A 115,343-nucleotide genomic window follows, 5' to 3' on the forward strand; every position below is an offset into this window, starting at 1 on the left:
AATACGAGTGTTAGTGGCTTTTGGCATTTGATGATGGATCCTAATTCGAAGAATCTGTGGGCCGCCGGTATTCCCGGTCCTCTCTTCAGATTCTCTACAGAATCCTCCCCTGCGGATACCAACTTCGCGGACAAGGGTTATAAGGTTAAGTTGACTCCTGATCCTAATGGATATCGTAAGGATGAAAAACTTTCTACTATCATGTGGGATAAAGCGGGTAATGCCTTCTTTACCTATTCTGACTACTTTGGCGGTGGTTGTGAACTTAATGCTCAAACAGGACAACCTTGTTCTGATTCAGATAGGAAAAAACACATCGACGGTGCTTATTTCGGTCATTTTACAGATACAACCTGGGTTAAGGTGACTGCAGACAACGTCGGTTCTGTCGGTGGAAAGATTGGTGACTCTGTCATCACCGAACTGAAAACGGAAATTCTGATTCCCCGCCTGGAAGGTGCTCATGGCGGTACTTATGATGAGTACTCCAAGACGTTCTTTGTCTTTGGTGGAGCCCGTATTGTCCAGATTAAACCTTCTCTTGTTGATGGTAAGATGACTGCATCTGTGGTCGCTACCATTGACTTGCGAGAGATGTTCTTTAAGGAAACTCTGGATAACTTGACTACTCCCAGAACCAACGACGGCGGCTATGTAGGCTGGCGTCTAGACCAGGGTACTGTGGATGGTTACGGTCACCTGTTTGTTGCAAGTAACACGGGCCATATGGTGTTTGTGGACTATACGTCAAATCCTTCCAGGTACATCAATGATAACATTCTGGTGCATGTGCAGTGGATTGACAATTACCTGGATGACCTGGCTCCTCTTTCTGGTGTAGTTGTGGATCGTGATGCTGCTGGATCTGGTTCTGATTTTGAACTCATCAGTAGCTCTTCTCAGAGTAGTTCTTCCTTGCAGGTGTACGAAGAATCCTCCAGCAGTAAGCCTGCTTCCAGCAGCTCCAGTTCCTCCAATAAGGTATCCTCTTCTTCTGGAACCATTCCTGGTTCTAGCGGCTCCGTAAACTCTTCTTCCTCTGGTTCCAATCCTGGCTCTAGCGGTTCCGTAAATTCTTCTTCCTCTGGTTCCAATCCTGGCTCTAGCGGTTCCGTAAATTCTTCTTCTGGTTCCAATCCTGGTTCCAGCGGTTCCGGCGATCCTTCTTCCTCTGGTTCCAATCCTGGCTCTAGCGGTTCCGGCGATCCCTCCTCCTCTGGCTCCAATCCTGGTTCTAGCGGTTCCGGCGATCCCTCTTCCTCTGGCTCCAATCCTGGTTCCAGCGGTTCCGGCGATCCCTCCTCCTCTGGCTCCAATCCTAGCTCCAGCGGTTCCGGCGATCCTTCCTCTTCTAGTTCTGGAAATGGTTCCTCTAATAGTTCCAGTTCTTCCTTCCGCTATTATGGCGTAGAAGACTTTGATATTGAAGAAACTGATCCGGAAGATTCCTATCCCACTCCGGAAGACTTTGAGAAGGGTGACGAAATTGTCTCTTCTACTGTAGTCCTCGTTCCTACAGATCCTGATCCCAGCAATCCCAATGTGAAGGTGATTAATGGCAATAGTTATCTGTTGGTAGATGATCCGACTGGCTTGCCTCATGATCTCCATTATGATTCCGGTAAGGATTCTGCCAGAGTAGGTGATGTAATCGCTATTACTTTGGATAAGGACAAAGTGGATGAATACTTCAAGGGTGACGATTCCCTTAAGTTCATTGCTGGTGGTGATGTAAAGCTGGTCGATCCTGTCACTGGTGAAAAGGTGGACGTCATCAAGAAGAATACTGATGGCACCGTAACTGTCTATGTAACTGCAGATAAGGTGGTTCAGGGCGGATCCATCAAGGTGGTGGGTGGTAATTCTAAAGTGATTATTGATAACATCAACTTCTTTGATCCTGTTCCCGAAGCGCAGAAGGGCTTTATCAAGGATACTAATGGCGATATGGACCTGGATTACCTGGAAGTACTCCTGAAGGATACTCTGCCTGTTTCCTACGAGCTGGATAATGTATGGCTTGTAGTGAACGGTGATACTCTGAAGTGCGTGAACCCGTCTTTGAACGAGGCGAAGGATCGCATTCAGGTTGATGTTGGCGATCTGAATTTGCCGGCATCCGAAGACTTCCCTGTGGAAGGGGCTGTGGCTATCATTTCCTATAAGGATAAGAGCACAGGCTCTACCCACGTTCGCAATACCAAGGTGATCAAGGTTGGTAGCAATGTGATTAAGGACGCCTATGCAATTCGTGACCTTCATGGAAAGGATTCCCTGTTCCTGCAGTTCAATATCGAATTGTACCCGTATGATTTGAACTCTCCTGAAATGCTTGTGATGATCAAGCAGGAGGCTGAACGCTATGGATTCGACTTGAATCAGATTTCTAAGGCCTATATGCCGTCGAAGGATATTGTAATCCTGGTGGGCGATTCCTTAGGATTGAAGGGAGACAAGAAGGATAGTGTTTCTCTCTATCCGGGCGTGACCTTCAGTGAACTGCCTTACATCACTTCCGATGAATACGAACGAGAAGTGGCTGTAACTGTGGTGGATCGTTTCCCCGCAACGCAGAATGTTGAATACTGGGATACGGATGGCGATGGCGTCCTGGACCAGATTGTGACCGTGTTTGAATCCAAGCTTACTAGCGAAGACATTGATGGTGCTCTGTACATGTCTTTCCCCTGGTATAGCTATCGTGGCATGATGATCCAGCTCCAGGCTCAGCCCGGTGATTTGGAAATCGATCCCAACGATTCTACTCGAGTCATTTGGAAGGTCCGTTCTACCACTCGTCTGGCGGAAGGTGTTACTAGCATTAGCGAAAACCTCCCTGAAGCAACCGTCTATACCTATTACTCAGTCTTCGGTGAAACCTTCGTGAATGAAGAAAATGCACCGCTGGTGGATAAGATGGCTCCTGTGGTAGCTAGCGCTACCTTGGATTATGGCAAGAAAGCCGATACCTTGCTGATCGTCTTCTCCGAACCCATCATGACCAAGAATCTGAAGGGCGATGACTTCTTCTCCTTCATTCACGGTACTGAAGTGATTGAACTGGATCCCACTCGTATTGACTGGTCTGCTGATGGAAAGTCTGCCAAGTTGATTCTGGATGGTTCTATCGCTACCATTCTTCCGGGTGACTCCTTGTTAATCCGTAAGGGCGAAAAGGATGCCATTCGTGATAACTATGGAAATGTATCCAGTGAAAATCCGCAGCCTGTGATTATTGGTGGCTTGCTGAACCATCTGGTGGAAACTACCAATATGGGTACCTTCGATGCTAGCGATGATCGTGTGGTGGATGAAGGCGAAAAGGAAAATTACACGCTCCAGACGGTAAGCTCCGTGAACCTCCGTTATGTGCCTGGTTCTACAACCAAGGAAGATATGGAGAAGGAAGGCGCTCTAGGTCAGTTAGTCCAGCTGGGTGAACGCTTTGTGCCGCAGTTGCTTGACCAGGCCCAGGTGTCCGCTGACGGTTCCTATGACCCTGCGGTTTTGGATTCCTTGAAGCCTGAAGACGTGTTCATCTCCTTCATCGTGAACTATACGGATCATCTGGGCCAGTATGTGAACGATACCGTTATTACCGTTTCTTGTAACAGCCCCAAGTTTGGTGGTAACTGCTTGGAAACCGATAAGAAGGTGTTCGTTAACTGGAACTACAAGGATCATCGCGGTCGCTTCGTTGGAACCGGCGTTTATAATGTCCAGTTCAAGATGATCGTCCGTTACGACAAGAAGAAGATCGAAGAAGAAATGAAGGATAAGTGGGGCGTCCGCCGCAAGAATCGCAAAAAGAAATAACCCCCTATAAATTTTAAACAAAGGTCCTCGCAACAGCGAGGACCTTTTCTATTCTAAGGCTAAGTCTGCCAGGGGGTCCAGATGGCAGAATACAAAAAACATCCGCAGAAACCTGCAGATGTTTTCTTAAAAAGACGTTTGGAAAAGGGGTTTCAGGGGGCGGAGCCCCATGAGGCTAGGTCGCCATTACTTGTTAATGGCGGCCAAAAACGCGTCTTTCTTTTCCTGGAGGAATTCCTTGCTGTTGTACTTGCGGATACGGCGAAGAGCCTGGTCACGCAGCTGACGTACACGTTCGTGGGAGATGTTCATGGATTCGCCCACTTCGCGGAGAGTCTGAGGAGCTTCCTGGTTGATACCGAAAATACCGGTAATAACCTTAGCTTCGCGTTCCGGCAGCTGTTCCATCAAGTCGCGAGCCAATGCTTCAACGCTCTGGATTTCGGATTCTGCTTCGGGATTGGATGCGCCTCCATCGGGGAGCACTTCGGCGTAAGTTGCCTTGGAGTCTGCCTTCAGAGGGCTGTCGAAGGAAACGCCGCGCTGACCAATCTGGATCAATTCGCGAATTTCTTCGTTAATTTCCTTACCGCGGGACTGTTCGTGCAATGCCTTACGCACGCGGAGGTGCTGGTTTGCAGGAAGACGAATCAGGTTACCCTGTTCGTTAATGGCGCGGGTAATGTAAGCCTTAATCCACCAAACGCCGTAAGAAATGAACTTCAAACCACGGGTGTGTTCGAAAGATTCAATGGCGCGGACCAGGCCCATAGCGCCTTCACTTACCAGGTCCGGCAGGGGAATGGGACAGCCACGGTACTGGATGGCTACCTTCAAAACGAAACGCATGTTTGCGGAAATAAGCTTCTTACGTGCAATTTTGTCGCCTTCTTTGGCCTTCTGGAAGAGAATCTGTTCTTCTTCACGGGAAAGAGGTGCAGTGCGACGAATATCTTCAAGGTATCTTTTTAGAGTAGTATCAGTAGAGTCAATATGCATGTTTTGTAAACCTTACTCTTAATATCGTTTATTTTTAAGCAAGTTGCGTGCCAATTATGTAAAAAAATGGGAAGATAGTGTTAAAATGCGTTTCAATTGTGTTATTTTGTCATTCTATTATTACTAAATGTAGTAAAATTACGTCTTTGTAATGTGTGCGTGACGTTTGTTGTCGTCCTTTTTTACATATGTTGTTCTCATCCTTCAAAATGTGAATGAGAAAGATTTCGTATATTTTCCTCGCTATGTCTATCAAAGAACCTGATCAATCTGTTTGGAATCGTTTTTGGAAACGCAAAAATGACATGGAGAAGGTTTATCCTTCCTCCCCGTCGGTATTGCAAACTATTAAGAAGAACTTTAAACTGGAAGGACTGAAGATCCTAGAAGTAGGTGCTGGCACTGGTCGTGATAGTGCTGAACTTGCTCGTCTGGGTGCTGATGTCTACGTTCTTGATTTTGCCGAAAACAGCCTGAAGATTGTGAACTCGCTCCGTCAGAAGGAACAGGTTTTTGATAACTTGCATTTGGTTCGTGGCGATGCCTTTAAGGCGCCTTTCCCGGACGAGACTTTTGATTTGGTTTTCCATCAGGGACTTGCGGAACATTTCAAGGATCCTCTGCCTCTGATCAAGGAAAACTATCGTATTCTGAAGCACGGTGGTCATTGCCTTTGCGATGTTCCTCAGACTGTGCATCCCTATACAATTATTAAGCATATCCTGATTGCTATGGACAAGTGGTTTGCCGGTTGGGAAACCCAGTTTACAATGCCTGAGCTGAAGAAGCTTATGCGCGATGGTGGCTTCAAGTGTGTTTATACATACGGTGACTGGATGCGGCCTAATCTCTACTATCGCATGCTTCGTGAAGTGTGCTTTAAGATTGGTGTCGAATTGCCGAAGTATCCGCTCCAGGGAACGGCCTATCAGAAGATGAAGGATAAGATTCTGGATTCTCTTGAGTCGGTTCCGTTGATGCATTATACTCAGCTTTGCATTGGAGTCTTGGGTCGTAAGCCCTAAGTTTTAAACTTGAACATACTTGTCGTTAATTATCGTGATCGTTTGCACCCCGCTGCTGGCGGTGCCGAAAAACACTTGCATCGAATTTTCTCCCTGATTGCCCAGGCGGGTCATCAGGTGGTTCTGTTTACCACTTCCTTCAAGGGGGCTCAGGAACGAGAAGTCGTGGATGGTATTCAAGTTGTCCGCAAGGGCGGCGACCTGATGTTCCAGCTGAACTGTGCTCTCAATTTGAGAAAGCTGGACAAGGAATTCAATTTTGATGTGGTGGTTGAGGATCTAAACAAGCTTCCTCTCTTTACCCCGCTGTTCCTGAAAAAGCCTGTGTTGGTGCAAATGCATCACTTGTGGCGAGGCTCAATTTTCCATGAGGCTGCTTTCCCTGTTGCCTTTGGCGTCTGGTTCTTTGAAAGGATCATTCCTTTCTTCTATCGCAAGCAGGACTTCGTGGTGGTGAGCCCCAGTACCAAACGAGAGCTGTGCGAAATTGGTATTGATGAAGATCGCGTTGCGGTAATTTATAATGGATCTGACGATTGCGGTACGACTCCCGAAGATGATGTTCAGGTGGAACGACAATCTGGTATTCCTTATTTCCTTTGGCTTTCTAGAGTCCATAAGTACAAGGGTGTTTGGACGGCGCTGGAAGCCTTTGCTGAATTCGCCAAGAAACATTCTGACGTGAAGTTGATGGTTGCCGGTGATGGCCCGTTGCTGAAGAAGATTCCTGCTTGGCTTAAACAGCGGAACCTTTCCGATCGCGTGGAGTTGTTGGGTTTTGTTTCCCGAGAAAGAAAGCGTGAACTTCTGGCTGGGGCGGTTGCCCTTCTGCAGACCAGCTATAAGGAAGGCTGGGGCCTGACTGTGGTGGAAGCTGCTAAGCTTGGCACTACCACCATTGCTTGCGACGTTCCTGGCCTTCGTGATAGTGTTCGCAATGGCGAAACGGGCTTGCTGTTCCAGGCGGGTGATGCTCAGGCTTGCGCCTCTGAGATGGATCGTCTTTATTGTAACGATGACTTGCGCACTCGTCTTGAAGAAGCTGCCAAAAATTATGTGGAAGAATTCCGATGGGATACTGCTGCGGAACTGACGACCAATTTGTTGCAGGATCTCGTTATTGAACATCAGGTAAGTGCGGTTGCTGAAGATGAATAGCAAGTTGAAATCATTCCTGGTGTTCTGCCTGAAATTGCTGATTACGTTGGTGCCTGCGTACTTTGTGTACCGCAATATTGTGCTGGCACCGGATTGGAACATAGAGGACTTGTACGACCTGTTCACCATGAACAGCGTGACTCCGCTGGTACTTGCCATTGCCTGTCTTGGCTTGTCCAATTTTACCGCATGCCTTCAGTGGAAGCTTCTTCTGGAAAAGCAGGATATTCATCTGGGTTATGCCCGACTCCTGAAGTTGTACTATGTCGGGTTGTTCTTCAATAACTTCATGCCAGGCAATGTCGGCGGTGACGCAAAGAAGGTTTACGATATTCGCATGCAGGGCGGACAGGATACGGTGGGCGCAGGCCTTACGGCTACCTTCTTTGATCGCCTGTTTGGACTGCATTTTATTACTTTGTTTGCGCTTGCTGTGGGCCTCCTGTTCTTTATGTACGATCCTGAACAGCGTGCCTTCATGTGGCCCTCCCTGTGGATTTGTCTGGGCTTTTGCGCCTTGTTTGCTTCTTTGTTCAGCCGTCGTCTTGGGAGTCTTCTTTGCAAGTTGATGACGAAGTTTTTGCCTGCGAAGATTAGCGAACGCTTGACTCATATGTTCAAGCGATTCCAGCAGTTCCGTTCCGTGAAACTGTGGGTATCCATCAGTATCCTGTCTGCGATTACCCAATCCTTAAGAATTTTTGTGCATTACTTCTGTGGAATTGCTGTGGGTGTGGATCTTTCCATGTCCTGGTATTTCTACTATATCCCGCTGGTGGCTATTGTGAGCGCTCTGCCCATTTCCATTGGCGGCTTTGGCCCCCGCGAACTCCTGGCTCAGTCCCTCTTTGCCCGAGCCGGTGTGGCAAATTTGCCCTCGGTGGTGATCCAGCTTTTGGCTTACCTGGTGAGCCTTATATTGAGCCTTGTTGGCGCCTTCCTGTTCTTGTTGGGAGGGGAAGGGCCTAAGGCTAAGACTGCAAGCGAAAAGTAATTCGCTTTTGATAGATGGAGAGGTTCTGCACCGCTATGGGGAATGAACCTTAACTGAATCGAGGAAATATGGATGCAGAAAGCATCCTCTCTGGACTGAATGGTGACCAGAGGGCGGCCGTGTTGCATGACCATGACAAAGGAGCTCAGCTTTTAATTCTTGCTGGTGCGGGTTCCGGAAAAACTTCCGTGCTTACCAAACGAATCCAATACCGAATTTTATGCGGGGTGCAGCCGGAAAAGATTTTAGCCCTGACGTTTACGGCAAAAGCGGCGGCAGAAATGCGGGAACGAGTGCAGAAACTTTTTCCCAATGCTGGGGTTCGGCTTTGCACGTTCCATTCGTTGGCGCTACACATCCTGAAGAGCGATGTCCCCTGCGATTTGTCAAAATCACAGACGGGTTTTATTCCTGCGTACCAATTATTGGGCTTTGAAAAAATGCCGTCCCCTACGGAATCTTCGGACCGTGACTTTCTGCAGCAAATCAAGAAGACCAGACTGAAACCGGGAAGTCTGCTTCGTGAAAATCTCTTTTCCGATGGTTTGCCTAGAAAAGTGATTTCGAGAATAAAACCGTTGCAGCAGGAAGTGTTACGGTCGGGGAAGGTGGTCTTTGAGGACTTGATTTATTTGACCATCAAGTTGTTAGAGACGAACGAGGTTGCCGCCTGTTATTTTAGAGAACAGTGGGCTGAAATTCTGGTGGATGAATATCAGGATATTAATCCGTCCCAGTACCGCATGGTGAAAAATCTTTTGGGAGATCGGAAGTCCCTTTTTGTGGTAGGGGATGATGACCAGGCAATTTATGGTTTTCGCGGGGCGGACATCGGAAACATCAACCGCTTCCGGGATGATTTCAAGGACAGTACCTTGATCCGTCTGGAATGGAATTATAGGTCCGTGCCTAACGTGTTGCACTTGGCCAATGACATTTTCAAGAATAAACCCATCCACCTTCAGAAAGTACTGCGGGCTGGCAATCCTAGGGGCTCCGGCGGTAATCCCCTTTATACGGAAAACCGCAAGCCGGAAGTCTGGGTGTCGGACAATCCCGTGGAGGAAATCCAGCGGGTGGTGGCTTCTATCAAGGAACTGCGTATGGGCTACGACCTGCAATGGAAAAACTTCGCCATTCTGGTTCGGTACAACCGGCAGCGTCTCTATTATGAGGAGGCCCTTCGAGATTACAACATCCCGGTCTGTGGGGACGTGGTGGACGTAGGGGACCAGGGGGAGGTTACGGTCGAAGACGGAATCCATGTGGAGACGGTTCATGCTTCTAAGGGATTGCAGTATGCGGTGGTCTATTATGCAGGTCTTGCTGAAGATTTAACGCCAGGGGAATGTACGGGAAATCGCAAACAGCGTTTAAAGCAGCTGGATGAAGAACGTAGGCTGTATTATGTAGGCGTCACTCGAGCGGAGGCCTATCTGATTTTATTATATTGCAAGAAAAGATTTTGGAAAGGCCGCCTTCGAAAGTATAGGCGCTCCCGCTTTTTGCCAAAACCGCAACCTGAGACGGAAATTGTTATGCCAATGATCCTTTTTAGAATTTGGGCAATCCTTACGGTGTTCGGATTTATGTTCGTTCAGATTTGTAAGGTCCCTTATGTACTGATTCGTTATGGAAAGAATTCTAATGTCTGGGTAGATAAGAAGATTCAGGAATTTGGCCGCTACACCATGAACCGACTCCGTATCGACTTGACCATCGATGACCAGGCGAAGCTTGGCGCCGTGGACTGGAATCGTCCTGTATTTGTTATTGGTAATCATGGCTCCTTCCTGGATATTCCTATTGCATTCCTTGCTATCCAGAAGACCATTGGCTTTGTGGCTAAGAAAACCTTGGGCCGCATTCCTTTCCTTCATTTCTGGATGGTTCGTATTGGCTGCGTCCTGATTAACCGTACCAGCGGTAACGCCGCTGTTGCTATCCGTAAGGCCATTGCGGAACGCGGTCAGGGTGCTCGCATCTTTATCTTCCCGGAAGGTCATCGCAGTAAGGATGGCAAGCTGGGTCCCTTCAAGAGTGGCGCTTTCCGATTCGCTGCTGAAAACGATGGCATTATCCTCCCGCTGGTCATCCGCGGTTCCGGTGCTACCTGGGAACAGCGCAAGAGCTCCAAGCGTTGCAAGGTTTCCGTCCAGATTCTGGACCCGGTGGACGTGGGCGCTATGAAGAAGAATGAATCCTTCGATCTTAAGAAGGATGTGATGTTTGCTCTCCGCGATAAGATGAGTGCTGCGTTATGATCGGCGTATTCGATTCCGGCTTTGGTGGATTGACGATCCTGAGGGACCTACAGAAGGCCCTGCCGGAATACGACTACCTGTATTTGGGCGATAACGCCCGTGCGCCCTATGGTTCCCGTAGCTTCGAGACTATTTACCGCTATACGTTGCAGGCCGTTCGCGAATTGTTCAGCAGGGGCTGCCCTCTGGTGATTCTTGCCTGCAATACGGCGTCCGCCCGAGCTCTCAGAAGCATCCAGCAGGATGTACTACCTTTTGAATTCCCGGACCGTCGAGTGCTGGGCATTATTCGTCCAACGGCAGAAGAGGCTGGCAGTTTTAGCCAGACAGGACATATCGGGATTTTCGCTACGGCGGGAACGGTGTCCTCCGGAAGCTACACCATTGAAATCAACCGCTTCTTCCCGGATTTGAAAGTCACCCAGCACGCTTGCCCCATGTGGGTTCCTCTGGTGGAATACGGGGAGAAAGGTACGGAAGGGGCTCAGTTCTTCGTCCAGAAGGAGGTGAACGCCCTTATGCGGGAAGATCCTGAAATAGATGCTGTCCTTCTGGCTTGCACTCATTACCCCCTGCTGGAAGCGGAAATCCGGAAGGCTCTGCCTGCGGGAGTCCGCCCTGTATTTCAGGGGGACATCGTAGCTCACAAGACTGCGGACTACTTGAAGCGCCATCCAGAAATTGAAAGCCGCCTTACCAAGACTGGAAAAACCAGTTATTTGACCACAGATACCGCGAAATTCTTTGAAAAAGGGGCAAAACTCTTTGGAATGAGTGATATTTGTGCGGAGTCGTTGACTTTTTAGCAAGTAAATTGTATCTTGCATGTAGTAAATCGACGGACCGATTTTTCGGCCCGCTTGTGGAGTATTATAAAAAGGGGCTACTCCGAACGTCAGTTCGGGGCGGTCTAAGTTTAACCTTATTGATTGGAAAGTAAATAAGATGCCGAAAACTCAGATTAACCTTGATGGTTGGCAGGACTACCGCGGTAACGCTGCTGGTTCCCTGCTCTATGTCGAAACCAGCCACACTTCCGAAGTGCCGGTTCGCGACCAGCTGAACGAAAATGGTAAGGGCTTTCTTTATGAACCGAACTATGAGACCAGCACCTATGGTCTGATGAGCTGCTACAACGTGAAGGCTGTGAACGCCATCCTCAAGGCAAAGAGCCGTTACATCCTGTTTGGTACTCGCTACGAAGGTCTCAGCGATTCTGAAATGCGCAACAAGTACCTCATCATGGGTTACATGCGTATCGATAAGATCAAGGACGTCCGTACCCGTCACATCCAGCGCTACATGGCTAATCCTGAACTGGAAGAACCGGAATGCATGCAGATGGAACACAACTGGGCTGTCTATGGTCCCATGCGTTTCGTCTCCATGAACGACTCCTTCGTTGTCACCGACGAAATCCTCAAGGAATGGGGCTATCGCGGTCATGCTTCTCGCCAGCTGAAGGCTGTGTTCAAGAAGGAACACCTGGAACAGATCATTAAGTATCTGGACGAAAAGGAAGACATGATCGACGAATACATCGCTACCGTCGACGAATATAAGGAAGCTCTGGAAGAAGGGTAGGTCGCCTCCATCCATCGCTAGGGAATAGAACTGCCGCTGGACCTCCAGTGGCGGTTCTTTTTTTGATGTAGGGAGCGGATTGAAAACAAGAAACCCCGCGGTTTAATCCGCGGGGTCTCTTTGCATTGTCATTCTCGCGAAAGCGAGAATCTAGCTGTTACTTGAGGGTGCTTACCTGAACGTCCCAGCTCTGGTTGCCGAGAGCGATACGGTAGGTAGAAGCCTGACCAGCCTTCATGTTCTTGGTGTCCACAGCCGGAGCAGCGTTGGGGTCCTTCTTGGGAACGCCAATCTTGCGTTCGCCCTTCAGGAAGTCGATACCCTTGTTGCCAGCCTTAGTCTGGAGACAGCCGACGATGAAGATGTTTTCATCGGTAACAGGCAGACCGTTGTCTTCGAGCTGCTTCTTTGCAGCCGGAATACCCGGTTCCAGAATTTCTTCTGCGCACTGAACGCCCGGATGAGCCTTTGCAAACGGTTCCAGCTTGAACTGGTCAGCAGCAATCTTCACCAGTTCCGGATCCGGTTCGCAAGGAGTCTTACCCTGGTAACCGAGGAGCATCTTGCCGTAGCCTTCAGTCATCTTGAACCAACGATCACGACCAGCGTTTTCGTTGATGGTGTTCATGTAGGCCTGCTGGAAGTAGAACTGAGAAACCGGGGTCACGGAAGAAGCAAAGCCACCGCGAGCCACGCATTCGCTCATGTTCTTGATCACCTTGTCGTACAGGTGGAAGGTCTTGGTTTCGCGCATCATGAGGGTGTTGGCGGTAAGTGCGCCACCCGGCATGGGGGAGAAGATCACGTCCGGAGAGATCTGACGTGCTTCGGGCGGGAAGTTGTAATCCTTGAGGCATTCAACTGCGACGTTGTTTGCGTCCATCAATTCCTTGATGTGATCGTCAACGATACCATCTTCGCCGAGAGCCAGCTGGAATTCAGAACCCTTCAGGGCGTGGAACATGGAGAAGAGGTCCGGCTGAGAAGTACCACCAGAAAGGGGCTTGCGAGCCAGGTCAACGCCATCGGCACCACCGTTGATAGCTGCAACGTACTGAGCAACGCCAGTACCGCAAGTATCGTGGCTATGGATGCGGAGTTCAACGTCGTCGCCCAGGAGCTTACGAGCGCGCTTGAAGGTTTCGTAAACCTTGTTGGGATTTGCGGTACCGGAAGCGTCCTTGAAGCAAACGGATGCGAACGGAACGCCTGCGTCCAGGATGTTCTTCAGAATGCGTTCGTAGAATTCCGGATCGTGTGCGCCAGAGCATCCCGGAGGAAGTTCCATCATGGTAACAACGACTTCGTGTTCCAGACCGGCGTCGGTAATGCACTTACCGGAGTAGATCAGGTTGTTCACGTCGTTAAGAGCGTCGAAGTTACGGATACGGGTCATGCCGTGCTTCTTGAACATGTCAGCGTGGAGCTTGATCATGTCGCGGGGCTGAGGAGCCAGTGCCACAACGTTAATACCGCGGGCCAGGGTCTGAAGACGAGCCTTGGGGCCCACAACGCGACGGAATTCGTCCATCATGTCGAATGCGTCTTCGCCGCAGTTCTGGTAGAGGGCCTGGAAACGTGCGCCACCACCTGCTTCAAAGTGAGTGATACCTGCGTGGCATGCTGCTTCGACAGCGGGCATGAAGTCCTTTGCGAACACGCGGGCACCGAAAATAGACTGGAAACCATCACGGAAGGAGGTGTCCTGGAATTTGATCTTTTTCATGTGTCATCCTATGGGGCTTTTGACCCCGTGTTATATTCAATGTTTTATCAAATACGGAGTGAAAATAAAAAAGTTTTAGAAAAAAAGTCTGTGATTTTTTGGAGAGAGGCACGTTTTAGGGAGTAATCTTATTAGCTTTCTATGAGGTGATCGAGATTGTGGAAAATGTTTTACAAAACTGGTAATGAAATGATGAAAAAATGGGTGGTGATTTTTCTAACCACGCTTTCCTGTATTGCGGTTTTAGGTTGCGATGACGATGATTCTTCCGTTGTCGCATCTGAATCTGTTCCAGAGGAGTCTGCTTCAATAGATACAGTATTTGTGAATTCTACTGATACGGTATTTATGAATTTTATTGATACTGCTTTTGTTGATCGCCTGGATACTGTTGTTGTGGAGCATAGGGACACTCTTACTTTGACATCTAGCGGACTCGTAAAAAAGTGCAGAACGTCCTTTGATTCCAGTTTTGTTCCTGGATATTCCTTGTTCTGGGGAAATTCTCTTCTCTTGGGGTATCAAGACTTTGGCATGAGTGCTTCTGCTGCAGACAAGGACTACTATTGGCAAATAGAAGATTACTTTATAAAAAATAAAATTGATTTTACGGGAAATCGAGTCACGGGTTCTTTTGAAAATATGACGACTCTAGAAGCCCAAGAACAGTTTCTTAAGGAAAATATTTATCCGCATTTGGAAAAAAATCCAGGATTGATTGTTATTCAGCTGGGGGATAATATTGACGAAAATGAAGAATTTTTCATTATGGAAGAAAGCATTTCCCATGTGATGGAACGTATTTGCTCGATGGCTGATAGTGCCCGTGTTCTTTGGGTAGGAGAGTGGTATTCAACTCCTTTAAAACAATTTCTTCTGAAGCGCCTGGCTGATGATTATGGGATTACCTTTGTGGATATTTCCGATTTGAATACATCTGACAATCAGGCTAGGCTCGGTGATGTGAATGTTTATCCTTTTGAAAGAGAATTCTCATTGAAGTATGATTCCTATGAGGTGAATGGAGATTCCTTGACCATAAGGTTTTATTCTGAGGATTCGCTTTATGCATCCATCATAAAAATATCATCTTATGAAGATGATTCTGAAAATAAGAGAATTACTTGGACAGGAAAGGAATTCATAACAGCGGATGTATTTGTCGCTTCCCATCCCAATGACAAGGCTTTTGAGGAAATATCTAAAAGAATATTGGCTGCTCTCGGGTATTAGGGACGATTAGTTTTTTACAAAAGTCTATATTTGGGGTTGGAGGATACATCTAATGTATAAGTTTTCTTTGGGGGCTTTTGCCTGTTTGTTGATGTTGGCCGCATGTAGCGGTTCCGATGACAAGTCTTCTACTGAACCTTCTGAATATGATTATGTCTGGGATTCTGAATCCGCCCAGCTGACGTTCCCCTGTAATGAGGGTAAGGAAGGGGCTACGGCCTATCTGAAATCAAAGGATAAGATTCTTGTTTGTCTAAAGGAGGACGGCGAGTGGATTTGGTCTGACGATTCTGCCGCCGTAGCGGAAGTTCTTCTTCTCGAGATCCTGGTGAAATGTGGGATATCACCCAGTACTTGAATCCAGAGATTCAGTATAACGATTTTGAAGACTCCCGCGATGGTCAGGTTTACAAGACCGTAGTAATTGGTGACCTAGAATGGTTTGCACAGAATTTGAACTATGACTACCACAAAGGTTATCAGAAGTTGAGCTATTGCCTTAAGGATTCTAAGGATTCCTGTGCCAAGTATGGACGTATTTATCAATGGAAATATGCAGTGGATTCTCTTGGCCTTCTATCGGCTGCTAACATAAATCCTGATTATGAGAACGATCATGTGCAGGGAGTTTGCCCTGAGGGATGGTGGATTCCTACTTGGGCGGAATATTACGACAAATTGTGGAGTTATGCAGATGTGTATACCAAGGAATCTGAATATCACTGGAATACTCTTTTGGCGATGAAGGGATGGCTTTGGGAAACACGGGGTATTGAGTGTCATGGGACAGATGCGCTTGGTTTTTCCGCTCTGCCTTCTAAGGGCAATGGAACGAAAGGGTATATAGAATTCGAGGTGTTCTTGATGTGGTTTGCCGATCATCAGTATGTGGCTCTATATGGCTCATCTGGTTCTATTATGCCTGTAGATATGCATAGTTTGATGTCTGTTCGTTGTGTCCGGGAGGTGGATATGTCGAATCCTCCCAAGCGTACAGAGAGAGTGGTTCGTAGGGGAAATGTCGAGGACTATTTTAATCCGGATGTGAAGTATGATGAGTTTAAGGATGAACGTGATGGTCAAGTTTATAAGTCTGTAAAGATTGGACCTCATGTTTGGATGGCCCAGAACTTGAATTATAAAGTGGATGAGAATACTCCTTGCGGGGGAGGTATCAACTATCGAGTAGGTGAAGAAGGTGACTGTGCATTAAATGGACGCCTTTATCCCATGGATGACGCCTATGATATCTGCCCTGATGGTTGGCATCTGCCTGATTCCCTTGAATTTGAATCCCTCATGGATGAGTCCAGAGCTGATGGCGACACGACTGTAATCGCCCTCAGAGGTGAGAAAGGCTGGGATGTAAACCTGTATAAGGCTTTAAATACATCAGGCTTTACAGCAATTCCCGCGGGAAGAGATGTGTCCGATCGTAGCGGTAGAGTTTTGTTCCACAAGGAAACAGGATTTGCAGCTGTATTTTTTATCCAGAATACGGATCCGTTGGATGATTATCGGGATTTGAAGACTGCAACCATTACCACCAGGAGTGTAGTTCCGCTATATGGCAAAAGTCCAATGAGGGCTTCTATTCGGTGTGTGAAAGACTAAGTTAGTCTTCCACGCAGCGAATGCTGTACATATATTTTTTGTTCATTGAATCGAATCGGGCGTCATCAAAATTTTGCTTGAATACAACAGCGACTGCAGAATATTCGCTATGCTGGGTGGCTGTCCAGAAATAGGCGTCCTTGGTTACGTGAAGGGATGATCCTATTTCGTAGCTTGCGTATCCTGTTGCTGTGACAGTAAAACCGTATTTGTTGGTTGCTCGATTGCTGAAGTATATGGATGCCAAACTGTTGGCCGTTCCTACGGTAGGGTTGTCCTTTTTTACATAGTTGATAAGCTCTGCCCATTCTGTTGAGTCTGGAATGTGCCAGCCTTCAGGGCATACTCCTACGATGGTTTCCTTGATGTCGCAATCCACAAAGGATCCACACCCTTTGCCGATTCCGTCAAAGTTGCCCAGGGAATCTACGACTGCGGCCCAGCTGTATTTGTAATTAAGCTGATAACCTTTGCCATGGTATTCTTCTGCATTGCAGGCGATAGCGGGGTAATCATCGTAACTACGAACGGCGTCTCTGTATGGGTATTGTAAATCCTGGGCCATCCATGTTTGGTTTCCGATTTTGGCTGTCTTGTAAAATTCACCATTTCTTTTATCTATGAAGTAGCTTGTTTTGACTCTTGCTTGGTTGGATGTGTTTTTAACGCATCTGACAGGCCTATTATCGTCTTTGGGTCTCGTGGTAGACGAATAGAATCCCATATCGGCATAAAAAATTGCTAAATAAACATGATTAATCCATTCTTCGGTTGAACTCCAAAAATCGTTGAAGCTACTGGTGCTGGTGAGGTTGAATCCTCGTGCATTCAAACTATCTGTACTACTTAAATTGGTTGCAAAGGCGAGTTCTTTCCATTCATTGATGTTGGGAAGATGCCAACCCTCAGGGCAAACTCCTTGAACTTCTGGTGCGTTGTAACATAAGGTACTATCTCCGCATCCTATGGCGTCTTCACTAAAGAGTCCTGCGGAATCCATAGCGGCTGACCACGTATAGACTACGCTATCTGCGGGACAGTCATCATTGTTAAAGGTTGTGTGTAAGCAACCGTTAAACCCGGTGTGTATTTGCGTGTTAGGGCGGCCTCCAATCGCAGAAGAACTATGGTATTGGAATGTCAGATTTTCTGCCATCCAGGTTTGTGTGCCGATGTTAATAGTCTTGTAGATGTGTCCGTCTCGAGCGTCGGTGAAGGTTCCATACTCACAGTTGTCCACGCTATCTATTACGCAGGGTTCCGCAATCTTTATGCTTGCGGAGTCCAACTCTGGCAGCTCGTATCTTTCAGGGCGTTCCGCGGAAGTGGTGTCCTTAGGAAGTCTTTCGGAAGAATCGCTTTTGACACTGCTGGAGGATTCAACCATCTTGCTGCTGGAGGAGGATTGCGCAGAACTGCTGCTGCCGTTACTGCTAGAGGAATCGTCTTCCTTGCTGCTGGAGGATTCTTCGTTATTGCTGCTGGCCGTCCAAACCCATTCCTTATACTTGCTACTGTATTCGCAGGATAGGATTACGTCATCGGGCTTGTAATAGGCCGTGCTATTCTCATGATCCTTATCGCAAGGTAAACCTTTCATTTCCGATTGGGAATTGAAGAGATAGTCAGCTCCATGAAATTCAGAGCTGGAAACGGTGTCGCCTTCGCTACATGCGGAAAAATAAAGTGCGGTTGCAGCAAGAGCTGCAGCCCAAATGTGCTTTGTCATCAGATCCTCCTACCCAAGGTTGTTTAGATGAACATAATGGTATTCAATTTGGCACGGTACTTCCAAGTCAGCTCGTGCTTGGGGCCTAGAACGCCGAACAAGGTGAGCATGGCCTTCTTGGCTGCTCCATCATTCCATTCCGGGGCTTCCACGTACAGGTTCAGGAATACCTGGAGGGCTTCCTCGAACTGTTCTGCAGCGGCGAGCCCGCAGGCTTCGTGATAGACGATGGCTTCCTTGCCCTGAACATCCTTCTTGGCTGCTTCGGCGTGGAAGTCCAACAGTTCCAGGAGGGATTTTGCTTCCTTGTACTGGTCGTCGGCTTCATTGAACTTCTTGAGAATTTCCTTTGCCTTTTCGGAGTCGCCGATTCCCAGACTTGCCTTTGCCCACAGGAGCATCAACTGCTTGTCTTCGGGCTTCTGCTGGAGGGCTTCGTTCAGCATGGGAAGGGCTTCATCGTAATTTTTCTGGGCGATTGCTTCTTCCAGGGCGGTCATGAAGCGGTTCTCGTCGGAGACGTAGAACTTTTCCAGACGCTTCTTCAGTTCTTCTTCGGGAAGTACACCGGCGATTACATCTGCAATCTGGCCCTTGTCCACGATATGAACTTCGGGAACGGAGCGTACGCGGAATGCCTGGATGAGTTGCATGTTGGCACGGTCATCACAGCTGACCACGCCCAAGGTGAAGTCCATGCTGGTGGAAAGCTGACCCATGAGCTGGGCGTAACCTGCGCAATCGGGATATTCAGCGGAAGAGAAAAGAACGGCTACAGCCCTAGTTTCGGAAGGCTGGGCGATTTCGGTTTCAAAATTTTCGGAAGTAATCTGTACAACTTTTGCCATGGCCTGTAATATAGTAAATAGGGTCTAGGGTTTAGGGGCTAGGGCCGCACAATGCAGGCGCAGACGCCCCTGGATGTTTCGTCTTTTTTGCACTAGGTAATGTTCATCTCCTGCAATCCCTAGTCTCTAATTTCTAGTTTCTAATCTCTATACCCTATCCCCTGTTCCCTAATCTCTACTCTGAAAAAAGTTTCCTATATTGAATCCTATGAGTACATGTTCTTTTTGTAAGGCCGAAGTGACTGAAGTAACCCTGCATCACCTGCAGTTGCGTATTTGCCCTAAGTGCCATTCTGTGTTTTTCCCCTGCGATCAGACCATGGCTTTCCGTGGTGACCTGACGGATAAGTCCCGCGAACTGTGGCTTGCGGCCTTGAAGCGTATGAATGTGCAGGATCCGGTTTGTGAAAATCCTTGCTGTATCGATCACGGGGAACCTCTGGTAGACGGAAAACTTCCCGATTATGGCTTTGACGGCAAGGTGACCACCTGCTGCAAGACTTTCCATATGAAACCCTCCCTCTTTATGGAACTGCTCCAGCGTACTCTGGACAATCCGTTCCAGAATCCGGGCAAGGAAGGCAAACACCACTTCTTCTTCATCAAGTGGTTTGATGCTCTTGTCAATAAGATTATGGGCGAAAAGATGCCGGACGAGGATCCGCTGGACCTGGTACAGTACAACATTCACCTGAAGAAGTTCATCGAGATAGAAGAATAATGACTAAGACTTACACCATATTAGGGATTGTGGTGGCAATCATTCTGGGAGTGTATAACTACCTCCCGGATCAGCGCTTCTTTGACTCGGCTTTTCCGGTGAGTGACGGAATTTCTGTAGAGGCTTACGATGACCAGTATGATGGTGGAACCTCCCAGATTGAATATGCTGCAGGGGATTCTACGCTAGAGTTTAGCTGTACCTTGGGACCGGAAAGTGGCAAGGGCGGCTGGTGTGGCGTTCTTTTCCAGCTGGGTGATGTGGCCAACAAGAAATTCAAGAAGTGGAATTTTGTGGACACGGTTCTTCTGGATATTGAATCGAGTGGAACCAAGGAAATTCTCCTGAAAATCTGGACCTTTGATCCGGATGTGACTCAGCTGGATAAGCCTAATACCTTTAGACTTCTCCTGAAGGAAGTGCCCCTGAAGGGTGGCCGCGAAACCATCGCTATCCCTATGGATGATTTCTACACGCCTGATTTCTGGTTTGATGAATACGGCCAGAAGTCTGCCCGTAACCGCCGCTCGCTGGAATCTTCCGCTCGTCTGGAAATTACCTCCGGTTGGAATCAGCCCCGCGGGCAGAAGTATTCTCTCAAGGTCCATCAGCTGTCTGTGTCGGGCGTAAGCAATCTTTATTTCGGTATTACCTTGGGCTTGATTCTCCTGGTGGTCATTGCCGCCATTGGACTTCGCCATCCCAAGAAAAAAGGCAATGATAATGAAGCGTAAGGTTGTAATTGTCATTGCAACTTGCGTCCTTTTGCTGGTTGTGCTTCTAGCTTTTTTTGCCTTGCAGAAAAAGTTTGGCTTTCGTGAAATGACGATTTTCCCTACGGATACCTATGAAGTATACGCCATGAATGACTCTATTGCGGGTGGATATTCTACTAGCACGATTCATGTGGCGAAAGATGGCTCCGTTACGGCTGATGTGAATATCCGTTCTGGCAAGGCGTATTCCTACGCGGGAATTGGCGTGAACCTATTGTCCGTAAATCATCGTCCTGCAGCAAACTTCTTTGACTTTGATGAGTTTGACTCTGTGGAAGTGAATGTAAGAACGGGACGTATGCAGTCGGTGGAATTTCGTATTTTGAATAACGATCCTGTTTATAGCCGGGCGGGGGCACTGTTGAGCTATCGTCCAAAAACAAAGATTATTCCTGCAAATACGGTAACCAAATTTGCCTTGACGGATCTTAAAACTCCGGAATGGTGGCTTGTGGAGCAAGGCTTGGATAAGGATGATTACCTGTCTTACTTTGATCGAGGCGTCATTCTTGCTGTAGTAAATGGAGAAAAGGTGATGCGAGGCATTCCGGATGAAATAGAACTGAAATCCATTAGGCTTTGGCGTGGAAATGCATCTCGGGAATAAGAAAGGAAAATATGCAAGTGAATAGAATTTGGACCATTGATAAGATTATGCGCCTATTGGGCGTTGTTCTTGGTGCTGTGGCTTTGCTGTGGCTGGTGAATTATCTTAAGGGAGTTCTTTTTCCTTTCTTCGCTGCGTTTTTGCTTGCGTACATTTTAGACCCGCTGGTTGCAAAGTTGCAGGTTAAGGTCAAGCATCGTATTATTGCTGTAATCATCGTTTTGCTTTGCACGCTGAGCGTCGTAGGCGGCTTACTCTGGTTCATTGTCCCAAAAATCGTTGGGGAAATCCAACATTTAGGTGTTCTTGTCTCTCGAATTTTTAGCGACTCCAACTGGGCTAACCGTCTATCGGAATTCGTTCCGGATGAACTCTGGAATTCCTTGAAGAATGACGTTTCCTGGAAGAATATTTCTACCACACTTAAGGAACTGGATATTTGGCAGTCAGCACAATCACTGGCGGGAAAAGTCCTGCCGGGTGCCTGGGGTGTAATTTCCAAGGGTGGTCAAATCTTTGTGTGGATTTCTGGTGCATCCCTGATTTTCATGTATCTGGTGTTTATTATGCTGGACTTGCCCAAACTCCGCAAGGGTGTTCGAGATTTGTTTCCCAAGCGCTTCAAAGGTCGTATTTCTGAATTCGGTTCCGAAGTAGACAAGTTCATGGGTAATTATTTCCGCGCCCAGTCCCTGGTGGCTTTGAGCGTAGGTGTTCTTTACGCTATCGGCTTTGCTATCATAGGGTTACCGATGGGCGTGGCTTTCGGCTTGGTATCTGGTGCCATGAATATGATTCCCTATTTCCAGCTGGCATCTATCCCCGTAGCGCTCCTTCTTGCTGTTGTTTATGCATTGGAATCGGGCATGCCTTTCTGGGAAGTCGCCATCATCGTCTTGCTGGTTTACCTTATCGTACAAGTGATTCAGGACTTCTTCCTTGTGCCGAAAATAGTGGGCTCCTCCATGGATTTGCCTCCTGTTGGAATCCTCCTTTCCCTCTCTATCTGGGGAAAACTCTTGGGATTCCTGGGCCTTATCGTTGCCATTCCCTTTACCTGCATTTGCCTAGTTTACATCAAGAAAATCCAGCAGAAAGCCGATAGTAGCGCCGTTCCAGCGGTGGAGGACGGCTCTAAGGCTTGATTTTATTAGGTTTTTTGAAAATTTTTGTGAAAGATTCAACTTCTTTCTGAAAAAAAAGGTATAATATTGCCATTGAAATTCTAACCTACTCAAAAACTCAAGGAGTTAATAATGAACAAGCAAGAACTCATCGACGCAATCCTCGCCAACAAGGAAGCTGGCATTGAATCCAAGGCTGCTGCTGGCCGCGCTCTCGACGCTGTGCTCGATGCAATCGCTGCTGGTGTTAAGAAGGACGGCAACGTTCAGCTCATCGGTTTCGGTACTTTCGCTGTTAAGGAACGCGCTGCTCGTGAAGGCCGCAATCCTCTGACCGGCGAAAAGATCAAGATCAAGGCTTCCAAGACCGTTGGCTTCAAGGCTGGCGCTGCTCTCAAGGGTTCCGTTGCTGCTAAGAAGGCTGCTCCCAAGGCTGCTCCGAAGGCTGCTGCAAAGCCCGCTAAGAAGGCTGCTAAGAAAAAGTAATTTTTCTTCTAGCTATTCAAAAGCTTAAAAAGAACGCCCGTCGTTGACGGGCGTTCTTTGTTTTGTTATCCTTAGAGAAAAAGGAGAGTCAATAATGATTCGCAAGTTTATCGGTTTAACCCTTCTAGTCTCTGTTCTGTCCATCATCGGCTGCGGTAACAACTCCACAGATGCAAAGGATGAATGCTCTGAAGATCCGCAGTCTCCGGCTTGTGTCAATGCAGAACCGGATCCTGTACCGGCTGAATAGTCCTTAGATTACCTGGACCAGCAATCCCTTAAGGTACTGACCTTCAGGGAATGCGGTATTCACTGGATGGTCTGCGGGCTGTCCAAAGCGTTCGATGATCTGCACTCGCTTATGGGCGTCTGCTGCAGCATCGGCGATAATCTTCTGGAACAAATCCATTTCCATCAGGCCGGAGCAACTAAAGGTTGCCAGCATTCCGCCTTCTGCCAGAAGTTTCATAGCCAACAAGTTGATGTCCTTGTAACCGCGGCAACCTTTCTGAAGGTTGTCCTTGGAGTCTACAAACTTAGGCGGATCCAATACGATAAAGTCAAAGGTTTCTGCCTTGTCGCGGCACTTACGCAGATACTGGAATACGTCTGCTTCCACGTGGGTTGCATGTGCTGTGGAAAGTTTGTTGCGCATGATGCCTTCCTTGGCAAGCTTCAGGGCGTCCTTGGAAACGTCCACCTGGTAAACCTTCTCGCAACCACCGCGAAGAGCGTACAGACCAAAGCCACCTGTATAGCAGAAGCAATTCAAGACTTTCTTTCCCTTTGCCAATTCACCTACGCGACGGCGAGCGTCTCGCTGGTCCAGATAGTAACCTGTCTTATGGCCGTTCTTTACGTCGATGGGGAAGAGAATGCCGTTCTCGTTAATGATGACCGGTTCATCGGGAACTTCGCCATAGACACAACCTGTACGGATGGGGAGACCTTCCTTCTTGCGGACGTCGGAATCGCAGCGTTCATAGATGCCGCGGCAGCCAGTTTTTTCTGCCAGTAGTTCGTAAATAATCTTACGGTTGACTTCTGCACCTGCAGCAAGAATTTCCACAGAGTAGATGTCTGCATACTTATCGATAATGCATCCGGGAATGCCGTCATTTTCCGCATTGATCAAGCGGAAGGCGCTTTCCTTGTCGGCGATGTCAAAACCGCGGCTCTTGCGGGCGGCAATGGCTCGGTCCAGAATGTCGCTAAAGAAATCTCGATCGATGTTTGCCTTTTCGCCAAAGGTCCAGAAACGTCCACGAATCTGGGATTTGGGAGAGTAGGCTGCCAAACCAAGAAAATCGCTATGATAGCTGTAAACTTCTACTACGTCGCCCAACTGGGGGTCGCCGGTAACTTCATCAATGGCGCCACTGAAAATCCAGGGATGGAAACGCAGTGCGGACTTTTCACGGGTTGCTTTCAGGATAATTGCTTTCATGGGATGAAATATAGAAATTGCTTTTTTCTATTTTTAGTCCTAAGATGTTCGAAAGCCTATTTGACAAGTATCCGTTTTTCCGTAAGATTCCTGCAGTCCTCTGCATGGCAATCATTTTTAAGCTATCTTCCATGACGCAGGCGGACCTTCAGGACTTTCCTCATGTTTGGGATAAGCTGGCTCATACTTGTGAATATGCGACTCTGGCGGGCTGTTTTGCTCTGTGGTGGAATCGCGCCAAGTGGTCCTCCCGCCAATGGCTGAGAGTCTTGATCGTGGCGGTGCTGGCTTTGGTTTATGGCTGTACCGATGAATTTCACCAGAGCTTTGTGGATGGTCGTAGCTGCGATCCTATGGACTTGATCGCAGATTTTACTGGCGGTGCTATTGGCGGAATTGTTTATGCCATTGTTTGCAAAATCCTCAATCGCTTTGATCCGCTGCCCGCAAAAGAAAATGCGCCGGACGAATCCGACGCAGAAGATCTTGAAAAAGAGAATTAGAAATTTCCTAGCAAGATGATTTCCCGCTGTAGCTGAATGTTGAATTTTTCAGCTACAGTTTTTTGTACGTACTCGCTGAGCGTCTTGATGTCGTTTGCGGTGGCGCCACCTGCATTGACGATAAAGTTGGCGTGGACGGTACTGACTTCGGCGCCACCTATGCGGAATCCCTTGAGCCCGCTTTGTTCGATGTAATAACCAGGGGCAATCTGCTGGGGCATTTCTGCGGAACCGACGGGAAGTCGCTTGAAGGTGGAACCTGCGTTGGGCATATTCAGCGGTTGGCTAGCCTTACGCTTAGCCATGCATTCCTGCATTTCCGTTTCCAGCGTGTAGCTGTCCTTGCCTGATACTTCTGCAGGCTCCAATTGGAATGTTGCAGATAAAATAATTTCTGCGGTTTCAATTTTTTTCGCTAGACCTTGGTACAGGCTGGTTCTATAACCGAAGTCACATTCTGCGGCAGGACGTACGTGATGGTTCCCATTGCGGTCTATACTTTCAACTTCCACACAGGTCTGACAGATTTCCTGACCGTATGCACCCGCATTCATATAGATGGCTCCGCCCAGAGTTCCCGGGATGCCTGCCAGCTTGTGGATTCCTGCGAAGCCCATCTTGATGGACTTGCGGGCGAATGCTCCTAGAGAAATCCCTGCGCCCACCTTGAACTTTCCGTTTCCTAGTTCTTCTACTTCGGAAAAGGGCTTGCCCAAGGTGATGATGCCGCCCTCGAACCCAGTGTCGGCAACCAGAAGGTTGGTGCCGTTGCCTACCACATAATGAGGAAGGTGCTGGTCGGCAAGCATTTTGAGTGCTTCCAGAATTTCTTCTGAGGAATCAACCTTGATGAAATATCTAGCGGGGCCGCCTACCTTGAAGGAGGTGTGGTTGCACATAGGTTCGTTTTCGAGAATTTTCATAGCCAAAATGTAACAATAAAAGGAATGAAAAATGAAATGTGAAAGATGAAAAATGAAAAAGCTTTTTGTTATACTTGTGGTACGCAAGATGACTAACGAAGAATTGAAACAGTTTAAGTCCGCAATTTCCATTACGGCGGTGGCCCAGTCCCTGGGCGTGGAAGTGAGTCACGGCAAGTGCCGTTGCTTTTTCCCGCAGCGCCATACCCATGGGGATCGCACGCCTTCTGTTTCCATATCTGAAGAGTACGGCAGTTTCCGCTGCTGGGTCTGCGACGATGTTCGTGGTGATGTAATCTCCCTTGTTCAGCTCTTGAAGGATTGTTCTTTCACAGAGGCGCTGGACTGGCTTATGGAACAATATCCGGTTCTTGTCCCCGCCAATGCGAAACGTCCTGTGGTGTCTCAGAAAACACCTGCAGTTTCCAGAGGACCTATTAATACAAAACTCGTTGCCCCTGTGGTAATTGCTCCTTCTGAAGATGTGATGCCGGAAACCGAGGAAAAAGAACTGATTTCCGAGGACGAAAGAAAGAAATTGATTCTTTCATTCTTGAAACGTCTTAGTCCGGTGGATAACACTCCCGCGGCTGCGTGGCTCATGCGTCGTCGCATTTATAAGCCTATCTGGGACAAGATGCTTCTGCGAACGATTACGGACTATAGTGCATTGAACAAGAGCCTTCGGGATGAGTTCGGTGTGGAAGTTTTGCAGCATGTAGGCCTCTTTAATGAAAAGGGCAATCTCCGTTATTACAAGCACCCTTTGATTTTTCCTTACCTGGATACGGGCCGCCGTTCCTTCTATTTCCAGGCAAGGGCTCTGGATAAGGATACCAAACCTAAGGAACTGTGCCTGAAGGGGACTGTTCCTTACCCCTACAATATGTCTGCGCTGGACCAGAAACCTGGCTGGATTTACTTATGTGAAGGTGTAGTAGATACCTTGACGATGATTGGTCAGAAGATTAATGCCGTAGGTATTCCTGGAGTTCGTTCCTTCAAGGTGAGTTGGTTGCCTCTCTTTAAGAACAAGAACGTTGTGCTGTGCCTGGATCATGATGAGGCGGGGCGCAGTGGTATGGAATATATTGGAAACCTGTTCAACCAGAATGGCATTCGCACTGTAATCCTGGGGGAGGGTATGGAAAACCTTCCTACCGCCATGAAAGAGGGACAGGATGTGAATGAATGGTTTGGTGGCCGCAAATAGTTGCTATATTTTCAGCGTCTAAAATTCAACTGTCTAAAAAAGGACAATAACAATGGCAAAGAAAGAATCCAAGAAGAAGGTCGTTCTCGCTTATAGCGGTGGCCTCGATACCTCCATCATTATTCCTTGGCTCAAGGAAAACTACGATTGCGAAGTGATCGCTTTCGCCGCTGACCTGGGTCAGAACGATTTCCCGGATGCTAAGGCTCTGGAACAGAAGGCTCTCGCTACTGGCGCTTCCAAGTGCTACGTCCTGGACCTCAAGAAGGAATTCCTCGAAGACTACGTATGGCCCACCGTCCGCGCTGGTGCCAAGTACGAAAGCACCTACCTCCTGGGTACCTCTTTCGCTCGTCCTCTTATCGCTAAGTACCAGGTTAAGATCGCTGAAAAGGAAGGCGCATACGCTGTTTCCCATGGCGCAACTGGTAAGGGTAACGACCAGGTCCGTTTCGAACTGACCTATGCCGCTCTCAACCCGAAGCTCGAAATCATCGCTCCGTGGAAGGACCCCAAGTGGAACATCCACAGCCGCGAAGACGCTATTGACTACGCTGCAGCCCGCAAGATTCCTCTGAACGGCATCAGCAAGAAGAAGATCTACTCCGAAGACGGCAACCTGTGGCACCTCTCTCACGAAGGTGGCATCCTGGAAGAACCGGATAAGGAACACAAGTACGATATGCTCAAGCATACCGCTACCTACGAAAAGGCTCCCAACAAGCCCGCTCACGTGACCATCGGTTTCGAAAAGGGTACTCCGGTTTCCATCAACGGCAAGAAGATGGGCGCAGTTGAACTCCTGGAAGCTCTCAACAAGATCGGTGGTGAAAACGCTTGCGGTCTCCTGGACATCGTTGAAAACCGTCTCGTTGGCCTCAAGAGCCGCGGCGTGTACGAAACTCCGGGTGGCACCCTCCTGTACAAGGCTCACGAATGCCTGGAACAGCTGGTTCTCGACAAGGAAACCTTGTTCGAAGCTCAGAAGATGTCTATGACCTATGCAAACCTGGTCTACAATGGTCAGTGGTTCACTCCGCTCCGTCAGGCTATGGACGCATTTTTCGACGAAGTTAACAGCGTCGTTACCGGTGAAGTCACCCTCAAGCTCTATAAGGGTAACATCATTCCGGCTGGCATCAAGAGCCCGAACTCCCTGTACGACATGGACCTCGGTGGCTTCTCTGACGTCGAAATGTACGACCAGAAGGATGCAACTGGCTTCATCCGTTGCTTCGGCCTGCCCCTCAAGACTCGCGCTCTCTTGCTCGGCAAGAAGACCAACGTGAAGTTCGGCAAGGAAGTCAAGCTCCCTAATAAGTAGCAAGGGAAACCCCAGGGTTTCCCCTGGACCCTTTCCTAGAAGCTAAAAAAGGTCGCGGTTATGCCGCGGCCTTTTTCTGTTTTTGTTCGATAGATTTAGAATTCTATCATATATCCTGTTCCCCAAAGGATGTTGGGGGCATCATGGTCCAGGAATTGATAGGCGGGGACGCTAATTTGTGTGTAAAACCCGTAGACATGGGTCCACAGTTCTAGAGATACGTCCAGGTTTTCCTTGTAGTTGTATCCGTAGAGGTAATGTCCATTGTTGGCGTCGTTAAAAGCCTGGTGAATTTTGTTGGGGGCTTTGGCAAAGTCGTAGCCGCCACCTACACCGACATCAAAGTTGAAGGGTAGATTTCCAAAGAACGTCCACAGTAGGCTTCCTCGAATGCCGCACCAGAAATCGTTAGGGCCACTTTGGTATCCAAGACCTTGAATCTTGACGGTTAAATCCTTGTAGCCGACACTCCCGACCAGCACGACGGGGGTTGTATTCCTAATTCCTGCTCCAAATCCGAAACGCCAATCTCCCGCATGGCTGGAGACTGTGAAACTAATCACTAGGGCGAGCAAAAGGATGCTTTTTGAACGGATAAAATTCATCGCACACAAATATAATCAAATATTTATCCTATCTTTAAACCCAAATCACGGGCCTGAATGTCGGGCCGCTACAAAAGGAACAAAAATGAAGTTGAAATCATTCTTGATGTCTTGTGTTGCTGCATGCGCTTTTGCAGCTCCCGCTATGGCCGAAGGTGGCATGTTCGAAGGTGCTCTTCCTGAAAACATGAAGGCAGACGTAGTCGCCGCTGTAAAGTATAACTACTATAACTTCAGCAACTGGCAGCAGGATGGTACCTCCAACTATACTTGGTTGGTTACCTTTGATGCAGATTTGCAGAACCAGTGGAAGGTTGCCAACTGGCGTAACCTCATTGACTTCGACCTGGGTCAGACTTGGACCAAGGGTCTCGGCAAGCGTAAGTCTTCCGACCGTATCTTCTGGGAATCCATGCTGGACTTCAACATGACTGAAGTTCTTAAGCCCTATGTCGGTAACCGTTTTGAAACTCAGATGATTGCTGGTTATAAGTACAGCGAAGACGAAGACGGCAACGAAGTGAAGACTGCTATTTCCAGCTTCATGGACCCTGCATACGAAACACAGGTTGCAGGTCTTGCTTACATTCCTAATGATATGTTCAGTCAGCGTATCGGTTTTGCAAACCGTATGACCATTTCTGATGGTTATGGCTATGCTGACGATCATGGCGCAGAAAAGATTGCTCGTGGTGATCGCAAGCATCTTAAGACCGTCAAGGATGAACCGGGTCTGGAATCCGTTACCGAATTCAAGTACGCTTTCTCCGACATCGTAAGCTTCAAGAGCCGTCTGTGGGCTTTCGTGAACTTCGAAGGTGTTGAAGAAATCGATGGCCGCTGGGAAAACCTGCTGACCGTAAGCATCGCTCCGCTGGTCGAACTCCAGGTCGGTTACGACATGGCATACGATCTGGATCAGGATACCGATACTCAGTACAAGACCATGGTGCTGTTCGGCCTGACTTGGAAGATGTTCTAAGTTAACGCGTCTTTACGTATAACGTAAATAACCTGCAGGTAGTCCCGCAGGTTATTTTTTATTTCTGAATATTTAGGAGATCGTCTTCCCACTGATCCCTGGTTTTGCGGAGCGCTTCCAGTGATTTATCGTCCGCGGCGCTTTCGTCTCGTATTTGAATGAGCTTACGGTATCCGTCCAGGAGTTTTTCCGCTTTGGGGTAGGTGGGGGAGAGCTCTTCCAGAGCTTTCTCGATGGCTTCGTCCGAATAGAGGCGGGATATTCCTTCTAGACTGCGGGTGATGAAGGTTTCCTTGTCTCCGGCTTGTAGGGCCTCTCGGGCTTCCTCAAATTCCAGGGGCTCCATCTGGTCCATGAATCGGGATTCCTGGGCATAAAGTTCGTCGTCTTCGACTAGGGCGTCCTTTCGTTTGGATAATTCCAGCTGGATTTTCATGTAGGAACGGTACGGTTCCATATCTAAGTCGAGGTTTCTTTCGAAAATGAACCTTTTTAGGTTTTGAAAATTGCGCTCAGTAGGGTTGTTTAGAAGACATTCCTTCAAAACAGCCAGCTGATCCTTGGGGGGAAGGTTCTTAAAATGTTGATTTTGGGTTCCTGCGGCCTTAATTCTCAACCAGAAAACCCTCAGGAGAACCAAAACAATAGCGATGGTGAATAGAGTTGATGCGGACATAATGCCACATTTTAGAAAAATAGGGGCGAAAATCCATGTTTTTTGTCACGCAAATGTTGTAAAACCCTTTTTTACATAGATTTTTCCAATTTAGATTTTCATGTTTAGCCCAAAATGGAGTATATTTAGGTTCGGATATTTGAACCTGTGTACAGGTGGAGATTGGAATTATGAAGAAGACAGCTAAGCGAATTGTACTTTCTGCAGTGTTGCTCAGTCTGGCAGGGGTGGTCCCCTCTCAGGCAATCGTTGCAGAAAATCAGCGTGAACTGGATATTATTGTTCGTGACTTTCCGGTAACTCATCCGGACTTTGAAAACTTCCAGGAAGAAGCTTACAATAGTATAGCTAACGGCTCCAAAAACAGAGATATTGGTGATTTGACAACTTGGCATTCGTCCTATACGACTGATACCGAGTGGATGAAGCGTCGCAGCCAACCTGATGTTTACGGTTGTGGTAATACTCAGTCTCCGTCTCTTGGTATTGCAATTGGTACTCTCGGTTATCCTAAGGACTTGGCTTCTGAGACTGGCTCAAAGTCCACGGTTCCGGACTATGTCGCTGCTCTTGCCCTCCCGGCAAACACTCCCCAGGGCTATGCCTGGTACGGTGAATTTTCCAACTGCCAGCCGGACACCAAGCTGAATCCCCTTGGCCTGAAGGTGATGCGTGGCTTGGTGGCGGATCTTTGTTCCGATGATTCCGACTCTTGGGCTAAGAATATGGCCGATAAGAGCAAGCAGTGCACCAAGACTTGTAAGACTCATGGATGGTCCCAGATTGTGTATATCACTCCGGGCATGGTGAAGGAGGCTTTGTATTTCCCGAAGGATGCAGAAGGAAATCTGGACATGTATTCTCCGACCATTCTTAAGAATCGCGATGCTTGCGATAATGGACTTTTTGAACAGTGGTATGCAGACTCTGTTGCTGGAACAAAGATCGAAGGTATCGCTCATAAGCGTACCAATACGACTTTGATTTTGGATCAGGACCCCACTGATTCCAAGTACTTTGAAATTGATAAGAACTGGAATAACGGTGGTTACTTCCCTCTGGATTCTATTTCTGACGATGGTAAGTTTACCTGGATGGGTTCCAAGCCGCAGTACCCGAACCAGTTCGGTGCTCAGTCCCTGTCCATTTTCTGCCCTCCCTATCAGTACCAGTGGGCTTCTACCCAGACTGACTTCATGGGCGATAATACCGCTAAGCTTTGTAATGCTTGGATTGCTGCCGGTGGTCCTAAGAATGGTGACGCTGCACAGGCTGCCACCTTGTCTGATCCGACCTTGGGACAGCGCCATCTCCGTAACTATGGCTTTACCATGATGGGCTATGCTGCCTTTAAGTACAAGAAGGGTGCTGGCGAAGTCTTTAAGTTCACCGGTGATGATGACATGTGGATTTATGTGGATGGCGTCCTGGTTGTGGATCTGGGTGGTACTCACCTTGCTGCTGCTGGTACTGCAAACATGGACTACCTGGCTGCAAATAGTCACGGCTGCCACTTTGGTGATCCCTTGGCAGATTCTTGTGCAACTAAGATTGACGCTGCAGGTGTCTGGAAGGACGAATCCTGGCATCACATTCACTTCTTCTATGCTGACCGCCAGACCGATGGTTCCAATCTCCGTATCCGCAGCTCCTTGTCCGAACTGGCTCCGTCCCGTTATGGTCAGCCCGCTGCAAACAACGTGTCTGTGAAGAACGAAACTAGAGAAGATGGCACTACCTACCAGGCTGTCAGCATGTTGCTGAATACTGAACTGGATATGGAAACATATCAGAATATTGCCATGAAAGGCGCCACCCAGCCTGCTATTATCGTGATGCGTACGGAAAAGGATGCTAGCGGTAATACCGTAACCAAGACTTATGGCTTCTACATTGAATCTATTTCTGGTCCGGAAAATAAGGGCGCCAAGGGTCAGCTCTATCAGATGAACGGCACCTTGAAGGATGCTGCTGGTAATGTTGTGGAAACCGGAATTCTGGGTTCTGACTTGATTGCCTTTAACTTCCCGCTGGAAAAGTACTCTGAAATTGCAAATGACGATGAACTGAAGGGTGCTTACGTTTCCGCCGTGGGTGCAGAAACATGGGCAGAACTTCTTCAGTGGGCATCTAAGATGAGCTTTGAAGTCAAGTCCACTTCTGGTAAGGCTGTGGTTGGTTTCCCGGATACACCTACTGGTGATGACTGGGCAATTGTGCAATTCATTCCGTCTGGTAATAAGACTCTTGCTCCTGTGGATACTACCATTACCCGTCCGGACTTTGCTGAATCTCAGCAGAAACTCCAGGATATGGCTGGTTCCGGAGAACTGTCCAACGAATTTACAGCTGATTTGATCTTGACTCCGCTGCCCACTACTGTAGGTAAGGGTGACCCGACCAAGATGAGTGACGAAGAATACAAGCAGTATGGTTCTTCTGATCCTGCTGTAACTACAGCAACTAACCGTACTTCTGTGGTGGGTGGTAATCCGGGTAATCCTGGTGAATCCAATGGCCTCTGTTTCTCTCAGAATGGCGTTGAAAGCTGCACCAACTTCAGTAAGGTGATTTCTGGTCCTAGCCGCATCAGTGTTCGTGTGTTTGATAACATGGGTCACTTCGTGAGCCAGTATCAGATGACTATTACCGAAGAAATGTTGCGTAATGCTTTGGGCAAGACGAATAAGCAATGCTACAATAATGGTGTTGCTAATGATGTGTACGGCGATACGGGTTACTTGCTCCTGTCTGCCAAGATGTATCCGGTGTCTCAGAATGGCCGCATGCTGGCAACTGGCCCCTACATCTATCAGGTGACTGTCGTTGAAGAAAAGTACGCCTCTTGCGTGGTTTCTAACGGCTCTCCCCAGTGGCTGCCCATTGACTACTCTCGTACTGCAGAAACCTACGTACGTGGCTATCGTCGCCTCAACAAGTAATTCTACGAGATAGAGTTTGAAAAAGACCTTCCGAAAGGAAGGTCTTTTTTATATGATATGAGATGTAGAGGGCGGGGCTTTATTGCTAGATGACTTCGGCGATGAGGGCGAAGGGTTCTGCGGCGGTAATACGGACGTTTAGGCGGATGCCTGGGGCGTATTGGGCTTCGTCGGTTACCTGGATGGCTACGGGGCGGTAAGCGTCGTTACGGGCGATGAGGGTGCCTTTGCGGTAGCCTGACTTCTCTACGGTGACGGATTCGGTTTGACCGATCCAGCGGGCGTTATTCTGCTGGGCGATTTCCTGGAATGCGGCTGCGAGCTCTGCGGAACGCTTGTGCTTAATCTCGTCGGGGACGGGATTGGTCATGCGGGCTGCGGGAGTGCCTGGCCTGCTGACGAAACGGGTGATATTGCAGACGGTTGGGCGAGTTTCCCGAAGGATGCTCATGGTATCTGCAAAGTCCTGATCTGTTTCCCCAGGGAAGCCTACAATGAGGTCTGTACTGAGAGTGAACAGCGGGAAGCGCTTGTTGAATTCATTGGCCAGGTCGGCGTAATCTCGGGCGGAGTGCTTGCGGTTCATGTCCTGAAGGGTATGTTCGCTTCCGCTCTGGACCGGCAGGTGGATGAACTTGTACACCCTGGGATCGCTGAAGCAATCCATGAGGGCGTCCTTGTAACGCAGGATATGGCGGGGATTGCCCATCCCCAGGCGCATGCGGTAATCTCCGGGGACTTCCGCTAGAATTTTCTGGACTAATTCCGCCAGATTGCGGGGGCCTGCGGGATTTGCCTGCTGATCCGAGGTCTCCTCAAGGTCAAATCCATAGCACCCGCAGTCCTGACCGGTGAGCTGGATTTCATGGCAACCGTCGGCCACCAGCTTGGCAACCTGCTGTACGATTTCCTTGGCGGGATAGCTCTGGAGGCGTCCCTTTACAAGACGGGTGGAGCAATAGCTACAGGCGTCCAGACATCCGCTCTCGATGTTGACGATACCCACCAGAGGGGACTCGCGGAGAACGGCGGAATCCTTCGCTATGTTTTTTTTCATCTCTTGCGGAACAATTTCACGGGTCAGTTCCTTGATGTCCGTAAAGACGATTCTCGAGGTGATGCGGAGCGCTTCTTCGCGAAAGTCCTTGGGAGCGCATCCGGTAATGAAAATCTTGGCGTCGGGGGCGTTGTCAATGGCCTGGCGCAATAGCTTGATGGCTCCTGCGTTACCCTTGACGGTGCATACGTTTAGGACATAGGCCGCGGGCTTGGATTCGCTAGTGAGGGGTTGGCCGAACTTGACGTCGTATTCGTCTTGGAAGACGCGGGCGATTTTTTCGCCTTCGCCAAAGTTGGCGGCGCAACCTTGGCTAATGATCCGAAGTTCTGGCTTGAGATTTTCCATGTTAACGCTGGAACTTTTCCAGGGTGATTCCCTGGTAGTAGTGGGTCAGGATTTCTTCGTAGGACTGACCGTCCTTGGCGCGGGCTCGAACGCCCATCTGGCACATGCCTACACCGTGGCCAAAGCCTGTGCCGGTAAGCTTCCAGGAACTGCCTTCCCGCTTGATGGTAAAGAAGGATGAGGGGAGGATGGAACCTCCCTTCTTGAAGAGCCAGCGGGTGCGATCGGTCAGCACTTCCATTTCGCCCTTGTCCGTCTTGACGATGAGGGTGAGAATGCGGCCGCTTTTCAATTTATCCTTGATGGAAATGTTCTTGATTTTCTTGATGTCACTGGGCTTGAAACCGCTGAACTTTGCCTTGGCTTCGTTGGCGTTGGACTTGACCATTTCCAGAATTTCTTTATCTGTAAAGTTTCGTTCCCACTTGGTATAGCTGGATTCCTTGCAGTAGGGAGTCCCGTTTTTCATCAAGTCCGATGTACTTTTCAGGTAGGGGAGGTCGGGGCGGTTCCAGGTGGCCAGCGTTTCCGTGACGCCGCCGCAAGTGGAGTGATAATAGGCGATGATGAAATCGTTGTTGTACATCATGACGACACCTGCGGTTGCCTTTACCGCCTGATCTGTAAGGACTGTGGCACTTTCTAGACCTTTGTAGACTTGGTCCTTGGTGTCGGCGTAGACGTCAAAGCCCATGGCTTCGCGGCTGTTAAAGTGCTTGTAGGCGTAAGTACGTGCGGCCACTGCCTGTGCCTTCAGGGCTTCAATGCGGGAGGTGTCTAGACGGCCTATTTCGTAGGGGACGACTCCTCGCAGGTAATCTTCTACGTCTACGATGTTGATGGCGTCCAGCTTGCCGTTGTTTGCCCTAAATGCCATGACTCCGGGGTAACATGCCTGCTTTAGACTTTTAGTGTCGGGAGCAACTGCTAGACAGGTTCCGTCTTCGTTGCTGAATTCCCGAGTGTCCATTTCCATGGAGTGGCTGCCGCTGGAAAGCTTGATGTTCTTGCCTGCGGGAGTGATCTTGATGGTTTCACCAGCGTAGTTGAGGTACAGTTCCTTGACGCCTACAAAGACGCCTACTCGGAGGGGACGATCCAGATTTTCCGGGATGGCCTCTGCCTGAACCTTGGCGGATTCGTTCTCGACGACAATCTCCGCCTTCTTTTCCGTTACTGGCGCCTGGATTTCTGCGGGGCTGGGTGCCGGGGCTACAGGTGTAGCAACGGGCTTAAACGTTTCGGGGGCGGGCTCCTTGGCTACGGTTGCCTTGGGTGGCTCGGGAGCTGGTTCTGTAGTGCTAGTTGCTTCGATGGGCTTGAAGTTCTGGGGATTGGGTTCAAATTCCGGCAGCTCGAAGTCATCGTCAGATGCAGAAAAAGCCTGGGCTCCCGTAAGGGTGGGCCACAGGCTCAAAAGAAGAGTACAGAGGAATGTCCATCGACGATTCAACGGCGTCCCCTGTATGTTTTTAGCGCTTGCCTTTCAGCTTGGTCTGGGTGTCCTTAGCCATCTTCTTCAGCTTGGACTGGTTCATGGTGCGGTCTGCAGTGGAAATCTTGTCCACGAACAGGTCGCCGCTGAGGTGATCCACTTCGTGCTGGATGCAGCGACCGAAAAGGCCGTCGCAATTATGGATTTCCTGAGCTTCACCGTTGATGTCGAAGAAACGGACGCAAACCTTGTCCGGACGGTTCACGTTGCAGAAAATGTCGGGGACGGAAAGGCAGCCTTCGTCATATTCCACAACCTTTGCATCAGGTTCTGCTTCCCATTCGGGATTGAACATGATGTAGGGGCGGGGATCCTCCTCGCCGGGAACTGCGGTGTCAATGACGACCAGGCGAATGTTCTTGCCAATCTGGGGGGCAGCGAGGCCGCAACCCGGAGCGTCGTACATGGTTTCCAGCATGTCACGAGCCAGCTGGCGCAGTTCAGGAGTGATTTCGGTAATGGGTTCGCACTTCTTGCGGAGAACCGGATCACCGTAAATTCGGATGGGGAGGATTGCCATAAATACCCTGCCTTAGATTACTTCTTTTCTTCGGTCTTTGCTTCTGCCGGCTTGGCTTCTGCGTTGAGCACGCGGAGAACTGCGGCCTTTTCAAAGTCGATGAGGGTGGTGGAACCGGTGCGGACGGTAATGACGGTGGAGGTTTCGTCGATGTTGGTTACAACACCGATGATGCCTGCTGCGGTCATGACCTTGTCACCCTTCTTGAGGGACTTGCGCATAGCTTCCTGCTGCTTCATTTCCTTGTTCTTGGGGCGGATGAAGAAGAGCCACATGACAACGAAGAGGAGGATGATGGGCATCATGCCACCCAGCATGCTGGGCTGTTCCTGTTCGGCTGCGGGGGCTGCTGCTTCGGTTGCAGTTGCGGTTGCTGCGGGAGCATCCTGCTGGGCTGCTGCTGCCAGAGAGCCTTCTGCTGCAGGTGCGGCAGAGAGAGTGGGTGCTGCGGGTGCTGCTGCGGGAGCGGCTTCGCCTTCAGCAAAAGTGAATGCAGCTGCGGTGAGGAGAGCGGCAAGGAACAACTTGATCTTCATTTTTAAACCTTTGGTTTAAGGGGTGAAATTTAACTGACGCAAATTTAGAAAATTATTCAACCAGCTTCTTGTCCAGCAGAGGGAAGATGCGGTTCAGTTCCATCAAATCGATGATGTGGTCCAGGTCTCCGGAGAAGGAGTGGATGGATTCAATGGATGTTGTGGCTTCGATAGGCGCCGTGGCGGAACAGGTAAGAATTTTTTTGTCCAGCAGGGGCATGATATTTCTCATGGTGAGGGTCATGCCGAAGGTTACCTTCTTGGCAATGGCAACGAGGTTTGCTGAGGAGACGACGCAGGTTCCGTTGTTGAGGGGCTCCGTACTTTCCTGGGCGGCCTTGATAACTGCCTTCAGGACCATCTGTTCGGTGATGGAAAGAATGTTGGGAGAGGTTTCCTTTTTCAGAGCCCTATGGAGAATTGCCTTGTAGAGCATTTCCACCACATTGCAGTTCTTGATCCTGACGGTGGTGGATTGGAGCTTCAGCAGGTCCATTTCCTGTAAAATCTGGAGAAGTTCCTTGGTAATGTCTACAGGAAGATTGGCGAGATGTCCCATCTTCTCGGTTAGTACAGATAAACTAACTTCTGCTTCCTGACGGCCTTTAGCGGTTGTGGACAGGAGGTAGAGAATGGAGGGAAGGGAACGAACTTTAAGACTCTTACGGAAATCCCCTTCGGCAATGCGTGATCGCTGGGAAAGGAACTGGACGATGGATCCAATCCAGGAGGGTTCCTGCTGAAGGGCGTCCTTTAGGGTCTGGCCCTCAATTATCTGGATTTCGCAATCGGACTGGGCACTGATGGTTTCCGCAATGGGACTGTTTTCCACCAGGCAGAATTCGCCTACGATGGAGCCGGGACCGTAAACATTCTTGGCGCCTGTCTGGAGGGAGGTTCCTTCCAGGAAACCCTTCTTGACAATATAGAGGGCGTTGATGAATTCCCCTTCACGGCAGATGATTTCGCGAGATGCGTACTGCATTAGAGAACCCCCTTGATGTTTGTTTCAAAGAGGAGCGCCAAGTAGGTCTTTGCCAGACTGTTGATGTGGATCGCAAAATTGCCGTCCCCGCAGTCACTGAAACATCCGATGTTCTTTAGGATGAGCCAGTCGGAGAGGGTTGCCTCAGGTACATTTTCGGACAGGAACTTTACCCAGCTGGCTCCTTCACGAGGGCCGCTGCCGGATTTTCTCGCCAACAGTTCGATAAGCTTTCTCTGGATCTTACTTAAGGTGTAAGGCGGGAAGGGAATTTCCTTGCTGCGGGCTGCCTGATAGTCCACGTAAGTTTCCAGCAGGCGTGTGTCCGGAATCTTGCAACATTCCTTGTTGTCTATGGACTTGATTTCAATAAAGTGGCGTCGGGCAAGGCCTTTGAATGCCTGGATAATCTCTACGGCGCGAAGTCTGGACAGGAAGGTATATTCCAGAAGGAGATCCTGGAGGGGGAGGTATTCCTTGGAGGGTTTATGGCTCAGGAATTCTGCCAGGCTGAGAAGCTCGTTTTCAATGTTACTCTTCTGGCTGGCAAGCTTTAAGTCGCGGGTTCTGGAACCGAAGGATCGAATCGTTGCAAGGAGCCATAGGGGCAGTCGCTTCAGTTCTGATTCCATGCATTCTTCGTTAATGATAGTAACGTCTGAATCCCGGCTGGCTACCAGCTGGTACTTGAAACGTTCACGTTCCAGGAGGGATGCTACTCCAACCAAGTCTCCCGGATGCATGGTAAAGACGATTTTATGGGGGCTGTCCTTTTCGCGAGCTTCGAGTTCCCCGTCATTCAGGATGACTATGCAACGTTCTTCGCTGTCCGGTGCATAAACAACAAATCCCGCCTTCACGCGCATTTGCGTGGGCGGGACTAGTTGCTGTCGGGAATCCGCCATATTCATGGTGTCGGATATCCGCTAAAACGCAGTAGATTACTGACGTTCGTCGATACGAGCAGCCTTACCGCGGAGGTCGCGCATGTAGTAGATGCGAGCCTGACGGACCTTACCCGGGCGATCCAGGAGGATGGAGGCGATACGGGGGCTGTTTACCGGGAAGATACGTTCAACAGCGACGTTGCTGGACATCTTACGAACGGTGATAGTCTTGGAAATGCCAGAGTTCTTGACCTGGATGATGACGCCCTTGAACGGCTGGATACGTTCCTTGGTGCCTTCAATAACCTTAACGTTCACGGTGACGGTGTCGCCAGCGCGGAATTCGGGAAGGTCGGTCTTCACGTTTTCATTCTGGAGTGCTTCGATATTCAGGGACATAATGTACCTCGTTAATTATTTGATGCCAAATTTAGTATCTCTTTCGAGATTTTTAAAGATGTCTGGGCGCCTTTCTTCCGTTCTTTTTAACGATTCCTGGCGCCTCCAGGCTGCAATGTTCTTGTGATGGCCCGAGAGAAGCACATCTGGAACCTTTTTTCCTTCAAAAACTTCTGGACGAGTGTAGACCGGCCAGCCAAGTACGCCCTGGGCAAAGGAATCGGTATCACCGGATTCGCGGTTGCCAAGTGCGCCGTCGATAAGGCGGACTACTGCGTCTGTTACCAGCATGGCGGGCAATTCACCACCACTGACAACGAAGTCACCTATGGAGATTTCAAGATCCACTTCGGACTGGCGGATGCGGTCGTCGATGCCCTTGTAGTGCCCGCAGATGAGGACCAGGTGACTTTCCTTGGAAAGTTCTGCTGCCATCTTGTGGGTGAAGGGCACGCCGTCAGCGGTCAAATAAATGACCTTGCCGCCATCTTCCTTGACGCCAGTGCTACGAATAGCTGCTGCCAGGGGTTCCGGTCGGATGACCATGCCCGGCTCGCCGCCGTAGGGGACGTCGTCTACCTGACCATAATCGTTAATGGCGAAGTCTCGCAGGTAGACAGTGTTGAATTCCATAAGTCCCTTATTCTGGGCCCTACCCATGATAGATGTCTTCATGGGGGTGAACATTTCCGGAAAAATGGTAATGCAGTCAATTTTCATCACTGAACTACTTTTCCCCCGGGCACATACTCTTGAGGTAGTCTGCGCCGCAGGTAATGCTCTCGCCTTCTTCGTCGATTTCCAAAATGCAGTCGTCGACCCAAGGTGCCAGAATAGGCTTAGCGGAAAATTCTTTCTGGTACTCCAGATCAAACTTGATCTGGAAGGCATAGACGGTGGGGAGCTCTTGAACCTCAATGACCTCGCCAACTTCTCTGCCATCTTCCAGTTTGACACGGAATCCAGCCAGGTCGTCAATGTAGTACTCGCCCTCGGGGGCGGGAATGCGCTCGGATTCAGGAATCATCAAGTCGCCATTGACAAAGTGGGTAATGGATTCGGGGGTGTCGTACCCCTTGAATTTAAGCAACCACAGGTCATTTGCCAGCCTGGAATCTTCCACCGTCAGTTTAACCAGTTCGCTATTGGTCTTTTTTAGCATCACATCCGTAAGCTTCTCGTGACGAGTTAAGTCGTGAGTCAGAGGCATCGCCTTGATGTAGCCCTTGACGCCATGAGTGCGCATGAGCTGACAGACGGTGATATACTCTTCTTGTGCTTCGGATTCAGACATTAAAGACGTGGGTGGGAATCTGACTACAGTAAACTAAAAAGCGGATACTGTATATGGAAGGTGGTTACAAAGGGGTCGGAACCTTTCGATCCCGTTTAAAAAAGCCTCGCGCAGTGATGCACGAGGTTCTTTTAAAAAGCTTGGATTAAGCTTCTGCAGGTGCTTCTGCGGGAGCTTCAGCAGCGGCAGCAGCTTCTGCTTCTGCAGCAGCCTTAGCAGCCTTTTCAGCTTCGATCTTGGCGAGAGCCTTAGGACCGAGCTTTGCCTTCTTTTCCTTAGCAGCCTTGGGAGCAGCAACCTTACCATCGATGGAGCGACCAGCGCGGAGTTCGTGGAAGAGTTCCATGATGCCAGCCTGCTTCAGGAGGCTACGAACGGTGTCGGACGGCTGTGCGCCGGTAACGAGCCACTTGAGAGCCTTTTCCTGATCGAACTTGATTTCGGGGGTCTTGGTGTTGGGGTTGTAGAAACCGACCTGTTCGATAAAGCTATCGTCGCGTGCCTTACGGCTGTCGATAACGACTACGCGGTAGATCGGGTTGTGACGCTTACCAAAGCGAGAAAGACGGATAGCGGTTGCCATTTTTGGACCTCTTTTTATTGTTTTGAACGTTTAAGCCCTATACAGGACCTTTTTTTAACTGTCGCCAAATATAGCAACAAGACCTTTGTGTGTAAAGGACGGCAACGAAAAAAAATCCGTTCTTTACATATAAATTAAGGATAATAGACTGGTGATTTAAAAGAAAAATGGCGAATTCTTTCGAATTTCGCCATTTTTGTGCTTACGATAATGTTATGGAACAATCAGCTTTTATGGGGCTATTTCTTGCCCGGACGACGCTGTTTCAGGGTTGGATCCGGAACGAAACCCTTGGATTTCATGCTTTCGGTGTCCATATCGAAGCCTTTTTCCTTTCCGATAGTCAAATCGCAGCCGTTGAACTTCTGGGTGCAGACCACTAGAACCTTGCCTTCTGCCTTGACTTCCGCATCTGTAATAATGATGTTGGCCTTATCGGAAGAAGATTCGGTGAATTTCACTTCATGAGAACAGACTGCGCTTCCAACGGCGGCGGCAAAACGATCTCGTTCACAAAGATTCTTTCCTGCCAATTCGTTAATACCTTGCACTAAGTTCTTGTCTGCCAGGTTGAAGTGTACGTTGTACTGGGCTTGGCTCAAGTTGGTCAGGTCTGTGGCGGATACGATCATAGGGAGTATGATCAATTTCTTGCTCGGGTCCATCTGGGCCATGGCGAAAGAACACAGGAATGCTACTAATACAATTGCGATCTTCTTCATTACTTGTCTTCTCCTACAGAAATCTTAGTGTTTCCCTTGGAAATGGAAAATCCCTTCTTGAGGGCGATGAGAACCAGGGCGATGATGAAAACGATGACGATGCCTGCGCCATAGGGGGTGGACATTACTCCCCAGACGGTGTTGGGAAGACTCTTGGTGGAGGCTTCCAGCTGGGCAATTCTTGTATTCATGAGGGCGAGGGAGTCTTTCAGCCCTTCAACGCGGACTTGAAGCTGCTTAGCCTGTCCTTCCAGGGTGGACTGGGTATTCTGGAGCGTCTGGATTTGGGTATTGAGGCTCTGGATGTATGTCTTATAGACTGCGGTGATGCTTTCGTCTACACCAATGTTCTGATCTACGCTGTTCTCTTCAGCCATGTGTTATCCTTACAAGTTTGCAATGATTTAAAGGTGTACATACAAAATAAAAAAAAGAAATGGAGGGTATTCCATTTTGGAATTTTCCAGAGTGCAATTTTCCACCGTAAATTATTGGCTCGAGTATTATTCCAAGTCGAAATGGTCGTTGATTTCTAGTCCATGGAACTTGTGGTGTACCGATGTTTTTTGAGGGAGGGAGAATCTACTTTATGAATGTAAGGGGGGTGTGACCCTTACAACTCAAAAGCGAGGTGTTTATGGAAAAGAAGTCTGTTAAGCTGTATGCTCCCGTTGTAGAGACTATTTGGGGCGTGATCGCAACAATCGGTCTTTGCTCCTTCATTCTGATGTAATGAGTTTGGTGGTTGAAAAAAGGACGTCGCTTTGTTGCGGCGTCCTTTTCTAATATCCAGAGGCTGGATTGGAAATGCTTAGTGCTTCTTTTTCTTGTTCTTATTCTGGGGAGGGGTGTAGTTGGAACCGATCTGGGCGCCGCCATTCTGTCTGCGGGCCATTTCGCCAACCTTCTTGAACATTTCCTTCATGGACTCGTACTGTTTGAGCACGGCGTTCACGCGACCGATTTCGGTACCGGAACCCTTGGCGATACGGTCCTTACGGGAACCGTTGATGATGCTGGGGTTCTTACGTTCCTTGGGGGTCATGGAACTGAGGACGGCTTCCACATAGACCAGTTCCTTCTCGTCGAAGTTGTCCAGCGGGAGCTTGTTCAGACCGGGAATCAGGCTCATGATGCTTCTGATGCTACCCAGCTTCTTGATGGTGCGGAGCTGGTTCAGGAAGTCATTGAGATCGAAGGTGTTGTTCAGGATCTTCTTCTTCAGGTCCTTGGCATCCTTTTCGTCGATGACCTGCTGGGCCTTTTCCACCAGGGAGACTACGTCGCCCATGCCGAGGATTCGGTTGGCCATACGGTCCGGATGGAACAGGTCGATTTCGTTCAGCTTTTCGCCCACACCGATAAAGCAGATAGGTACGCCGGTCATCTTCTTGATGGACAGGGCAGCACCGCCACGGGTGTCACCATCCATCTTGGAAAGGCAGACGCCGGTGAACTTGAGGCGCTGCCAGAAGGTTTCGGCAACGTTCACGGCTTCCTGACCGATCATGGCGTCGGCAACGAACAGGACTTCGTCCGGGTGGACGGCTTCCTGGGCCTTTTCCAGTTCCTGCATCAATTCTTCGTCGATCTGGAGGCGGCCTGCGGTATCGTAGATGACCAGGTCAAAACCGTTGTCCTTGGCGTATTGATAACCATGCTTGATGATCTCTACGGGATTGCCCTGGCCTTCGTCGTAGACGGGAATGCCGATGGACTTGCCTAGCACCTGCAACTGCTTGATAGCGGCGGGGCGGTACACGTCTGCTGCCACCAGGAGGGGCTTGCGCTTCTTCTTGGTACGCATCCAGAGAGAAATCTTACCTGCGAAGGTGGTCTTGCCGGAACCCTGGAGACCCACCATCATGATGCCCACGGGAGCGGGGGCATTCAAGTTAATTTCCTTAGTTTCGCCACCCATGACGTTTACCAGTTCGTCGTGGATGATCTTCACGATCTGCTGACCCGGGGTCACGGAGGTCAGGACGTCGGCACCCAGTGCCTTTTCCTTGACGGCCTTCACGAAGTCGCGGGTGACGTTGAAGTTCACGTCTGCTTCCAGGAAGGCGCGACGAACTTCACGGAGGGATTCCGCAACGTTTTCTTCGGTAAGTTTGCCCTGCCCACGCAGGTTCTTGAGGGTCTTTTCTAGAGAATCAGTCAGCATTGAAAACATAGTGGGGCAAATATAGGAATTAACAATGAACAATGAACAATGAACAATGGGGAATATGAGGAAAAATAACCCCCGATTTTGGATGTGTCGAATTGCATAATCTACATGCATCATTTACGTTTTTTTTTAGATTTCATGGGGCGTAAGTTAGGAGTCTTTATGAAAACTGTTTTTTTGAGGGCCACTTTGTGTGTGGCTATGGTCGCCATGATGTCTGTATTCGTCGCTTGCGGCGGAAATTCTGACTCCAGTGTTACCCCATGTGAAATTGATGACTCTAGCATTAAGGATGGCTATGATGCCGCAGCAAATACCCTAACGGATGCTCGTGACAACCAAACCTACAAGACCGTAACCATCGGCGATCAAACTTGGATGGCGGAAAACTTGAATTACGCCTATAACGAACCCACGTCAAGTTTAGATTCCTCCAGTGTCTGCTACAACAATGATGCCCATTTCTGTGTCCATTATGGTCGCTTGTACCTGTGGTCAGCAGCCATGGACTCTGCTGCTGTATTCAGTACTGCAGGCAAGGGCTGCGGCTACGGCAAGACTTGCGCTTCGGCAGGCTCAGCGATCTTGGTGCGTGGAGTCTGTCCTGAGGGCTGGCACTTGCCAAACGATGATGAATGGAACACTCTGTTTACCGCAGTAGGTGGGACTAGCGTCGCCGGTACTAAACTCAAATCCCTCAGCGGGTGGCGTCGTAGTGGGGAAGGAACGAATGCGTTCGGGTTCTCGGCTCTCCCTGCTGGCTACTCCTCCACCAGCAACCTCGACTACTTCCACGACGTTGGCGACGGCGCCATCTTCTGGACTAGTTCTGAGAACGATTCTATCTCCGCCTACTACGTGGGCTTCGCCTACAGCCACGAGCGCGCCATCGCGCGCAACGTCCGTAAGTACAACGCGTTGTCGGTTCGTTGTCTCCGCGACTCTGAATGAGGTGAGTGAGGCTTTTTTAGATTATATTCTTCGCTCATTTTTTGGGGCTCGTTATGAAAATATTTGCTTTAAAGGCCAAAGATCCTGCAATTGAGTTGATTCGAATTATTGCCTGCCTGTTGGTTATTTTTGCCCACAGTCAGTTTGCGGTTGTGATTGGGGGGCAGCTGTCAAAAGGTCTATTGGGGGTATCTACTTTAGTGGCCGATGATGTTCCCCTCTTTTTGTTGGTGACAGGCTTTTTCTTCTTTAATCGGGTGACTTCCGATCAGGAAATTGGGAAGACATTTGTCTATAGGGCGAAATCTTTTCTTACTAGCATTTACATCCCGACGATTATCTATATCCTCATCAGCATTCTGTATAGTCGGTTTGCTTCGCCGGTGGATGGCTTTGTTCCCAAGGACTGGGGGTATCTTGGCCATTTCGTGTTCATGCTGTTGCCGGGGGATCACCTGTGGTACGTTTGTACCTATTTGTCCTTCGTGTTTTTCTTCCCTATGTTTGCGTTCCTGTGCCAGGACAAGCCTGAACGAAATAAAATGCGACGTATTTTGCTGGCGGTGGCCATAGGTGGCGCCGTGGTTGCGGACGTTCAGTATTTCTTTAGAATGGTCTTACTGGATGTGGATAAGTTCCTCTGGGGCTATTGTACCATCTTCCTCATTTTGGGCTATGAACTTTCCTTGCTGATGAAGAAGGAAAATTTGAGCAAGCTAAAGCTTGGATTGGCGGGTCTTGCGATGTATTTGCTGTCCTTCTCCTTGAAGTATGGACTGCAAACCTATATGTTCAACCAGTTTGGATTCGTGGAAAATCGTTATAGGTGGCTGCAGACGTCTCTTTGTTTTGCCAGTGCGGTGGGGCTTTTCCTGGTGATTTATTCCCTGGGGAGCTTGATCAAGAAGGGCGGAATTCTCGCCTATGTCATTAACTTTCTTGGAAGTTGCACCTTCGCCATTTATCTGTTCCATCAGTTGGTGATTAGCAGGACTCTTCAGTGGCGTTATGAAATCCTGGCCTATTTTGGTAACGGAAGTTCTGAGTTGGGATGTTTTGCCTATTACATCTGTTATGGTGGGATTGTCTTCCTGATTTCCTTGGGTATCGGGTTTGTATTCAAAATGACGCTTGATACAGTTTTGCGTAGTTTTCCGTTTCGAAAGAAGTAAAACTTTGCTGGAATGATTATATTCTACCTAAAATAAATAGGTGTATTTATGCGCAAATCCTTGAAAACAGCTCTTGTTGCTCTGCCCATGGCCGCTTTGGTGGGCTGTGCTGCCAGCGAAAACGCAACTCCCTCTGTAATCTCTACTGCAGGTGGCCCCGCTAGTATGGCGGCCTCCTCTGCAAATGCGGATGTTCCTCCTCCCACAGGCTGCAATCCCGAAGAATTCGAGGAAATTCCTGTATCCAACAAGATGACCAATGGCGACATGGAATATGGCGACGGCGGTTGGTATTTGTGGATCAAGGAAGATGGCCGCAAGACTGCCAAGGTGGAAAGCCAGATTGGTGTTCAGGGTCTTGGTGTGAACTGCTCCAATGGTGCCCAGGTGATTGTGAAGGAACTTCCGGATCCTTGGTGGGGTCTGCAGCTGCAGCCGCCTAAATTCCTGGCTGATTCCACTTATTATACTCTTTCCTTCGTGGCCAGAGGTAACATGGCTATGAATGCCGTGGTTCAGGGTGGTCCTGATACGGAATACAAGCAGAAGGAAAGCGCTTCCTATTCTCTGACTCCGGAATGGCAGACTTATTCCATGACCTTCCTTGCTGACCAGAAGGGCTATGGTCTGAATAACGTTACCTTCCAGATTGGTATCCAGAAGGGTTGGATTCAGGTCGATAACGTGGCTATTGAAAAGCAGGGTGATCTTGACACTACCTGGTATGCTGAAGCAGATACCCGTATCGATGAAATCCGCAAGTCTGATTTCGAAGTGAAGGCAAAGCCGGGTGAAGAAGTTTCCGTTAAGCTTCTCCGTCATGATTTCCCCTTCGGTACCGCTCTCGCTTTCTATGGTCCGGACAAGGACAGCACGGAACAGTGGTATAAGGCTGCCGCCAAGAAGTACTTCTGGCACGCTGTGACTGAAAACCAGTTCAAGTGGCCGGAATACGAACGTAAGGAAGGCAAGCCCCTCCGTGAAGAAATGGATCGCTACGTGGAGTTTGCTCAGGAAAATGGCTGGTCCCTCCGCGGTCACGCTCTGTACTGGGCTCACCAGGGCTACGGCTTCGACAAGCATTTCTCTAACCCCAATAAGGCTAGCCAGTGCGAAGATTTCGGCAAGAAGCTGAAGGCTCGTATTGATCGCGACCTGAAGGAATACAAGGGCAAGATTGTGGAATACGACGTGTGGAACGAACCGATCCACGAAATGTATACCACTAACCTTTGCGGCATCAACTATCTGGATAGCGCCTTCATCTGGGCACACCAGGCTGATCCCGAAGCAATTCTCTACATTAACGATTACCAGGTGGTGGCTGCTGGTGAAACTGATCGCTACATGAGTCTCATCAAGGGTATGCTGGACCGTAAGGTGCCTGTCATGGGTATCGGTGTTCAGTGCCACTTTGGTACTCGTCCTGTGGTTCCCGCCCTGATTCGTGAACGCCTGGACAAGCTTGCTACTTTGGGCCTGCCCATCAAGGTGACCGAACTTGACTTTGGCGCCTGGGACAAGGGTCTGACCATTAGCGAAGAAGAACAGGCTAGCGAATATGAAAAGGTTCTCCGTACCTTGTTCAGTCATCCCGCAGTCAACGGCATTGTGATGTGGGGCTTCTGGGATAACCGTCACTGGGTGCAGAACGGCGGTATCATCCGCGCCGACGGCTCCGAAAAGCCTGCTGCAACGAAGATTTACGACCTGTGGCACAAGGATTGGACTACCGAAGCTACCGCAACTGCCGACGAAAATGGCGTTGCCAAGTTCCGCGGTTTCAAGGGTAAGTACCAGGTAACCGTCGGTGGCAAGACTACCGAAATCGAAGTGAAGTAATTTGCTCTAGGAAGAGCTGAAGATCCTCCTAACCCCCCTAGTGGTCCCGGACTTGTCCGGGGCCGCTTTTTTAAATACTTGACTGTATTCATCGTCACATCTTATTTTTTGTATACAGACGTTTTCTTGACTAGGCGGGGGCAAAAAATTATATTCCCCAGCGGATTTTGGAATCTCCATTGAGGAGAAGGATGTTGCGATGAAGATTTTTAAGCGTTTTGGTTGCGCTGCGTTGGTCTTGGGTATGGGCTTTTTTATGGCCTCCTGTTCTGAAGATTCGGATAAACCCTCTTCCCCTTCTTCTACAACCCCTCCCTCTACCGAAAAGGAAGCGGAACAGGCTGCTGAAGCCGCCAAGGACGAAATCGTAGTGACCGACTGGGAGGCCGAAGGTGTCAAGGAAAACGGCCTGACGAAAAAATCCTTGCCTAAGGTGGCTTTGCCTGCTGCAGGTTTTTACGATAAGGCTTTGTCTGTAGAAATTCCTGCCCCGGAATATGGTGGCGAGATTCGTTGTACTTTTGATGGCAATGAACCCACCCTTGAAACCGCTGTAATAGAAGGTCCTGTAACGATTGATACTTCTGCAGTGGCTCGCTGTACTGAATTTATTGGGGATTCCGTTGCGGCTCAGTCCGTGGAAACCTACTTTGTTGGGGAATCGGTTGCCATGCCTGTGGTGGCCGTGACTGTTCCGCCTTGGTATTACAAGAAAATCCTGAAGGAAGAACCTTGTAAACCGGATCCCTGTAAGGAAGCTGATTTCTGGTTGGATACCTCTGTGGTTGCTCATGTGGAATATTTCCCCAGCGGCAGCAAGACGGACGTGAAGGCTTTTGAAGTGGATATGGAAGCCTCCATCATGGGTGGCTACAGCCGTAATCAGAAAAAGAAGTCCCTTTCCCTGAATATGAAGAAGAAACTTCAGAAGGGCCACTTCAGATACCCTCTGTTTGAAACACGCCCCTACCAGAAAAAGTTCAAGGGTTTTATCCTTCGTAATAACGGTAACCGCTTTGTTAGCGACTATCTGGAAGACGCCATGGCCACCAGCCTTCTGGAAGGAACCCAAGTGGATTACCAGCGTTCCCGCCAGGTGGTTGTTTTCTATAACGGTCTCTATTATGGCATTCACGACATGCGTGAAAAGTTGAACGAACATTTCGTGGAAACCAATTACGGTATTGATGCTGAAGCGGTGGACTTCATTAAGCATGCTGGCCATGAAGTGGAAGCTAGCGGTGGTACTACCGATGACTATCTGGATTTGCTGAACTTCATTTTCAATAGTGACTTGTCTGCAGATGATAGTCCTGCTTATGAAGCCATCAAGGCCCGCATGAATATGCAGAGCTATATGGAATATATGGCCGCAGAAATCTACTACCACAACGGTGACTGGCCCAACAACAACCTTCGCGTATGGCGTTCTGGGACTCAGAAGTGGAAGTTTGTGGCATACGACCTGGACCACGGTTTTGACTGGGAATGGGGCGTTAGCGGATTCTCCCAGAGCATCAACATGTTCTCCTGGATTAAGCAGGGTGGGAACGGATCTTGCAGTAACAAGAATGGAGGCAACAACGAACCTGTTTGCTTCCACAATGTATTTGTGAAACTGAATACCAATCCTCAGTTCAAGCGAGTGTTTGTTAACCGTGCTGCCGTGCTTTATTCCACCTATGTGAATTCCGAAAGGGTGACGGAAGCGACCAATCGTATTGCGGCTACCATTCCCGATGCAGAATCTGAACGTGATATGAAAAAGTTCGATCGTGAAAAACTGTATTACAAGAACTCCTGCGGTAAGGGTTTCTCTGTGACGGGTAGTTGCATCAAGGAATGGGCTGAAGAACGTGATGCGGTTAACCGTAGCGCATGGCGTAAGGAATATGGCCTGGGTGCCGACGTGGATGTTTCCTTTGCTGTTGCTGGCAATGGTGAAATCCTTCTGGATGGAATGTCTCTGCCCAGTACAAACTATACGGGCTCGTTCTTCGCAGGAAATGCCATGGTGCTTACCGCCAAGGGAGAAGGTTTCGTGGGCTGGGAAGACGGTTCTACCGAAAATCCCCGCATTGTGATTCCGACGGAAACGGCATCCTATGGAGCCACCTTCCAGTAAGAAAATTTCTATCTTGCGTTGCCGGAGAAAATAATGCGGTAACGCAATGCTGAATAGCGCTGTAGAAGAAAGACAAATCGAGAAATCCTTAGGGAAACGAAAGTTCCGAAAGAATGGGGACATCCGGGATGTGCTAGTTGTTGCACTTCCCATGCTTTTGTCCATGTCTTTCGATACCTTGATGACTTTCGTGGATCGCCTTTTCCTGAGTAAGCTTGGTCCTGCGGAAATGAATGCCAGCCTGGGCGCTGGCGGTATGAATCTGGTACTTACCACGTTCTTTACGGGAATGATCAGCTATACCACCGCCATGGTGGCCCAACGATTCGGGGCTGGCAAGAAGGATGAATGTGCCAGCGTGTTTATGCAGGCGGTTTTCCTTTCCATCGTTTGCGTTCCTCTGCTGTATTTGACCATCCCGTTGGGACATGCCATCTTTGATGTTCAGGGGGTGGCGGCTGACCAGCTGGTCCATCAGAAAACCTACTTCAATATTCTGATGTTCGGTGGGGTGGTGAGCCTGATTCGAAATGCGGCTCCCTGCTTCTTTAGCGGTATTGGTGAGACGAAGGTGATCATGAAGGCGGCCTTCGTGGGCATGCTGGTGAACATCGCCTGCAATTACCTCTTGATTTACGGTTGTGGTCCCATTCCACGCTTAGGTGTGGCCGGGGCCGCTTACGGTACGGTCATTGGAAATATCGTCTCTACGGTGATGCTTTTTGCGGTTTATTTCAGCAAGAGGAATAACGCCCGCTTTGGTACCCGAGTCCATTTGAAGGTCAATCTAGACCAGATGAAAGAGCTGCTGAAGCGTGGTTTACCTTCTGGCGTGGAAATGTTCCTGAATATGTCTGCGTTCCAGCTGCTGATCTTGCTGTTCCATGGCCTGGGCCCGGTGGAAGCTACCGCGGCTTCTGTCATGTTTAACTGGGACATGGTGGCTTACGTTCCCCTGATGGGGCTTGAAGTGGCGTCGACCAGTCTGGTGGGACGCTATGTGGGGGCAAAACAGGCGGCTGCGGCAACTCGCTCTACGTATTCCGGAGTGAAGGTGGGCTGGGGCTATTCCCTGATTATTGGCGTTTTACTGGTGTTCCTGCCTGGTGTGCTGGCGGATATTTTCCGACCGGATTCTACCGCGGCGGCAGAAGCGCTTGCGATTTTTGAAACTGCCAGACCCATGAGCATCTTTATGCTTCGATTTGCCACTCTCTATATTTTTGTGGAAGTTCTGCTGGTCATTTACTGCGGCGCCCTTCGTGGGGCTGGGGATACCGTATGGGTGATGATTGCTTGCGGCATCATGAACTGGTTTAATGCGATTGCCTTGTATATTGCTGCCTATGTTTTGAAGATGCCTGCCCATTACGCATGGATCATTGTGGTTTGCGTTTATGGAACAGCGCCGGTGCTGTTTTTCCTTCGCTGGAAAGGTGGAAAATGGCGTAGGCATGTGCTGGACAAGATGTAGGTGACCCCTCTGTTGCTATTTTTGGAACTAAGATGTTTGAAAAATTAAAGAATTACCTGCTGTATGCCAATCTGAAGGAATCAGATTGGAATTTGATATGGCCTGCAATCCAGAAGGAAAATCGATTTCTTCTGGTGATGGTGTCGGCATCCATGTGCTTGCTGATGTCCGTTCTGGCCTTCTATACGCAATTTTTTGATGACATGTACCACGAAAATGCGGCTTCCTATGCCTTGATTGCCGCTGTGGAACTGGTAATCTTCGCCCTTGCTAAATTCGTCAAGAAGAACTCTCCTTATTTTGTTGCCGCATTGACTTTGTTCTTTAACGTGACCTTGTTTGCGCTGGGTATTACTATCGGCACGGTTCTGGATCCGGACTCCTATGCTCTTGCTTTTGTGGTAATGATCATTGTGTTGCCCATGCTGTTTTGCTTGAGGCCCATGAATGGTGTGTTGTTGGTTGTGTGCGCTGATATAGCCTTCCTGTTTGTTGCCCAGCAGTTTAAATCGCCCAGTATTTTTCATTCCGATGTGATGAATGTGGTGGTGTGGTCCATCGTAGGCTTTTTCGTCGCTGGCATTACGAATACTGCCCGAGCCAACAACAGAATTGTAATCAAACGTAACAGGGATAACCAGCAGCGTATTCAGGATTCCTACGATCAATTGGAATCCCAGATGGATATGTTCCGTTCCTTGGGAAATATCTATACCACGCTTTATTATATCGACTTGAAGACGGATGATTACATCGAGCTAGTTTCTTTACCGCAGCCACATTCCTTGTTTGGTAAAAGCGGTCAAAATGCTACCCACCGGATGAAAATTTTCTGTGAGAAGTTCGTGGTGGAAGTCTTCCGCGAAGAAATGCTTAAATTTACGGACTTGCAAACCATTGGTAAAAGGCTTGTTGCTCGCAATATGATTTCCATGCAGTTCCTGTCTTCGGCTGTTGACAACACGAATCATAGTATGGAATGGAGCGAGATTAGCATGATTGCCGTGAAGCGTGATGGAAACGAAAACGCTTCGGGTGTACTTCTGGCTACACGTAGAATCCATAAGGAAAAGCTGAAGGAAATGGAGCAGATGAATCGCTTGCAGAAGGCTCTCTCTGCTGCAGAATCTGCAAATAAGTCCAAGACCGTGTTCTTGAATAACATGAGTCACGATATTCGCACGCCCATGAATGCGATTACGGGTTTTACCAAGCTTGCCCAGCAGCATGTGGAAGATACAGCCCAGGTCAGTGACTATCTGGATAAGATTTCTGTTGCCAATAAGCACCTTCTTGCCTTAATTAATGATGTGCTGGACATGAGCCGCATTGAAAGTGGTCGTATCAACTTGTCCGAGAAGCCAGAAAATGTGGCTGTAATTGTGGATGAACTGAATACCATTCTCCATGATGATGTTGCCGCCCGTCAGTTGAAGTTCAACTTGAATATGGAAATCGACAAGGACCGCATGGTACTATGCGATAAGCTGCGCTTAAAACAGATACTGTTGAACCTCCTGAGCAATGCGGTGAAGTTTACTCCGGAAGGCGGCGTTGTGGACTTGTCCATTACGGAACAGGAATGTGGTATGCCTGAACGTGCGGGTTATCGCTTTGTGGTGAAGGACTCCGGCATTGGTATGTCTCAGGAATTCCTCAAGAACATTTTCGTCCCCTTCGAACGCGAAAAGACAAGTACGGTCAGCGGCATTCAGGGAACTGGCCTTGGCATGTCCATCGCCAAGACTCTCGTGGATATGATGGGCGGATCCATTTCCGTCAAGAGCGCTCAGAATGTGGGTACGGAATTTACGGTGGACTTGAACTTCTCTAAGGCTGGTGACGTGCAGACTTGCGGCCTGGATGCTGCTCAGCCCGAGGAAGTTGTTGATGTTCATGTGGAACCCAACCAGTTTGCGGGTAAACGTATCCTTCTGGCAGAAGATAACCGCATGAATCAGATTATCGCAAAGCACCTGCTGAAGGAATCCGGTGCGGAGCTGGTGATTGCAGAAAATGGTCGTGTTGCCTGCGAAACTTTGGAAAAGAGCGAAGTCGGCTATTTCGACTTGATACTGATGGATATTCAGATGCCTGTGATGGACGGCTATACGGCCGCCCGCAATATTCGTAATTCTGAACGTAAGGATCTTGCGGGGTTGCCCATTATTGCCATGACCGCCGATGCCTTCGAGGAGGACCGGGAAAAGGCTCTTGCTGCAGGCATGAACGACCACGTTTCAAAACCTGTGGAATCGGAGAAGCTTTTTGCGGCCCTGCTGAAATATTTCCGCTAGTTTTTTTTTCGGTAATATGAAGGAAGCCTCCCTGGGAAATCTCAAGGAGGCTTTCGTTTTAAAGTTCTTCCACCAGCTCGAAGCGGTATTTCTGTTTTACGTCGGGATATTTCTCGTGGTCCACTTCGCTGAGAAACATGTTCTTCTCGCGAATCCACAGGGAGTTGTCTCCGTACAGTCGGCGGTAGACCACATATTCTTCCGTTGTTTCGGAATGGAAGGCCACGTCTTCCACGATGTAGAGGCGGTTCTTGAAATGACGGTAGAGGCCGTGGATTTTCACTTCGCGTTTTTCGGACATCGTTTACCTGCTTGGACTAGGCTTGATAATGGAGATAGTGGGAGTCGAACCCATGACCTACTGATTGCGAACCAGTCGCTCTACCAACTGAGCTATATCCCCGGAATGGCATTAAATATAGTAATATTGAAATATGCTCAAATGTTTACTATATTGAAGATATGACCAAGTCTATTGAAATTCGCGACGCTCATGAACATAACCTCCGAAATGTAAGCCTTTCCATTCCCCGTGATTCTATTGTGGTGGTCACCGGTGTGTCGGGTTCTGGTAAGTCCAGCCTTGCCTTCGATACGGTTTTTCAGGAAGGGCAGCGTCGCTTCGTGGAGTCTCTTTCCGCTTATGCCCGCCAGTTCATTGGCCGCATGAAGCATCCCGAAGTGGAAAGCGTCCGCGGAATTTCTCCCACCATTTCCATCGACCAGAAAACGGTGAATCGCAACCCTCGCAGTACGGTGGGTACGGTGGTGGAAATCCTGGATCATTACCGCTTGCTGTTCGCCCGACTTGGCGTTCCTCATTGCCCCAATTGCGGCCGTGTAATCCAGGCCCAGACGGTGGACCAGATTGTAGATAACCTTTACGCCAGCGACGAAAACAAGCAAGTGACGGTGATGGCGCCTATTGTGCAGGACCGTAAGGGTGAATATCGCAAGGAACTTTCGGAACTGAAGGAAAATGGTTTCGTCCGCGCCCGTGTGGATGGGACCATCTATCGTATCGAGGAGGTTCCTGCCTTGGTACGTTACGAGAAGCACACCATCGAAGCGGTGATAGACCGCCTGACGTTGGAACGTAAGAATATGAGCCGCCTTCGCGAAGCTCTGGAAGGTGCGTTGAAGCTGACGGATGGAAAGCTGGTAAGCTTTTTGTTCGGCGAAGGGGAGTATCGCCTGCAGGGTACGCTGCTGGCTTGCCCCAAGTGTAACATTTCCATTCCGGAACTGGAACCGAGATTCTTCAGCTTTAACGATCCCAAGGGTCGCTGCCCTGTTTGTAAGGGCATGGGCGAATCCTGCGAATTTGATGTGGACTTGATTGTACCCGATAAGACTTTGTCCCTGAAACAGGGCGCTCTTGCCGTCCAGAAAAAGGATACGGGTACATTGCTGTTTAGCGATTACGGTTGGCGCAACCTGCGTACCATCGCGAACGAGATGAAGTTTACCTTTGACACTCCCTGGAATAAACTGAAGCCGGCTCAACAGCAGGCTATTCTCCATGGCACTCCCAGCGGAAGCGAACGGGGCGTCATTGATATTATCCAGGAGCTTTGGGACATGTGGCACATTTACCACTTCCGAAAGTACATGAACATCGGGGTGTGTCCCGAGTGTAAGGGGACCCGCATCAATCGCTGTGCCAATGCGGTTCAGTTCCACGGGGTAAACCTGACGGAAATGACGGAATGGTCCGTAGAAAAATCCGTAGAGTTCTTTAACAAGCTGGACTTAAGCGATCGCGAGCAGCATATTGGCCGTGAAATCCTGAAGGAAATTCGAGGTCGTCTCAGCTTCTTGAATGCGGTGGGCCTTGGTTACTTGAACATTTCCCGAAAGGCTTCTACGTTGAGCGGTGGCGAGGCGCAGCGTATTCGCTTGGCTAGTGCTGTGGGCGCTGGGCTCCAGGGTGTGCTTTATGTGATGGACGAACCCAGCATTGGCTTGCACCCGCGAGATAACGATAAGCTGCTGGAAATGCTGGAGCACTTGAGAGCTCAAGGGAACAGCCTCATTGTGGTGGAACACGACGAGGATACCATGCGTCATGCAGATTACGTCATTGACGTAGGTCCTGGCGCCGGCGTGGAAGGCGGACGCATTATTGCCGCAGGTACTGTAGACGAACTGGAAAAGAATAAGGCTTCTCTAACCGGCGCGTACCTGAGTGGACGTAAGGCTATTGAAATTCCCAGCGAGCGGAAGAAGATTACCAAGGAAACTCCCAAGCTGAAAGTTTGCGGGGCTACGGAAAACAACCTGAAGAATATTGACGTGGAGATTCCTCTGGATGGTGCATTGACTGTCGTGACGGGTGTATCCGGCTCCGGCAAGAGTACGCTGGTGAACCAGATTCTCCGTCGTGAATTGGCTCGCATTTTCTTCAATTCCGAAGAGCCTGTTGGAAAGTTCGACCATCTGGAAGGCATCGAGAATATTGACAAGGTCATCGAAATTGACCAGACGCCTATTGGCCGCACCCCGCGAAGCAATCCCGCCACTTATACCAAGATTTGGGACGATATTCGCGATCTTTTCGCTGGCATGGAAGAAAGTAAGATCCGCGGTTATACCAAGAGCCGCTTCAGCTTTAATGTGAAGGGCGGTCGCTGTGACGCATGCGAAGGCGCTGGCGTTAAGGTGGTGGATATGCACATTCTGCCCTCCGTCCAGGTGACCTGTGAAGTCTGTAACGGTAAGCGTTTCAACGACGCTACCCGCGAAGTTTATTTCAAGGGTAAGAATGTCTCTGAAATTCTGGACATGAGCATTAGCGATGCGGCGGAATTTTTCAAGGACATTTCAAAAATCGCGCAACCATTGAACCTGCTGTGCGAAGTGGGCTTGGGCTACTTGACTTTGGGACAGCCTTCCACAACGCTTAGTGGTGGTGAAGCCCAGCGAATCAAGATTGCCTCGGAATTGCGTAGGCCTGGTACCGGCAAAACTTTGTACTTACTGGACGAACCTACCACCGGACTCCATTTCGAAGATATTCGTAAACTCATGGACTGCCTGAATCGTCTTCGCAGCCTGGGCAACAGCATTGTGATTATTGAACACAATCTGGATGTGATCAAGTGCGCGGACTGGATTATTGACTTGGGCCCCGACGCCGGCGTGCACGGCGGTAAGATCGTGGCCACCGGTACTCCGGAACAGATTGCGAAATCCAAGAAATCTGAAACCGGTAGATACCTAGCGCCAGTATTGGCAAAGAAACATGGGGAGAACAAGCCCATGAGTAAGCTGATGGGCGCTCTGGCAGATAACAAGGCGCGTTACAATGCCTTCGCCTCTTCCATCAAGGGAACTGCTGGTGAAACGGAAGGCCCGTCTTTGGATATTGAAGTTCGTGGCGCTCGCAAGCACAACCTGAAGAATATTGATGTGACCATTCCCCGCCACAAGCTGACGGTAGTTACAGGTGTTTCTGGCTCTGGTAAGTCTAGCCTTGCCTTCCATACATTGTTCAGCGAAGGCCAACGTCGATTTGTGGAAACCTTGAGTACTTACGCTCGCCGCTTCCTGGGTCGTCCGGACCGTGGTTCCATCGATTCCATTTCCGGTCTTGCTCCTGCTATTGCCATCGACCAGAAGAGCGCTAGCAAGAGCCCTCGTAGTACAGTGGCCACCCTCACGGAAATTTATGACTACTTCCGTATTTTCTGGTCCCGCGCGGGAACGCCTCACTGCCTCCATTGCGGGAAGCCTGTGGATTCCTACGCTGCCGGCGATTTGATGCAGTTGGCCTTCAACCGTGACGAAGGCAAGATGGTGACCGTCCTTGCTCCGTTTGAACTGAAGGATGTCATCAAGACTTCCAAGATCCTGACGGAAAAGGGCTACCGGAAAGTTTACCTGGGGAAGGAACTGGTGGACTTGCCTCTGCCTAAAATTCCTACCCGTGAAAAGCAACTCCTGGCTGTAGTGGATCAGGTAATCGTCAAGGAAGAAAACCGCGCCCGTCTGGTGGAAGCTTTTGAACGTGCCTACCGCGATGGGAACGGCATTCTGTTTGTGGACGCCGAAGGTCATGAACGTCTAGCCGCCAGCGAAAAGCCGGGCTGTCCGGAATGTGGCTGGTATATGGATAGTTCCCTCAATCCAAAGCTCTTCAGCTTTAATACTCACTGGGGCGCCTGCGAGACATGTCTTGGCCTCGGTTATCTGAAGGACAGCAAGAAGGATGCTGCAAAGCCTTGCCCCAGCTGTCAGGGGGAACGCCTGAAACCGGAATATCTTGCAGTCCGCATCGCTGGTAAGAACATTATGGATGTTCACCACATGAGCATCGACAATGCTCGGGATTGGTTTGCCCAGGTGGATTTTGACGGCGAGAAAAATGCCGAGGGCAAGCGCACTATTGCAGAACCGCTCCTTCGAGAAATTATCGGGCGACTGGACTTCCTGAAGTCGGTGGGCTTGGGATACATCGGCCTGGACCGCGCCGGCGATACGTTGAGCGGTGGCGAATCCCAGCGAATCCGTCTGGCATCTCAGATTGGTAGCGGCCTGGAAGGAGTGCTCTACGTTCTGGATGAACCTACTGTCGGCCTTCACGAAAGTGATACCGCCAAGCTGTTGGATACCCTCTATCGACTTCGCAACTTGGGGAACACCCTGGTGGTAGTGGAACATGACCAGAAGATGATGGAAGCTGCGGACCATATTATCGATATGGGTCCCGGCGCAGGTGACTTCGGTGGGGAAGTGGTGGCGGAAGGTTCCCCTCAGTTGCTGGCCAAGCCTTATGCGCTTCAGCAGTTCCCCCGTAGTGAAACCGTGAAGTTCCTGACTCATCAGACTCCTGTGGCTAACGAGGTGGCTCCCATTCGCATTACGGACTCTACAGAGTTCTATGAATTTAGCGGGCTGAATCATAACAACCTGAAGAACCTTTCCGTGAAGTTCCCCAAGTGTGCGGTCAGTGTGGTTTGTGGCGTTTCCGGCTCCGGCAAGAGCTCCATGGTCATGGACGAAATCTACCCGGCCCTGAAAAAGAAGTTCCAGGCCCGCGGCAAGAAGAAACAGAGTGGGGAAGTGTTGCTGGTGGACCAGAGTCCGATTTCTGGCACGCCCCGCAGTACTCCCGCCAGCTTTACCGGCGTCTTCGACGATATCCGCAAGTTGTTCAGCAAGCTGGAACAGTCCAAAATCAAGGGCTTTGACTTTGGCCGATTCAGCTATAATCTAGCCCGCGGTCGGTGCGAAGCTTGTGAGGGCCGAGGTGTCATTTCTGTAGAAATGCACTTCCTTTCCGACGTGTGGGAAACCTGCGAAGCCTGTGGCGGAAAACGTTATAACCAGGAAACTCTGTCGGTTACCTTCAAGGGTAAGAACATTGCCGATGTTCTGGACATGCGTGTCATTGATGCCTGCGAGTTCTTCAAGGACCAGCCCAAGATTCTTCCCAAGCTGGAGACCCTTCGTGATGTGGGCTTGCCTTACGTAAAGTTGGGACAGTCTGTCACTACCATGAGTGGGGGCGAAAACCAGCGCTTGAAACTGGCTGCGGAACTGACCAAGAAAAAGGCGACGGAAACGGTCTACCTGCTGGATGAGCCCACCACCGGCCTCCACCTGAAGGATATTCAAATCCTGTGGAATCTCATGCGTAGGCTTTCTGCCCGCGGGGACACGGTCATTGTCATCGAACACCATCCGGATATTATCCGTCTGGCGGACTGGAAGGTGGAACTTGGCCCTGTGGGAGGTTCCGAAGGTGGCCATTTAATGGAAATGGGACCAAATAATTAGAGTTTTTGGAGAATTGTAACGTCCTGTTTTACAAAAAAGTTATTTTTACGTAAGAAAATGGACATCTTTTGGACGTTTTTAGATTTGTATTTAAAGGAGACTTTATGTCTTTTAAACATTTGTTGCCTCTCTTGCTGTTGGTTCCGGCTATTTCCTTTGCCGATAGCGATCGTAATTTCAAGATTGCCCCCAATATGTTCAAGGATGGGGTTGCCTTACAGTCCAAGACTGAAATTGCCCTAGATAAGAAAGGCCTAAGTCTTTCCGAAACGCCCAAGATTCCTCTTCGTACCAATACCTTCTACTTCCGTCAGAAAGTTGGCCCCAAGGAATACAACTGGTATGTGGGTCAGCCCAACCTGAAAACCTACGAAAAACTTCATGCCTTTAGCTTGAAGGACAACTACCTGAAGGGCTCCGAAGTGGTGACCATGCGCTTTTACGCCACCCAGAATAACAAGGCCTTCCAGGATGAAAACGATATCTATTTTGATAGGGAATACATCTATTCCGCCCGTGTGCCGAAACTGTACTTTATGAAGAACGGCCGTTGGCAGCAGCTGAAGGAAACGGACCTTCCGGGTGTCATCTCTATTGATAATTCCATTCCAGGTCTGGAAACGGTGGCTATCACCAAGGCTGTTCGACAGGTTTCCTCCCTGGTTTATCCTCTTGCTCCTGGCATGTATGCCTTCTCCTTTTCTGCCCCCGGCTATCTGCCTTTCGTAGACGCAGTTTCCATCCAGGAAGGTCAGACCTTGACCCTTAAGCCGAAGCTTCCCCTGGCTGATACTACTGGTGCTCATAAGGATGCCAAGATCTCCATTACGAAGGATCAGGTGGCTCAGGCCAAGTCCCTGGAAGATGTGGAAGCCCTGTACGACGCATTCGTCCGTGAACTGGAAAGCAATGTGTCTCTGGTAGATACCAATGAATTCACAAAGATCTATCCTGCTGCAGTAAACAGCCTCAAGCTGGGTGTGGCTAAGGATGACGACAACTATGTGGATTACGTAAAGCGCTTTGAAACGACCCGTCGCAACGCCAAGGACCAGTGGCGCAGTGATAAGCTGGGTGGTGCTGGTGAAGTTGGTCGTGCAATTCACGCAAAGATGGATAGCCTGGAAAACCTTCCCATTCGTGGATCCATAGCACCCGCTCGTGTAGAACCGGTATACGATGAACAGTCCAAGGATCGTCCTATTGTAGCCGTAAAGATTTTCTTCGGTCAGGAAAAGGGCCGCTATGATGTTGCATGGGTTGGTACTGTGGTTGGTCTTTCTCCTGCAGACTTCTATGGCAAGTTGACTTCCGGCAATGTGAAGCTCTCCTTGACTTTGGCTAATAACAAGCCCGTCTGGATTTATAATCAGGGTGTTCTGTTGGGCCGCTACCAGTACCGCTACGACCGTCTGGATGTGACCATCGATGGTGCGGAAGTGGCTAATAAGGGCGAATTCGTTTTGCCGGCTCATATCCGCGATCAGGAAGAAGTAAAGGCCTGGCTCAACCGTCCTAAGGATGATGTCAAGGAAGAAACGGTTCAGCAGGTTGCCGATGCCCAGGATGCCGCAGAACGTTTGGCTTTGGCTCTGCAGCGTGCAAATGATATTGATGCTGAAGTGAAGATGAATGCACCCCGCATTGTCCGCGATCGCGAACATGGTACTGTGGCCTTGCTGGATTCTGGCAAGTTCCGCTACTACGGTCGTGTGGTGTCCATGTCTCCCTTTGCCATCCAGACGACTGAAGTGACCCAGCAGTTCTTCAGAGATATTATGGATCGTACGGACTCCACCAAGAGAATTAAGGACAGATCCCACTTTGTGGATCCCAACAAGCCGGTTCACAACATCAACTGGGACGACGCTCGTGCATTCTGTCAGATGATTGGCGGTGATCTTCCCACGGAAGCTCAGTGGGAATTTGCTGGTCGTGCAGATAATAATGAAGGCTCCCTCTGGAACCTGGATGAAGACCCGGATCCCACACAGTACGCAGTCTTCCGTGACAATTCCTACAAGCTGGGCAAGAAGAATCCTGGCTATGGTCCCCAGCAGGTTGCTCTCCGCAAGCCCAACGCATGGAGCATTTACGATATGTCCGGTAACGTTGCTGAATGGACTCGCGACAGCTACTTCATGTTCTCCTTCTGGGTGGAATCCTCCAACCCCACAGGTGCTGCAATGGGTCTGCACAAGGTGTATAAGGGCGGTTCCTGGAAGGATAAGGAAGCCCGTCTGAATCTTACTGAAAGTGATGACGAAGATCCGCGTTATTGGTCTGACGCAATCGGTTTCCGCTGCGCTTTCCCCATTTCCGTTTTTGAAGGTGATGCAAATGTCAAAAAATAATGACATCAAGGGTCAGGAAAAAAAGCCTAAGGAAATGAAGCTTTTCAAGAAGCTTACTGCCATTCCTTACCTGTTGATTTTCTTTGCCCTTCTGATGCCGTTTGCTACTGTTTCCTGTACGGGTGCGAACCTCACTCCTAAAAAGGTGGAGGGACAGGATTCCGTTCAGATGATTCCCCAGGTGGAAAAGACTGAAACTGTCCTGATGGAACTTTCCCTTTACAAGCTTATTTCTGGTGTTAATCTGGAAGAAGATATGAGTGAAGTGGGCGCAACAGAATTGAAACGCTTTGAGAAGAGCGGATTCCTCACGGCCTTGAAGGCTCGTACTCCGGATTACCCGCAGCTTCCTCCCATGAGTTTCCTGTGGGTGATTCTTCTGGGCATTGTCCTTTCGGCTGTATTCGCTCTCTTTACGCCTCTTGGCTCCATTACCCTAGGGATGTTGACCTGGGTTGCCATGTGGGGCGCTCTGGCCCAGCTGGGTGAGGTGAGCGGCGCTGTCGGTGTTCCTATCCTGAAGGTGGAACCTGGCGTTGGACTTTATGCGGCTACGTTCATGATTTTCTTCGGAACCGCAATGAACCTGGCCTCCATCATTCGACCGATCGTTGTGGAACTGAAAGCTCGTAGGGCTGCGAAAAAAGCTTAAGGTTTAAAGTATAAAGAGATGCAAGGGGATGTTCTCCCCTTGGAACCCCTAAAAAGAATTGGTCCTCAAAGCATCGCTTTGGGACCATTCTTTTTTGTCTGAAGGGGAGTAAACTCCCTCTTCAGAATATAATCTCGCGCCTCGCGCTTATTACACATTGAAGCGGAACAGCATGATGTCGCCGTCCTGCACCACGTATTCCTTACCTTCGGTACGGAGTACGCCTGCTTCCTTAGCGGCGTTCCAGCTGCCGTACTTTTCGAAGTCAGCGAAGGAGAGGGTTTCTGCACGGATGAAGCCGCGTTCGAAGTCGGAGTGGATGACACCTGCGCACTGGGGAGCCTTGAAGCCAGCTTCGAAGGTCCATGCACGGCATTCCTTTTCGCCTGCGGTAAGGAAGGTGCGGAGGCCCAGGATTTCGTAACCCTTACGGACCACTGCGTCCAGGCCAGATTCTTCAAGGCCCAGGTCCTTCAGGAATTCCACCTTATCGGCGGGTTCCATCTGGGAAAGTTCTTCTTCGATCTTGCCGCTGATCATGATCACTTCGTGACCGTTCTTTGCAGCGTATTCCTTCAGGGCTTCCACGTAAGCGTTGCCGGTGAGGATGTCGTCTTCCTTCACGTTGGCGCAGTAGAACAGGGGCTTTGCAGTGAGGAGGGCCAGATCCTTGATCACCTGATCCATTTCTTCGGATTCACCCACGAGGCCGCGGGCAGCCTTACCTTCCTGGAAGGCGTCACGGAGCTTTTCGCAAGCAGCCAGACGAGCCTTGGCTTCGGCACCACCCATACGGGCGTTCTTTGCTTCGGTAGCCAAGCGCTTTTCAACGGATTCCAAATCCTTCAGGATCAGTTCAGTTTCGATAATATCCACGTCACGAACCGGATCAACGGAGCCGTGGACGTGAACGATGTCGCCGTCATCAAAGCAGCGGACCACTTCCATAATGGCCTGGCATTCACGGATGTGGGTGAGGAACTGGTTGCCAAGGCCTTCGCCCTGGGCAGCGCCCTTCACCAGACCTGCGATGTCCACGAATTCGGTAACGGCGGGAACGATGGACTTGGGGTTGTAAACTTTTACCAGAGCATCCAGACGTGCATCCGGAACGTTCACCATACCCACGTTGGGGTCGATGGTGCAGAAGGGATAGTTGGCGGCTTCGGCGCCTGCGTTGGTAATTGCGTTAAAGATGGTGCTCTTGCCTACGTTGGGCAAGCCTACGATACCACATTTAAAACCCATGATAATCTCCGGTTTAATTTTTACGCAACAAAGTTAGTAAAAAGGGACTTTCCGTGTAGTTCTCAATTAGCTAAATTTGGCCTCAACTATGGCAAACTCGAAAAACATGGACTTGCTCTCGGGCTCGATATGGGATAAGATCCTTAAGTTTGCCATTCCCCTGGCTGCCAGTTCCATCTTTCAACAGCTGTTTAATTCCGCTGACGTTGCTGTGGTGGGGAAGTTTGCCGGCGATGCTGCCCTGGCTGCCGTGGGTGCCAATACCTTCGTTATCAACCTGATGGTGAACCTTTTTGTGGGTCTTTCCATCGGGGCAAATGTGGTGGTGGCCAATGCCCTTGGGGAAGGGCGCCCCCGTTCTGTTTCCCGAGGGGTACATACCTCGGTGGCTGTGTCCCTAGCCTGTGGAGTCCTGCTGGGACTTATCGGGATATTCTTTGCCCGTCCTATCCTTACCGCAATTTCTACCCCCGCCGATATTCTGGATCAGGCGATTCTCTACTTCCGCATTTACTTCATGGGAATGCCCTTTATCATGCTGTACAATTTCTGTGCAGCCCTCCTGAGAAGTAAGGGGGATACCAAGCGACCTTTCTATGTGCTGCTGGTTGCAGGTGCAATCAACCTGGTTTTAAACATCCTCTTTGTGGTGGGCTTCCATATGGATGTGGATGGCGTTGCCATCGCGACGGTCATTGCCAACGTGATCAGCTCTGTAACCTTACTGGTATTCCTGAGACGGGAAACGGGGCCCTTCAAGTTTAATTTCTGGAAAATGCGTTTTACACCCTGGATTCTGGGACGCATCATAAAGATTGGCTTGCCCGCCGGTGTGCAGGGTGCATTATTCTCCTTCAGTAACGTGTGTATCCAGTCTGCAATTAACAGCTTGGGCTCTACGGCGGTGGCAGCTTCCGCCGTGGCCATGAACCCGGAATTAATCGTTTACTTCTGGCTTGCTTCCTTCGGTCACGCCTGCGTTACCTTTGTGGGGCAGAACTATGGGGCCCGAAATCTGGAACGTTGCAAGAAGGTTGTCCGCTGGACTCTTTTGCTGTCGGGCTTGTCCACTTTTGCACTGGGCGCCTTGACCAGCATATTCTATCACCCCATCCTTTCCATTTTTACCAATGACGAAGCTACCATCGCAACGGGCATGTATCGCGTGTACATTGTCATCGGCCTGGAGTTTATTAACGTGCTGATCGATGTGAGTTCCGGTGCCCTTCGCGGTATGGGAAAATCCATGCTGCCCACATTAATTTGTGTGTTTGGTATTTGTGGAATCCGTATTTCCTGGGTTTTTGTCATGTTCCCCAAGTTTGGAACCTTCAAGGCCCTTATGTTCTGCTATCCCATCAGCTGGCTTGTCACTGGAATCGTACTGGTCTGCATTTATGGCCGTTTTGTCCGCAAAAAGAAAATAGAGTGGTCTTCCGAAAAATAGGCTTTTTATATATTTCATTTCGATGAAGTATTTAATTACGTCTACATTATTACTAGCTCTTGGCCTTTCTGCCTGTGTTTATGAACCTGAGCAGTTTGAGGAGTCCTCTTCTGCCCCCGCATCTGGGTCCAGTTCAGAAATTGGAACGGTTCGTGCCATTAACAGCGGCAAGCAGATTTGCAATCCGTCTATTTCTCAGGATACGGCAAATTATCCCGGTGCCATGCTGTGGTTGAATTTTGGTGGCGTCCTGAATGTAACCCCTAAGGATTCCAACTATACCACTCGTCAAGTGGTGCAACACGACCGTTTGACGGTGACCAACCAGGATAACGAAGTAGTTTGGTACTTAATGATGGACTCCACGGATTGCCAGTTCCAGGATCCGGAATGGAGTACTCATCCTAATTTCGTGGTTGCTACTCGAGGTGTGGATAGCGAAGGCTCCAAGGGATGTACTGATCTGGATTACGGTATCTTTGCCGCCCGCATGAGCGACCATAAGCAATTCTGGCTTGTAGATAAGGGCCTTGGCGAATTTACCACTCCCCATTTGTGGGTGGATCCTTCTGTAACGGATCTGGATACTACGGCTTCCGACACTACGGTACAGGGATTCTTCGGTACCGAAAATGTTCGTCTGGTTTATGTGGACACCAAGAGCGAAATCAACTTTGTGGATTTTGCCAACGGCGGCGTGAAAAAGACGGTCAAGCTGAAGAAACCCGCAGAAATGCAGAAGGAAAACTGGACTCCTGATAGTCCTATGATTTCCCCGGACGGCAAATTCATCGTGTTCAATGCTGTTAAGATCATGGGTAACAGCACTGTCATGAAGTCTTACATCCAAAAGCTGGATGCAAATGCAACCGCTGTAGAAATGGAACGTTCTTCTGACATGATGGGCGAGCCTATGCAGCCCCATTGGTTCAAGTATGGTGCACGTCTCTTTGTGACTTGGACTGAAGTCTCTGAAAATAATTTCTTCGTTAAGGGTGATTTGTCCTTGGCCGAAACTCAGGATGGAAGCCTGGGCCGTACGGTTATGCGCGAAATTTCCCTGGATGCAAACGCTCCTGCTGACTTGGCTATGCAGTGGGTGGGTTCTGTAATTGAAATTGCTCCTGTTCCTATGACTGGCGGACGCTCTCCTGATGGAAAGTTCCTTGCCACTGGTTATCAAAACGGCTTTATGCTGGAACTTCCGTGAGGCTCTCGATGAAATTTGATTACAGAAAGATTTGCGGAATTGCTGGCGTGGCCCTGTTGGCCTCTATCGCAGGCTTTGTTGGCTATAAGGCTCCTGTTGAAGTTGCTACTCCGTGGCAGTCCATTGGTGGCTGCGGTGCTGGTGGCTCTGGTGGCGGTTCCGGCGACGGTATTAAGTGGATTGGCCAGGGCGTCTCTGGTGGTTATCTGGAAGTGGAAGCCTTTACCAAGTATGCAGTGGGCCAGAATTTCTCCAGCATGACCTTTACGCCCCATTTGTCCGTGAAGCCCACCTGGTCTACGAAACTGGGCGTGAGCATTCCCATGATGAGTCATCAGGGTGAAGTGCAGTATCGAAGCAACCAGAATCCTACCGATCGCACCACAGGCGGTCTGGGGGACGTGTCCTTTGACTTTAGCAAGACCATTGGTAGTGGTGGCGCAGCATCTCTTTCCGCCAGTTTGAGTATTCCTACGGGACAGTACGACATTAAGCGCGGTACTGATGGTGGTAAGGAAATTCTGCCTAGCAGTTTCCAGAAGGGTTCTGGCTTGTACAGCTTGACCTTGGGCTGGGACTATAGCCGCGATACGGATAAGGGCATCTGGCTTTACGGCTTGACTTATACCCATCCTTTTGCCATGCACCTGTTCTCCGGGGAAAACGAATTTAACGATTCCTACTGGAAGGACTTGGACCATAAGGGAGACCGGTTCAAGTATCGATTCAAGGCTTATGGCGAAAACGACCTTGGCGCCTATACGCCGCCCAGCGTAGGTGGTTCCATTGCCTACGGTTATCGTGGACGTCCGGGAATTGTGCAGTCCTTCGGCCTGAGTTTCTCTGCTCCGCTGGGTGTAGCCTGGATTTCTTCTGAAACGGAAGGCAAGTACGATCCTCGTCCGGATCCGGATCATAAGGCCTGGTCTGCGGCTCTTGCCTATGGTATCGAATTTTCCGATACGGACTTCCCCGTGTATTTTGCAGTAAGTATTCCTATTCACGACAAGTCCAACTCCAACTCTAAGGACGAGTACGATGAAAAGCCCATGCGCCAGTGGGACGCTCCCGATTGGTCTGATTTTGGACAGCAGTGGACTGTGGCTGTGGGCGTGAAGGGTTCGTTCTTCTAGTTTGCTGGTTGGTCGCCTGTAGTTCATCTTTGTTTCGTCGGGTTGATTTGGGGTTTGCCGCGAGTTTGCTGCGGGTTTGCTGTGGGTTTGCCTCGGGTGGGGCTCGGCGGTAACTAGTCCCTTCGCTCCGCTCCCTGCGCTTCGCTGGCGGCGATGTTTTTTATTGCGAAAAAAGGTAATTCTTATTACGTACAAAATAATTACGAACCTTTATTGTCCTGAGGGGTTTCTTTAGGGGGCTTTTTCCTGGTTGGCTGTGGTCTGGAAAGTTGGGTTTTTGTATCTTTGTTGCCGAAATTGTCTTTTTTTTCGTGATAGGTAGGTTTATTCTGCAGTCCCGCTTGCTTTTTGTACTGTTGATGGTGGTTGGTTTTGCCCAGGCACAGCTTTTGGATATGTCGGAAATGTCCGAAAGTTATATGGCTGAAAATAAGATCCACAAGGTGAAGGTGGAAGGTATGGTCCATATGGATGAACGTTCGGTTCTGAGCCGAATTGGTATCCGTGATGGACAGAATTATGCTCCTTCTGCACTTTCTGAAAAGGTTCAGTCTTCTGTGACTTCCTTGTACGAATCTGGTTTGTTTGACGATGTGACTGCCTGGGTGGATTATGTGGGCGAGGGCACGGATGTGGACTTGATCTTCAAGGTGAAGGAACTTCCTGCTCTTGATACTGCCGTGATCGATGGCGCTGACGAAGTTTCTGAAGACGATTTGCGCTTGAAGATCCGCCTGATTCCGGGTCGTGTGTATAGTAAGAGCCAGTTGGAACGTGACCGTCAGGCTATTTTGGAACATTATCGTTCTGAAGGTTACCTGCTGGCAGAAGTGGGCTATCGCGAAACTCCTGTGGATGAAAATCGCAATATGGTGACTTTCATTGTTCGTGAAGGTGAAAAGGTCAAGGTTCGCGAATTTGATATTCAGGGCAATGACAACGTTCCCCGCGAAGATATTCTGGATCATATGCTGACCAAGCAGGACCAGTGGTGGGGCGGTGGCGAATTTAAGGAAGTGGTTTTCAATGCGGACCGCGACACGGTGCTGAACGCCATTCGTCACTTTGGTTACCTTGATGCAGAACTGACTGAATATAGCGCTGAATATCTGCCGGACTCTACCTGCCTGTTCTATATGGGCCGTATGGTTCCCCTGGGCGAAAAACTGGAACCTCTCTATACTTTGATCAATTCTTCCCTGGAAGATACTTCCTCGGTGTTCTATAAGATGGCGGGCAAGCCTACCATGCAGGTTACCCATCTCTTCCGTAACCATCGCCGCATTGGCGAAAAACAGTGGGTGACTCGTCCTATGCCCAAGGTCAAGTCTGAGGAAGATGCCTGGAAGTACTTGAACGATATTATCCGTTACGAGGATTCCCGTAAGGAATGGCTGTCCAGAGTGGAAGGTCAGAAGTGGAGCAACCCCAAGATTGATTCCTTGCTGAAGATCAAGAAGCGTACCCAGTACGAAGACAAGTTGCTGGTCCGCTACATGATTGAAGATCTTTGCCCCATGCTGAACAAGTATGACCAGATCAAGACTTCCAGTGCCATTATTGTTCATATCCATATGAACGAGGGCCGTCGTTACTATATGGGTGGTCTCCACTTCTCCGGTAACGAAGTGCTGAACGACCAGATGTTGAAGTACGCCTTCCGTCTGGATAGTGGCATGGTGTTCGACCAGTATCTGTACGATGCATCCAAGAAGGCTCTTCTGGAAGCATATCGTGAAGATGGTTACCTGTTTGCTCAGTACGAAGAAGAACGTACTTTCGAAAATGACTCCGTGGTGAACCTGTCCTACAAGTTGACGGAAGGCCTGCCCGCCCAGATCCATAAGGTTCATATCCACGGCAACACCAAGACTAACGAAAAGGTGATCCGTCGTGAAGTCCGCCTGTTCCCGGGTGACACCTACCGCCAGTCTTCTCTGGAACGTTCCTTCCGTGAAATCATGCAGTTGAACTACTTCGACATGGTTATCCCCGACATTAAGGTGGTGGGTGAACAGGAAGTGGATCTTGACTTTGCCGTGCAGGAAAAGGAAGCTGGTACGGGTCAGTTCAGCCTTGGCGTATCCTATAGCCAGAGCGATGGACTTGTGGGTACTGCAAGTATTTCTATTCCTAACTGCTGTATGGGTGACGGCCAGGCTGCATCTCTCAGCGTTGAATATGGTACGGACAAGAAGAGTGCTTCTATCAGCTTCCAGGAACCCTGGCTCTTGGATAAGCCCATTACCTTGGGTGCCAGCTTGAGCTACACCTGGTGGAACATGGAAGACTACGATGAACCGGATATTACCCGTTACGGTGGTAGCGTCTACCTGGGTAAGCGCCTGAAGTGGCCTGATGACTACTTCTACGGTCAGATTGGTTACAGCTGGCTCATGAACAAGCAGGGTAAGAATATTCCGGGTAGTTACGTTGTTAATACCGGTATCGAATCCTCCTTGAACTTCCGTCTGCTTCGTGATGACAAGAACCTGCCTCAGTTCCCCACCGATGGTTCTCGCTACGTTCTTGACGTGCAGTGGGCTGACAAGATGTTCGGCAGTGACTTCAACTTCGTGAAGACGGAACTGACCGTGAAGTGGTGGTTCCCCATCTTCCGCGATCGTCTGACTCTCGCCTTGACTAACGAATATGGCATCATTATGGGTGACCGCCTGCAGAATCGAATTCTGTACTCTATGGGTGGCGTCATGGGCTACGAAGGCATGATGCGTGGTTACAGCTCTGGCTCTATCGGTTATAGCCGTCTGGGTCGTAGCTTCCAGTATGTAGGTGCTGAACTCCAGCTGGGCCTTGTTCCCCAGACCTTCTACCTGTTGCCCTTCTTCTTTGATGCTGGTAACGTGTTCGGTGATCGCATTACTCGTAAGTCTAAGGTGGATGAACCTTCCCGTAGCCCGCTTGCTGAATGGGATCCCACTAGCCTGAAGAAGGATATTGGTTTCGGTTTCCGTGTGGTTGTTCCTATGCTGGGTATTATCGGCTTCGATTTCGCATGGCCTCTGGATAAGGGTGAAACCTACAGCGGCACTACTCGCGAAAAGGTGGGCGACATGGAATTCAACTTCGTGATCGGTCAGGGATTCTAACCGAGGCGAAAAGGAGCTCTTATGCTGAAAAAGTTGTTGGTTCTGATTTCTTTGGTGACCCTGCTGGGCACAAGCGCAAGTTTTGCTGAAGACGGCCTGCGTATTGCCCATGTGGATTCCAAGCTGATCTTCGATGGTTACAAGGGTACCAAGAAGGCTCAGGAAGAATACGACCGTCAGGTGGCAAAGTGGGAACAGCAGGGTAACTTGCTGCAGAAGGAACTTTCCGCCATTAAGGAAAAGTTGGACAAGCAGGTTCTTATGCTTTCTGACGAAAAGAAGCGTGAACTGGAAGCGGAATACGCCAAGAAGGATACGGAACTGAAAAACTTCATTGACCGCGTCTATGGACGTAAGGGTGAACTGATTTCTGAAAACGAAAAGGTCAGCGGTCCCATTATCCAGTTGATCCGCAAGGCTGTAAATGAAATTGCCCTGCAGGAAGGTTACGACATGGTGGTGGATCGTGCTACGGGTGCCGTTCTTTTCTGGAAGAAGGAAAACGACTTGACCCAAAAAGTTCTGGATTACTTGAACAATCGCTAGTTCTTGAGACGGGCTGATTCAAAAAAGTTATCTTGATACCGCGGATTTTCCCGCGGTATTTTTTGTTAGGAGATATGATGAAAAAGAGTATTCTTGCATTCAGTGCAATTTCTTTTGTAACCCTTGGTCTTGTTGCTTGCGGGGACAGCGATAGCTCTCCCAGTAGCCCTACAGGGACTCCGGTGGAAACCCCTGTAAGCTCCAGCAGCGTAGTTCCGGCTGCGATTTCTTCTTCCAGTACGTTGCCTGTGGCAGTTTCTTCCTCCAGCGTTGCCGCAGATACCATCGTGTGGGAATATGCCACGGACTGCTATGAAGGTGGCGCCAACATTACCATCAGCAATATTGAAAACTTGAATATGCAGTGTGGCGGTTCTACAGAAGGCTGGAAGATTTACGATAAGGATCACTGGCTCCTCTATACCTGCAAGAATGGCCAATGGCTGGAAGAAGAAGCCATTCCCTGCGTATTGGAATAGCTGATTTTTCTATATTTTGCCCTTAGATAAAAACGAGGATTATATGGCCGATAATAAAGCAGAAAAGTTTGTATTCTACATGTATAAGATGTGCAAGTCTTACCCCAACAAGGAAGTCTTGAAGGACATCTCCCTTAGCTTCTACTATGGCGCTAAGATTGGTATTATCGGTCAGAACGGTGCTGGTAAGTCTACGCTTCTGCGTATTATGGCTGGTATCGATAAGGAATTCCAGGGCGAAGCTTGGATTGAACCGGGCCGTACCGCAGGTTACCTGCCCCAGGAACCCCAGCTGGATCCGAACCTTACCGTTAAGGAAAACGTGATGCAGGCTGTGGCTAAGAAGCAGGCCGTTCTGGATCGCTTTAACGAAATCTCCATGAAGTTCGCGGAACCGATGGAAGATGATGAAATGAACAAGCTCCTGGATGAACAGGCAAAGCTTCAGGACATCATCGACGCTCAGGACCTGTGGAGCCTGGACCGCAATATTGAAATTGCTATGGACGCCCTCCGTTGCCCGCCGGGTGACTGGCCGGTGACCAACCTTTCCGGTGGTGAAAAGCGCCGTGTGGCTCTGTGCCGCCTGCTGCTTGAAGAACCGGACCTGCTTTTGCTGGACGAACCTACCAACCATCTGGATGCAGAAACTGTTGCATGGCTGGAACGTCACCTTCGTGAATACAAGGGTTCCGTCATTCTCGTGACCCATGACCGTTACTTCCTGGATAATGTTACCGGTTGGATTCTTGAAATCGACCGCGGTCGCGGCATTCCTTGGGAAGGTAACTATGCTCAGTGGCTGGACCAGAAGCTTGATCGCATGAAGAACGAAGAAAAGGGCGAATCTGACCGTCAGAAGCGCCTGGCTCGTGAACAGGAATGGGTCAAGCAGAGCCCGAAGGCTCGCCAGGCCAAGAATAAGGCTCGTCTTAAGGCTTACGAAGAACTTCTTGCTGAAGATTCTAGAGAAAAGATCAATGTGGCTCAGATCCACATTGCTAACGGTAACCGTCTGGGTGACATCGTTATTCAGGCAGAACACCTGCAGAAGGCCTTTGGTGAAAAGGTGCTCTTCGACGATTTGAACTTCAGTCTGCCTCGCTCTGGTATCGTGGGCATTATCGGTCCCAACGGCGCTGGTAAGACCACTCTCTTTAAGATGATTACCGGCTCTGAAAAGCCCGATGGCGGTACCTTGAAGATTGGCGAAACTGTCCAGATCATTAGTATGGAACAGGGCCGTGATTCTCTGGATGATACCAAGACCGTTTGGGAATCCATTACCGGTGGCTGCGACGAAATTATGGTGGGCGACCGCAAGATGAATGGCCGCGCTTACTGTGGCTTGTTCAACTTTACGGGCGCTGCCCAGCAGAAGAAACTGAACACTCTGTCTGGTGGTGAACGTAACCGCGTTCTCATGGCTAAGAACCTGCAGCAGCCCGGCAACCTGTTGTTCCTGGACGAACCTACCAACGATTTGGATATCGAAACCCTCCAGGCTTTGGAACAGGCAATCCTCAAGTTCGCAGGCTGCGCCGTGATCATCTCCCATGACCGCTGGTTCCTGGACCGTATCGCAACTCATATCCTTGCTTACGAAGGCGACTCCAAGGTTGTCTGGTTCGAAGGTAACTGGAGCGAATACGAAGCAGATCGCCGCAAGCGTCTGGGCGAAGATGCGGAAAACCCCAAGCCCATCAAGTACAAGACGCTGACAAGAAATTAAAGCGTTGCTTTAATTTCTTGAATTACGAAGTATGAGTTATGAATTATGAGATGGCACTAGGGTAGTGAATCCTTTCGTACTTAGTACTTCGTAACTCATAACTAAATTGCGAAGCAATTTGCATGATTCTTCACGTTCTTAAACATGAGCTGCGATTGATTTTCCGGGAGCCCCGCTTCTGGATTCCTTTTGTGATTCCACCGGTACTGTTAGCTGCATCTCAAGGAATTGCAGTGTCTCGCTATGGCGGGCAGATTATGCAGGGCATGGAAGGATACATGATGCTATTGCTAGGTTGCCTCATGGCGCCTATGGGTGCGCCCCTTGCTGCCGATAGCTTTGCCGGTGAACGTGAAAGAAACTCCCTGGAGTTGCTGCAGCTTTCTCCTGTAAAGCCTGCGGATTTGTTCTGGGGTAAGCTTCTTGCAGTGTTGCCGTTCCCTTTGATATTTTCTTTGTTTTGCCAGCTGGTGTATTTTGCGGTGCATATGGATTCTGTTAGCGGTTGCATCGCGGTTGCCGCCATTCTCGGCTCCATGTCTGCTTGCCTTTTGGTGAACGCCTTCTCACTATTGCTTTCGTTGAAGGCGAAGACCGTAAGGGCTGCTACTCAAGGCACCTTGTTCTTTATTGTTCCGTTGTTGCTTTTGGTGCAGTTCGGGTACCAAACTTTCCTGCAAAATTTGATGGTGCCTGTGATGACGCTGGTTCTTTCGCTTGCTGTTTGCGGGGTGGCAACAGTCCTTGGAATGCGCAAGTTTATCAGTTTATAATTGTTGCGGGATGTTGCCGCGAGATTATTGGAATAAGTCCGGCTGAACGCTGGGCTTTTTCTTTATCCAGGAAATTTGTTTTGCCTGGTGGATGATTTCGTCTGGCTTCACATTCCCGATAAGGAGTGGTGAGTCGGGGTCGTGCATATTATGCTTGCTTAGCACTTGGCCCTTGCCGTAGTTGGCGTAGCAGTATCTGCAGAGGTGGGGACAGTTGCTGTAGTTGCCGATGTCGCCGCCTACCACGCAGGCGGAACATTCCTCGCGGGCGTATTTCTTTTTCGGTGGCGAGAAAGTGAGGCCATGCTGTAGTAAACCCAAGGCTTGCTCAAAAACTGCGGGTGTGGAACATCCGCTGCAGTCTGCGCCGAATTCCGCAAGGGCGGCGTTTTCCACACAGGTCTTGATGGTAATGTTGTGCTGGCGGCCGATTTCTACGAAGGCTTTTGTAATGGTCACTTGATCTTCCCAGGAGACGGGGCGAAGTTCCGGAAAGTTCTTGGTGACGCAATTATAAATGTCCACGAAGCTGATGATACAGGTGCGGGTGTAGCCTTCCAGAAGGGCGGCCATGACTTCGAAGGACTTGACGTGCTGCTCGACGGTGTAACGGCCTGTAATGCAGATGGGGTCGTAACGCCACTGGACTGCGTCCTCTCCGCCATTGTGGGCGTTGACCATTTCCGAGAGTTTCTGGAATTGTTCCACGATAAATCTCTTGTCGGGAACGTTGGGCTCAATGTCCTTGCCGTAGGGCGTGAGGGTTACGTGCCACATCCAGCGGTAGGCAGCAAGCTCATCTAGATGGGGGAGGAGTGGAGTCGGATTCTTTGTGCAGAAGAATAGGCAATCCACAACGCTTGGGGCCAGCTCGTAGCGGGTGATGTAATCCTGATTGTAGGGATTGCGAACCAGCACATAACCGTCGCGGATTCTATTCAAGAACCATCTGGAATAGAAAGCTGGAATGTCCGTGCGGATGCTGGCTGATATAATCATTGCTAGAAGCGGACCTCTAGATCCTCGATCAGGTCGAGGATGACATGCGGGATATAATATTACGGAATTGACCCGGACAGAATACTTCGTTCTGGAAGAAATTATCCGCCAGGATTTCCATAATCTCTTCGGAGTATTCCGTCTGTTTGCTCAGAAGTTTTACGGCGTTGATTTTGCGGGTAAGATCCGATGCACCTGCGGGTGAATCTGCGGAAAGTTCTTCACCGAATTGTTTCAGCATAATCCAGAAGTAAATGGCGAACTGGACTTTGGTCAGCCCGTCACCGTCAAAAAGGCTCTTGGCGTAATAGCGGAAAATCAGGTAGGCTACAATACGTGCGCCGTCATCGTCTGAGAAAGCGAATGCTTCGCTATGCTCGCAATGACATGTGGTGGGCCAGCCTTTGCGAATCATGCGTTCGTAGGCGGCATCCCAGGCTGGTCCAAAACTTTCCCCTTCGCCCAGAATTTCAATCCACGTCTGATGTATGGCCTGTTCGGAGAGACTGGGCTCTTCCGGTTCTTCATAGTCGGAGACGGCTACGGCGAAGTCTAGAACTTCGAGGAGGCGCTGATTCAGAGGGATGCTCTTATTATTAAGGATCCCGAAAATAGTTTCACGTTCCTGGAAGATGGCGTCGCGGGCTTCTTCTACGCCTTCTGGCATTTCATCTGGGGCTTCGTCTATTTCGCTTTCGATAAGAGGGAGAAGGCTAGATCCCCGATCAGGTCGGGGATGACACGGGGAGGTCAGCAATAGTCTTACCGCTTCTTCGCAGCAGAGGCCTAGGCCTTTTTCCATAATGTCGCCGTAGACTTCCACGAAGCGGGGGTGTTCTCGGCAGATATTGCTGAGAATGCTTTCTCCGGATTCGTCCAGATCGGTGCCGTTGACTCCCAGATGGCAAATCATGTCGCAGAGACCGTTTTCTTTTAAGAAAGGACAGCGGTCTCCCGGCAAAAGCTTGAAGTGCCCATCCTCAATATTTTCCAGAAGTTTTTTTCCGAAGGCCTTGCGGGCCTGATCCGCGCCTGTTTTTGAATACTGGCGGTATTTAGCCAGCGTGGCCTCGTCAATGTCGATTTCCCAGCCTACGCAACAAGTGTCGGTGCATTTGTCGGCGATGCAGTGGAATTGGGGGTAGAAAAGTGGGGTTCGCAGGATCATTTGGTGGGGCCTTGTGGGGAATTTTCGATGAGAAATTAGAAAATAAGTGACTTTTTGTTCACTAAAACGTGGCCGGACCTACGGTGGAGGTACGATTTTTTAGTGCTTCTGGAGGGGTGAAAAGTGGTGAAATCGGACCTCGGTGGGTGGTTGTGGGGCGAGAGTGTAAGAAAATGGTATACAATCTTGCCAAAGTGGGGCAAAGTGGGTATATTTACCCTGTGTGTTTTTAATTCCATGTGTTGTGTACTTGTAATGGAATAGTGTGTAATGAACGAACGTAAACGTTTTATAGGTCAAGCCAAGTCGGCTATCGACGGAAAGGGTAGGTGCGCCTTCCCTCGGGAATTCCGTCGTCAATTGACCGCAGAAGACGGTACGGAGTTCGTATTGACTTTATGGGCAGACGGAAGACTTCGTTTGTTCGTACCGTCAGAATACGAGTCGTTCATGAACGAGTTGGATCAATGGTCCGACCGCGAACTAGCAGAACAATTCAGACTGGGACTCCGTTCCTCCCTGGTGGAGCTGGACGGCCAGAATCGAATCTTGCTTCCTAAGGACAAGATTCAGTATGCCGAATTGACGAACAGCATTACTTTCGTCGAATACCGCGGCAAGTCTCTGGAATTGTGGAACACAGACAAGTACGAGGCCAAGCTTGCTTCTCAGACCGAAGAAGCTAAGGCTCTATTCAACAAGCTCTGTTTTAATGCTGGTTTTGCGGGGGGATCGAATGTCCAAAAATGATCCTCAAGTAAAATCCTTACATACAAATGAAATTTCTGCGGCTGCAATTGCAGGCGTTGAAGGCGGCGTATTCTATCACGATCCCGTCATGCTCATGCAGTGCCTGCAGGGCTTGCGTATTGAAGCGGGTTCCGAGCTGAACAAGGCAAACGACGTGCTTGCCGACGGAACTTTCGTGGACTGCACCCTGGGCGGTGGCGGTCATTCCTACGCTATTGCAACTCGCCTTTCTGCTGCTGGCACCTTGCACGCTTTTGATCGCGACGATGACGCCGTGAAGTTTGCTACCAAGCGCTTGGCTGGTGTAGCTCCCAAGTTTATTGTTCATCCGGTTCCTTTTGGTAAGCTGGGCGAAGAAATTGAAGTGGATTCTCTGGATGGTGTCCTTTATGATTTGGGCATCAGCAGCCATCAGGTGGATGATTCCTCTCGTGGCTTCACTTTCGTTGGCAACAATCCGCTGGATCTCCGTATGGATCGTCGCGAAGAAGTTTCCGCACAGGAATGGCTCCGTACGGTTTCCGCAGACGACCTGGCAGAAGCTCTCCGCAAGAATGCCGATATGGATCGTGCCTTCAAACTGGCTACCCGCATTATTGAAGTGGCTAAGGCTACTGGTGACGCTGGCCGCGATATTCTTCCCAGCGACATTAAGGAAGTGGTGGAAGCGGTTTTCCCGGATAAGCGTCGCGATGCCAACAGCTTGCTCGCTCGCGTGTTCCAGGCTGTTCGTATGGAAGTGAATGGCGAACTCCGCCAGATTGAAGACAGCATCCGTGCTGCGGTAAACTGCCTCAAGGTGGGCGGTCGTCTGGTAGTTATGAGTTATCACTCTGTGGAAGACCGCTGCGTCAAGGATACTTGTGCTGAATTTGAAAAGGCATGCATTTGTCCGGAACATTTGCCGGTATGCATGTGTGGTGGTAACCATCAACGTTTGAAGAAGGTGAATCGCAAGCCGATTCTCCCGACCAATGACGAAATCGCAAAGAACAGCAGAGCTCGCTCTGCAAAACTGAGAGTGTACGAGAAGGTATGAGTGCTGTAGAGAACACAAAGCCTGCCGTTACTTCGAACCGCAATATCGTGCGGTTGTTTGTGATTGCTGTCCTGGTGGCTGGCTGCTATATGATTCTGCCTTTGTACATGCAGAATCGTACCAATGCACTTTATGAACAGTCCCATAAGCTGTCTGTCCAGATTAACCAGCTTCAGCGCGATGTGCTGACTCAGGAACTGGAAATCAACAAGCTTTCTTCCTTGGAATACTTGTTGAACGCTTCCGAGGGGTGGGAACTGGGATTGAATGACGTTCCCACTAAGGTTCGTATTGTAGGAGGTTCTCGATGAATTTCCTGAATACTAGCCCCATCGGAATTTGCCGCATGTTCGTGCTGGGCGTGGTTGGCGTTCTTGCTTTCCAGACTTTCAACATTCAGGTGTTGAATCGTGAAGTCTACCAGCAGGAAACCAAGAACATGGTGACCCAGACTAAGAACGTGTACGCTGAACGCGGTATGATTATGGACCGTAACGGCGTGGTGTTCGCTGATAACCTCCGCGACAACGAAAATGCAACGGACTTTACCCGCATCTTCCTGCAGGGAAAGCTTGCTTCCCAGATTGTGGGCAAGGTGGGTTACAATGGCATCGGTTCTATGGGTGTTGAACGTATGTTCGATTCCCGTCTTCGCGGTAATGAAGGTTTCCGCCTCAGCTATCAGGATGCTCGCCGCAACGAAATTTACGGCCGTTCTGAAAATGTTGCCGAAGCAGAACCGGGTAAGAACCTGGTGCTGACCATCGACAAGAACATGCAGGAAATTGTGGAAAATGCTCTGAAGCAGGGCGTGGAAGAATTCATGGCTACAAGCGCTAGTGCTGTGGTGGTGGATCCTTACACTGGCGAAATCCTTGCTATGGCAAGCTATCCCACTTACGATCCCAACTCCAAGAAGCAGGTGGTGGGTCGTATGTCCAAGAACGACATTGTGGCAATGTCTTACGAACCGGGCTCTACCTTCAAGGTGGTGACCGCTGCTGCTGCTCTTGAAAATGGAATTGTTTCTCCTGACACGATTTTCGCCGACGAAGGCAAGTGCTGGAAATGGAGTGAACGTTCCGAAAAGATTTGCGATACCCACGTCTATGGCGACATGGATATGGGTGAAGCCATGGTGCAGTCTTCTAACATCGTGTTTGGAAAGATTGCCGACAAGGTGGGTGCCGATAAGCTTTACCGTATGGCACGTAACTTCGGCTTTGGCATGAAGACTTCTGAAAATCTTTATGGTGAAGAATCCGGAAAGCTTTACCAGCCTTACGAACTGACTCGTGATGATCGTACCTTGAAGACCATGGGTTTTGGCCATGCTTTGATGGCGACTCCTATCCAGCTGGTGATGGCTTATTCCGCTGTTGCCAATGGCGGTTACCTGATGGTTCCTCAGATTGTGAAGGAATGGCGCGACTCTAAGGGCGAACTGGTGGAAAAGTCCAAGCCGGATACCGTCCGTCGCGTGATTTCCGAAAAGACTGCTGCAGAGATTCGCAAGATGCTCCATCGCGTGGTGAATAACGGTACTGCTAAGAAGGTCATGAGCAAGAAGATTCCTGATGTGGTATTCGGCGGAAAGACTGGTACTGCAGAAAAGTACAACCGGGAAACTCGCAAGTACGATCGCGATCATCAGGTAGCTTCCTTTATCGGTCTTGCTCCTGTTGAAGACGCTCGCTTTGTCTGCATGGTTCTGGTGGATGATCCTCAGACCGCACAGCATCATGGTGGTAATTCTGCTGGCCCTATCTTCCGTCGCATTATGGAAGGCGCCTATTATCATCCGGATCTTTCCCCCCTGTCTCATAGTATGGCAGTGGTGGATCAGAATTCCCCCTGTGATGATGACTATACCGGCATGATGGCCGCTGATGCAAAACAGCTGGCTGCTGCAAAGAACTGCAAGATTCATTTTGAAGGCTCCGAAGAAAATGGTCGCGTAATCTCCATGCGTCGCGATATGGGCGATTCCTTGGGACTCGTACTTTTCCTCGGTAATGTGGACGGTAGCCGTATGCCTAACTTCAAGGGCCTTTCCCTGAAGGATGCTATGGAAGTGGCAAGTAACGTCCGCATGAAGGTTGAATTTACCGGCAAGGGTCGCGTTGTTGCCCAATCCCCGAAGGCCGATGAAGTATTGAGTAAAGGGCAAGTTTGCAAACTGACGTTGAAGGAGAAAGGCTAATGCTTTCTGAAACTTTGATGAAGAACATGAATGTTCGTGGTTTGTGCGACGATTCCCGCCGCGTGAAGTCTGGTGACCTGTTTTTCTCGATGCCGGCTCCTAACTATGACGTATTCGCTCGTGACGCAGTGGCTGCAGGTGCGGTTGCTGTGGTAAGCGAGTCTGTGGCTCCCGAGGGACTTGCTTCCAAGTGGATTCAGGTTTCCGATGTGAAGGCCGCCCGTCTGGAAGCTGCAAAGATTTTCTATAAGGATCCGTTTGCGAAGCTGACCTGCCATGCTGTTACTGGTACTAACGGCAAGACCACTAGCGCTTTCCTCATGGACGCTATGCTGACTGCTGCTGGTCACAAGGTTGCCCTGCTGGGTACCATCAAGAACAAGGTGGGGGATGTTTCCGTTCCTGCCAACCTGACCACTCCGGGTCAGCTTGACTTGTTCGCTTTTGCTGCTAAGGCTGTGGAAGTGGGTTGCTCTGACTTGGTGATGGAAACTTCTTCTCACGCCCTCCATCAGGGCCGTGTGGCAGGCATTAGCTATCGTAGCGGCCTGTTCAGCAACTTGACTCAGGACCATCTGGACTACCATAAGACTATGGATGCCTACTTCGACGCAAAGACTTTGCTCTTTACGAAGTATCTGGCTTCTGATGGTGTTGCCGTGATTAACGTGGATGACGCTCATGGCGCTTCCCTTTGCGAAAGCTTGAAGAAGGCTGGCCGTAATGCGGTGGGCGTTTCTCGCCTGGGTTCCGCTGCAGCTGATGTGAAGCCTGCTGGTATTGTTGAAAATACGGAAGATGGTCTGAAGTTCGATCTGTCTGGCTTTGGCGCTGAATCTCACTTTGAAACTGCCCTCTGCGGCGATTTCAATGTGGACAATGTAATGCTGGTCCTTTCCTGGGCAAATGCTATTGGAATTTCCAAGGCTGCCATGGATAAGGCTCTTGCAGAAGTTCGCGTTCCTGGCCGTTTCGAAAAGGTCTGGAATAAGAATGGCATTCATGTGGTTGTGGACTATGCTCACACTCCCGATGCCCTGGAACGCGTTTTGATGACCGCCCGCAGCCTCTGCCGCGGCAAGCTCTCCTGCATTTTCGGTTGCGGTGGCGACCGTGATAAGACGAAGCGTCCCATTATGGGTGAAATTGCAGAACGCCTCTCCGACAAGGCTTGGCTCACTTCTGACAATCCCCGTACTGAAAATCCGGCTGACATCATTAACGATGTTCGTGCTGGCATGAAGACTGACAAGTTTGAAGTGGTGGAACTTCGCGATGAAGCCATCAAGCGCGCTTGCGCTGAACTGAAGGATGGTGACTGGCTGGTGGTTGCTGGCAAGGGTCACGAAGACTACCAGATCATTGGCAAGACCAAACATCATTTTGACGACCACGAAGAAGTGGTGAAGGCTATGGAAAATGTTTAAGCTGGATTTGAAAATCAAGGAACTGCTTGAAATCTTGGAAACCCAGGCTGTGGGCGTCAATGCTCGCACCCAGAACCGCAAGGTGAATCTTTGCATGGATTCCAGGGAACCTGCCAAGGGTGTTGTTTTCTGGCCGATTAAGGGCGAACGTTTTGATGCCCATAAGTTTGTGACTGAGATGGAAAAGAATGGAGCTCTGATGAGTGTTGTGAACCAGGATGCTGTCGGTATCGAAAATTTCAAGATGTATGCCCCTGTGGATGATACCACCAAGGCACTTCTCCGCTTGGCCAAGGGCTATCAGAAGGGCTTCAAGGTAAAGAAGGTGGCTATTACCGGTTCTAACGGCAAGACCACCACTAAGGAGATGACCAAGGCTGTTCTTTCCATGAAGTACAACACTCACGCTACTGCTGGTAACTACAATAACCACATTGGCGTTCCCATGACCTTGTTCCAGCTGAAGCATACTCACGAAGCTGCTGTTGTGGAAATGGGAACTAGCGGTCCGGATGAAATCCGCCCCCTGTCCCTTGCTACTGAACCGGACATTGCTGTAATTACCAACATTGGCGCAAGCCACCTGGAAAAGCTGAAGGATTTTGATGGCGTTTTTGCAGAAAAGCGCACGATTACCGCTGGCCTCAAGAAGAATGGCCTGCTGATCGTCAATGCGGATGACGTTCGTCTTTGCAAGCTCCGTTCCAACACCAGCTACAAGGTGGTGACTTTCGGTATCAAGCGTGGTATTTACAAGCCCGAAAAGCTGAGCTACGACGAAAACAACTGCGCTTCCTTCTTCATTGGACGCACCAAGTTTACTCTGTCTGTGCCGGGTATCCATAACGTTTATAACGCACTGGCTGCAATCGCCATCGGGGAAGCCATGAAGGTTTCCAAGACTGACATTGCTAAGGCTCTTGCCAACTTCCATTCCACCAATATGCGTATGGAAATCAAGAGTGCCAACGGTTTCAAGATCGTGTCCGACTGCTACAATGCAAATCCCTCTTCTACCAAGATGGCTTTGCAAACCATCGGCAATATGAAGGTGAACCGTCGCATTGCCATTCTGGGCGATATGCTGGAACTGGGCGATAAGACCGACGCTCTCCATCTGGAAATGGGTGCCATGGTTCCCGAAATGAATTTTGACATGCTCATGACTGTGGGCGAAAAGGCAAAACTCTATGTGAAGGGCGCCAAGTCCAAGGGCATGAAGTCCGCTTACCACTTTGACTCTGTACAGGATCTGATTGCGGCTCTTACGGAAGAAGTTTCCGAAGGGGATGTGCTTCTGGTGAAGGGTTCCCGCGGTATGCATATGGAACAGGTCGTAGAAGCAATGTTGAAACTGACCAAGGTGAACGCTTAGGAAGGTAACGAAAGGTTATGGATAATTCAGTCCAAAACAATGGCATGAACAAGATGCTGCTCATCGTAGTGATGTTGCTGCTGTGTCTCGGCGTGGCCGTGGTGTATACCGCGTCCGCAGCTCAGGCAAAGTCCATGGGTTTTGGTGCTGAATATTACATGGTGGCCCATTTGAAGAAGGCTGTTCCCTGCTTCATCATTATGCTGCTTCTTTCTAAGCTGGATTACGGATATTGGAAGGTGCTGGGTCGCGTTGTATTTGTGGTATTCTTCATCCTGTCCGTGATAGCCCTTGCAAAGGGTCATGGCGTAAAGGGAGCAAATCGTTGGATTTTCGGTATCCAGCCTTCTGAATTTATGAAGCTGGGATTGTTGATCTGGATTAGCGCCAAGCTTTCTGAAGCCGGAGACAATATCAAGAGCAAGGCCTGCACTTTGATTCAGCCCGGTATTCCTTACGCGCTCTGTGCTGGTGTTCTTGTTCTGCAGCCTAATTTCTCCATGTTAATCATGATTTCTGCTATCGTGATTACGGTGATGGTGGTTGCTGGTGCAAACCTGAAGTATTTGGCTGCAATCCTTGGGGCGGTTATTCCTCTGGGTGTTTTGAAGCTGTTGTTCTCTACACACTCAAGAGCTCGAATCATGGCGTTCTTTGCGGATGAAGGCCAGATGGTTGCTTCTAACTACCAGGGTGACCATGCCTTACAGGCTCTTGGTAACGGCGGATTGTTTGGTACGGGTTACGGCATGGGTCTTCAGAAGTTGGGTTACTTGCCTGAAGCTCATAAGGACGTGGTTTATGCCGTGATTGGTGAAGAAATTGGATTTGTAGGTACTTTCGCTGTTCTGATTGCATTTGCCATCCTGTTCTCTCAGGGTTTCAAGATTGCTCAGAATGCTTCTACCCGCTTTGGCAGATTCCTGGCATTGGCATTGACTCTTTCTCTGTTCTTCAACTTTGTGGTCCATGTATGTGTTTGCGTCGGCTTGATTCCTACTACGGGTCAGCCTCTTCCGTTCCTCAGCTTTGGCGGAACGAATCTGGGCTTCTCCTGCGTTGCTGTTGGAATTTTGCTGAACATTTCCCGTGCAAATTCTGGACGTAAGATTAACGAGCCTTATACTAGTGGTTCTTCGCTGGAAAGCAGCGTGTTTAGAAACTTTGAATTTACAAGGAGTGGCGTATGAAAAAGTTCCTTTTCGTATGTGGCGGTACCGGTGGTCACATTTTCCCGGCCGTAGCCATTGCAGATAGCCTGAAGAAGATGGGCGTTACCGACATTACTTTTGCCGGCCGTAAGGATTCTATGGAAGAACGCCTGGTGGCAAAGAATTGGCCCTATGAATATATTTCTGCAGTTCCTCTGCACCGTGGTCCGTTCCTTAAGAATTTGGCACTTCCCTTTAATCTCACCAAGGCTCTGGTTCGCGCCAAGAGCGTTGTGAAGAAGGTGAAGCCCGATGTCGTTGTGGCAACCGGTGGTTACGTCTCTCTTCCCATCGTTCTTGCTGCAGGCTCCATGGGTATTCCCGTCTATCTGCAGGAACAGAATGCTGTTGCAGGTGTTGCAAACAAGGTGGGTTCCCGTTATGCAAAGACCATCTTCGTGACTTCCGAAGATGCTGCCAAGGGTTTCCCTGCTGAAAAGTGCATGGTATTCGGCAACCCCGTTCGTGAATTGCCTTCTGAAGATTCCCTGCCTCGTCCCATCGAATTTGCCGCTGGCAAGAAGGCCGTGTTTATCGTAGGTGGCTCTCAGGGTGCTGTAGGCATCAACAACAAGATTGAAGAAAGCATCAAGACCATTGCAGCTCGTAACGATGTATCCGTAGTTTGGCAGGTGGGCGTCAAGAATGTGGAAACCATCAACAATCGCGTAGGTAACGTGAACAATGTGGCTGTTCGCGGCTTCCTGGATGGCATCTACTCTTACATGAAGCACGCTGACTTGATCATCAGCCGTGCAGGTGCATCTGCCCTGGCTGAAATTCTCGCTTTCGGCAAGCCCTCCATCTTGCTTCCGTTCCCGCATGCTACTGCAAATCACCAGGAACATAATGCCCGCGTGGTAGAAAAAGCTGGTGCAGCCCTTGTGGAACTGGATGCAGAAGAAAATCACCTGTGGGAAAAGGTGGAATCCCTCTTGGCTGACGAAGGCCGCCTGGCCAACATGGCTGCCGCTGCAAAGACTCTCGGCATGCCCGATGCTGCCGATCAGATTGCAAAGATTATCCTCTCTAAGGAGAATGCATAATGCAGATTAATGATTGCAAACGTGTACGTCGTCTTCACTTCGTCGGTATCGGTGGTGCAGGCATGTCCGGTATTGCAGAAGTCCTTCATGCCAATGGCTTTGTGGTCAGCGGCTCCGATATGAGTGAAAGTGCTGTGGTGGATTACCTGAGAAACCTGGGTATCCGCGTAGATCCTAAGCACGACGCAAAGAACGTAGAAGACGCCGACCTGGTTGTCTATTCCTCCGCTGTTCCCCATGATAATCCGGAACTGGTTGAAGCTCGTAACCGTCGCATTCCCGTCATCAAGCGCGCAGAAATGCTGGGCGAATTGATGCGTATGAAGTACACCCTGTCCATTGCCGGTACTCACGGCAAGACCACCACCACTTCCATCGTGGGACAGATCTGGGAAGAAGCTGGCTTGGATCCCACCATCATCGTAGGCGGTGTGGTGAAGGGTCACGGCAGTGGCGCCAAGGTGGGTAAGGGTAACTACCTCATCGCTGAATCTGACGAATTTGACCGTAGCTTCCTTTCCATGATGCCTTCCTCTGCCATCATTACCAACATTGATGCAGACCATCTGGATACTTACGAAAATATTGAAGACATCAAGGACGCTTTCGTCCAGTTTGCAAACAAGATTCCGTTCTACGGACAGATTATCCTGTGCCTGGACGATCCTAACGCACAGCAGATCTTGATGCGCCTGAAGAAGCCGGTGATTACTTACGGTTTTACCCGTCAGGCTAAATATCGCGTGGATAACCTTCGTTTCGAAAAGGGTTTTCCGGTATTTGAAATCTTGAATGATGGCAAGAGTCTGGGCGAATTCCGCCTTCAGATTCCGGGCCGTCATAACGTGCTGAACGCAACCGCTGCAGTGGCCCTGGCTATTGAAGAAGGTATTTCTGCCGACATTGCTCGCAAGGCTGTTGCAGAATTTGAAGGCGTGAAGCGTCGTTTTGAATTTATTGGCGAAAAGAATGGCGTCATGGTCTTTGACGACTATGCTCATCATCCGACTGAAGCAACTGCAACCCTGCTTGGTTTCCGCGATGCTTTCCCGGACAAGCGTATCATCGTTGCTTTCCAGCCTCACCTCTTTACTCGTACTCGCGATCAGCACGAAGCTTTTGGTAGCGCTTTTGCCAACTGCGACGTCCTGCTTGCAACCGACATTTACCCTGCCCGCGAAAAGCCTATTGAAGGTGTGACTGGCGCTCTGGTTTCCAACAGCGCAACTGCCCGTGGCCATCGCGATGCTCGTTTCATTGGCGATCAGATGAACCTGCTGCCTATCCTGAAGAAGGAATTGCGCGACGGTGACGTAGTGGTCCTGATGGGTGCCGGCAGTATCTACAAGCTTGGTGAAAAGATCCTTGAGGAATGCATCTAGGATATTGGAGTTAAACGTTGACTGAAAACAAGACAAACTTTTTCGGCCGCCGTATTGGCGTGAACGAACAGCTGCGTAAGGAAGCTAGAAGCCAGAAGATCAAATCTGGTATCTCTCGCACTTGCCGCTGGTTTGCTCGCCGTGGCTGGATTATTTGTGTTGTGCTTGCCGCTATCGGTGTGGTTGGCTATCAGCAGCGTTTTGAACTTCAGCGCTTTAACCCGATGGAATTCCGCCACCTGCAATATGTGGATATTGAAGGCAATCGTATGCTTTCCTGGGAAGATGTGGTCCAGAATGCTCAGATTGAAACCGGCATGCTCATGAGTGACGTGGATGAAGATTCCGTCCGTCAGGCTCTGCTTCGCTTGCCGCTGATTCACGATGTGACGGTCACGAAGGCTTTCCCGTCCACCTTGAACATCAAGCTGACTGAAACCTCTCCGGTGTTCTCCGTATTTGACGGCACCAGTGTGATTGGATATTCCGAAAAGGGCTTGCCCATGTCCATCGCAAGAGCATCCGCCATGAGGCTTCCCATTTTCGATCATGAAAATCTGGACAAGGTTAAGGATGTGGCCGCTTTCCTCACGACCATGCGTCAAATGGATAGCGACCTGTACGAAAGAGTTTCTCAGGTGGGCTGGTCCGAAAAGGATAAGGCTTTCGAAGTTTTCTTCAAGGATGCAGGTTATCACGTTCTGTTTGCCGCTTCTAGCTGGACGGAAGACGTGTTTGCCCTGTACGAATCACTGGGGAAGGGGTTTGGTAAGGACTTAAGATGCGCTGGCGAAGTTGATATGAGGTTTCCGGGCTTCGCCTATGTAAGGAATTATGAAAAGAGGTGTCTCAATGGATGATAAACAGACCGTAAAGAAAGACGATTACATCTTTGGTCTCGATATCGGGGCTTCCAAGGTCAACTTGTTTGTTGGCATTTCCGGCGGTGAATCCGTACGCGTGATTGAATGCGGCGATTTCACTCTGGCAAACGCTGACGAATTTGACTCCGTAGTGGAAAAGCTGCAGCAGGCTGTTCACATGCTGGAATCTTCCGCATGTGTGGATGTGCACGACGTGTACGTGGGCATTGCCGGTAAGCATGTGCAGCCCTTTAGCTACAAGGGCCTGATTACGCTGCCTACAGGTGAAGTTCGCGAAGAAGACATTGCTAGCGTCCAGAAGCAGGCAAGTACGCTTCCTGCTTCCGCAGGCGAAATCATCCATGTGTTCCCGGGTGAATATACTCTGGACGATGAAGAACATATCCGTAACCCCAAGGGCCGTTCCGGTCGCCGCCTGGGTGTAGAAGTTCAGTTGGTCACCTCCCGACAGAACGCTATGCAGAACCTGGCAAAGTGCGTCAATCGTGCCGGCCTCAATGTGCTGGGCTTTGTGCTGGAACCTCTTGCAGCCGCATGCGCCGTCCTTACAGAAGATGAACGTGAATTGGGCGTGGCCCTGGTGGATATTGGTGCAGGCTCTGCAGATATCGCCGTCTTCGTCAACGATTCCGTTCGCTACACCGCATCTCTGGATCTTGCTGGTAATGTAATCACCAGCGACATTAGCAAGTGCCTGCCGGTACCTATTTCTCTGTCCAAGGCAGAAGAAATCAAGAAGAAGTACGGCACCTGCCTCTTGAACAATCTTATTGAAGACGAAACCTTCCCGGTTCCCGCTGTAGGTGACCGCGGTGACGTTCCCTGCTCCAAGCAGCTGCTGGCTCGCGTGATTACCGCCCGCGTCCAGGAAATTTTCCAGCTGTTGGCAAAGGACTTGAAGAAGCATCAGATGGATTCCATCATCAATGGTGGAATTGTCCTGACGGGTGGCTGCTGCAACCTGGAAGGCATCGATACTGTTGCTGCCAAGGAATTCGGCAAGCCTGTCCGTATCGGCCGCCCCAAGGGCATGACTGGTATTCAGGAAGCCTTCCAGAATCCTTCTTATGCAACGGGCATTGGCCTGCTTCACTATGCCAACAAGCAACATCGTGAAAAGAAGAACAAGGAAACTGGTGCCCAGATCGCGGTTTCCGTCAAGAAGGGCTTTAAGCGATTCTCTGAATTCCTGAAGACCTACTTCTAATCACAAACCAAGAGATTTTAAACAACAAACCTACCCACTCAATAAATCAGGGAGATTAAAACATGAGTGAATTCGATAACATCAACTTTGAGGCTCAGTCCCGTATCATGGGAGATGACTCCTCTACTCGTAATGCAAAAGTCAAGGTTTTCGGTGTCGGTGGTGCCGGTGGCAACACTGTGAACCGTATGAAGCAGATGAACATTGACGGCGTTGAATACTATGCTGTCAATACTGACGCTATGGCTTTGGACCTGAGCCTCGCTGATCACAAGATCGTGATCGGTGAAAAGACCACCAAGGGTCTGGGCGCTGGCATGGATCCGGATAAGGCTTCCAAGGCTGTTGAAGAAAACATTGAAGAACTGAAGGAAGCTATGAAGGGCGCCGACATGGTGTTCGTCACCGCCGGTATGGGTGGTGGTACCGGTACTGGTGCAGCTCCTATCGTTGCAAACGTCGCCCGTGAAATGGGCATCCTGACTGTTGCTGTTGTGACCAAGCCGTTCCGCTTCGAAGGTAACGCTCGTTCTTCTATCGCTCAGTCTGGTATCAAGGCTCTCCGCGAATGCGTTGACACCATCATCGTTGTGGAAAACAAGAAGCTTTTGACTCTGCTCCAGAGCTCCAACCAGAAGGCTACTATGGAAGAAGCCTTCAAGATGGCTGACGAAATCCTGGGTAACGCAGTGCAGAGCATCTGCGGTATCATGTTCCATCATGGCCTGGTCCATGTTGACTTTGCTGATATCCGTAAGGTTATGCTGAAGGGCGGTAGCGCTCTCATGGGTACCGGTTGTGCTCAGGGCGAAAAGCGCGGTATTGCCGCTGCTGACCTGGCTCTCGCATCCCCGCTGCTGGAAGACATCAACATCGAAGGCGCATCCGGCGTTCTCATTAACGTTGCTCACGGCGAAAACTACTCCTTGCTGGAACATAGCGATGCTATGGAACACATTTATGAAAAGGTGGGTGAAGAAGGCAATCCCAACATCATCATCGGCGACATCACTGTTCCGGAACTGGGTGACAAGGTTTGCATCACCATTATCGCAACTGGTTGCGGTGGCACTTCCAACGCTCAGCCTGCAGCACCTTCTTTCACTGCCGCTCAGACCATGCAGATGACTGGCTTTGCTCCGAATCCCGTATTCGGCGCTTCTCAGCCCACCGTTGCTGTTCCCGCTGCAGCTCCCGCTGTTCAGCAGGCTACTCCCCGTCCGACTTCCGTGAACTTCTTTGCTGAAGCCATGGCTAGCGCAGCTCCTGCCGCAGCACCTGCTGTTGCTCCTGCCGCTGTCGCTCCCGTTGCTCCCGCTGTAGCACCGGCTGCTCCCCAGGTTGCTCCTGAAATGTTCACCCGTCGTATGGCTCCTGCTGCCGCTGTTGCTCAGCCCCGTCCTGTAGAAGTTGCTCCGGCAATCGCTACTGTCGCTCCGGCAGTTGCATCTGCTTTCGCATCTCCTGCATTTGACGCTACTGCAACCGCAGTTGCTGAAGAAGTTATTACTCGTGGTTCCGACACTTCCGAATTCTCCACTGTTGCTGATGAAGATCGCTATAACGGTGGCTGCGGTGGTTATGAAGAACCGGCTTTCACCCGTAAGCAAGCTTCTATGGAACGCCAGCCGGTTGTCGAAGAATCCCTCAAGGATAGCACCCAGGATTACTCCATCCCGGCTTACCTCCGTTCTAACTTCAACGACAACTTCTAATTAAAGAATTGATGGGCCGTCAGGCAATGTATTCTGCTACAAGTCTCTTGTAGCGGGGTATGCTTGATGCGCTCCGCCGAAACACACACACACAAGAGTGCGCGAGTGCGTACTCGACACAACACAAAGGGATTACCTGGGTCTCCCTGCCTGGGTAATCCTTTTTTATACCGCGAGCCCACACTGTACGGATGTTTCGTGTGACAGGGCTCGCTCTCGTCGCCACGGCTGATTAAGATCAGCCGCTTGCTCCTCACATATTTTGCGCGGGCAGTACGCTTTTTTACTACATTCAGAATATGGATTTTTTCCCTGGACGTTTTGTTTTATCCCTTGCGCTTGGAATTTCTGCTGTGTACGCCGCAGAGGTGGTTCCGCCTGAGATTTTTGTGGATAGCACGGTTTCTGTGGAACAGTGGCGTTCATCCTTGTGGAAGGATTCGTCAGCCCATAAGGGATACGTTCAGGTGGGTACGGACTTTAACTTTGGCTTTAACGGTGGGCCCACTGCCTCCTATTTCGCGGCGGATACATCGGACTGGTTTGGCGGTAATTGGCGTGGACTTCAGATTCCTCTGGAAACGGCCCGCAATTACGAAGATCGCATCGAGCCTTTCTTTACCTTGAGTTTCCGCGCGGGTTACAAGAATTTCCATTTCTTGATGGAACTGCCTTTGCGGAAAGATCTGGAGGCCTGGTATCAGAGCGGGACGAAAACCAATCTGACTTACAAGCCCAGCGAATTGGATATTAACGTTCCCTACAACGCTTATGCCCGCTGGAACAATCCCGTAGGCTATGTGCAGATTGGTCGATTTGATGCGGATGTGAAGACCTCTCCCAACGATGTGTTCATCGGGGGAATTCCTTATCATGATGGAATCCACTGGAAGTTTAATCCTGGAATTTTCCGTTACGACTTCTTGCTCAGTTCCTTGAACGCCTGGCTTTATGGGGACATTATCAATCACGATACGGGTTGCCCGTACGATGAATACTCCGAGGCATATGCCCAGAAGTGTACCATCATGAATTCCGAACACATGGTTCCCAATCAGCGTCACAGAACGTATTCCGAGAACGTGAAGAATTTGGTGTTTCATCGTTTTGGAATCGAGACAAATAAGTTCTGGGCCTATGTGGTTGAAACCAGCATGATTGGGGGCAAGTCCCTGGAGTTCCGTTCCATCAATCCCTTCATGTACTGGCATGATAATTACGCAACGGGCTATACGTCTGCGGCAACCTCCCTGGAATTTGGCTACAAGCCTATTCAGGGCGGCAAGTTCTACGGCCAGATGAATATGGAAGACATTAACAGCCCTGTTGGGGAGGATGACGATAAGGGAACTTCCCGATCCATCATCAACTATCTGGTGGGCTACTATCAGGAAATTCCTACTGCAAAATACGGAACCTTTACGGGACGTTTCGATGTGGTCTTGACGGATCCCGCATCCAACAATAGCCGCCTCCCATTGTTGAAGTACACCGGGCGAAAGCTGTATCGCAGTAACTATCGCGAGCAGGATGATTCCGATTACGCCGATGCTTATTTCGTTGACTATCCGGTGGGCTATCGTCGCGGACCCGACGCTGCAGATATCTGGCTGGATGTGAGCTGGAAATACAAGAATCGTTCCGTTGACTTAAGCCTTGCCTGGCTCCGTCAGGGAGACAAGGAACTTTATTCCGATTACAATACGGCTTTGGCTACCGAGAATTCCACCTCTGGCGTGGAAGAGGCCCAGTACGTCTTTGATGTTTTGTATCGTGAAAAGGTCAAGAGCTGGTTTGAATATTATGCCGGCGGTGGTTTCCGCGTGTATGAGAATTTGGACCACATTAACGGTAACGACGGTGCCGATGGATGGGTCCGTGCGGGCATTAAACTGATCTTCAACCCTGTGGACTATCGTTTCTAGCAGTTCTTTCCTTAAGTTCTATCCCCTAGTCCCTAGCCCCTAGCCCCTATTTATCTATCTTTGTAATATCTTCAAACAGGAGTTATGTATGGCTGAAATTGGTACCCCCCTAAGCTCTAGTGCAACTAAGGTTCTCTTCTGCGGTGCAGGTGAACTGGGCAAGGAAGTCATTATCGAAATGATGCGCCTTGGCGTAGAAGTGGTTGCCGTGGACCGTTATCCCAATGCTCCTGGTATGCAGGTGGCTCACCGTTCCCATGTGATTAACATGCTGGACGGTGCCGAACTCCGCCGCGTAATCGAACTTGAAAAGCCCGACTACATCGTCCCCGAAGTGGAAGCAATCGCTACCGATACCTTGGTCCAGATGGAATCTGAGGGTTACACTGTTATTCCCACTGCAAAGGCAACTAAGCTGACCATGAACCGCGAAGGCATTCGCCGTCTGGCCGCCGAAGAACTGGGCATTAAGACTAGCCCCTACAAGTTTGCCGACAATTTCGAAGACTTCAAGGCCGGCGTCAAGGAAATCGGTATTCCTTGCGTAATCAAGCCTGTGATGAGCTCCTCCGGCCATGGCCAGAGCGTCATCAAGTCCGAAGCAGATATCGAAAATTCTTGGAACATTTCCCAGAACGAAGGCCGCACCGGTAAGGCAAGCCGCGTGATTATCGAAGGCTTTGTTCCCTTCGACTACGAAATCACCTTGCTCACCGTCCGTCACGTTGCTGGCACCAGCTTCCTCGCTCCCATCGGTCACCATCAGGTTGGCGGCGACTACCAGGAATCCTGGCAGCCCCAGCCCATGAAGCCGGAACTCTTGGAACAGGCCAAGGAAATTGCGAAGAAGGTTACCGACGCTCTTGGTGGCCGCGGTATCTTCGGTGTTGAACTGTTCGTCTGCAAGGACGAAGTTCTGTTCAGCGAAGTGAGCCCCAGACCTCATGACACTGGCATGGTGACCTTGATTTCTCAGGACCTTTCTGAATTCGCTCTCCACGCACGCGCCATTCTGGGCCTGCCCATTCCCAACATTGCATTCCACGGCGCCAGCGCCTCCAAGGCAATCGTTGTGGACGGCAACTCCGATCACGTTAAGTTCGGCGGCCTGGAAGAAGTGCTCGCAGAACCCGACACCGGTCTCCGTCTGTTCGGCAAGCCTGAACTGAAGGGCCACCGCCGTTTGGGCGTTCTTCTGGCTCGCCGCGACACCGTCGACGAAGCTCTCAAGACCGTCATGGAAATGCGCGAAAAGGTTAAAGTTACTCTATAAAGATGCATGGGGGGTTGCCACCCCCCTGGACCCCCCACAAAAGAATTCAGCCGGCCAAGTAGGAATACTTGGCCGTCTTTTTCTTTTGTGTTTGAAGGGCGCTGAAGCGCCTCTTCAATTGCTTTAAGATATGGCATCACTTTTTTTCAATAAATCTTTGAGTAGGAAGCTTGCTTCCACTCAAATAAAAAAGAATGGTCCCAAAGCGTTGCTTTGAGGACCAATTCTTTTTTCGGGGTTCCAAGGGGCGGTAGCCCCTTTGCAACATTTATTCCCCGCAGGATTCGTAGTAGGCTTCCAGTTCCTTATGGCAGTTGATGAAGGGCACCTTCAGGGCCGGGTCAAACTGAGTTCCCATGGCGCTGGTAATGATGTCGAAGGCTTCGGAGTAGGACATCTTTTCCTTGTAGCAGCGACGGCTGACCAGTGCGTCGTAAACGTCTGCAATAGCCATAATACGTGCTTCAAGGGGAATTTCATTTCCCTTGAGATGATCGGGATAGCCGGAGCCGTCCCAACGTTCGTGATGGTAGTGGGCCACGTTTCTTGCGATGTTGACCAGCTGTTCTGATTCCACATCCTTCAGCAGGTTTTCAACGATAACTGCACCCTTTTCGGAGTGAGTCTTCATCACTTCAAATTCGCTGGTTTCAAACTTACCGGGCTTACGCAGGATGGCGTCTTCCACGGCAATCTTACCCAGGTCGTGCATGGGAGCTGCCTTGACGACTGCGTTGAAGAATGCGTTCATGGAGGTGTAGGCCCCACTTTTCTTCATTTCGTTAATGAGAATCTTCACCACATGGCTGGTACGGCGGATGTGACCGCCCGTATTGCTGTCGCGGCTTTCCACCATATTGGCCATACCCACAATCATCTGTTCCTGGATGTTCTGGATGTGCTCGTCCTTTGTCTGGACGTCATTGGCAAGTTCGCTATTGTACTTGTCCAGAAGCTTGATGTAACGCTGCATCTTGGTGTCGTCTTCGATACGGAACATGTAACCGCAGACCTTTCCTGCGTGATGCAAGTTTCTCAGAACCACCTTGTAATGTTTCTTGCCATACTGGAAGCAGTCTACAAGGCACAGCTCCTGGGGGGAGAACTTTTGGATCAGCTTTAGAAGGATGTTTCCGAACTCGTCATCCGGAACCTTGGAGTCCACACGATATGTCTTTAAGGTGGGGAAGTGATGCAGGGCGATGTCATTACAACCGATGTAGCAAAGATCCTTGGTGACGGACAGGTAGACATTTTCGTTCTGGAATTCCAGGGTGTCGATAATGGTGCTCTGGATGTCGTATTTGCCCAGTCGATGATTGATGGTCAGCAGAACGTATTCGATGATCAAGTAAACTGCCGGCATGACCAGCATGTCGTAACCCAGTTCTCTACAGATGAGGAAGGTTCCGATTCCGAAAACGCCAATAGCCACCATGGAAATGAGGTTCTTGTAGGATACGTTCTTTTTATTGAACAGAGCGTAGAAGAAAATAATGAAGCCCGCCAGCATGTAGGTCCCAAGCATGATATTGTAAAGAATGTGGGCAGGACCGTATTCCGGCTGGATGTCTGTAATCCCGTTATGGGTAATGAGCTGGGGCATGCCTTTGTAATAGATGTCGTTCCATCCGGTTGTCAAGGCCAGCAATAGAATGACAATATTAATGATAAAGGGGATGGCCAGGGCTCTCCTGGAAATCTTGAAACCACACAGCTTGAATTCTTCTAGAACGAAAAGACCGGGAATGAAAATCGCTCCGATGTAGGCAATCTTGTTTGCGAGGACCGCTTCTTCAGGATTTGTGGAGAGCATCAGCGTCAGATGGCCGAAGATACCTACTGTCATGATGAGGAACATGGTGGCGTAGGCTGATTGCGTGTGTCTAGGATTGTTTCTTAGCAAAATGCCAAGATTCACAATAGAAAGTAATAGAGCTGCAACCATGTAAGAAACAATCATAATGACCTCATAAACACCTAATCGGAATACTGGAAAAATAAGAAAAAAAATTTGTACTGAATGGAGAGGATCGCCTTAGCACACGATTTTGCCCAAGGCAATGATGGCTGCGGTTCGTGCACGGAGTCTTGTGGGACCCAACTTCATCAGGTGAACCTTGCCGTTCTGGAATTCCTTGATGGCCTGGATTTCCGCAGGGGAGAAACCACCTTCGGGACCTACTAACAACGTTGTGGGATTTGCCAGGGTTTCGGGGGAGGGGGCGCTTTCGCCATCCATGTCGCAAAGGACCAAGTCACCCTTGTAGCTTTTCAGCCAGTCCTTGAATTCTATGGGCCCGTCAATTTGGGTAAGCCAGGGTTTCTTGGATTGTTTTAGGCTTACAAGACTTTTTAGCTCTGCACGGCGTACCGTCTTTTTCAAGTCGGAATTCTTGGGCTCCTGGGAATAGTCCGTGCGCAGAAAGATAATGCTGTCAATTTCTGTCTGTGCCGCATGGAATACTACTTCTTCCAGGGCGTCATCCTTCAGGCAGGCGATACCTAGGGATACCTTGGGACGTTCCGTGCTAGGCGTGATGACCGTGTCAACCTGGACTTCACATGCCTTGGGGTCTGCTTTCACGATGGTGGCGTCGGCAAAATGTCCTAAACCATCGGAAAGCTGCAATACGTCACCTACGGCGGCACGGCATACGCGTACGGCGTGGGTACTTTCATTCTCGTCCAGCGTGATCACGCCTTCGGTAATGAGCGGGCAATAGAAGCGACTATCAGGAGTTTTCATGTGCTGCAAGATAGTAAAAATGAAATGTGAAGAATGGAGTATGAAGAATGCTAATAATGGCGCCTGCGGCACATTCTATAAAGGGGTATATCATCTTTCACCTTTCATCGTTCATTTTTCATTTTTTATAAATTTACACTATGACTCGAAAGCCGGTAAAAGCTGTTGTATTTGACTTGGATGGTACTTTGTACCTGAGTGGTCGTCCTTATCCTAAAGCGGTAAAGACTGTAAACAATGTGGCCAAGCACGTTCCCGTGTACTACTTAAGTAACAATACCAGCAAATCGCCGGTCTTTTACGAGAATCGCCTGAAGGTTATGGGCCTTCCTCTTCGTGACGATGCCATCATCTCGGCACTCTACCTTTCCCTGAACGCCATTCACGAAGAAGGCATCAAGAATGTTTTCTTCTTTGCAAATCCCGAAGTGACGGAATGGTTTGCCGCACAGGATCCGAGCCTGAATTTGCGCCCTAGCGTTGCGGAAACGGAACTGGTCCTGATTGCCTATCACAACAGCTTTGATTACCGGGAACTTTGCGAATTGTCCTTCCGAGTCCAGCGTAAGATTCCTTTCTGGGTGACCCATACGGATTTTGTCTGCCCCGACGCCAACGGCCCCGTGCCTGACATCGGCAGCTTTATGGCCTTGCTGAAAACCGCCTACGGCGTAGAACCGGAACGAAGCTTCGGGAAGCCTAATCCAGCGATGTTGTCGGAACTTCTGAAGAAGTACGACCCTGAAGAAATCCTGTTCGTGGGGGATCGCCTGTATACGGACTTTGAATTGGCCAAGCGTAGCGGTTGCCGGTTTGTTCTGCCTCTTTGTGGCGAAACAAAGTTGGCTGACTTGGAAAAGCTGGATGTGAAGCCCGAAGTGGTGGTGGACATGGTCAGCGATATTGACTTTGAAGGTTTCTTCGAGGGACGAATCTAATGAGTCGTCTTGAACGTTTTTTCTTCCGTCACCCTGAGCGCAGCGTAGCGAAGTCGAAGGGCCTAGTAGTATTACTCTTGCTTTTCTGCTTGGCTCTGCCGTCCCTTGCAGCAGACCTGACGGTAGCTGTTTCTCTCCAGCCATATTCCAGTGTGGTTCATGAAATCGGTGGAGAGCAGGTGAACGTGGTCTCCATGGTTCCCGCAGGTTCTGGCCCCCATACATTTGAACCTAAGCCCGCTTCCCTCAAGGAATTCGCCAAGGCTACAGTTTACTTCAGTGACGGATCCGGTATGGATGCCGCCTGGTTGCCTCGTTTCAAGGGCGTGAACAAGAACGTGAATGTCATTTCCCTCTCTCAAGGAATTTCCTGGATGGAAGAAGATGAACATCATCATCACGAAGGCGAGGAACATCATCCCGAGGGCGAAAAAGATGAGGATGAGTTGGATCCCCACCTGTGGACATCTCCCGTCCAGATGATGCAGATTGCAGAAAATGTCTGCGAAGCTCTCATGTCTCTGGACGCCGCCCATAAGGACCTTTACCGCAAGCGCGCCAATGACTTGATCTTCCGCCTGAAAAAGTTGGACGTGGAGCTGCGCCAGACCGTCAAAAAGCTTCCCGCCAATGGCCGCACCTTTATCGTCTTCCATCCGGCTTATGGCTACTTCGCCCGAGATTACGGCATGAAACAGCTTACGGTGGAAGTGGCCGGCAAGGAACCGAAACCTCGTGACCTGGCAAACCTGATAAAGACCGGTAAGGCCAACAATGTCCATATTGTTTTCGTCCAGCCCCAGTTTAGCAAGCGTGCTGCTGCCACCATCGCAAAAGAACTGAACGCAAAGATTCTGGATACGGATCCCCTGGCTTACGATTACGAAGGCAATATCCGTGCACTTTTAAAATCCATTAGTCAATAAAATCTATGAACGCAATTGAAGTCAACAACCTGTCCTTCTCTTATGGCAAGTCCAAAATCCTCGACAAGGTAAACCTTGAAATCGAGGAGAACGACTTCGTTGCAATTATTGGCCCTAATGGGGGCGGTAAGTCCACCCTCATGAAATTGATTGTGGGGCTTCTGTCCCCTGCAGAAGGTGACGTTCGACTTTTTGGGGAAAAGGTTCCTACCAAGAAGGTGGCTGTAGGCTATGTCCCCCAGAACACCAGCCGCAATCTGGAATTCCCCATTACGGTTGGCGAGTGCGTCGCACTTGGTAAAATCGGCTTGAAGGCAAAATCCCCCGAGGTGATCGCGGCCCTTTCTAAAGTTCATCTGGAGGGCTTTCTGGATCGCCGTCTGGGCGAACTGAGCGGTGGCGAACGCCAGCGAGTTTTGATTGCCCGTTCCCTGGTTTGTAATCCCCGCATTCTATTTCTGGATGAACCTAGCAACAACATTGACGCCGCCGGCCAGGAAAACCTTTACAACCTGCTGGAAGAATTCAGCAAGACCATGACCATCGTTATCGTCACTCACGACCTGATGGCCCTTTCCCATAAGGTCCGGAGCGTGGTCTGCGTCAACCGTAGCGTTCACTATCACGAAGGCTCCGGTCTTACCCAGCAGATGATTACAGATACTTACGGTTGTGATGTGGACTTGATCGCCCATGGCATTCCTCATCGCGTTTTAGGAAGTCACGATCACTCCCACGGGGGCTGCTGTGAAGGACATCATCACCACCATCACTAGATTTTTGGGATAAATATGAAAAAGAATTTTAAGTGGATGACTTTGGCCCTGGCAGCCTGTGGCGCCTTTGTGGGCTGTAGCGATCAGGGCGGATCTCCCGAATTCAACGTAGAGGATCCTTTTGACATCGTCCTTTCCAAGTCCAGCTATAGTTACAAGTCCAAGGATTCCTTGCTCATTGTGAAGGAACCTGTCTGTAAGGAAGTGAAGGAGGGCGGCCTCAAGTATTTGCAGTGGAAGAAGGAAACTTCCACTCCTGATTCCATCTTCGCTTATCGTTCCAAGTCTACCGCCTATGTGCGTGAAGATCGTGACGATGATGAGGATGGTGAAGTCGCCTACGTTTACGACGGATCTTCTTTCCCCGGCGGAAACTGGGTTCGTGCTGACGAAAATAAGAATTCCATCCATCACGCGCTGGTATTCTCTTCCGGGGTCCTGAAGAAGACTTTCCAGTATGATGGTTCCTGCTTCATGAAGTCCTTCTATACCCAGCTGTTTAACAAGAATAGTTCCTTGAAGGGCGCCGAAACTGCACTGGGCAAGTTCTACGAAATGTTCAGCGATGACGATGAGTATGAACTGGATGAAAATGAAATCATCGAGGACATGCGCGTTCCTGATTGCGATGAACTGAGCATGCATGATGGCGACGTTGGCATTAAGGTGAATATGTTGAAAGCTTCCAGTGGTAAGATTTCCCTGAACTACTTGAACAAGACATGCCTCATCAAGTTCAGCCTTCGATATGCCAATAAGGAAAGCGATTGTCAGGATGCCTATGATGAGTATAAGCTGAACCGCAATACGGACAAGTCCTTTGCATTTGAGGATTATGACCGCTCCATCGAGTATAGCTACGATTGCATTACGGAGCTTGTGAAGAAGGTAAAGGCCGACAGGACGACCCTCAAGAAGTCTACCGCAAGCGATGAAGATCTGGCTAAGGAAATGACATCAGCGGCAGTTGATGTAATCCTCTCTGGCTTGAAATAAACCGCGCTGGTTTTACACAGAAAAAGACTCCGTCCAGACAAGACGGAGTCTTTTGTGTTTTTTAGGAGGAGAGTAGTAGTATGAGAGAGATTCGTATGGGAGCGCTAAAGCGCCCTACCTAGCGAAGGTCAGCAACGCAACGGACGTAGAGACCCTTGGTGCGGGTTTCGTCGGTGCGGTTGATGTTCTTTGCAACGCTGCGGAATTCCCAGGAACGACCGGTGCCCTTTTCTACAGAGGTTGCAGACCAGTAGTGACCGGAGGTATTGCTTTCGCAATAGCCGCCCCATTCCTTGCAGCCGCCCTGACCCAGGTTCTTCCAGTCAACCTTGGACTGATCCTTCTGGAAATCGCGCCATTCTCCATCATCGGGGAGGTGCCAGCCAGCGGGGCAAGCCTGCTTGGCTTCGTTGTGGCTGTAGAAGCGACCATACTTCTGGCAGTATTCTTCGCTTTCCATGAGGCACTGGTTCGGGTTGGAAATGCTAAATGCAAGATTCTTCTTCATCCAGGCCTTGTCGCCACGGATTTCGATGCCATACTTCTTGCCGTCACGAGAATCGGTAAGAACCTTACCGTCTGCGGAAATATTCTTCTGTTGGAGAATACGGTTGAAAATTTCTTCTTCAGATAGAACTTCGCTATCTGCGGTCATCTTCACTTCGTGAGTCTTGACCATGTGAGTCTTTTGCTTGTTAGTCTTCACCATGCGGTGAGCGCCCATCTTGGGGCCTGCAGCAAAAGCGGTTGTACAAAGTGCGGACACAGCGAGAACGCTCAGTACACGTCCGGAACACTTGACGAGAGTAGTGATTAATCCATGCATAACAGCCATCCTTAATTCCATAAAAGCGCACCTTGCGAGCTCTGATAAGCCAGTGCTCTGCGCTTACATTGAAGAATATATACCGGATTATTTCAAGTTGGATGTTACAAAAAGTTTTCAAAGGGAAAATGTGACCCCGGTCATGCCGGGCCCTACCCAGAAAGAAAACTTTTCGTTCCGCTTTTTATGCATGGCAAGAATTCCGTAACTCACCGCGGTTCCAACCAGCGCTCCAGCCAATGCGTCAGAGGGATAATGCTTTCCTGCGGCAATCCGAAGGGCGCTTTCAAGCCCCGCCAAAGAAAAGGCCAATGCCCGTACAACCCCCGTATTTACTGAGTTCGGGTGTGTTTGAGCGAACCATTCGGAGGTGAAAACTGCAACTGTAAATGCGGCAGATGCGTGTCCCGAAAAGAAGCTTCCGTAGGCTTCGCCCTTTGCATTTTCGGCGGCCTTTTTCCCCTTTCCGCTCTCTGCATATACGTACGGTCTTGGCCAAATTTCTAAAGATCTAAGGGCTAGATTTATTCCAGATTGGAATAGTGCGGCTTGGACTAACATAAGGCTGAAAGTACCGAATTCTTGCCAGTCGGAGTCCTTGGAATACAGGGCTAAACCACCTACGGCGAGGGGGGCGACTGCAAAAACCACCCCAATATCGCTGGCCAGATCCGCGGATTCGCTGTATCGACCTGCAAATTTACGGTCCCAGGGCAAAAGATTCCCTTTGTCCATCACATGGTCGGGGATTTCCATCTGGCTATAGAGATAGCTGCCGAACCCGCTGGTAAGCAGGGCCATGGTTGTTAGGGGAATGTCGTTGGAATAACTGAGGCTGTATTCCTCGCGAGCTCCCGAAAGGGAGAATGCTAGAGCTAGCAGGGGGAGGATGAGCCTGATCTTCATATGGGCCTAAGCTAAAAAAATTATATTGTCAAAAAAAAGACCTTAGGTTGTTTTTATGGCGAAAACGAATAATAACCGCGAGCCCATTGTTCCCAACATGGATTTGTTTGGGGCAATTTCAGACGAGATGCGTCTGAAGATCCTCTTGCTTTTGGATCAGGCTGAATTTACGGTTAACGAGATTAAGGATATTCTGGATATTCACCAGAGTAACGCCAGCCGCCATCTGGCAAAGCTTTCTTCCTGTAACTTGCTGAAGGATCGTCGTGACGGTATCAAGGCTTATTACCGCCTAAGCGAGGAACTTTATTTGAGTGATCGCATGCTGTCCATGATTCGTGAGGCTTATGAAGATCTGTCGGACAAGGATATTCTGAAATGCCGTGCCGCCCAGGTGCTGGAAGACCGTAGCGACAAGACTAAGGGTCAGATTCATAAACTGGATCAGGCCGGCGGAAGCCTAAAGGCTCAGATCAGCCTTTTCAGTAAGCTGATGGTTCAGTTTGACAATGCCGTGGATGTGGGGTGCGGTGAAGGGGGCGACTTGTCCCTGATGCTTGCAAACCGCTGCAAACATGTGACATCCCTGGACTGCAATCCCAAGGTGGTTAGCGGTCTTCAGAAGATTTTAAAGCAGAAAGGTATCCAGAATGTTCAGCCCAAGGTGGCGGACATGGTCAATACGGGCCTTCCTGATGATTTTGCTGATCTTGTCCTGATGAGTCAGGTTCTCCATCATGCTATGGACCCGCGCCATGCCCTGCAGGAAGCGGTTCGTATCCTGAAGCCTAACGGGACTTTGGCCCTTTTGGACCTGGCTCAACACAAGGAAGAATCTTTCCGTACGACCCATGGCCATATCTGGCTGGGCTTCGATCGATCCCAGCTGGAATTTTTCGTGAAGGAATTGAATTGTACCATTATGGAAAGTGAAATCATCCCTAGCGAAAATGAAGTGGATAAGAAGCTTCCTGTGATTTGCATGATCTTGACGAAAAACGCGTAACAGAATTTTCTTGAGGAATTGGAATAGACTTTATGAAACTCTTTGAAAAAAAGCCAGCCTTCTTTGTGGCAATTGCTGCCATCTTCTTTGCGATCTTGCTGATTGTATTCCGCGACTTCGCTTTTGATTCTAACCAGCTGATGCTGAATTCCGACCAGTTGAATGGTATCGGTAGCCGAATCCTTCGTGCGGAAAGCGCCCTGGTGACGGAATGGGACGACAGCCGTCTAGGTGGAGTTCCTACCATCGATGCTCTGTTTGCCGATGTGTATCACCCGCTGGTATGGACCCAGTTCTTGATGGATCCTGCAAGAGCTGTGGGATTTAAGTTTATCCTGACTCTGTGGGTAGCCTTCATGAGTGCATTTGCTCTGGGCTGGCACCTGACGAAAAACAAGTGGTGGGGCGCTCTCCTGGGCCTTCTCTACGCCTTCGCTCCGGAATTCTTTACTTATCTCTATGGCGGTCACGATGGCAAGATGATGGTCTTTGCCATTGCCCCGCTGGCCCTGCTCTGTATTCGTAAGGTGGTCCGCACGGGAAGCATTCCCTACATGGTGCTTCTTGCCTTGAGCGTTGCCTGGATGATTCTTGGCTCTCACCTGCAGTTGACTTACTTGTTCCTGTGGGGCGCCGGCCTTTATACTCTTTATGAAGTGGCCTTCCATTGCGATGCCCTGAAGACTCGCGGCAAGCGCCTGGGCCTTGCTGCAGTGGGTCTTGCTTTTGGCCTTGCTCTTTCCTGCTTCCAGATTGTGCCGCCCTATCTGTATACCACCACACAGTCTGTTCGCGGTGACGATAGCCATACCAATTACGGCCATGCAGTGAGCTGGTCTTTGCATCAGGAAGAAATGGCCCAGATGATCCTGCCGGGCTTTATCGGCGTGGATGTTTATGAACAGAATGAAAAATCCGGCGACCTGGAAGGTAGTTCCTTCGTGAATTTCTCCATGGACGAAGTTCGCAAGATGGGCGGAGGCTCTCCTTTCTACTGGGGCCACAACAGCTTCAAACTGGATCATAATAACGCGGGCGCACTTCTTACCTTCCTGGGTTTCCTCTGCCTGTTCCTGCCGGGCAAGCGTCGTTATGCAGCCTTCTGGGGCGTAGGCGCTGTCGTTGCCCTCAGCTACGGTATGGGCGATCATTCTCCCTTGTTCAAGCTGTGGTATAATGTTCTGCCTGGTGTCAAGAATTTCCGTGCTCCGGGTATGGCCTTGTTCTGGTTGCCGCTTCTGCTGGTTATGATGGCTGGTCCTGTGCTGAAGGCTTTGACTGCTGACAATTCTGAAGTTGCTGAAGGTGGACGTTCCGCTGATGATGACCGTCGCGCCTTGATGCACGGTACTGCAATGTATGGCGTTCTCCTGTTGATCGTCTTGATTGCCCGCTTTGCCTGGACTGCATTTATCGGCCCTGTAGGACTTGTGGTGATGATTGCCTATGCGGTTCTTTGCCTGGGTGTCATGAGCTTGGACGACCAGAAGAAAACTCTTACGGTTAATAACCTGATGGCTGCCTACAGTGCAAAGCTTCCGGGTACTAGCCGCGTGATTCAGGCTGCGCTTTTCCTGGCTGCGGCTTACATTGGTGTGATGCTGATGAGCGGTCAGAAACTGCTGGAAGATGCTGTGACTGCTCCGTACTTTAAACCTCTGAACGAAGCTGTCATGGAGGCAACCGCTGGCAAGGTGGTGCCGGGCTTTATCCTGGTTCTTGTAGTGATTGCAGCAGCTCTGTTCGTGACCAAGAGCAAGATGAGTTCTCTTGCCAAGGTTGTAGTTCTTGCTGCTGTAGCTGGTATTGAACTGTTCGTGATTGATGGAGCCTTTATCCAGAATGTTCCTGCTCAGGAATACTTGCAGCCTGACAATCAGTTGGTAACCGCCTATAAGGGCTACTTCAAGGCGGATTCCCTCAATACGCCTCGTGTGCTTTCTCTGTCCAACAGTAAGTCCTTGGGCGCAAATTCCTTCCCGCAGTATAACCTGCGTAATGCAGATGGCATTCACGATAACGAACTGGCCAGCTATCGTGCTTTCCGTGGTGGCCAGCAGAACTCCAATTACTTGCTGAACATCAATGAACCTAACGCAGCACATCCTTTCCTGGATCTGATGAACGTAGGTGTGATCTTCTTCGATACTCAGCGTGGTACCTCCATGTTCCCCAACATGACTTACATGGGCGAAGCTTACCTCTTTGGTGAAGCGGTGGTCATGAACGATGAGGATGCCATCAATACATTGAAGACTCAGGGCGCAATTCGTGCGGAAATGACCGAAGAACCTAAGGTCGCCGAATCTGCTGAAGTGTCTGATTCGGCCAAGGTTGCCGCAGATTCTGCAAAGGTCACCGCAGAAAAGGTCGCTGAGCCAGCCGAAGCGAAATCCAAGTACGCAGACGAAGACGGTAAGTTCTTCTATCGCGAAAAGGTTATCCTGTCTGAAGCCCCCGCTAATGACTACAAGGGTAGCGTAGCTTCTGCTGGTCCTATCCAGGGTAAGGCTCGTCTTGTAGAACGTCCCAAGATGGATACCCAGGTCTTTGAAGTAGAAGCAGATCGTCCTGGCTTTATGGTGGTTGCTGGTAACTACCATCCCTACTGGAAGGCTTACGTCAACGGTAATGAAGTGAAGGTGTACAAGGCTTTTGGAACTCTCCGTGCAATTGAAATTCCTCAGGGCAAGTCTCAGGTCCGTATGGAATATCGCAGCGTTCCCTTCCACAAGCTGGTTTACGTATCCTTCGCCGCTGGTGCAATTCTCATTGTGCTTTGCGTTGTGGCTGTGGTACGCCGCAAGAAATAACCTGCGATATGGGGCTGAAAAAGCCTGCTTAAAAGCTTAAAGGCAAGAGGTTTTCCTCTTGCCTTTTTCATGTTCAAAAAAACTCTAGCGTAGAGTTTGGACGGGGTTAGGGACGAGTGTCCTGTCCGGGGGGCATCTTGATGTAGTAGATGACGCAGGGGATGACGATGGCCAAAATCTGGATCAGGGGGAGGAGTACGTTATACCAGCCGGCTGCCTGAACTGCTTCGGATACCAGAAACATATGGGCGAGAAGGAGCAGAACGTCCAGGAGGAATCCGGGGAGGATATAGAGAAGTAGTCTTGTCATAGGCCATAAGATAAAAAAAAGCCTGTGTTTTGGTAGCGCTAAAGTGGTAAAATCCTAGAAACCTGAAAAAGGACGCGATTTGGCGTAACTTATTGACTGTCAATGAGTTGCGTGTTTTAAAATATGTTAAATTTATGGGTATGAATAAGAAGTTTTCTCTTTTTGCAATTGCATGTCTGTTTGCCGCTTCCCAGGCAATGGCAGAAGATCCTCGTATTGCCCAGGGTAGAGTTTTTGAATCCCAGGGAAATTATGAAATGGCTTTGGGTGAATATCGTGCCATGCTGGCCGAGGATTCCAAGAATTCCGAAGCCTATCTTGCTGCAGCCAATGTCCGCGTGAAGATGAAGGACTATAGCGGTGCACTTGCGAACTATCGCTTGGCTTATAAGTTTAATCCCAAGATGAGCGCTGCCTACGAGGGTGCCGCCAAGGTCTACGAATTGCTGGGTGACAAGAAGCGCGCCGAAGCGGAACGAGCCAAGGATCCGAAGAATATGCCTGCGGAAGAGGTTGCAGAAGCACCCGCAAAGGTTGCTGAGCCTGTCGAAGCGCCGAAACCCGCGCCCAAGGTCGCCGAGCCCGCCGAGGTGAAGACCTCGCCTAAGGTTGCTGAGCCTGTCGAAGCACCGAAGCCTGTTGAAGCTGCCAAGCCGGTGGAAAAGGTTGCTGAAGTGACCAAGCCTGCTGCTAAGGTCGCCGAGCCCGCCGAGGTGAAGCCCGCACCCAAGGCCGCCGAGCCTGCCGAGGTGCCTACAGATCCTTTCGAAAAGGGTAAGGCTCTCTTTGCTCAGGGTAAGTATAACGAAGCTGCTCCGATGTGGCGTGAAGTATTGAAGAAGACTCCTGGTCATGCCGGCGCCTATTTCTATGCAGGGCTTACCCGCTTTGAGCTGGGTGAATACGACAAGGCCGAGTTCAACTTGAAGAAAGGTCTGGAATATAAGGAAGAAGGTAACGACGCTAACTACTATCTGGCTTGCGTCTACCAGAAGTCTAATAAGACTGAACTGGAAAAGCGATTCCTGAATAATTATCTGAAGAAGGCCGCTCCCAACGCTAAGTTCCGTCGCAAGGCAGAAAACCGTCTGGCTGAAATGGAAGCTGCAAAGGCTGAAGCCGCTGCCGCCAAGGATGCTGAACTTGCTGCGAAGGCTGAGGCTGCCGAAGCACCTGCAGCAAAGGTCGCTGAGCCTGCCGAGGTGAAGACTGCTAAGGCTGACGTACCTGCTGTGTACAGACCCGCAAAGGCTGAGGAACCTGCCCCTGTGATGGATGCTGATGGTAATGTCCTTTCTATTGCTGGTGCTGTGGCTAAGTTCCGCGCTGGAAATCTGGAAGAAGCGCTCCAGTCCTACAAGTCCCTGCTGGAAACCCAACAGAACCCAGAGGAACGTTATTTCACCTTGCTGCAGATGGGCAATATCTACCGCGAGATGCGTGACTTCCATAGCGCTGTAACCCGCTATCGCGAAGTGGTGCAGCAGTTCCCCGACTCTGACTGGGCAACTGAAGCAGAACGTGCCCTGGAAGACGCCGTGTGGCTTGAAAAACACGCCGGTGAACTTCCCAGACGTAAGTGATGCAAGGTGCTCTGCGCACCCAACTCTTCTGAATGAAAAAAGACCTCTGGCAAAAACCAGAGGTTTATTTTTTTGGGGTGCTCAAGGGACGGGGATGAGTCCGCCCTTTGCAACAAGACCTTTTATTCTTGAACGAAGGGGTGGGAGTCCAGAGGGCGGGGAAATGCCCGCCCTTTGCAACTGATTACGCCCAGTTTTCGGCCTTGAGTTCGCGACCCCAGATTTCGGCGAAGACTTCCTTAACGGTCTTGCCACCGTAAAGCAGTGCGTACACTGCATTGACGATAGGCATATCCACGCCAAGCTTGTCTGCCAAAGCCTTGGTGCTACGGCAGGTGGGAACGCCTTCCGCAATCATCTTCATTCCAGCCAGAACCTGATCGATGGTTTCGCCCTTACCGATGTGTTCGCCCACATAACGGTTACGGCTATGCTGGGAGAGACAGGTCACGATCAAGTCGCCCATACCGGCAAGACCTGCGAAAGTTTCGGACTGAGCGCCCATTGCCTTGCCCAGACGGCACATTTCAGCCTGACCACGGGTAAGGAGGGCTGCGCGAGTGTTGTCGCCAGCGCCAATGCCATAGAGCACGCCAGAAGCAATTGCAATGACGTTCTTCACGGAACCGCAAAGTTCCACACCGATGATGTCGGTGGAAGTATAAACGCGGAGGTAGGAGCAGCTCATTGCCTTCTGAACCAGCTTTGCGGAGTCTTCGTTGGTAGAAGCTGCAACGATGGCGGTGAGCACATGACGGCTGACTTCTTCTGCGTGAGACGGACCGCTAAAGGCTACCATTTTGTCGTCGGTGAGCCAAGGTACCTTTTCCAGAAGGACTTCGCTCATGAGCTGGTTGGTGCCTTCCAGAATACCCTTGGTAGCGCAAACCACGACGGGTTCCTTGCCCTTTTCCGGAGTCCACTTGCCCAGGTTTTCAGCGACGCCGCCCATGAACTGGGAGGGCACCACGATCATGACCATTTCCGCACCTTCGAGAGCTGCGTTCATGTCGGTAGTGTACTTGAAATCAGACGGGAAGATTACGCCGGGGAGCTTATCCTTGTACTGATGTTCCGTGGACAGCAGGTCTACTTCGGCCTGAGAGTTTGTCCAAAAAGTGATATCATTCTTATTTTCGTAAATCACCTGGCCCAGGGTAAGACCCCAGCCACCGGTACCTAAAACTGTAACTTTCATAATAAAAACCTCGTGTGAAACTTAAACTATAAAAATTTAAGCCTTTGGAGTCTTTCTCTTGCTGCCAAAACCATTTTCTGTGCCATTCATCAAACGCTTGATATTACCGCGATGCTTCACGATAATGAAGATGCCGATGAGGGATGTCACGATGGCAAGGGGAAGGGTAAAGTTGTCGTACACCGGATACGGTGCGCCGCAGTAGCCCATGATGGACAGAACCACCAGCATGACGCAAGCGCCGATGCTACCGACGGAAACGTACTTGGTGGAGATGGTCAGGACGAGCCATACTGCAAATGCGGTGAGTGCTGTAACCGGGCACAGGCAGAGGAATACGCCCAGTGCTGCCAGAACGCCCTTACCACCGCGGAAACCTGCGAAGCAAGTATAGCTGTGACCGAGAATCACCAGAAGACCAGCAACCACGGGGAGCCAAGCAGTATAGTCTGCACCGCCTGCGGCCACCTGTGCTGCACACATCTTGAGGGCAATAAAGGGACCAAAGAATCCCTTCAGCAAGTCCATGAAGACTACGGGAAGAGCGGGCTTCCAGCCCAAGACGCGGAAGGTGTTGGTTAGACCTGCGTTCTTGGATCCGTAGTCACGGATATCAAAGTTTTTTCCTTTCGCGAGTTTTGCGATCCAGATTGCGCTGGGGATCGCCCCCAACACGTACGCTATTGGAAGACTCAGTAAACTGTTCAAGTTCTTCATCCTTTCTGAGGGTTAATTTCATATCGAAGTTCAAACGGAGGGGAGCGCCTTGGAGCTGGAACTCTTCGTAGAACTTCTTCATCAGGTAGCGCTTGTAAGATTCTGCTACCAATTCCGGAGTGCGGGTTTCGATGGCGATGACCGGAGGTTCCACCATGATCTGGCAGGCGCGGGTCAACTGAACCACGCGAGCGTTCTGGCTGGGAACCGGATTTTCTTCCAGGAAACGAGCGAATGCCTGTGCCACATTGTCACGTCCCAGGACGCGGCGGCAGTTGGCGTAAACGGTCTGGATGGCCTGGACTACGCGGTTCACGCGCTGGCCTTCCTTGGCGCTGATGGAGAGGATAGGAACGTATTCCAGCATGGGTTCACGTTCCAGCATTTCCTTCACCATATGGTCGAAAGACTTGTCGTTCTTGTTGGGGAGAATGTCCCACTTATTCAACACCAGCACCAGGCCCTTGCCGGCCTTGCGAATGTCGGTAATGATGCGGAAGTCCTGAACTTCCAGACCGCGGGTGCAGTCCACCATCAGAACGGAAACGTCGGAGCGACGGATACTTTCCAGGGTGCGCATGTTGCTGAAGATTTCAACTTCATCATCCACCTTGGCCTTCTTGCGGAGGCCTGCAGTATCGGTCACCACGAACTTCTTGCCGTCGACGATAAAGTCACAGTCGATGGAATCGCGGGTCGTACCCGGAATGTCGGAAACCACGGCGCGGTCTTCGTTCAGCAGGCGGTTCAGCAAGGTGCTCTTACCGGCGTTAGGACGACCCAAGATTGCGAACTTGATGGGACGTTCTTCCTTACGCTGGCCGCGAACGGGAGTGGGGAGAATGGTCACCACTTCGTCCAGTAGGGAAAGGCATGCGTAACCCGTGAGAGCGCTGATGGTGCGGGGCTGGCCAAAACCAAGCTTCAGAAATTCATAGGATTCCTGACGATCGCCACCATTCTCGCTCTTGTTGGCAACCAGAATCACCTTCTTGTCCAGCTTGCGGACAAGTCGTGCAAACTGCTGGTCCAGCTTGGTGATACCCACGCGGACATCCACCATGAACAGCACCAGGTCGGATTCCTGCACGGCGTTGAAAATCTGGGTGCGGACGCTATCTGCCAACACGTCGATGGAATCGTCCGGCAAAAATCCGCCAGTGTCCACTACGGTAAATTCATGACCCTTGAAACTAGCAGTCTGGTAATGACGATCGCGGGTGACACCATCACGGTCGCTCACCACTGCGGCACGACGGCCCAGAATGCGGTTGAACAAGGAGGACTTGCCCACGTTAGGGCGTCCAATAATACATACGATAGGTAATTTCATTATGCGAAAATTATAGAAAATTTCGGGTAAGGCGAGCGTCGCGAAAAAATTCGTAATTACAAAAACCAGCAGAATTGATCCGCTGGTATTTATTTAATCCGCTAATTTTTCAATCTTTTCAACGACTGCAATGTCCGCCGGGAGCCACGGGACTGTTCGTAGATTTTCCAGGGTGAGCCACTGGGCGGATTCGTGCTCCAGCAGGGTAGGGGTGCCGTCCACGATTTCGCAGAAATAACAGTGCAAGCTCACATGGCGTTCGGGGTAGTCCTGCTCCACCGTACAGAGAAAGTCTTGCACGTCCACTTGTATGGCAAGTTCTTCACGGAGTTCGCGTGCTAAGGCCTGCTGGTGGGTTTCGCTGGGTTCCACTTTCCCGCCGGGAAATTCCCACTGGCCTTTGTGATCGCCATAACCTCGCTGGGTGGCGTAGTAATGCATTACGTTGTTTGCACACTTGCGGATAATACCGGCAACAACTTCTAGATGCTTCATGTTTCGTTTCCGCGGGTTTGTGTCGCGGGTTAGCGGCGGCTACGCTGGAAGTTGTTTTCCTTGCGTTCGTAGGGCTTGCGCTTCAGCTGGTCGATAACTGCCTGCAGTTCCTTAGGCAGCGGGCAATCCAGAACAATCTTATCACCGTTCCAGGTGAATTCCAGACGGCAGCTATGCAGGAAAAGGCGGTGGAGACCCAGCTCCTTCTTTACTTCATGATTGAGGGCGAAGTCCCCATAACGGGAGTCGCCCAGCAGGGGATGGCCAATGCTTGCGAAGTGTGCGCGGATCTGGTGCATACGGCCGGTTTCCAGCTGAATTTTCACCAGATCGTAACCGATGTAGTGCTGCTTCACGCGGTAGTGAGTGACGGCTTCCTTGGCGTCCTTATCATCCTGGCCCACCTTCATCTTGCTGCCCTTGGCTGCGTCGGTGCGGGTTAGCTTTTCGCTGATGGTGCCACGTTCCTTGGAGAGGTTGCCCTTGACCAATGCGAAGTAATACTTGTCCACTTCATGTTCGCGGATCATGCGGGTCAATTCGCGGAGAGTGTCGCCATGGAGAGCTACCAGCAACATACCGGAAGTTTCCTGGTCTAGGCGGTGCGCAATTGTGGGGCGAAAATCCAGCTGTTCCTTGCGGCCCCATTCCCAAAGATATTCCACTAGGCTTTCGCCGGGCTTGGTGCCGGAACCGGGCTGGCTTGCCAATCCGGAGGGTTTGTTCACCACCAGATAGTCTTCCGTCTGGATCACGATATCCAGTTCCTGTGCGCCCCAGTTAGACTGCTTTTCGGCGCCGGACATGGTCTTTCCCCAGGTAGACTTCTTCTTGGCGAAGCCGGTGACTGCGGATTTATCGCGGGCGGCTGCGGTGCCGGGGAAGGCGATGATGTTGGTTTCTTCGCCGGATTCAAGGGCTGCTTCTCGGGCTGCTTCTCGGGCTGCGTCAACGTCAGCCTTGATCTGTGCGGACTGGGCGCGGCTCATGTCTTTTTCATCGTCGGAAACAGACTTGAAGTTTTCGTAGATGTTTACCAGATCGCCTTCCTGGAGCATCAGGTTGGCCTTGGCCACCACGCCGTTGACGCGGACTTTCTTCTTACGGATGATGGAGAAGAATACGGAGAGGGATTCCTCGGGGAAAGCCTTGCGGAGGAATCGGTCGAGACGCATATTTGCGAAGTTGCGGTCAATCTGGCGAGTAATCATAATTATTTGCTCCTCTTTGCGAAGTGAGCGAGGCGGATGCCGTCGGCGGCGCTGGTGACAATTCCGCCGGAGTAACCTGCGCCTTCACCGAGGACGTAAAGACCCTGGGTGTTGACGCTTTCCAACGTGTCGTTGTTGCGGGTGATGCGGAGCGGCGAACTGGTTCGAGTTTCCGGAGCCACAATCAAACCCTCTTCAATAAAGCCAGGAATCTTCTTGTCGAAATTCTGGAAGCCTTCTGCCAAGGAGGCGCAGATGGTCTTGTCCATCCAATCCCACATGTTGCAGTTTACAAGGCCACAAGGGTATGTTGTTTTCGGGAGGCTGCCGGCGCGGTCCTCGCGCTTGGCCAAAAAGTTCTTGATGGTCTGGGCGGGGGCGGCGTAGTTCTTGCCACCTACAGCGTAGGCGTCTGCTTCAATTTTTCGCTGCAGGTCCAGGCCGCCGAACAATGTGCCTGCGGTCTTGATGTCAAAACCCACTGCACCGGGCGTGATGGGAACTGCGATGGCGCCGTTGGCGGTAGCGCCGTTACGGCTGCTGTAGCTCATGCCGTTGGTGGCGAGGGTGCTGGGCTCCGAGGCGCAAGGCACTAGAACACCGCCGGGGCACATACAGAAACTGTAGGCGCTGGAAGTCTTGTTCAGCGTAGGCGTTGCCAAGAAATATTCTGCGGCACCAGTCAGCTTGGTGTCGATGTCGCGACCCAGCTGGCGCATGTTAATAAGCATCTGAGGATGTTCCACACGGACGCCCATGGCAAAAGCCTTGCTTTCCAGGGTGACGCCTCGGGCGTGAAGCATCTCGTAAATAGAGCGAGCCGAATGGCCTACAGCCAAAACCAATGCCTCGCAGGGCTGCCAATGCCCCTGGGTATTGGGGGAGGAAACGTCGCGGAACTTCACCCCGCAAATACGCCCGTCCTTAATTTCAATATCTTCGAGTGTGGTGCTGTAGTGAATCTTGCCGCCCCGTCGTGCGATCTCTGCACGAATCTGGCGCAACATCAGAACCAGCTTGTCGGTGCCGATGTGGGGCTTCGCGAAAGTGACCACAGATTCGTCCACACCGAAGGAAACCATGTCCTTCAGCACCGCTTCAGAGAACAGGTTGCGACTGCGGGTGTTCAGCTTTCCGTCACTGAAAGCGCCTGCGCCACCTTCGCCATAAAGTACATTGCTGTAGGCGTTAAATTCGCGATTTACGAAAAAGCGGCGAATGTCGCGGAATCGTTCTTCCACCAGCTTGCCCTGTTCGTAAAGATCCACCTGGAATCCTTTACGGAGCAAATGGAGGGCGGCCCACAAACCGCTGGGGCCTGCGCCAATCACATCCACATGGCCTGCCATGGGAACGGTGTTGCGCTGCGGGTCATTTTCCAGAGATTCCGTTTCGCGGGAGGCCTCTACCAAGCCCTTGGCATGATTACCTGTGGCTCGCAGCTGGCGCTTCACATCAAAAATCACATTGTAAGACCACTTGGGGTCTCCCTTACGGCGACTATCCAGAGAAAAACGTTCCACCTGGAGATTGAAAATCTCCTCGGGATGCACACGCAATTCCCGAGCCAATGCGGCACGGTACTCACCCTTTTTAGCAAGGGCAACGGAAAGCTCTCTGTAGCGGTAAGTAAACATTGGCCGCAAAGATAGAAAATCAAAAAAGAAAGGCTGTCGCAAATTTTGCGACAACCACTTGGATTTAATACGAGAGGAATCTGTTTAATTGTGAACGCACTGCGTTCATAATTGCGAATATGCTGTATTCGCAATTGAGTAAAGGGTGTAAGTTTTTTATCCCTATGTACAAATTTTGCACATGAGATATTTTCCTTGAATTCAGCTGCTCCAATGTAAACTTTTACGCCCTTATGTAAATAATCCCTGAAAATTGCATCAAACGGGGTGAAAAAAGCGTGTTAAGGAATAAACCCTAAAAAAGGAATTCCATGGATAAGATAAACCAAGAAAATACGCTTGAAAAATCACAAGTAGGAGAAATCATTGCATATCACCCTGAAGGATCCATACACTTAGATGTAAGGGTTGTAGACGATTCGGTGTGGTTGAATAGGCAACAAATCTCGTTGCTATTTGGTAGGGATGTCAAAACTATTGGCAAACATATCAATAACGCATTGCAAGAGGAGTTGCGGGATATGCCAACTGTCGCAAATTTTGCGACAGTTCAACGCGAAGGTGAAAGAATTGTGTCCAGAAATATTGAGCACTATAATCTTGACGTTATTCTTTCCGTAGGCTATCGTGTAAAGTCATCAAATGGCGTAAAGTTCCGTCGCTGGGCTAATCAAG

Annotated in this window: 96 protein-coding genes and 1 tRNA gene (2 of these 97 cut by a window edge); 60 read left to right on the forward strand and 37 right to left on the reverse strand. The window is 50.0% G+C overall.

The genetic code is table 11. The features are described 5' to 3' along the window. Positions 1 to 3,816, forward strand: partial view of a hypothetical protein gene (locus BUB59_RS03000; RefSeq protein ID WP_143160204.1) — the 3' portion only. It extends 420 nt beyond the left edge of the window; only the last 3,816 of its 4,236 coding nucleotides appear in the window; its start codon lies beyond the left edge, outside the window; its stop codon occupies positions 3,814 to 3,816. 186 nt (positions 3,817 to 4,002) lie between these two features. Here the strand turns inward: BUB59_RS03000 and BUB59_RS03005 are convergent, their stop codons facing one another. After that, positions 4,003 to 4,815: a sigma-70 family RNA polymerase sigma factor gene (locus BUB59_RS03005; RefSeq protein ID WP_073225501.1), complete on the reverse strand. Its 813-nt coding sequence runs from the start codon at positions 4,813 to 4,815 to the stop codon at positions 4,003 to 4,005. A 245-nt stretch (positions 4,816 to 5,060) separates the two neighbouring features. Between BUB59_RS03005 and BUB59_RS03010 the strand changes: the two genes are divergently transcribed. The 6 genes from BUB59_RS03010 (at position 5,061) to BUB59_RS03035 (ending at position 11,840) form a co-directional block, all read left to right on the forward strand. Then, positions 5,061 to 5,840, forward strand: coding sequence for a class I SAM-dependent methyltransferase (locus BUB59_RS03010; protein WP_073225502.1), 780 nt, complete (start codon positions 5,061 to 5,063; stop codon positions 5,838 to 5,840). 9 nt (positions 5,841 to 5,849) lie between these two features. Beyond that, complete coding sequence (locus tag BUB59_RS03015; RefSeq protein ID WP_073225504.1) at positions 5,850 to 6,998, forward strand: glycosyltransferase family 4 protein; 1,149 nt, start codon at positions 5,850 to 5,852, stop codon at positions 6,996 to 6,998. Next, a complete protein-coding gene (locus tag BUB59_RS03020) occupies positions 6,991 to 7,992 on the forward strand; it encodes a lysylphosphatidylglycerol synthase transmembrane domain-containing protein (protein ID WP_234979910.1) in 1,002 nt (333 codons plus the stop codon). The genes BUB59_RS03015 and BUB59_RS03020 overlap by 8 nt, the downstream gene beginning before the upstream one ends. Positions 7,993 to 8,060: 68 nt before the next feature. Further along, positions 8,061 to 10,256, forward strand: coding sequence for a UvrD-helicase domain-containing protein (locus BUB59_RS03025; protein ID WP_073225506.1), 2,196 nt, complete (start codon positions 8,061 to 8,063; stop codon positions 10,254 to 10,256). Continuing rightward, positions 10,253 to 11,062, forward strand: a complete 810-nt coding sequence (gene murI, locus BUB59_RS03030) for a glutamate racemase (protein ID WP_073225508.1) — start codon at positions 10,253 to 10,255, stop codon at positions 11,060 to 11,062. The genes BUB59_RS03025 and murI overlap by 4 nt, the downstream gene beginning before the upstream one ends. A 139-nt stretch (positions 11,063 to 11,201) precedes the next feature. After that, positions 11,202 to 11,840, forward strand: a complete 639-nt coding sequence (locus BUB59_RS03035) for a hypothetical protein (protein ID WP_073225510.1) — start codon at positions 11,202 to 11,204, stop codon at positions 11,838 to 11,840. Between the two features lie 157 nt (positions 11,841 to 11,997). Here BUB59_RS03035 and BUB59_RS03040 read toward each other — a convergent pair whose 3' ends face one another. Then, the gene (locus BUB59_RS03040) at positions 11,998 to 13,566 is read right to left on the reverse strand and encodes a biotin attachment protein (protein WP_073225512.1); all 1,569 of its coding nucleotides are present in this window, start codon (positions 13,564 to 13,566) and stop codon (positions 11,998 to 12,000) included. A gap of 165 nt (positions 13,567 to 13,731) precedes the next feature. On the opposite strand from BUB59_RS03040, the gene BUB59_RS03045 reads away from it, so the two are divergent. The 3 genes from BUB59_RS03045 to BUB59_RS03055 are packed head-to-tail and all read left to right on the forward strand — an operon-like array spanning position 13,732 to position 16,413. Further along, positions 13,732 to 14,799: a hypothetical protein gene (locus BUB59_RS03045; RefSeq protein WP_073225514.1), complete on the forward strand. Its 1,068-nt coding sequence runs from the start codon at positions 13,732 to 13,734 to the stop codon at positions 14,797 to 14,799. Positions 14,800 to 14,851: 52 nt separating this feature from the next. Beyond that, a complete protein-coding gene (locus BUB59_RS03050) occupies positions 14,852 to 15,157 on the forward strand; it encodes a hypothetical protein (RefSeq protein ID WP_073225516.1) in 306 nt (101 codons plus the stop codon). Further along, entirely contained in the window at positions 15,133 to 16,413 is a 1,281-nt protein-coding gene (locus tag BUB59_RS03055; protein WP_073225517.1) for an FISUMP domain-containing protein, read from the forward strand. The genes BUB59_RS03050 and BUB59_RS03055 overlap by 25 nt, the downstream gene beginning before the upstream one ends. Position 16,414: 1 nt before the next feature. On the opposite strand, the gene BUB59_RS03060 is transcribed toward BUB59_RS03055, so the two are convergent. Together BUB59_RS03060 and BUB59_RS03065 are read right to left on the reverse strand one after the other, a co-directional pair. Continuing rightward, positions 16,415 to 18,142, reverse strand: a complete 1,728-nt coding sequence (locus BUB59_RS03060; RefSeq protein ID WP_073225519.1) for an FISUMP domain-containing protein — start codon at positions 18,140 to 18,142, stop codon at positions 16,415 to 16,417. 23 nt (positions 18,143 to 18,165) lie between these two features. Next, entirely contained in the window at positions 18,166 to 18,990 is an 825-nt protein-coding gene (locus tag BUB59_RS03065; RefSeq protein ID WP_073225521.1) for a tetratricopeptide repeat protein, read from the reverse strand. Positions 18,991 to 19,198: 208 nt separating this feature from the next. On the opposite strand from BUB59_RS03065, the gene BUB59_RS03070 reads away from it, so the two are divergent. The 6 genes from BUB59_RS03070 (at position 19,199) to BUB59_RS15315 (ending at position 22,954) form a co-directional block, all read left to right on the forward strand. Then, positions 19,199 to 19,711, forward strand: coding sequence for a hypothetical protein (locus BUB59_RS03070; RefSeq protein WP_073225523.1), 513 nt, complete (start codon positions 19,199 to 19,201; stop codon positions 19,709 to 19,711). After that, positions 19,711 to 20,445, forward strand: a complete 735-nt coding sequence (locus tag BUB59_RS03075; protein WP_073225525.1) for a hypothetical protein — start codon at positions 19,711 to 19,713, stop codon at positions 20,443 to 20,445. The genes BUB59_RS03070 and BUB59_RS03075 overlap by 1 nt, the downstream gene beginning before the upstream one ends. Continuing rightward, positions 20,435 to 21,094: a hypothetical protein gene (locus BUB59_RS03080; protein WP_073225527.1), complete on the forward strand. Its 660-nt coding sequence runs from the start codon at positions 20,435 to 20,437 to the stop codon at positions 21,092 to 21,094. Before BUB59_RS03075 ends, BUB59_RS03080 begins: the two co-directional genes overlap by 11 nt. Positions 21,095 to 21,105: 11 nt before the next feature. Next, positions 21,106 to 22,239: an AI-2E family transporter gene (locus BUB59_RS03085; protein ID WP_234979911.1), complete on the forward strand. Its 1,134-nt coding sequence runs from the start codon at positions 21,106 to 21,108 to the stop codon at positions 22,237 to 22,239. Between the two features lie 111 nt (positions 22,240 to 22,350). Further along, positions 22,351 to 22,704, forward strand: coding sequence for an HU family DNA-binding protein (locus tag BUB59_RS03090; protein WP_073225529.1), 354 nt, complete (start codon positions 22,351 to 22,353; stop codon positions 22,702 to 22,704). A 94-nt stretch (positions 22,705 to 22,798) separates the two neighbouring features. Beyond that, entirely contained in the window at positions 22,799 to 22,954 is a 156-nt protein-coding gene (locus tag BUB59_RS15315; RefSeq protein ID WP_159433317.1) for a hypothetical protein, read from the forward strand. A 3-nt stretch (positions 22,955 to 22,957) separates the two neighbouring features. Here the strand turns inward: BUB59_RS15315 and BUB59_RS03095 are convergent, their stop codons facing one another. After that, positions 22,958 to 24,151, reverse strand: a complete 1,194-nt coding sequence (locus tag BUB59_RS03095; protein WP_073225531.1) for a class I SAM-dependent rRNA methyltransferase — start codon at positions 24,149 to 24,151, stop codon at positions 22,958 to 22,960. Between the two features lie 44 nt (positions 24,152 to 24,195). On the opposite strand from BUB59_RS03095, the gene BUB59_RS03100 reads away from it, so the two are divergent. Beyond that, positions 24,196 to 24,654 carry a VanZ family protein gene (locus tag BUB59_RS03100; protein WP_073225533.1) on the forward strand — a complete coding sequence of 153 codons (459 nt, stop codon included), beginning with the start codon at positions 24,196 to 24,198 and terminating at the stop codon, positions 24,652 to 24,654. Here BUB59_RS03100 and murB read toward each other — a convergent pair. Beyond that, entirely contained in the window at positions 24,651 to 25,577 is a 927-nt protein-coding gene (gene murB, locus BUB59_RS03105; RefSeq protein ID WP_073225535.1) for a UDP-N-acetylmuramate dehydrogenase, read from the reverse strand. The two genes, BUB59_RS03100 and murB, sit on opposite strands and share 4 nt — an antisense overlap. Positions 25,578 to 25,629: 52 nt before the next feature. Between murB and BUB59_RS03110 the strand changes: the two genes are divergently transcribed. Both BUB59_RS03110 and BUB59_RS03115 read left to right on the forward strand, forming a co-directional pair. Next, positions 25,630 to 26,790, forward strand: coding sequence for a toprim domain-containing protein (locus tag BUB59_RS03110; RefSeq protein WP_234979912.1), 1,161 nt, complete (start codon positions 25,630 to 25,632; stop codon positions 26,788 to 26,790). Positions 26,791 to 26,842: 52 nt separating this feature from the next. Next, positions 26,843 to 28,114 carry an argininosuccinate synthase gene (locus BUB59_RS03115; RefSeq protein WP_073225537.1) on the forward strand — a complete coding sequence of 424 codons (1,272 nt, stop codon included), beginning with the start codon at positions 26,843 to 26,845 and terminating at the stop codon, positions 28,112 to 28,114. A 95-nt stretch (positions 28,115 to 28,209) separates the two neighbouring features. On the opposite strand, the gene BUB59_RS03120 is transcribed toward BUB59_RS03115, so the two are convergent. Continuing rightward, positions 28,210 to 28,719, reverse strand: a complete 510-nt coding sequence (locus BUB59_RS03120; protein ID WP_073225539.1) for a hypothetical protein — start codon at positions 28,717 to 28,719, stop codon at positions 28,210 to 28,212. Positions 28,720 to 28,804: 85 nt separating this feature from the next. On the opposite strand from BUB59_RS03120, the gene BUB59_RS03125 reads away from it, so the two are divergent. Next, a complete protein-coding gene (locus tag BUB59_RS03125; RefSeq protein ID WP_073225542.1) occupies positions 28,805 to 29,701 on the forward strand; it encodes a DUF3078 domain-containing protein in 897 nt (298 codons plus the stop codon). A gap of 58 nt (positions 29,702 to 29,759) precedes the next feature. On the opposite strand, the gene BUB59_RS15130 is transcribed toward BUB59_RS03125, so the two are convergent. Beyond that, positions 29,760 to 30,158: a hypothetical protein gene (locus tag BUB59_RS15130; protein WP_143160205.1), complete on the reverse strand. Its 399-nt coding sequence runs from the start codon at positions 30,156 to 30,158 to the stop codon at positions 29,760 to 29,762. 389 nt (positions 30,159 to 30,547) lie between these two features. On the opposite strand from BUB59_RS15130, the gene BUB59_RS03135 reads away from it, so the two are divergent. After that, positions 30,548 to 33,319, forward strand: coding sequence for a fibro-slime domain-containing protein (locus tag BUB59_RS03135; protein WP_073225545.1), 2,772 nt, complete (start codon positions 30,548 to 30,550; stop codon positions 33,317 to 33,319). An 85-nt stretch (positions 33,320 to 33,404) separates the two neighbouring features. Here the strand turns inward: BUB59_RS03135 and BUB59_RS03140 are convergent, their stop codons facing one another. The 13 genes from BUB59_RS03140 to ffh all read right to left on the reverse strand — a co-directional run bounded on the left by BUB59_RS03140 (position 33,405) and on the right by ffh (position 44,321). Beyond that, positions 33,405 to 34,724, reverse strand: a complete 1,320-nt coding sequence (locus BUB59_RS03140; RefSeq protein WP_073225547.1) for a tRNA (N(6)-L-threonylcarbamoyladenosine(37)-C(2))-methylthiotransferase — start codon at positions 34,722 to 34,724, stop codon at positions 33,405 to 33,407. A gap of 1 nt (position 34,725) precedes the next feature. Then, positions 34,726 to 36,177 carry a SpoIID/LytB domain-containing protein gene (locus BUB59_RS03145; RefSeq protein ID WP_143160206.1) on the reverse strand — a complete coding sequence of 484 codons (1,452 nt, stop codon included), beginning with the start codon at positions 36,175 to 36,177 and terminating at the stop codon, positions 34,726 to 34,728. Positions 36,178 to 36,196: 19 nt separating this feature from the next. Then, positions 36,197 to 36,739 (reverse strand): peptide deformylase, encoded by a 543-nt coding sequence (gene def, locus BUB59_RS03150; protein ID WP_073225551.1) that lies wholly within the window; start codon positions 36,737 to 36,739, stop codon positions 36,197 to 36,199. A 17-nt stretch (positions 36,740 to 36,756) separates the two neighbouring features. Then, positions 36,757 to 37,275, reverse strand: coding sequence for a preprotein translocase subunit YajC (gene yajC / locus BUB59_RS14950; protein WP_083540148.1), 519 nt, complete (start codon positions 37,273 to 37,275; stop codon positions 36,757 to 36,759). A 52-nt stretch (positions 37,276 to 37,327) separates the two neighbouring features. Continuing rightward, entirely contained in the window at positions 37,328 to 38,260 is a 933-nt protein-coding gene (locus BUB59_RS03160) for a Crp/Fnr family transcriptional regulator (protein WP_073225553.1), read from the reverse strand. Continuing rightward, positions 38,260 to 39,171, reverse strand: a complete 912-nt coding sequence (locus BUB59_RS03165) for a cyclic nucleotide-binding domain-containing protein (RefSeq protein ID WP_083540149.1) — start codon at positions 39,169 to 39,171, stop codon at positions 38,260 to 38,262. The genes BUB59_RS03160 and BUB59_RS03165 overlap by 1 nt, the downstream gene beginning before the upstream one ends. 30 nt (positions 39,172 to 39,201) lie before the next feature. Further along, positions 39,202 to 39,546: a 50S ribosomal protein L19 gene (gene rplS / locus BUB59_RS03170; RefSeq protein ID WP_073225557.1), complete on the reverse strand. Its 345-nt coding sequence runs from the start codon at positions 39,544 to 39,546 to the stop codon at positions 39,202 to 39,204. Between the two features lie 15 nt (positions 39,547 to 39,561). Then, positions 39,562 to 40,266: a tRNA (guanosine(37)-N1)-methyltransferase TrmD gene (gene trmD / locus BUB59_RS03175; protein ID WP_073225559.1), complete on the reverse strand. Its 705-nt coding sequence runs from the start codon at positions 40,264 to 40,266 to the stop codon at positions 39,562 to 39,564. 7 nt (positions 40,267 to 40,273) lie between these two features. Continuing rightward, positions 40,274 to 40,840: a ribosome maturation factor RimM gene (gene rimM / locus BUB59_RS03180; protein ID WP_073225561.1), complete on the reverse strand. Its 567-nt coding sequence runs from the start codon at positions 40,838 to 40,840 to the stop codon at positions 40,274 to 40,276. A gap of 145 nt (positions 40,841 to 40,985) precedes the next feature. Next, on the reverse strand, positions 40,986 to 41,423 hold the full coding sequence (gene rpsP / locus BUB59_RS15690) for a 30S ribosomal protein S16 (RefSeq protein WP_073225563.1): 438 nt from the start codon (positions 41,421 to 41,423) through the stop codon (positions 40,986 to 40,988). A 239-nt stretch (positions 41,424 to 41,662) separates the two neighbouring features. Next, on the reverse strand, positions 41,663 to 42,145 hold the full coding sequence (locus tag BUB59_RS03190; protein ID WP_073225565.1) for a hypothetical protein: 483 nt from the start codon (positions 42,143 to 42,145) through the stop codon (positions 41,663 to 41,665). Further along, on the reverse strand, positions 42,145 to 42,522 hold the full coding sequence (locus BUB59_RS03195) for a hypothetical protein (RefSeq protein WP_073225567.1): 378 nt from the start codon (positions 42,520 to 42,522) through the stop codon (positions 42,145 to 42,147). Before BUB59_RS03195 ends, BUB59_RS03190 begins: the two co-directional genes overlap by 1 nt. Positions 42,523 to 42,956: 434 nt before the next feature. Next, positions 42,957 to 44,321, reverse strand: coding sequence for a signal recognition particle protein (gene ffh, locus BUB59_RS03200; RefSeq protein ID WP_073225569.1), 1,365 nt, complete (start codon positions 44,319 to 44,321; stop codon positions 42,957 to 42,959). A 159-nt stretch (positions 44,322 to 44,480) separates the two neighbouring features. Here ffh and BUB59_RS03205 point away from each other — a divergent pair, with 159 nt between their 5' ends. The 6 genes from BUB59_RS03205 to BUB59_RS03230 all read left to right on the forward strand — a co-directional run bounded on the left by BUB59_RS03205 (position 44,481) and on the right by BUB59_RS03230 (position 54,179). Next, positions 44,481 to 45,269 (forward strand): fibrobacter succinogenes major paralogous domain-containing protein, encoded by a 789-nt coding sequence (locus BUB59_RS03205; RefSeq protein ID WP_073225571.1) that lies wholly within the window; start codon positions 44,481 to 44,483, stop codon positions 45,267 to 45,269. 53 nt (positions 45,270 to 45,322) lie between these two features. Continuing rightward, on the forward strand, positions 45,323 to 46,441 hold the full coding sequence (locus BUB59_RS03210; RefSeq protein WP_073225572.1) for an acyltransferase family protein: 1,119 nt from the start codon (positions 45,323 to 45,325) through the stop codon (positions 46,439 to 46,441). A 48-nt stretch (positions 46,442 to 46,489) separates the two neighbouring features. Beyond that, complete coding sequence (locus BUB59_RS03215) at positions 46,490 to 48,283, forward strand: endo-1,4-beta-xylanase (RefSeq protein WP_073225574.1); 1,794 nt, start codon at positions 46,490 to 46,492, stop codon at positions 48,281 to 48,283. A 199-nt stretch (positions 48,284 to 48,482) separates the two neighbouring features. Then, entirely contained in the window at positions 48,483 to 50,408 is a 1,926-nt protein-coding gene (locus BUB59_RS03220; protein WP_073225576.1) for a CotH kinase family protein, read from the forward strand. A gap of 46 nt (positions 50,409 to 50,454) precedes the next feature. After that, complete coding sequence (locus BUB59_RS03225; protein ID WP_073225578.1) at positions 50,455 to 51,882, forward strand: MATE family efflux transporter; 1,428 nt, start codon at positions 50,455 to 50,457, stop codon at positions 51,880 to 51,882. A gap of 32 nt (positions 51,883 to 51,914) precedes the next feature. Continuing rightward, positions 51,915 to 54,179, forward strand: coding sequence for a hybrid sensor histidine kinase/response regulator (locus tag BUB59_RS03230; protein ID WP_073225580.1), 2,265 nt, complete (start codon positions 51,915 to 51,917; stop codon positions 54,177 to 54,179). Positions 54,180 to 54,237: 58 nt separating this feature from the next. Here BUB59_RS03230 and BUB59_RS03235 read toward each other — a convergent pair whose 3' ends face one another. Beyond that, complete coding sequence (locus BUB59_RS03235; protein WP_073225582.1) at positions 54,238 to 54,480, reverse strand: DUF1653 domain-containing protein; 243 nt, start codon at positions 54,478 to 54,480, stop codon at positions 54,238 to 54,240. A 29-nt stretch (positions 54,481 to 54,509) separates the two neighbouring features. Beyond that, positions 54,510 to 54,582: transfer RNA gene (locus BUB59_RS03240), tRNA-Ala, on the reverse strand. A gap of 59 nt (positions 54,583 to 54,641) precedes the next feature. On the opposite strand from BUB59_RS03240, the gene uvrA reads away from it, so the two are divergent. The 3 genes from uvrA to BUB59_RS03255 all read left to right on the forward strand — a co-directional run bounded on the left by uvrA (position 54,642) and on the right by BUB59_RS03255 (position 62,966). Further along, on the forward strand, positions 54,642 to 59,960 hold the full coding sequence (gene uvrA, locus BUB59_RS03245) for an excinuclease ABC subunit UvrA (protein WP_073225584.1): 5,319 nt from the start codon (positions 54,642 to 54,644) through the stop codon (positions 59,958 to 59,960). Positions 59,961 to 60,064: 104 nt separating this feature from the next. Then, a complete protein-coding gene (locus BUB59_RS03250) occupies positions 60,065 to 62,314 on the forward strand; it encodes a formylglycine-generating enzyme family protein (protein WP_073225586.1) in 2,250 nt (749 codons plus the stop codon). Beyond that, positions 62,301 to 62,966 (forward strand): hypothetical protein, encoded by a 666-nt coding sequence (locus BUB59_RS03255; protein ID WP_073225588.1) that lies wholly within the window; start codon positions 62,301 to 62,303, stop codon positions 62,964 to 62,966. The genes BUB59_RS03250 and BUB59_RS03255 overlap by 14 nt, the downstream gene beginning before the upstream one ends. Before the next feature lie 150 nt (positions 62,967 to 63,116). Here the strand turns inward: BUB59_RS03255 and ychF are convergent, their stop codons facing one another. Continuing rightward, positions 63,117 to 64,214 (reverse strand): redox-regulated ATPase YchF, encoded by a 1,098-nt coding sequence (ychF, locus tag BUB59_RS03260; RefSeq protein WP_073225590.1) that lies wholly within the window; start codon positions 64,212 to 64,214, stop codon positions 63,117 to 63,119. Positions 64,215 to 64,302: 88 nt separating this feature from the next. Between ychF and BUB59_RS03265 the strand changes: the two genes are divergently transcribed. The 8 genes from BUB59_RS03265 to BUB59_RS03300 all read left to right on the forward strand — a co-directional run bounded on the left by BUB59_RS03265 (position 64,303) and on the right by BUB59_RS03300 (position 74,644). Beyond that, on the forward strand, positions 64,303 to 65,661 hold the full coding sequence (locus tag BUB59_RS03265; protein ID WP_073225591.1) for an MATE family efflux transporter: 1,359 nt from the start codon (positions 64,303 to 64,305) through the stop codon (positions 65,659 to 65,661). A gap of 22 nt (positions 65,662 to 65,683) precedes the next feature. Then, positions 65,684 to 66,871 carry a hypothetical protein gene (locus BUB59_RS03270; protein ID WP_073225593.1) on the forward strand — a complete coding sequence of 396 codons (1,188 nt, stop codon included), beginning with the start codon at positions 65,684 to 65,686 and terminating at the stop codon, positions 66,869 to 66,871. Positions 66,872 to 66,879: 8 nt separating this feature from the next. Then, the gene (locus BUB59_RS03275) at positions 66,880 to 68,004 is read left to right on the forward strand and encodes a hypothetical protein (protein ID WP_073225595.1); all 1,125 of its coding nucleotides are present in this window, start codon (positions 66,880 to 66,882) and stop codon (positions 68,002 to 68,004) included. A 341-nt stretch (positions 68,005 to 68,345) separates the two neighbouring features. Next, entirely contained in the window at positions 68,346 to 71,114 is a 2,769-nt protein-coding gene (locus BUB59_RS03280; protein WP_234979913.1) for a BamA/OMP85 family outer membrane protein, read from the forward strand. A 21-nt stretch (positions 71,115 to 71,135) separates the two neighbouring features. Beyond that, positions 71,136 to 71,660, forward strand: a complete 525-nt coding sequence (locus BUB59_RS03285) for an OmpH/Skp family outer membrane protein (protein WP_073225597.1) — start codon at positions 71,136 to 71,138, stop codon at positions 71,658 to 71,660. 74 nt (positions 71,661 to 71,734) lie between these two features. Further along, positions 71,735 to 72,139 (forward strand): hypothetical protein, encoded by a 405-nt coding sequence (locus tag BUB59_RS03290; protein WP_073225599.1) that lies wholly within the window; start codon positions 71,735 to 71,737, stop codon positions 72,137 to 72,139. A gap of 43 nt (positions 72,140 to 72,182) precedes the next feature. Further along, positions 72,183 to 73,871: an energy-dependent translational throttle protein EttA gene (ettA, locus tag BUB59_RS03295; RefSeq protein WP_073225600.1), complete on the forward strand. Its 1,689-nt coding sequence runs from the start codon at positions 72,183 to 72,185 to the stop codon at positions 73,869 to 73,871. Between the two features lie 122 nt (positions 73,872 to 73,993). Next, positions 73,994 to 74,644, forward strand: a complete 651-nt coding sequence (locus BUB59_RS03300; protein WP_234979914.1) for an ABC transporter permease — start codon at positions 73,994 to 73,996, stop codon at positions 74,642 to 74,644. 24 nt (positions 74,645 to 74,668) lie between these two features. Here the strand turns inward: BUB59_RS03300 and BUB59_RS03305 are convergent, their stop codons facing one another. Together BUB59_RS03305 and fliB are read right to left on the reverse strand one after the other, a co-directional pair. Beyond that, positions 74,669 to 75,643 (reverse strand): DUF1848 domain-containing protein, encoded by a 975-nt coding sequence (locus tag BUB59_RS03305; protein ID WP_073225602.1) that lies wholly within the window; start codon positions 75,641 to 75,643, stop codon positions 74,669 to 74,671. A gap of 28 nt (positions 75,644 to 75,671) precedes the next feature. After that, positions 75,672 to 76,811 (reverse strand): flagellin lysine-N-methylase, encoded by a 1,140-nt coding sequence (fliB, locus tag BUB59_RS03310; protein WP_073225604.1) that lies wholly within the window; start codon positions 76,809 to 76,811, stop codon positions 75,672 to 75,674. A 270-nt stretch (positions 76,812 to 77,081) separates the two neighbouring features. Between fliB and BUB59_RS03315 the strand changes: the two genes are divergently transcribed. The 14 genes from BUB59_RS03315 (at position 77,082) to purT (ending at position 94,248) form a co-directional block, all read left to right on the forward strand. Next, entirely contained in the window at positions 77,082 to 77,561 is a 480-nt protein-coding gene (locus BUB59_RS03315; RefSeq protein ID WP_073225605.1) for a division/cell wall cluster transcriptional repressor MraZ, read from the forward strand. Beyond that, positions 77,548 to 78,600, forward strand: a complete 1,053-nt coding sequence (rsmH, locus tag BUB59_RS03320; protein WP_073225607.1) for a 16S rRNA (cytosine(1402)-N(4))-methyltransferase RsmH — start codon at positions 77,548 to 77,550, stop codon at positions 78,598 to 78,600. The genes BUB59_RS03315 and rsmH overlap by 14 nt, the downstream gene beginning before the upstream one ends. Then, positions 78,597 to 78,911, forward strand: coding sequence for a hypothetical protein (locus tag BUB59_RS03325; RefSeq protein ID WP_073225609.1), 315 nt, complete (start codon positions 78,597 to 78,599; stop codon positions 78,909 to 78,911). Before rsmH ends, BUB59_RS03325 begins: the two co-directional genes overlap by 4 nt. Continuing rightward, positions 78,908 to 80,803 (forward strand): penicillin-binding protein, encoded by a 1,896-nt coding sequence (locus BUB59_RS03330; RefSeq protein WP_073225611.1) that lies wholly within the window; start codon positions 78,908 to 78,910, stop codon positions 80,801 to 80,803. The genes BUB59_RS03325 and BUB59_RS03330 overlap by 4 nt, the downstream gene beginning before the upstream one ends. Continuing rightward, positions 80,803 to 82,230, forward strand: a complete 1,428-nt coding sequence (locus BUB59_RS03335) for a UDP-N-acetylmuramoyl-L-alanyl-D-glutamate--2,6-diaminopimelate ligase (RefSeq protein ID WP_073225612.1) — start codon at positions 80,803 to 80,805, stop codon at positions 82,228 to 82,230. Before BUB59_RS03330 ends, BUB59_RS03335 begins: the two co-directional genes overlap by 1 nt. Then, positions 82,223 to 83,605 carry a UDP-N-acetylmuramoyl-tripeptide--D-alanyl-D-alanine ligase gene (murF, locus tag BUB59_RS03340; RefSeq protein ID WP_073225614.1) on the forward strand — a complete coding sequence of 461 codons (1,383 nt, stop codon included), beginning with the start codon at positions 82,223 to 82,225 and terminating at the stop codon, positions 83,603 to 83,605. The genes BUB59_RS03335 and murF overlap by 8 nt, the downstream gene beginning before the upstream one ends. A 17-nt stretch (positions 83,606 to 83,622) precedes the next feature. After that, entirely contained in the window at positions 83,623 to 84,795 is a 1,173-nt protein-coding gene (locus tag BUB59_RS03345; protein WP_073225616.1) for a peptidoglycan glycosyltransferase FtsW, read from the forward strand. Beyond that, on the forward strand, positions 84,792 to 85,862 hold the full coding sequence (gene murG / locus BUB59_RS03350; RefSeq protein ID WP_073225618.1) for an undecaprenyldiphospho-muramoylpentapeptide beta-N-acetylglucosaminyltransferase: 1,071 nt from the start codon (positions 84,792 to 84,794) through the stop codon (positions 85,860 to 85,862). The genes BUB59_RS03345 and murG overlap by 4 nt, the downstream gene beginning before the upstream one ends. Beyond that, a complete protein-coding gene (gene murC, locus BUB59_RS03355) occupies positions 85,862 to 87,244 on the forward strand; it encodes a UDP-N-acetylmuramate--L-alanine ligase (RefSeq protein WP_073225620.1) in 1,383 nt (460 codons plus the stop codon). The genes murG and murC overlap by 1 nt, the downstream gene beginning before the upstream one ends. 17 nt (positions 87,245 to 87,261) lie before the next feature. Beyond that, entirely contained in the window at positions 87,262 to 88,104 is an 843-nt protein-coding gene (locus BUB59_RS03360; protein ID WP_073225621.1) for a cell division protein FtsQ/DivIB, read from the forward strand. Further along, on the forward strand, positions 88,097 to 89,335 hold the full coding sequence (ftsA, locus tag BUB59_RS03365) for a cell division protein FtsA (protein WP_073225623.1): 1,239 nt from the start codon (positions 88,097 to 88,099) through the stop codon (positions 89,333 to 89,335). The genes BUB59_RS03360 and ftsA overlap by 8 nt, the downstream gene beginning before the upstream one ends. 62 nt (positions 89,336 to 89,397) lie before the next feature. Next, positions 89,398 to 91,050 (forward strand): cell division protein FtsZ, encoded by a 1,653-nt coding sequence (gene ftsZ, locus BUB59_RS03370; protein WP_073225625.1) that lies wholly within the window; start codon positions 89,398 to 89,400, stop codon positions 91,048 to 91,050. 299 nt (positions 91,051 to 91,349) lie between these two features. Continuing rightward, positions 91,350 to 92,975 (forward strand): hypothetical protein, encoded by a 1,626-nt coding sequence (locus BUB59_RS03375; protein ID WP_234979915.1) that lies wholly within the window; start codon positions 91,350 to 91,352, stop codon positions 92,973 to 92,975. Between the two features lie 88 nt (positions 92,976 to 93,063). Then, positions 93,064 to 94,248, forward strand: a complete 1,185-nt coding sequence (gene purT, locus BUB59_RS03380; RefSeq protein WP_073225627.1) for a formate-dependent phosphoribosylglycinamide formyltransferase — start codon at positions 93,064 to 93,066, stop codon at positions 94,246 to 94,248. Positions 94,249 to 94,516: 268 nt separating this feature from the next. Here the strand turns inward: purT and BUB59_RS03385 are convergent, their stop codons facing one another. Both BUB59_RS03385 and BUB59_RS03390 read right to left on the reverse strand, forming a co-directional pair. Beyond that, positions 94,517 to 96,211, reverse strand: a complete 1,695-nt coding sequence (locus tag BUB59_RS03385) for an HD domain-containing phosphohydrolase (protein ID WP_073225628.1) — start codon at positions 96,209 to 96,211, stop codon at positions 94,517 to 94,519. A 75-nt stretch (positions 96,212 to 96,286) separates the two neighbouring features. Next, entirely contained in the window at positions 96,287 to 96,997 is a 711-nt protein-coding gene (locus tag BUB59_RS03390) for an RsmE family RNA methyltransferase (RefSeq protein WP_073225629.1), read from the reverse strand. Positions 96,998 to 97,137: 140 nt separating this feature from the next. Between BUB59_RS03390 and BUB59_RS03395 the strand changes: the two genes are divergently transcribed. The 4 genes from BUB59_RS03395 to BUB59_RS03410 are packed head-to-tail and all read left to right on the forward strand — an operon-like array spanning position 97,138 to position 100,633. Further along, on the forward strand, positions 97,138 to 97,935 hold the full coding sequence (locus BUB59_RS03395; protein WP_073225630.1) for an HAD-IIA family hydrolase: 798 nt from the start codon (positions 97,138 to 97,140) through the stop codon (positions 97,933 to 97,935). Then, positions 97,935 to 98,861, forward strand: coding sequence for a metal ABC transporter solute-binding protein, Zn/Mn family (locus BUB59_RS03400; protein WP_073225631.1), 927 nt, complete (start codon positions 97,935 to 97,937; stop codon positions 98,859 to 98,861). The genes BUB59_RS03395 and BUB59_RS03400 overlap by 1 nt, the downstream gene beginning before the upstream one ends. A gap of 5 nt (positions 98,862 to 98,866) precedes the next feature. After that, positions 98,867 to 99,637, forward strand: a complete 771-nt coding sequence (locus BUB59_RS03405; protein ID WP_073225632.1) for a metal ABC transporter ATP-binding protein — start codon at positions 98,867 to 98,869, stop codon at positions 99,635 to 99,637. A 15-nt stretch (positions 99,638 to 99,652) separates the two neighbouring features. Beyond that, positions 99,653 to 100,633: a hypothetical protein gene (locus BUB59_RS03410; protein WP_073225633.1), complete on the forward strand. Its 981-nt coding sequence runs from the start codon at positions 99,653 to 99,655 to the stop codon at positions 100,631 to 100,633. A gap of 118 nt (positions 100,634 to 100,751) precedes the next feature. On the opposite strand, the gene BUB59_RS03415 is transcribed toward BUB59_RS03410, so the two are convergent. Both BUB59_RS03415 and BUB59_RS03420 read right to left on the reverse strand, forming a co-directional pair. Continuing rightward, entirely contained in the window at positions 100,752 to 101,468 is a 717-nt protein-coding gene (locus BUB59_RS03415) for an FISUMP domain-containing protein (protein WP_073225634.1), read from the reverse strand. Between the two features lie 108 nt (positions 101,469 to 101,576). Continuing rightward, on the reverse strand, positions 101,577 to 102,365 hold the full coding sequence (locus tag BUB59_RS03420) for a phosphatase PAP2 family protein (RefSeq protein ID WP_073225636.1): 789 nt from the start codon (positions 102,363 to 102,365) through the stop codon (positions 101,577 to 101,579). Between the two features lie 55 nt (positions 102,366 to 102,420). On the opposite strand from BUB59_RS03420, the gene BUB59_RS03425 reads away from it, so the two are divergent. Both BUB59_RS03425 and BUB59_RS03430 read left to right on the forward strand, forming a co-directional pair. Next, positions 102,421 to 103,371, forward strand: a complete 951-nt coding sequence (locus tag BUB59_RS03425; RefSeq protein ID WP_234979916.1) for an ArsR/SmtB family transcription factor — start codon at positions 102,421 to 102,423, stop codon at positions 103,369 to 103,371. A gap of 32 nt (positions 103,372 to 103,403) precedes the next feature. Continuing rightward, a complete protein-coding gene (locus tag BUB59_RS03430) occupies positions 103,404 to 106,184 on the forward strand; it encodes a glycosyltransferase family protein (protein WP_234979917.1) in 2,781 nt (926 codons plus the stop codon). 106 nt (positions 106,185 to 106,290) lie between these two features. Here BUB59_RS03430 and BUB59_RS03435 read toward each other — a convergent pair whose 3' ends face one another. Beyond that, positions 106,291 to 106,494, reverse strand: a complete 204-nt coding sequence (locus tag BUB59_RS03435; protein ID WP_073225638.1) for a hypothetical protein — start codon at positions 106,492 to 106,494, stop codon at positions 106,291 to 106,293. A 140-nt stretch (positions 106,495 to 106,634) separates the two neighbouring features. Here BUB59_RS03435 and BUB59_RS03440 point away from each other — a divergent pair, with 140 nt between their 5' ends. Then, entirely contained in the window at positions 106,635 to 108,077 is a 1,443-nt protein-coding gene (locus tag BUB59_RS03440; RefSeq protein WP_234979918.1) for a tetratricopeptide repeat protein, read from the forward strand. Between the two features lie 184 nt (positions 108,078 to 108,261). Here the strand turns inward: BUB59_RS03440 and BUB59_RS03445 are convergent, their stop codons facing one another. The 6 genes from BUB59_RS03445 to BUB59_RS03470 all read right to left on the reverse strand — a co-directional run bounded on the left by BUB59_RS03445 (position 108,262) and on the right by BUB59_RS03470 (position 114,668). Beyond that, complete coding sequence (locus tag BUB59_RS03445; protein ID WP_073225642.1) at positions 108,262 to 109,275, reverse strand: NAD(P)H-dependent glycerol-3-phosphate dehydrogenase; 1,014 nt, start codon at positions 109,273 to 109,275, stop codon at positions 108,262 to 108,264. A 36-nt stretch (positions 109,276 to 109,311) separates the two neighbouring features. Next, positions 109,312 to 109,950, reverse strand: a complete 639-nt coding sequence (gene plsY, locus BUB59_RS03450; protein ID WP_159433319.1) for a glycerol-3-phosphate 1-O-acyltransferase PlsY — start codon at positions 109,948 to 109,950, stop codon at positions 109,312 to 109,314. After that, complete coding sequence (gene der / locus BUB59_RS03455) at positions 109,889 to 111,325, reverse strand: ribosome biogenesis GTPase Der (protein ID WP_073225646.1); 1,437 nt, start codon at positions 111,323 to 111,325, stop codon at positions 109,889 to 109,891. The genes plsY and der overlap by 62 nt, the downstream gene beginning before the upstream one ends. 93 nt (positions 111,326 to 111,418) lie before the next feature. Beyond that, positions 111,419 to 111,820: a (deoxy)nucleoside triphosphate pyrophosphohydrolase gene (locus tag BUB59_RS03460; protein ID WP_073225649.1), complete on the reverse strand. Its 402-nt coding sequence runs from the start codon at positions 111,818 to 111,820 to the stop codon at positions 111,419 to 111,421. A gap of 29 nt (positions 111,821 to 111,849) precedes the next feature. Next, the gene (locus BUB59_RS03465; protein WP_073225650.1) at positions 111,850 to 113,031 is read right to left on the reverse strand and encodes an RluA family pseudouridine synthase; all 1,182 of its coding nucleotides are present in this window, start codon (positions 113,029 to 113,031) and stop codon (positions 111,850 to 111,852) included. 2 nt (positions 113,032 to 113,033) lie between these two features. Beyond that, positions 113,034 to 114,668, reverse strand: a complete 1,635-nt coding sequence (locus tag BUB59_RS03470; protein WP_073225652.1) for an NAD(P)/FAD-dependent oxidoreductase — start codon at positions 114,666 to 114,668, stop codon at positions 113,034 to 113,036. 311 nt (positions 114,669 to 114,979) lie between these two features. Between BUB59_RS03470 and rhuM the strand changes: the two genes are divergently transcribed. After that, positions 114,980 to 115,343 carry the beginning of a RhuM family protein gene (gene rhuM / locus BUB59_RS03475; RefSeq protein WP_073225653.1) on the forward strand. The gene runs 548 nt beyond the window's last position, so only the first 364 of its 912 coding nucleotides appear in the window; it begins with the start codon at positions 114,980 to 114,982; its stop codon lies off the right edge, out of view.

Source organism: Fibrobacter sp. UWEL (assembly GCF_900142535.1).
Classification (GTDB): Bacteria; Fibrobacterota; Fibrobacteria; order Fibrobacterales; family Fibrobacteraceae; genus Fibrobacter.

Excerpts from the sequence above, each read along its gene's own strand:
- BUB59_RS03135 (WP_073225545.1), top strand. The coding sequence starts at position 30,548 with ATGAAGAAGACAGCTAAGCGAATTGTACTTTCTGCAGTGTTGCTCAGT.
- BUB59_RS03435 (WP_073225638.1), bottom strand. The coding sequence starts at position 106,494 with ATGACAAGACTACTTCTCTATATCCTCCCCGGATTCCTCCTGGACGTT.
- BUB59_RS03220 (WP_073225576.1), top strand. The coding sequence starts at position 48,483 with ATGAAGATTTTTAAGCGTTTTGGTTGCGCTGCGTTGGTCTTGGGTATG.
- BUB59_RS03325 (WP_073225609.1), top strand. The coding sequence starts at position 78,597 with ATGAGTGCTGTAGAGAACACAAAGCCTGCCGTTACTTCGAACCGCAAT.
- BUB59_RS03430 (WP_234979917.1), top strand. The coding sequence starts at position 103,404 with ATGAAACTCTTTGAAAAAAAGCCAGCCTTCTTTGTGGCAATTGCTGCC.
- uvrA (WP_073225584.1), top strand. The coding sequence starts at position 54,642 with ATGACCAAGTCTATTGAAATTCGCGACGCTCATGAACATAACCTCCGA.
- BUB59_RS03075 (WP_073225525.1), top strand. The coding sequence starts at position 19,711 with ATGACTAAGACTTACACCATATTAGGGATTGTGGTGGCAATCATTCTG.
- BUB59_RS03160 (WP_073225553.1), bottom strand. The coding sequence starts at position 38,260 with ATGCAGTACGCATCTCGCGAAATCATCTGCCGTGAAGGGGAATTCATC.
- BUB59_RS03250 (WP_073225586.1), top strand. The coding sequence starts at position 60,065 with ATGTCTTTTAAACATTTGTTGCCTCTCTTGCTGTTGGTTCCGGCTATT.
- rsmH (WP_073225607.1), top strand. The coding sequence starts at position 77,548 with ATGTCCAAAAATGATCCTCAAGTAAAATCCTTACATACAAATGAAATT.
- BUB59_RS03045 (WP_073225514.1), top strand. The coding sequence starts at position 13,732 with ATGTTTTACAAAACTGGTAATGAAATGATGAAAAAATGGGTGGTGATT.
- BUB59_RS03120 (WP_073225539.1), bottom strand. The coding sequence starts at position 28,719 with ATGAATTTTATCCGTTCAAAAAGCATCCTTTTGCTCGCCCTAGTGATT.
- BUB59_RS03345 (WP_073225616.1), top strand. The coding sequence starts at position 83,623 with ATGGATAATTCAGTCCAAAACAATGGCATGAACAAGATGCTGCTCATC.
- BUB59_RS03275 (WP_073225595.1), top strand. The coding sequence starts at position 66,880 with ATGAAATTTGATTACAGAAAGATTTGCGGAATTGCTGGCGTGGCCCTG.
- BUB59_RS03190 (WP_073225565.1), bottom strand. The coding sequence starts at position 42,145 with ATGAAGAAGATCGCAATTGTATTAGTAGCATTCCTGTGTTCTTTCGCC.
- BUB59_RS03420 (WP_073225636.1), bottom strand. The coding sequence starts at position 102,365 with ATGAAGATCAGGCTCATCCTCCCCCTGCTAGCTCTAGCATTCTCCCTT.
- BUB59_RS03050 (WP_073225516.1), top strand. The coding sequence starts at position 14,852 with ATGTATAAGTTTTCTTTGGGGGCTTTTGCCTGTTTGTTGATGTTGGCC.
- BUB59_RS03025 (WP_073225506.1), top strand. The coding sequence starts at position 8,061 with ATGGATGCAGAAAGCATCCTCTCTGGACTGAATGGTGACCAGAGGGCG.
- BUB59_RS03285 (WP_073225597.1), top strand. The coding sequence starts at position 71,136 with ATGCTGAAAAAGTTGTTGGTTCTGATTTCTTTGGTGACCCTGCTGGGC.
- BUB59_RS03215 (WP_073225574.1), top strand. The coding sequence starts at position 46,490 with ATGCGCAAATCCTTGAAAACAGCTCTTGTTGCTCTGCCCATGGCCGCT.
- BUB59_RS03005 (WP_073225501.1), bottom strand. The coding sequence starts at position 4,815 with ATGCATATTGACTCTACTGATACTACTCTAAAAAGATACCTTGAAGAT.
- BUB59_RS03425 (WP_234979916.1), top strand. The coding sequence starts at position 102,421 with ATGGCGAAAACGAATAATAACCGCGAGCCCATTGTTCCCAACATGGAT.
- BUB59_RS03415 (WP_073225634.1), bottom strand. The coding sequence starts at position 101,468 with ATGGCTGTTATGCATGGATTAATCACTACTCTCGTCAAGTGTTCCGGA.
- BUB59_RS03375 (WP_234979915.1), top strand. The coding sequence starts at position 91,350 with ATGGATTTTTTCCCTGGACGTTTTGTTTTATCCCTTGCGCTTGGAATT.
- yajC (WP_083540148.1), bottom strand. The coding sequence starts at position 37,275 with ATGAAGATCAAGTTGTTCCTTGCCGCTCTCCTCACCGCAGCTGCATTC.
- BUB59_RS03070 (WP_073225523.1), top strand. The coding sequence starts at position 19,199 with ATGAGTACATGTTCTTTTTGTAAGGCCGAAGTGACTGAAGTAACCCTG.
- BUB59_RS03095 (WP_073225531.1), bottom strand. The coding sequence starts at position 24,151 with ATGAAAGCAATTATCCTGAAAGCAACCCGTGAAAAGTCCGCACTGCGT.
- murI (WP_073225508.1), top strand. The coding sequence starts at position 10,253 with ATGATCGGCGTATTCGATTCCGGCTTTGGTGGATTGACGATCCTGAGG.
- BUB59_RS03085 (WP_234979911.1), top strand. The coding sequence starts at position 21,106 with ATGCAAGTGAATAGAATTTGGACCATTGATAAGATTATGCGCCTATTG.
- BUB59_RS03440 (WP_234979918.1), top strand. The coding sequence starts at position 106,635 with ATGAATAAGAAGTTTTCTCTTTTTGCAATTGCATGTCTGTTTGCCGCT.
- BUB59_RS03255 (WP_073225588.1), top strand. The coding sequence starts at position 62,301 with ATGTCAAAAAATAATGACATCAAGGGTCAGGAAAAAAAGCCTAAGGAA.
- rplS (WP_073225557.1), bottom strand. The coding sequence starts at position 39,546 with ATGTCCCTGAATATCGAAGCACTCCAGAATGAAAACGTGAAGACCGAC.
- BUB59_RS03290 (WP_073225599.1), top strand. The coding sequence starts at position 71,735 with ATGATGAAAAAGAGTATTCTTGCATTCAGTGCAATTTCTTTTGTAACC.
- ffh (WP_073225569.1), bottom strand. The coding sequence starts at position 44,321 with ATGTTTTCAATGCTGACTGATTCTCTAGAAAAGACCCTCAAGAACCTG.
- BUB59_RS03405 (WP_073225632.1), top strand. The coding sequence starts at position 98,867 with ATGAACGCAATTGAAGTCAACAACCTGTCCTTCTCTTATGGCAAGTCC.
- BUB59_RS03460 (WP_073225649.1), bottom strand. The coding sequence starts at position 111,820 with ATGAAGCATCTAGAAGTTGTTGCCGGTATTATCCGCAAGTGTGCAAAC.
- BUB59_RS03115 (WP_073225537.1), top strand. The coding sequence starts at position 26,843 with ATGGCAAAGAAAGAATCCAAGAAGAAGGTCGTTCTCGCTTATAGCGGT.
- def (WP_073225551.1), bottom strand. The coding sequence starts at position 36,739 with ATGGCAATCCTCCCCATCCGAATTTACGGTGATCCGGTTCTCCGCAAG.
- fliB (WP_073225604.1), bottom strand. The coding sequence starts at position 76,811 with ATGATCCTGCGAACCCCACTTTTCTACCCCCAATTCCACTGCATCGCC.
- BUB59_RS03445 (WP_073225642.1), bottom strand. The coding sequence starts at position 109,275 with ATGAAAGTTACAGTTTTAGGTACCGGTGGCTGGGGTCTTACCCTGGGC.
- BUB59_RS03410 (WP_073225633.1), top strand. The coding sequence starts at position 99,653 with ATGAAAAAGAATTTTAAGTGGATGACTTTGGCCCTGGCAGCCTGTGGC.
- ettA (WP_073225600.1), top strand. The coding sequence starts at position 72,183 with ATGGCCGATAATAAAGCAGAAAAGTTTGTATTCTACATGTATAAGATG.
- BUB59_RS03060 (WP_073225519.1), bottom strand. The coding sequence starts at position 18,142 with ATGACAAAGCACATTTGGGCTGCAGCTCTTGCTGCAACCGCACTTTAT.
- BUB59_RS03165 (WP_083540149.1), bottom strand. The coding sequence starts at position 39,171 with ATGAATATGGCGGATTCCCGACAGCAACTAGTCCCGCCCACGCAAATG.
- BUB59_RS15315 (WP_159433317.1), top strand. The coding sequence starts at position 22,799 with ATGATTCGCAAGTTTATCGGTTTAACCCTTCTAGTCTCTGTTCTGTCC.
- ftsZ (WP_073225625.1), top strand. The coding sequence starts at position 89,398 with ATGAGTGAATTCGATAACATCAACTTTGAGGCTCAGTCCCGTATCATG.
- BUB59_RS03020 (WP_234979910.1), top strand. The coding sequence starts at position 6,991 with ATGAATAGCAAGTTGAAATCATTCCTGGTGTTCTGCCTGAAATTGCTG.
- murF (WP_073225614.1), top strand. The coding sequence starts at position 82,223 with ATGTTTAAGCTGGATTTGAAAATCAAGGAACTGCTTGAAATCTTGGAA.
- BUB59_RS03205 (WP_073225571.1), top strand. The coding sequence starts at position 44,481 with ATGAAAACTGTTTTTTTGAGGGCCACTTTGTGTGTGGCTATGGTCGCC.
- ychF (WP_073225590.1), bottom strand. The coding sequence starts at position 64,214 with ATGGGTTTTAAATGTGGTATCGTAGGCTTGCCCAACGTAGGCAAGAGC.
- BUB59_RS03110 (WP_234979912.1), top strand. The coding sequence starts at position 25,630 with ATGAAAAAGCTTTTTGTTATACTTGTGGTACGCAAGATGACTAACGAA.
- BUB59_RS03230 (WP_073225580.1), top strand. The coding sequence starts at position 51,915 with ATGTTTGAAAAATTAAAGAATTACCTGCTGTATGCCAATCTGAAGGAA.
- ftsA (WP_073225623.1), top strand. The coding sequence starts at position 88,097 with ATGGATGATAAACAGACCGTAAAGAAAGACGATTACATCTTTGGTCTC.
- BUB59_RS03400 (WP_073225631.1), top strand. The coding sequence starts at position 97,935 with ATGAGTCGTCTTGAACGTTTTTTCTTCCGTCACCCTGAGCGCAGCGTA.
- BUB59_RS03270 (WP_073225593.1), top strand. The coding sequence starts at position 65,684 with ATGAAGTATTTAATTACGTCTACATTATTACTAGCTCTTGGCCTTTCT.
- BUB59_RS03065 (WP_073225521.1), bottom strand. The coding sequence starts at position 18,990 with ATGGCAAAAGTTGTACAGATTACTTCCGAAAATTTTGAAACCGAAATC.
- BUB59_RS03125 (WP_073225542.1), top strand. The coding sequence starts at position 28,805 with ATGAAGTTGAAATCATTCTTGATGTCTTGTGTTGCTGCATGCGCTTTT.
- BUB59_RS03140 (WP_073225547.1), bottom strand. The coding sequence starts at position 34,724 with ATGGAAAATCTCAAGCCAGAACTTCGGATCATTAGCCAAGGTTGCGCC.
- BUB59_RS03305 (WP_073225602.1), bottom strand. The coding sequence starts at position 75,643 with ATGATTATATCAGCCAGCATCCGCACGGACATTCCAGCTTTCTATTCC.
- rimM (WP_073225561.1), bottom strand. The coding sequence starts at position 40,840 with ATGTCTGAATCCGAAGCACAAGAAGAGTATATCACCGTCTGTCAGCTC.
- der (WP_073225646.1), bottom strand. The coding sequence starts at position 111,325 with ATGAAATTACCTATCGTATGTATTATTGGACGCCCTAACGTGGGCAAG.
- BUB59_RS03300 (WP_234979914.1), top strand. The coding sequence starts at position 73,994 with ATGATTCTTCACGTTCTTAAACATGAGCTGCGATTGATTTTCCGGGAG.
- murG (WP_073225618.1), top strand. The coding sequence starts at position 84,792 with ATGAAAAAGTTCCTTTTCGTATGTGGCGGTACCGGTGGTCACATTTTC.
- BUB59_RS03010 (WP_073225502.1), top strand. The coding sequence starts at position 5,061 with ATGTCTATCAAAGAACCTGATCAATCTGTTTGGAATCGTTTTTGGAAA.
- murB (WP_073225535.1), bottom strand. The coding sequence starts at position 25,577 with ATGAAAATTCTCGAAAACGAACCTATGTGCAACCACACCTCCTTCAAG.
- BUB59_RS03090 (WP_073225529.1), top strand. The coding sequence starts at position 22,351 with ATGAACAAGCAAGAACTCATCGACGCAATCCTCGCCAACAAGGAAGCT.
- BUB59_RS03235 (WP_073225582.1), bottom strand. The coding sequence starts at position 54,480 with ATGTCCGAAAAACGCGAAGTGAAAATCCACGGCCTCTACCGTCATTTC.
- BUB59_RS03390 (WP_073225629.1), bottom strand. The coding sequence starts at position 96,997 with ATGAAAACTCCTGATAGTCGCTTCTATTGCCCGCTCATTACCGAAGGC.
- BUB59_RS03100 (WP_073225533.1), top strand. The coding sequence starts at position 24,196 with ATGTTCGAAAGCCTATTTGACAAGTATCCGTTTTTCCGTAAGATTCCT.
- BUB59_RS03315 (WP_073225605.1), top strand. The coding sequence starts at position 77,082 with ATGAACGAACGTAAACGTTTTATAGGTCAAGCCAAGTCGGCTATCGAC.
- BUB59_RS03040 (WP_073225512.1), bottom strand. The coding sequence starts at position 13,566 with ATGAAAAAGATCAAATTCCAGGACACCTCCTTCCGTGATGGTTTCCAG.
- BUB59_RS03330 (WP_073225611.1), top strand. The coding sequence starts at position 78,908 with ATGAATTTCCTGAATACTAGCCCCATCGGAATTTGCCGCATGTTCGTG.
- BUB59_RS03210 (WP_073225572.1), top strand. The coding sequence starts at position 45,323 with ATGAAAATATTTGCTTTAAAGGCCAAAGATCCTGCAATTGAGTTGATT.
- BUB59_RS03470 (WP_073225652.1), bottom strand. The coding sequence starts at position 114,668 with ATGTTTACTTACCGCTACAGAGAGCTTTCCGTTGCCCTTGCTAAAAAG.
- BUB59_RS15130 (WP_143160205.1), bottom strand. The coding sequence starts at position 30,158 with ATGGAACCGTACCGTTCCTACATGAAAATCCAGCTGGAATTATCCAAA.
- BUB59_RS03465 (WP_073225650.1), bottom strand. The coding sequence starts at position 113,031 with ATGATTACTCGCCAGATTGACCGCAACTTCGCAAATATGCGTCTCGAC.
- BUB59_RS03385 (WP_073225628.1), bottom strand. The coding sequence starts at position 96,211 with ATGATTGTTTCTTACATGGTTGCAGCTCTATTACTTTCTATTGTGAAT.
- BUB59_RS03395 (WP_073225630.1), top strand. The coding sequence starts at position 97,138 with ATGACTCGAAAGCCGGTAAAAGCTGTTGTATTTGACTTGGATGGTACT.
- BUB59_RS03195 (WP_073225567.1), bottom strand. The coding sequence starts at position 42,522 with ATGGCTGAAGAGAACAGCGTAGATCAGAACATTGGTGTAGACGAAAGC.
- BUB59_RS03335 (WP_073225612.1), top strand. The coding sequence starts at position 80,803 with ATGCTTTCTGAAACTTTGATGAAGAACATGAATGTTCGTGGTTTGTGC.
- trmD (WP_073225559.1), bottom strand. The coding sequence starts at position 40,266 with ATGAAAATTGACTGCATTACCATTTTTCCGGAAATGTTCACCCCCATG.
- purT (WP_073225627.1), top strand. The coding sequence starts at position 93,064 with ATGGCTGAAATTGGTACCCCCCTAAGCTCTAGTGCAACTAAGGTTCTC.
- BUB59_RS03055 (WP_073225517.1), top strand. The coding sequence starts at position 15,133 with ATGTGGGATATCACCCAGTACTTGAATCCAGAGATTCAGTATAACGAT.
- BUB59_RS03225 (WP_073225578.1), top strand. The coding sequence starts at position 50,455 with ATGCTGAATAGCGCTGTAGAAGAAAGACAAATCGAGAAATCCTTAGGG.
- rpsP (WP_073225563.1), bottom strand. The coding sequence starts at position 41,423 with ATGGCAACCGCTATCCGTCTTTCTCGCTTTGGTAAGCGTCACAACCCG.
- BUB59_RS03035 (WP_073225510.1), top strand. The coding sequence starts at position 11,202 with ATGCCGAAAACTCAGATTAACCTTGATGGTTGGCAGGACTACCGCGGT.
- BUB59_RS03265 (WP_073225591.1), top strand. The coding sequence starts at position 64,303 with ATGGCAAACTCGAAAAACATGGACTTGCTCTCGGGCTCGATATGGGAT.
- BUB59_RS03080 (WP_073225527.1), top strand. The coding sequence starts at position 20,435 with ATGAAGCGTAAGGTTGTAATTGTCATTGCAACTTGCGTCCTTTTGCTG.
- murC (WP_073225620.1), top strand. The coding sequence starts at position 85,862 with ATGCAGATTAATGATTGCAAACGTGTACGTCGTCTTCACTTCGTCGGT.